Annotated in this window: 108 protein-coding genes, 1 tRNA gene and 1 pseudogene (2 of these 110 running past the window's edge); 57 read left to right on the top strand and 53 right to left on the bottom strand. The window is 63.0% G+C overall.

The features are described from left to right. The 4 genes from pyrH to thrS form a co-directional block, all read left to right on the top strand. On the top strand, positions 1-453 hold the 3' portion of the coding sequence (gene pyrH, locus ACMGFL_RS14245) for a UMP kinase (RefSeq protein ID WP_436936199.1). It extends 231 nt beyond the left edge of the window; the window shows 453 of its 684 coding nt (coding positions 232-684); its start codon lies beyond the left edge, outside the window; the stop codon is at positions 451-453. Between the two features lie 68 nt (positions 454-521). Next, complete coding sequence (locus tag ACMGFL_RS14240; protein WP_436936198.1) at positions 522-2,300, top strand: site-2 protease family protein; 1,779 nt, start codon at positions 522-524, stop codon at positions 2,298-2,300. Positions 2,301-2,366: 66 nt separating this feature from the next. Next, positions 2,367-4,283: a heme-binding protein gene (locus ACMGFL_RS14235; RefSeq protein ID WP_436936197.1), complete on the top strand. Its 1,917-nt coding sequence runs from the start codon at positions 2,367-2,369 to the stop codon at positions 4,281-4,283. 164 nt (positions 4,284-4,447) lie between these two features. Then, positions 4,448-6,394, top strand: coding sequence for a threonine--tRNA ligase (gene thrS / locus ACMGFL_RS14230; protein WP_436936196.1), 1,947 nt, complete (start codon positions 4,448-4,450; stop codon positions 6,392-6,394). Positions 6,395-6,476: 82 nt separating this feature from the next. Here the strand turns inward: thrS and ACMGFL_RS14225 are convergent, their stop codons facing one another. Continuing rightward, a complete protein-coding gene (locus ACMGFL_RS14225) occupies positions 6,477-7,607 on the bottom strand; it encodes a helix-turn-helix transcriptional regulator (RefSeq protein WP_436936195.1) in 1,131 nt (376 codons plus the stop codon). A 161-nt stretch (positions 7,608-7,768) separates the two neighbouring features. Between ACMGFL_RS14225 and ACMGFL_RS14220 the strand changes: the two genes are divergently transcribed. Together ACMGFL_RS14220 and ACMGFL_RS14215 are read left to right on the top strand one after the other, a co-directional pair. After that, positions 7,769-8,971, top strand: coding sequence for a DUF7096 domain-containing protein (locus ACMGFL_RS14220; protein WP_436936194.1), 1,203 nt, complete (start codon positions 7,769-7,771; stop codon positions 8,969-8,971). A 50-nt stretch (positions 8,972-9,021) separates the two neighbouring features. Continuing rightward, a complete protein-coding gene (locus tag ACMGFL_RS14215) occupies positions 9,022-9,513 on the top strand; it encodes an archaellin/type IV pilin N-terminal domain-containing protein (protein WP_436936193.1) in 492 nt (163 codons plus the stop codon). 10 nt (positions 9,514-9,523) lie between these two features. On the opposite strand, the gene ACMGFL_RS14210 is transcribed toward ACMGFL_RS14215, so the two are convergent. Further along, entirely contained in the window at positions 9,524-10,141 is a 618-nt protein-coding gene (locus ACMGFL_RS14210) for a methyltransferase domain-containing protein (RefSeq protein ID WP_436936192.1), read from the bottom strand. 149 nt (positions 10,142-10,290) lie between these two features. On the opposite strand from ACMGFL_RS14210, the gene ahaH reads away from it, so the two are divergent. The 14 genes from ahaH to ACMGFL_RS14140 all read left to right on the top strand — a co-directional run bounded on the left by ahaH (position 10,291) and on the right by ACMGFL_RS14140 (position 22,360). After that, complete coding sequence (gene ahaH, locus ACMGFL_RS14205) at positions 10,291-10,623, top strand: ATP synthase archaeal subunit H (RefSeq protein ID WP_436936191.1); 333 nt, start codon at positions 10,291-10,293, stop codon at positions 10,621-10,623. Beyond that, complete coding sequence (locus tag ACMGFL_RS14200; protein ID WP_436936190.1) at positions 10,610-12,856, top strand: V-type ATP synthase subunit I; 2,247 nt, start codon at positions 10,610-10,612, stop codon at positions 12,854-12,856. The genes ahaH and ACMGFL_RS14200 overlap by 14 nt, the downstream gene beginning before the upstream one ends. A 13-nt stretch (positions 12,857-12,869) precedes the next feature. After that, entirely contained in the window at positions 12,870-13,133 is a 264-nt protein-coding gene (locus tag ACMGFL_RS14195) for an ATP synthase subunit C-like protein (RefSeq protein WP_436936189.1), read from the top strand. A gap of 19 nt (positions 13,134-13,152) precedes the next feature. Further along, complete coding sequence (locus tag ACMGFL_RS14190) at positions 13,153-13,728, top strand: V-type ATP synthase subunit E (RefSeq protein WP_436936188.1); 576 nt, start codon at positions 13,153-13,155, stop codon at positions 13,726-13,728. After that, complete coding sequence (locus tag ACMGFL_RS14185) at positions 13,725-14,786, top strand: V-type ATP synthase subunit C (protein WP_436936187.1); 1,062 nt, start codon at positions 13,725-13,727, stop codon at positions 14,784-14,786. The genes ACMGFL_RS14190 and ACMGFL_RS14185 overlap by 4 nt, the downstream gene beginning before the upstream one ends. Further along, positions 14,783-15,106, top strand: coding sequence for a V-type ATP synthase subunit F (locus ACMGFL_RS14180; RefSeq protein ID WP_436936186.1), 324 nt, complete (start codon positions 14,783-14,785; stop codon positions 15,104-15,106). The genes ACMGFL_RS14185 and ACMGFL_RS14180 overlap by 4 nt, the downstream gene beginning before the upstream one ends. Then, the gene (locus ACMGFL_RS14175; RefSeq protein WP_436936185.1) at positions 15,107-16,867 is read left to right on the top strand and encodes an ATP synthase subunit A; all 1,761 of its coding nucleotides are present in this window, start codon (positions 15,107-15,109) and stop codon (positions 16,865-16,867) included. It abuts the gene before it with no gap. A 2-nt stretch (positions 16,868-16,869) separates the two neighbouring features. Continuing rightward, a complete protein-coding gene (locus tag ACMGFL_RS14170; RefSeq protein WP_436936184.1) occupies positions 16,870-18,282 on the top strand; it encodes an ATP synthase subunit B in 1,413 nt (470 codons plus the stop codon). Positions 18,283-18,450: 168 nt separating this feature from the next. Continuing rightward, on the top strand, positions 18,451-19,221 hold the full coding sequence (locus tag ACMGFL_RS14165) for a bacteriorhodopsin (RefSeq protein WP_436936183.1): 771 nt from the start codon (positions 18,451-18,453) through the stop codon (positions 19,219-19,221). Between the two features lie 80 nt (positions 19,222-19,301). Further along, complete coding sequence (locus tag ACMGFL_RS14160; protein WP_436936182.1) at positions 19,302-20,036, top strand: lycopene cyclase domain-containing protein; 735 nt, start codon at positions 19,302-19,304, stop codon at positions 20,034-20,036. Next, on the top strand, positions 20,027-21,055 hold the full coding sequence (locus ACMGFL_RS14155; protein WP_436936181.1) for a Brp/Blh family beta-carotene 15,15'-dioxygenase: 1,029 nt from the start codon (positions 20,027-20,029) through the stop codon (positions 21,053-21,055). Before ACMGFL_RS14160 ends, ACMGFL_RS14155 begins: the two co-directional genes overlap by 10 nt. 41 nt (positions 21,056-21,096) lie before the next feature. After that, the gene (locus tag ACMGFL_RS14150) at positions 21,097-21,360 is read left to right on the top strand and encodes a hypothetical protein (protein ID WP_436936180.1); all 264 of its coding nucleotides are present in this window, start codon (positions 21,097-21,099) and stop codon (positions 21,358-21,360) included. Between the two features lie 52 nt (positions 21,361-21,412). Continuing rightward, entirely contained in the window at positions 21,413-21,634 is a 222-nt protein-coding gene (locus tag ACMGFL_RS14145; protein WP_436936179.1) for a hypothetical protein, read from the top strand. Positions 21,635-21,670: 36 nt separating this feature from the next. Further along, positions 21,671-22,360: a V-type ATP synthase subunit D gene (locus tag ACMGFL_RS14140; protein WP_436936178.1), complete on the top strand. Its 690-nt coding sequence runs from the start codon at positions 21,671-21,673 to the stop codon at positions 22,358-22,360. A gap of 47 nt (positions 22,361-22,407) precedes the next feature. Here the strand turns inward: ACMGFL_RS14140 and ACMGFL_RS14135 are convergent, their stop codons facing one another. Beyond that, a complete protein-coding gene (locus ACMGFL_RS14135) occupies positions 22,408-22,626 on the bottom strand; it encodes a hypothetical protein (protein WP_436936177.1) in 219 nt (72 codons plus the stop codon). Between the two features lie 122 nt (positions 22,627-22,748). Here ACMGFL_RS14135 and ACMGFL_RS14130 point away from each other — a divergent pair, with 122 nt between their 5' ends. Beyond that, positions 22,749-23,135: a DUF6276 family protein gene (locus ACMGFL_RS14130; protein WP_436936176.1), complete on the top strand. Its 387-nt coding sequence runs from the start codon at positions 22,749-22,751 to the stop codon at positions 23,133-23,135. Between the two features lie 141 nt (positions 23,136-23,276). Here the strand turns inward: ACMGFL_RS14130 and ACMGFL_RS14125 are convergent, their stop codons facing one another. The 3 genes from ACMGFL_RS14125 to ACMGFL_RS14115 all read right to left on the bottom strand — a co-directional run bounded on the left by ACMGFL_RS14125 (position 23,277) and on the right by ACMGFL_RS14115 (position 26,041). Beyond that, the gene (locus ACMGFL_RS14125) at positions 23,277-23,561 is read right to left on the bottom strand and encodes a hypothetical protein (protein WP_436936175.1); all 285 of its coding nucleotides are present in this window, start codon (positions 23,559-23,561) and stop codon (positions 23,277-23,279) included. Between the two features lie 266 nt (positions 23,562-23,827). Beyond that, positions 23,828-25,087: a peptide chain release factor aRF-1 gene (gene prf1, locus ACMGFL_RS14120; protein ID WP_436936174.1), complete on the bottom strand. Its 1,260-nt coding sequence runs from the start codon at positions 25,085-25,087 to the stop codon at positions 23,828-23,830. 129 nt (positions 25,088-25,216) lie between these two features. Continuing rightward, complete coding sequence (locus tag ACMGFL_RS14115; RefSeq protein WP_436936173.1) at positions 25,217-26,041, bottom strand: hypothetical protein; 825 nt, start codon at positions 26,039-26,041, stop codon at positions 25,217-25,219. A 153-nt stretch (positions 26,042-26,194) separates the two neighbouring features. Here ACMGFL_RS14115 and ACMGFL_RS14110 point away from each other — a divergent pair, with 153 nt between their 5' ends. Then, entirely contained in the window at positions 26,195-27,004 is an 810-nt protein-coding gene (locus ACMGFL_RS14110) for a MinD/ParA family ATP-binding protein (RefSeq protein WP_436936172.1), read from the top strand. Positions 27,005-27,007: 3 nt separating this feature from the next. Here ACMGFL_RS14110 and argS read toward each other — a convergent pair whose 3' ends face one another. Then, on the bottom strand, positions 27,008-28,756 hold the full coding sequence (argS, locus tag ACMGFL_RS14105; protein WP_436936171.1) for an arginine--tRNA ligase: 1,749 nt from the start codon (positions 28,754-28,756) through the stop codon (positions 27,008-27,010). A 144-nt stretch (positions 28,757-28,900) separates the two neighbouring features. On the opposite strand from argS, the gene twy1 reads away from it, so the two are divergent. Continuing rightward, positions 28,901-29,854 (top strand): 4-demethylwyosine synthase TYW1, encoded by a 954-nt coding sequence (gene twy1 / locus ACMGFL_RS14100; RefSeq protein WP_436936170.1) that lies wholly within the window; start codon positions 28,901-28,903, stop codon positions 29,852-29,854. A gap of 105 nt (positions 29,855-29,959) precedes the next feature. Here the strand turns inward: twy1 and ACMGFL_RS14095 are convergent, their stop codons facing one another. Next, entirely contained in the window at positions 29,960-30,508 is a 549-nt protein-coding gene (locus ACMGFL_RS14095) for an NADPH-dependent FMN reductase (RefSeq protein WP_436936169.1), read from the bottom strand. Between the two features lie 163 nt (positions 30,509-30,671). Between ACMGFL_RS14095 and ACMGFL_RS14090 the strand changes: the two genes are divergently transcribed. The 3 genes from ACMGFL_RS14090 to ACMGFL_RS14080 are packed head-to-tail and all read left to right on the top strand — an operon-like array spanning position 30,672 to position 32,902. Further along, positions 30,672-31,943 carry a hypothetical protein gene (locus ACMGFL_RS14090; protein ID WP_436936168.1) on the top strand — a complete coding sequence of 424 codons (1,272 nt, stop codon included), beginning with the start codon at positions 30,672-30,674 and terminating at the stop codon, positions 31,941-31,943. Positions 31,944-31,996: 53 nt separating this feature from the next. Further along, positions 31,997-32,542, top strand: coding sequence for a peptidylprolyl isomerase (locus ACMGFL_RS14085; RefSeq protein ID WP_436936167.1), 546 nt, complete (start codon positions 31,997-31,999; stop codon positions 32,540-32,542). 24 nt (positions 32,543-32,566) lie between these two features. Further along, positions 32,567-32,902 (top strand): ferredoxin, encoded by a 336-nt coding sequence (locus ACMGFL_RS14080; RefSeq protein WP_436936166.1) that lies wholly within the window; start codon positions 32,567-32,569, stop codon positions 32,900-32,902. 27 nt (positions 32,903-32,929) lie between these two features. On the opposite strand, the gene ACMGFL_RS14075 is transcribed toward ACMGFL_RS14080, so the two are convergent. The 7 genes from ACMGFL_RS14075 to ACMGFL_RS14045 form a co-directional block, all read right to left on the bottom strand. Next, positions 32,930-33,832, bottom strand: coding sequence for a DUF8054 domain-containing protein (locus ACMGFL_RS14075; protein WP_436936165.1), 903 nt, complete (start codon positions 33,830-33,832; stop codon positions 32,930-32,932). After that, positions 33,832-34,380, bottom strand: coding sequence for a DUF7974 family protein (locus ACMGFL_RS14070; protein WP_436936164.1), 549 nt, complete (start codon positions 34,378-34,380; stop codon positions 33,832-33,834). The genes ACMGFL_RS14075 and ACMGFL_RS14070 overlap by 1 nt, the downstream gene beginning before the upstream one ends. Before the next feature lie 66 nt (positions 34,381-34,446). Then, complete coding sequence (locus ACMGFL_RS14065) at positions 34,447-35,799, bottom strand: ABC transporter ATP-binding protein (protein WP_436936163.1); 1,353 nt, start codon at positions 35,797-35,799, stop codon at positions 34,447-34,449. Beyond that, a complete protein-coding gene (locus ACMGFL_RS14060) occupies positions 35,799-36,857 on the bottom strand; it encodes an ABC transporter ATP-binding protein (RefSeq protein WP_436936162.1) in 1,059 nt (352 codons plus the stop codon). The genes ACMGFL_RS14065 and ACMGFL_RS14060 overlap by 1 nt, the downstream gene beginning before the upstream one ends. Next, positions 36,857-37,909 (bottom strand): ABC transporter permease, encoded by a 1,053-nt coding sequence (locus tag ACMGFL_RS14055; RefSeq protein ID WP_436936161.1) that lies wholly within the window; start codon positions 37,907-37,909, stop codon positions 36,857-36,859. Before ACMGFL_RS14055 ends, ACMGFL_RS14060 begins: the two co-directional genes overlap by 1 nt. 2 nt (positions 37,910-37,911) lie before the next feature. Beyond that, entirely contained in the window at positions 37,912-38,862 is a 951-nt protein-coding gene (locus ACMGFL_RS14050) for an ABC transporter permease (RefSeq protein WP_436936160.1), read from the bottom strand. A gap of 57 nt (positions 38,863-38,919) precedes the next feature. Next, positions 38,920-40,962, bottom strand: coding sequence for an ABC transporter substrate-binding protein (locus ACMGFL_RS14045; RefSeq protein ID WP_436936159.1), 2,043 nt, complete (start codon positions 40,960-40,962; stop codon positions 38,920-38,922). Between the two features lie 173 nt (positions 40,963-41,135). On the opposite strand from ACMGFL_RS14045, the gene ACMGFL_RS14040 reads away from it, so the two are divergent. Further along, positions 41,136-41,220: transfer RNA gene (locus tag ACMGFL_RS14040), tRNA-Leu, on the top strand. Between the two features lie 572 nt (positions 41,221-41,792). Further along, positions 41,793-42,278, top strand: coding sequence for a DUF5813 family protein (locus tag ACMGFL_RS14035; protein WP_436936158.1), 486 nt, complete (start codon positions 41,793-41,795; stop codon positions 42,276-42,278). Positions 42,279-42,305: 27 nt separating this feature from the next. Here the strand turns inward: ACMGFL_RS14035 and ACMGFL_RS14030 are convergent, their stop codons facing one another. Both ACMGFL_RS14030 and ACMGFL_RS14025 read right to left on the bottom strand, forming a co-directional pair. Continuing rightward, positions 42,306-42,536 (bottom strand): Lrp/AsnC family transcriptional regulator, encoded by a 231-nt coding sequence (locus ACMGFL_RS14030; RefSeq protein WP_436936157.1) that lies wholly within the window; start codon positions 42,534-42,536, stop codon positions 42,306-42,308. Between the two features lie 2 nt (positions 42,537-42,538). Beyond that, complete coding sequence (locus ACMGFL_RS14025; RefSeq protein ID WP_436936156.1) at positions 42,539-43,222, bottom strand: potassium channel family protein; 684 nt, start codon at positions 43,220-43,222, stop codon at positions 42,539-42,541. A 90-nt stretch (positions 43,223-43,312) separates the two neighbouring features. On the opposite strand from ACMGFL_RS14025, the gene ACMGFL_RS14020 reads away from it, so the two are divergent. After that, on the top strand, positions 43,313-43,543 hold the full coding sequence (locus ACMGFL_RS14020; RefSeq protein ID WP_436936155.1) for an Lrp/AsnC family transcriptional regulator: 231 nt from the start codon (positions 43,313-43,315) through the stop codon (positions 43,541-43,543). Between the two features lie 73 nt (positions 43,544-43,616). Beyond that, entirely contained in the window at positions 43,617-44,879 is a 1,263-nt protein-coding gene (locus tag ACMGFL_RS14015) for a PQQ-dependent sugar dehydrogenase (RefSeq protein ID WP_436936154.1), read from the top strand. 2 nt (positions 44,880-44,881) lie between these two features. On the opposite strand, the gene ACMGFL_RS14010 is transcribed toward ACMGFL_RS14015, so the two are convergent. The 4 genes from ACMGFL_RS14010 to ACMGFL_RS13995 form a co-directional block, all read right to left on the bottom strand. Further along, entirely contained in the window at positions 44,882-45,415 is a 534-nt protein-coding gene (locus tag ACMGFL_RS14010) for a DUF5815 family protein (RefSeq protein WP_436936153.1), read from the bottom strand. Positions 45,416-45,481: 66 nt separating this feature from the next. Continuing rightward, a complete protein-coding gene (locus tag ACMGFL_RS14005; protein WP_436936152.1) occupies positions 45,482-45,892 on the bottom strand; it encodes a DUF7124 domain-containing protein in 411 nt (136 codons plus the stop codon). Between the two features lie 99 nt (positions 45,893-45,991). Further along, complete coding sequence (locus ACMGFL_RS14000) at positions 45,992-47,236, bottom strand: NAD(P)/FAD-dependent oxidoreductase (protein ID WP_436936151.1); 1,245 nt, start codon at positions 47,234-47,236, stop codon at positions 45,992-45,994. Between the two features lie 156 nt (positions 47,237-47,392). After that, entirely contained in the window at positions 47,393-48,217 is an 825-nt protein-coding gene (locus ACMGFL_RS13995) for an SDR family oxidoreductase (RefSeq protein WP_436936150.1), read from the bottom strand. Positions 48,218-48,683: 466 nt separating this feature from the next. Between ACMGFL_RS13995 and ACMGFL_RS13990 the strand changes: the two genes are divergently transcribed. Next, the gene (locus ACMGFL_RS13990; RefSeq protein WP_436936149.1) at positions 48,684-48,944 is read left to right on the top strand and encodes a HalOD1 output domain-containing protein; all 261 of its coding nucleotides are present in this window, start codon (positions 48,684-48,686) and stop codon (positions 48,942-48,944) included. Between the two features lie 77 nt (positions 48,945-49,021). On the opposite strand, the gene ACMGFL_RS13985 is transcribed toward ACMGFL_RS13990, so the two are convergent. Genes ACMGFL_RS13985 through ACMGFL_RS13970 form a run of 4 tightly spaced genes read right to left on the bottom strand, consistent with a single transcriptional unit; the run spans position 49,022 to position 51,621 of the window. Further along, positions 49,022-49,816 carry an endonuclease V gene (locus ACMGFL_RS13985; RefSeq protein ID WP_436936148.1) on the bottom strand — a complete coding sequence of 265 codons (795 nt, stop codon included), beginning with the start codon at positions 49,814-49,816 and terminating at the stop codon, positions 49,022-49,024. Next, complete coding sequence (locus tag ACMGFL_RS13980; protein WP_436936147.1) at positions 49,816-50,763, bottom strand: rhomboid family intramembrane serine protease; 948 nt, start codon at positions 50,761-50,763, stop codon at positions 49,816-49,818. Before ACMGFL_RS13980 ends, ACMGFL_RS13985 begins: the two co-directional genes overlap by 1 nt. Positions 50,764-50,818: 55 nt before the next feature. Continuing rightward, positions 50,819-51,274 (bottom strand): type II toxin-antitoxin system VapC family toxin, encoded by a 456-nt coding sequence (locus ACMGFL_RS13975; RefSeq protein ID WP_436936146.1) that lies wholly within the window; start codon positions 51,272-51,274, stop codon positions 50,819-50,821. Continuing rightward, the gene (locus ACMGFL_RS13970) at positions 51,271-51,621 is read right to left on the bottom strand and encodes a hypothetical protein (RefSeq protein ID WP_436936145.1); all 351 of its coding nucleotides are present in this window, start codon (positions 51,619-51,621) and stop codon (positions 51,271-51,273) included. The genes ACMGFL_RS13975 and ACMGFL_RS13970 overlap by 4 nt, the downstream gene beginning before the upstream one ends. Positions 51,622-51,804: 183 nt before the next feature. Here ACMGFL_RS13970 and ACMGFL_RS13965 point away from each other — a divergent pair, with 183 nt between their 5' ends. Beyond that, on the top strand, positions 51,805-53,163 hold the full coding sequence (locus ACMGFL_RS13965) for a DEAD/DEAH box helicase family protein (protein ID WP_436936144.1): 1,359 nt from the start codon (positions 51,805-51,807) through the stop codon (positions 53,161-53,163). Positions 53,164-53,190: 27 nt separating this feature from the next. Here ACMGFL_RS13965 and ACMGFL_RS13960 read toward each other — a convergent pair whose 3' ends face one another. Beyond that, on the bottom strand, positions 53,191-53,955 hold the full coding sequence (locus ACMGFL_RS13960; RefSeq protein ID WP_436936143.1) for an SDR family NAD(P)-dependent oxidoreductase: 765 nt from the start codon (positions 53,953-53,955) through the stop codon (positions 53,191-53,193). Between the two features lie 128 nt (positions 53,956-54,083). Between ACMGFL_RS13960 and ACMGFL_RS13955 the strand changes: the two genes are divergently transcribed. Beyond that, positions 54,084-55,595 carry a DUF790 family protein gene (locus ACMGFL_RS13955; RefSeq protein WP_436936142.1) on the top strand — a complete coding sequence of 504 codons (1,512 nt, stop codon included), beginning with the start codon at positions 54,084-54,086 and terminating at the stop codon, positions 55,593-55,595. A 36-nt stretch (positions 55,596-55,631) separates the two neighbouring features. On the opposite strand, the gene ACMGFL_RS13950 is transcribed toward ACMGFL_RS13955, so the two are convergent. Beyond that, positions 55,632-56,150 (bottom strand): DUF7122 family protein, encoded by a 519-nt coding sequence (locus ACMGFL_RS13950; protein WP_436936141.1) that lies wholly within the window; start codon positions 56,148-56,150, stop codon positions 55,632-55,634. After that, the gene (locus ACMGFL_RS13945; RefSeq protein WP_436936460.1) at positions 56,150-57,058 is read right to left on the bottom strand and encodes an RsmB/NOP family class I SAM-dependent RNA methyltransferase; all 909 of its coding nucleotides are present in this window, start codon (positions 57,056-57,058) and stop codon (positions 56,150-56,152) included. The genes ACMGFL_RS13950 and ACMGFL_RS13945 overlap by 1 nt, the downstream gene beginning before the upstream one ends. A 94-nt stretch (positions 57,059-57,152) precedes the next feature. On the opposite strand from ACMGFL_RS13945, the gene ACMGFL_RS13940 reads away from it, so the two are divergent. Continuing rightward, positions 57,153-57,887 carry a proteasome assembly chaperone family protein gene (locus ACMGFL_RS13940; RefSeq protein WP_436936140.1) on the top strand — a complete coding sequence of 245 codons (735 nt, stop codon included), beginning with the start codon at positions 57,153-57,155 and terminating at the stop codon, positions 57,885-57,887. 26 nt (positions 57,888-57,913) lie between these two features. Here ACMGFL_RS13940 and ACMGFL_RS13935 read toward each other — a convergent pair whose 3' ends face one another. Then, positions 57,914-58,927 (bottom strand): WD40/YVTN/BNR-like repeat-containing protein, encoded by a 1,014-nt coding sequence (locus tag ACMGFL_RS13935; RefSeq protein ID WP_436936139.1) that lies wholly within the window; start codon positions 58,925-58,927, stop codon positions 57,914-57,916. Positions 58,928-59,110: 183 nt separating this feature from the next. Here ACMGFL_RS13935 and ACMGFL_RS13930 point away from each other — a divergent pair, with 183 nt between their 5' ends. Next, positions 59,111-61,501, top strand: coding sequence for a xanthine dehydrogenase family protein molybdopterin-binding subunit (locus ACMGFL_RS13930; RefSeq protein ID WP_436936138.1), 2,391 nt, complete (start codon positions 59,111-59,113; stop codon positions 61,499-61,501). A gap of 199 nt (positions 61,502-61,700) precedes the next feature. Beyond that, the gene (locus tag ACMGFL_RS13925) at positions 61,701-62,126 is read left to right on the top strand and encodes a universal stress protein (protein ID WP_436936137.1); all 426 of its coding nucleotides are present in this window, start codon (positions 61,701-61,703) and stop codon (positions 62,124-62,126) included. A gap of 85 nt (positions 62,127-62,211) precedes the next feature. Here the strand turns inward: ACMGFL_RS13925 and uvrA are convergent, their stop codons facing one another. Next, positions 62,212-65,208 (bottom strand): excinuclease ABC subunit UvrA, encoded by a 2,997-nt coding sequence (gene uvrA, locus ACMGFL_RS13920; RefSeq protein WP_436936136.1) that lies wholly within the window; start codon positions 65,206-65,208, stop codon positions 62,212-62,214. A gap of 79 nt (positions 65,209-65,287) precedes the next feature. Continuing rightward, a complete protein-coding gene (locus tag ACMGFL_RS13915) occupies positions 65,288-66,907 on the bottom strand; it encodes a sensor histidine kinase (protein WP_436936135.1) in 1,620 nt (539 codons plus the stop codon). 118 nt (positions 66,908-67,025) lie between these two features. Between ACMGFL_RS13915 and ACMGFL_RS13910 the strand changes: the two genes are divergently transcribed. Together ACMGFL_RS13910 and ACMGFL_RS13905 are read left to right on the top strand one after the other, a co-directional pair. Continuing rightward, entirely contained in the window at positions 67,026-67,466 is a 441-nt protein-coding gene (locus ACMGFL_RS13910; RefSeq protein ID WP_436936134.1) for a universal stress protein, read from the top strand. A gap of 77 nt (positions 67,467-67,543) precedes the next feature. Then, positions 67,544-68,383 (top strand): annotated as a pseudogene (locus tag ACMGFL_RS13905) (universal stress protein); the annotation flags it as partial. Between the two features lie 37 nt (positions 68,384-68,420). Here the strand turns inward: ACMGFL_RS13905 and ACMGFL_RS13900 are convergent. Continuing rightward, on the bottom strand, positions 68,421-70,730 hold the full coding sequence (locus ACMGFL_RS13900) for an amino acid permease (RefSeq protein WP_436936133.1): 2,310 nt from the start codon (positions 70,728-70,730) through the stop codon (positions 68,421-68,423). A gap of 196 nt (positions 70,731-70,926) precedes the next feature. Here ACMGFL_RS13900 and ACMGFL_RS13895 point away from each other — a divergent pair, with 196 nt between their 5' ends. The 3 genes from ACMGFL_RS13895 (at position 70,927) to ACMGFL_RS13885 (ending at position 75,217) form a co-directional block, all read left to right on the top strand. After that, entirely contained in the window at positions 70,927-71,469 is a 543-nt protein-coding gene (locus ACMGFL_RS13895; RefSeq protein WP_436936132.1) for a GNAT family N-acetyltransferase, read from the top strand. A gap of 201 nt (positions 71,470-71,670) precedes the next feature. Then, on the top strand, positions 71,671-74,184 hold the full coding sequence (locus tag ACMGFL_RS13890; RefSeq protein ID WP_436936131.1) for a ribonucleoside-diphosphate reductase subunit alpha: 2,514 nt from the start codon (positions 71,671-71,673) through the stop codon (positions 74,182-74,184). A gap of 40 nt (positions 74,185-74,224) precedes the next feature. Continuing rightward, the gene (locus tag ACMGFL_RS13885) at positions 74,225-75,217 is read left to right on the top strand and encodes a ribonucleotide-diphosphate reductase subunit beta (protein ID WP_436936130.1); all 993 of its coding nucleotides are present in this window, start codon (positions 74,225-74,227) and stop codon (positions 75,215-75,217) included. A 15-nt stretch (positions 75,218-75,232) separates the two neighbouring features. On the opposite strand, the gene ACMGFL_RS13880 is transcribed toward ACMGFL_RS13885, so the two are convergent. Further along, a complete protein-coding gene (locus ACMGFL_RS13880) occupies positions 75,233-75,844 on the bottom strand; it encodes a translation initiation factor IF-2 subunit beta (RefSeq protein ID WP_436936129.1) in 612 nt (203 codons plus the stop codon). 414 nt (positions 75,845-76,258) lie between these two features. On the opposite strand from ACMGFL_RS13880, the gene ACMGFL_RS13875 reads away from it, so the two are divergent. Beyond that, positions 76,259-77,611 (top strand): FAD-dependent oxidoreductase, encoded by a 1,353-nt coding sequence (locus ACMGFL_RS13875; RefSeq protein WP_436936128.1) that lies wholly within the window; start codon positions 76,259-76,261, stop codon positions 77,609-77,611. A gap of 206 nt (positions 77,612-77,817) precedes the next feature. On the opposite strand, the gene ACMGFL_RS13870 is transcribed toward ACMGFL_RS13875, so the two are convergent. Then, a complete protein-coding gene (locus ACMGFL_RS13870) occupies positions 77,818-78,903 on the bottom strand; it encodes an aminopeptidase (protein WP_436936127.1) in 1,086 nt (361 codons plus the stop codon). A gap of 55 nt (positions 78,904-78,958) precedes the next feature. Beyond that, a complete protein-coding gene (citZ, locus tag ACMGFL_RS13865) occupies positions 78,959-80,110 on the bottom strand; it encodes a citrate synthase (RefSeq protein ID WP_436936126.1) in 1,152 nt (383 codons plus the stop codon). A gap of 220 nt (positions 80,111-80,330) precedes the next feature. Here citZ and ACMGFL_RS13860 point away from each other — a divergent pair, with 220 nt between their 5' ends. Continuing rightward, positions 80,331-81,287 (top strand): succinylglutamate desuccinylase/aspartoacylase family protein, encoded by a 957-nt coding sequence (locus tag ACMGFL_RS13860; RefSeq protein ID WP_436936125.1) that lies wholly within the window; start codon positions 80,331-80,333, stop codon positions 81,285-81,287. A 35-nt stretch (positions 81,288-81,322) separates the two neighbouring features. Here the strand turns inward: ACMGFL_RS13860 and npdG are convergent, their stop codons facing one another. The 3 genes from npdG to ACMGFL_RS13845 all read right to left on the bottom strand — a co-directional run bounded on the left by npdG (position 81,323) and on the right by ACMGFL_RS13845 (position 83,375). After that, positions 81,323-81,988, bottom strand: coding sequence for an NADPH-dependent F420 reductase (npdG, locus tag ACMGFL_RS13855; protein WP_436936124.1), 666 nt, complete (start codon positions 81,986-81,988; stop codon positions 81,323-81,325). Positions 81,989-82,047: 59 nt separating this feature from the next. Then, on the bottom strand, positions 82,048-82,911 hold the full coding sequence (locus tag ACMGFL_RS13850; RefSeq protein WP_436936123.1) for a TIGR01548 family HAD-type hydrolase: 864 nt from the start codon (positions 82,909-82,911) through the stop codon (positions 82,048-82,050). A 62-nt stretch (positions 82,912-82,973) separates the two neighbouring features. Next, entirely contained in the window at positions 82,974-83,375 is a 402-nt protein-coding gene (locus ACMGFL_RS13845; protein WP_436936122.1) for a UPF0146 family protein, read from the bottom strand. Between the two features lie 37 nt (positions 83,376-83,412). Here ACMGFL_RS13845 and ACMGFL_RS13840 point away from each other — a divergent pair, with 37 nt between their 5' ends. The 3 genes from ACMGFL_RS13840 to ACMGFL_RS13830 all read left to right on the top strand — a co-directional run bounded on the left by ACMGFL_RS13840 (position 83,413) and on the right by ACMGFL_RS13830 (position 84,589). Beyond that, complete coding sequence (locus ACMGFL_RS13840; protein WP_436936121.1) at positions 83,413-83,934, top strand: archaemetzincin family Zn-dependent metalloprotease; 522 nt, start codon at positions 83,413-83,415, stop codon at positions 83,932-83,934. Positions 83,935-84,085: 151 nt separating this feature from the next. Beyond that, positions 84,086-84,304: a hypothetical protein gene (locus ACMGFL_RS13835; RefSeq protein WP_436936120.1), complete on the top strand. Its 219-nt coding sequence runs from the start codon at positions 84,086-84,088 to the stop codon at positions 84,302-84,304. A gap of 120 nt (positions 84,305-84,424) precedes the next feature. Beyond that, positions 84,425-84,589: a hypothetical protein gene (locus tag ACMGFL_RS13830; RefSeq protein ID WP_436936119.1), complete on the top strand. Its 165-nt coding sequence runs from the start codon at positions 84,425-84,427 to the stop codon at positions 84,587-84,589. An 18-nt stretch (positions 84,590-84,607) separates the two neighbouring features. On the opposite strand, the gene cmk is transcribed toward ACMGFL_RS13830, so the two are convergent. From cmk to ACMGFL_RS13815, 3 genes are all read right to left on the bottom strand, one after another. After that, positions 84,608-85,225: a (d)CMP kinase gene (gene cmk / locus ACMGFL_RS13825; RefSeq protein ID WP_436936118.1), complete on the bottom strand. Its 618-nt coding sequence runs from the start codon at positions 85,223-85,225 to the stop codon at positions 84,608-84,610. A gap of 73 nt (positions 85,226-85,298) precedes the next feature. Further along, positions 85,299-87,128, bottom strand: a complete 1,830-nt coding sequence (locus tag ACMGFL_RS13820; RefSeq protein WP_436936117.1) for a ribosome biogenesis/translation initiation ATPase RLI — start codon at positions 87,126-87,128, stop codon at positions 85,299-85,301. 1 nt (position 87,129) lies between these two features. Beyond that, positions 87,130-87,501, bottom strand: coding sequence for an EMC6-like membrane protein (locus ACMGFL_RS13815; protein ID WP_436936116.1), 372 nt, complete (start codon positions 87,499-87,501; stop codon positions 87,130-87,132). A 146-nt stretch (positions 87,502-87,647) separates the two neighbouring features. Between ACMGFL_RS13815 and ACMGFL_RS13810 the strand changes: the two genes are divergently transcribed. Further along, positions 87,648-89,300, top strand: coding sequence for a hypothetical protein (locus ACMGFL_RS13810; protein WP_436936115.1), 1,653 nt, complete (start codon positions 87,648-87,650; stop codon positions 89,298-89,300). A gap of 8 nt (positions 89,301-89,308) precedes the next feature. On the opposite strand, the gene ACMGFL_RS13805 is transcribed toward ACMGFL_RS13810, so the two are convergent. Together ACMGFL_RS13805 and ACMGFL_RS13800 are read right to left on the bottom strand one after the other, a co-directional pair. After that, complete coding sequence (locus ACMGFL_RS13805; RefSeq protein ID WP_436936114.1) at positions 89,309-89,614, bottom strand: cupin domain-containing protein; 306 nt, start codon at positions 89,612-89,614, stop codon at positions 89,309-89,311. Further along, positions 89,611-89,994 carry a cupin domain-containing protein gene (locus tag ACMGFL_RS13800; RefSeq protein ID WP_436936113.1) on the bottom strand — a complete coding sequence of 128 codons (384 nt, stop codon included), beginning with the start codon at positions 89,992-89,994 and terminating at the stop codon, positions 89,611-89,613. Before ACMGFL_RS13800 ends, ACMGFL_RS13805 begins: the two co-directional genes overlap by 4 nt. Positions 89,995-90,246: 252 nt before the next feature. On the opposite strand from ACMGFL_RS13800, the gene ACMGFL_RS13795 reads away from it, so the two are divergent. Then, entirely contained in the window at positions 90,247-90,504 is a 258-nt protein-coding gene (locus ACMGFL_RS13795; RefSeq protein WP_436936112.1) for an ArsR family transcriptional regulator, read from the top strand. A gap of 39 nt (positions 90,505-90,543) precedes the next feature. On the opposite strand, the gene ACMGFL_RS13790 is transcribed toward ACMGFL_RS13795, so the two are convergent. Then, positions 90,544-92,379, bottom strand: a complete 1,836-nt coding sequence (locus ACMGFL_RS13790) for a PINc/VapC family ATPase (RefSeq protein WP_436936111.1) — start codon at positions 92,377-92,379, stop codon at positions 90,544-90,546. Positions 92,380-92,496: 117 nt separating this feature from the next. Here ACMGFL_RS13790 and ACMGFL_RS13785 point away from each other — a divergent pair, with 117 nt between their 5' ends. After that, a complete protein-coding gene (locus tag ACMGFL_RS13785; RefSeq protein ID WP_436936110.1) occupies positions 92,497-93,438 on the top strand; it encodes a D-2-hydroxyacid dehydrogenase in 942 nt (313 codons plus the stop codon). A gap of 42 nt (positions 93,439-93,480) precedes the next feature. Here ACMGFL_RS13785 and ACMGFL_RS13780 read toward each other — a convergent pair whose 3' ends face one another. From ACMGFL_RS13780 to ACMGFL_RS13770, 3 genes are all read right to left on the bottom strand, one after another. Next, complete coding sequence (locus tag ACMGFL_RS13780; RefSeq protein WP_436936109.1) at positions 93,481-94,155, bottom strand: hypothetical protein; 675 nt, start codon at positions 94,153-94,155, stop codon at positions 93,481-93,483. 96 nt (positions 94,156-94,251) lie between these two features. Beyond that, positions 94,252-95,736, bottom strand: a complete 1,485-nt coding sequence (gene cysS, locus ACMGFL_RS13775) for a cysteine--tRNA ligase (protein ID WP_436936108.1) — start codon at positions 95,734-95,736, stop codon at positions 94,252-94,254. A gap of 82 nt (positions 95,737-95,818) precedes the next feature. Further along, a complete protein-coding gene (locus ACMGFL_RS13770; RefSeq protein ID WP_436936107.1) occupies positions 95,819-96,301 on the bottom strand; it encodes a DUF7523 family protein in 483 nt (160 codons plus the stop codon). A gap of 86 nt (positions 96,302-96,387) precedes the next feature. Between ACMGFL_RS13770 and ACMGFL_RS13765 the strand changes: the two genes are divergently transcribed. Together ACMGFL_RS13765 and ACMGFL_RS13760 are read left to right on the top strand one after the other, a co-directional pair. Next, the gene (locus ACMGFL_RS13765; RefSeq protein ID WP_436936106.1) at positions 96,388-97,044 is read left to right on the top strand and encodes an SdpI family protein; all 657 of its coding nucleotides are present in this window, start codon (positions 96,388-96,390) and stop codon (positions 97,042-97,044) included. A gap of 108 nt (positions 97,045-97,152) precedes the next feature. Next, entirely contained in the window at positions 97,153-97,446 is a 294-nt protein-coding gene (locus ACMGFL_RS13760) for a DUF7565 family protein (protein WP_436936105.1), read from the top strand. Between the two features lie 380 nt (positions 97,447-97,826). Here the strand turns inward: ACMGFL_RS13760 and ACMGFL_RS13755 are convergent, their stop codons facing one another. The 3 genes from ACMGFL_RS13755 to ftsZ all read right to left on the bottom strand — a co-directional run bounded on the left by ACMGFL_RS13755 (position 97,827) and on the right by ftsZ (position 99,718). Then, the gene (locus ACMGFL_RS13755) at positions 97,827-98,264 is read right to left on the bottom strand and encodes a transcription elongation factor Spt5 (protein ID WP_436936104.1); all 438 of its coding nucleotides are present in this window, start codon (positions 98,262-98,264) and stop codon (positions 97,827-97,829) included. Continuing rightward, positions 98,264-98,437 carry a protein translocase SEC61 complex subunit gamma gene (locus ACMGFL_RS13750; protein WP_436936103.1) on the bottom strand — a complete coding sequence of 58 codons (174 nt, stop codon included), beginning with the start codon at positions 98,435-98,437 and terminating at the stop codon, positions 98,264-98,266. The genes ACMGFL_RS13755 and ACMGFL_RS13750 overlap by 1 nt, the downstream gene beginning before the upstream one ends. A 120-nt stretch (positions 98,438-98,557) precedes the next feature. After that, the gene (gene ftsZ, locus ACMGFL_RS13745; RefSeq protein WP_436936102.1) at positions 98,558-99,718 is read right to left on the bottom strand and encodes a cell division protein FtsZ; all 1,161 of its coding nucleotides are present in this window, start codon (positions 99,716-99,718) and stop codon (positions 98,558-98,560) included. A gap of 223 nt (positions 99,719-99,941) precedes the next feature. Here ftsZ and ACMGFL_RS13740 point away from each other — a divergent pair, with 223 nt between their 5' ends. After that, the gene (locus ACMGFL_RS13740) at positions 99,942-101,777 is read left to right on the top strand and encodes a cation:proton antiporter domain-containing protein (protein WP_436936459.1); all 1,836 of its coding nucleotides are present in this window, start codon (positions 99,942-99,944) and stop codon (positions 101,775-101,777) included. An 84-nt stretch (positions 101,778-101,861) separates the two neighbouring features. After that, positions 101,862-102,578 (top strand): DUF5518 domain-containing protein, encoded by a 717-nt coding sequence (locus ACMGFL_RS13735; protein WP_436936101.1) that lies wholly within the window; start codon positions 101,862-101,864, stop codon positions 102,576-102,578. Positions 102,579-102,593: 15 nt separating this feature from the next. Here ACMGFL_RS13735 and ACMGFL_RS13730 read toward each other — a convergent pair whose 3' ends face one another. Further along, on the bottom strand, positions 102,594-103,976 hold the full coding sequence (locus tag ACMGFL_RS13730; RefSeq protein ID WP_436936100.1) for a D-aminoacyl-tRNA deacylase: 1,383 nt from the start codon (positions 103,974-103,976) through the stop codon (positions 102,594-102,596). A gap of 36 nt (positions 103,977-104,012) precedes the next feature. Further along, on the bottom strand, positions 104,013-104,915 hold the full coding sequence (locus tag ACMGFL_RS13725; RefSeq protein ID WP_436936099.1) for a response regulator: 903 nt from the start codon (positions 104,913-104,915) through the stop codon (positions 104,013-104,015). Positions 104,916-105,290: 375 nt separating this feature from the next. Here ACMGFL_RS13725 and ACMGFL_RS13720 point away from each other — a divergent pair, with 375 nt between their 5' ends. Continuing rightward, positions 105,291-105,419: a DUF7503 family protein gene (locus tag ACMGFL_RS13720; protein WP_436936098.1), complete on the top strand. Its 129-nt coding sequence runs from the start codon at positions 105,291-105,293 to the stop codon at positions 105,417-105,419. Positions 105,420-105,493: 74 nt separating this feature from the next. Here ACMGFL_RS13720 and ACMGFL_RS13715 read toward each other — a convergent pair whose 3' ends face one another. Beyond that, positions 105,494-107,566 carry a hypothetical protein gene (locus ACMGFL_RS13715; RefSeq protein WP_436936097.1) on the bottom strand — a complete coding sequence of 691 codons (2,073 nt, stop codon included), beginning with the start codon at positions 107,564-107,566 and terminating at the stop codon, positions 105,494-105,496. Positions 107,567-107,728: 162 nt separating this feature from the next. On the opposite strand from ACMGFL_RS13715, the gene ACMGFL_RS13710 reads away from it, so the two are divergent. From ACMGFL_RS13710 to pabB, 3 genes are all read left to right on the top strand, one after another. Continuing rightward, positions 107,729-108,538 carry a shikimate dehydrogenase gene (locus ACMGFL_RS13710; RefSeq protein WP_436936096.1) on the top strand — a complete coding sequence of 270 codons (810 nt, stop codon included), beginning with the start codon at positions 107,729-107,731 and terminating at the stop codon, positions 108,536-108,538. 25 nt (positions 108,539-108,563) lie between these two features. Next, positions 108,564-109,124 (top strand): helix-hairpin-helix domain-containing protein, encoded by a 561-nt coding sequence (locus tag ACMGFL_RS13705; protein ID WP_436936095.1) that lies wholly within the window; start codon positions 108,564-108,566, stop codon positions 109,122-109,124. A gap of 106 nt (positions 109,125-109,230) precedes the next feature. Then, positions 109,231-109,723 carry the beginning of an aminodeoxychorismate synthase, component I gene (gene pabB, locus ACMGFL_RS13700; RefSeq protein ID WP_436936094.1) on the top strand. The gene runs 1,004 nt beyond the window's last position, so the window shows 493 of its 1,497 coding nt (coding positions 1-493); the start codon lies at positions 109,231-109,233; its stop codon lies off the right edge, out of view.

Below are 109,723 nucleotides of genomic sequence, written 5' to 3'. Positions count from 1 at the left end.
CGACTCCTTATCGCCGCCCTCGACGACCGGGCCGCGCCGACGCCGCCAGACGACCACGAGACGGCGCGGGAGGCGCTCCGCCGAGGGGATATTCCCATCATGGGCGGTACCGTCGCCGGACACACCACCGATGCGGTCGGAACCGCGCTCGCGGAGTACGTCGATGCGGATCTGTTGATCTACGCGACGAGTGTCCCGGGCGTGTACGACGCAGACCCACAGACGACCCCGGAAGCGACCAAATTCGACCAGATGACGCCGGGTGAACTCGTCGATGTCGTCGTCGACATCGAAATGGAAGCCGGGAGCAACGCACCGGTCGATCTCCTCGCAGCGAAACTCCTCCAGCGCTCTGGCCTGCAGGCGGCCGTCATCGACGGGACGGATCCCGAGGCCGTCGCGCGCGCGGTCGATGGAACGCACGACGGGACCGACATCGCACGACGGGACTGACATCGCTGACGAACAGTGACGACCCGGGAACCAAACCCTCTTTGCCGACTCCCTCTACACATCCAGTAATGCCGGATCTGCTGACGTGGATTCTCGTCGGGATCTTGCTGTATACGGTTCTCGTCATGGCGCTCGATAGGCAGGGCTATCTCCCGGGCTACGTCAACGTCTCTGGCCCCTTTCATACGATAAAGACAAAGCGTGGTCGCATCCTGCTCGACAGACTTGCCCGACCGAAGCGATTCTGGCGAGCGTGGGGAAACGTCGGCGTTGGCCTCACGCTGATGATCATGGTGCTGATGGGGCTGTTCATGGCGCTCGTGGTGGCGATTACGCTCACCCAGCCGGATGCCTCGGGCATCGAGAACCCCCAGAATGCGCTCATCATCCCCGGCGTGAACGAGTTTCTGCCGCCGTCTGCTGCCCCGGAGATCATCTTCGGACTCGTCGTGGGTCTGGTCGTCCACGAGGGCGGTCACGGATTGCTGTGTCGGGTCGAGGACATCGACATCGACTCGATGGGCATCGCGATGTTTGCGTTCATCCCTCTCGGCGCGTTCGTCGAACCAGATGCGAACGACCAACTTGCGGCCGACCGCGGCGCACAGACCCGCATGTTCGCCGCGGGCATCATGAACAATCTCGTCGTCACGGTCGTTGCACTCCTCCTGTTGATGGCAGTCGCGAGTACGGTTGTGGTCGTTCCGGGTGCGCCGGTGGGCGATACGTTCTCCGGGTCGGGAGCGGCCGATGGGGACCTCGAATACGGTGACGTGATCACGGCGATAAACGGCACAGCCGTCGAGGATGCAGAGGAACTGGAGTCGGTCCTCGCTGACACCCGATCCGACCGCGTCCGTGTGAATCTCCGTGATGGGGATCCAGTTGTCGTCGACCGGCGACTCCTCGTCGTCCGGGCTGTCACCGGCATCGCTGATGGACTGTTCGCTGGGGACGAACCGATACGGATACAGGCCGTCGACGGCACTCCCGTCCAGACCGGGCAGGACTTTGCCCGTGCCGTCGAGGGCGCGGAGCGGCCAGAACTGACCACGACGAACGGGACTGCCCGCGTGCCGATTGGCGCGTTCGTCGCGGAAGTCGACCCCGATGGGGCGTTCGCGGACGCCGGTGCGCCGACTGACGGAACGCCGCTCGTGATCACACGCATCGACGGCGAACGCGTCTCCAATACCACCGACCTCCAGCGAGTTGCCGACCGACTCGAACCGGGTGAGACCGTCTCCGTGACCGCCTACGTCGAGGACGATGCTGACCCGACACAGTTCGACAATGTCACGCTCGGCGGTGACGACGAGGCGGTCTTCGGCGTCGTGTTACAGGAAGGCTTCGGCGGACTCGTGCTCGACGATTTCGGCGTCGACACGTACCCTGCCGAGAATATCCTCTCGACGCTCGACGGCACCAACGCCTGGGCAGAGAATGGGCTCATTCTCGGGGCAATCGCCTACCTCGGAAGTCTGCTCTTCCTGCCGTTGCGCTCGCTCGCGGACCCGTCGATCCACTACAACTTCGCTGGCTTCACCCCTGACGTCGTCGGCTTTTTCGCCATCGACGGCTCGCTCGCGGGGATTGGCGGTGCCGTGTTCCTCCTCGCCAACCTCCTCTTTTGGACATGGTGGATCAACTTCAACCTCGCGCTGTTCAACTGCATCCCGGCGTTTCCCCTCGACGGCGGGCACATCCTCCGCACGAGCACCGAGGCGGTCGTCTCTCGACTGCCGATCGGACATCAGCGGACGGTCGTGACGATTATCACCATCGGCGTCACGCTCGCGATGGGCGGTGCGCTGGTGTTGATGCTCGTCGGCCCCGTCTTCCTCTGATCGGGCTATTCACACTCACGACCGCCGAACGGAACTTTCGTAACCAGCGCAGGCCAACCCTCTGGTATGCCAGAACGACGTGACCCGCCGCCGACCGACGAGGGCTGGTACGCCCTGCACGACTTTCGGAGCCTCGACTGGGACGAGTGGCGAGACTCCCCGGAACGTGACCAGGACCGCGCGTTGTCCGAAGTGATCGACCAGCTCGAATCCATGATCGCAGTCGAGGACAGCGACGAGGGCGCGACGGCGCTGTACTCGATTCTGAGTCACAAGGCCGACCTGCTCCTCGTTCACCTGCGGCCGACCAGCGCGGACATCGGTGCGCTCGAACGGCAGTTCGAGACGACCGCATTCGCCGAGTACACCGAACGCGAGACGTCGTTCGTCTCTGTCACCGAAGCGTCGGGATACTCCGAACGCGCCCGCGAGTACTTCGAGGGGGAACTCGACGAGGGCGATGGCCTCTACAACTACATGCAGACGCGACTCTACCCGGAGATTCCCGACGCCACGCACGTCTGCTTCTACCCGATGGACAAGCGCCGCGACCCGGAACAGAACTGGTACGACCTGTCCTTCGAGGAGCGTGCCGACCACATGGACGCACACGGCGATATCGGCCGCGACTACGCTGGCAAGGTCGTTCAGATGATCACTGGCGCGGTTGCGCTCGACGACCACGAGTGGGGCGTCACGCTCTGGGGTGACGACTTGGTCGACATGAAGGACCTGCTCTACGAGATGCGATTCGACCCCTCCACCTCGAAGTACGCCGAGTTTGGTTCCTTCTACATCGGGCGACGCATCCCGCCGTCGGATCTGTCGGCGCTGCTCGCTGGCGAGCGCGTTCCGACTGACGCAGCGTACGAGAACGAAACCACAGCGGCGGTCCATCCAGACGAAGCAGTCGAGTCAGCGGATCACGGCGGTGACGGTCATGACCACTCCGGAGATGCAGAAGAGAGCGGCGACTCCGCCACGTCCGGCGGGCGGCCGGAACCGGACGTAACCGATGTCGAGCAGGTCACAGACGAACAGATGGAACAGCGACTCGCGCCGCTCGGCCTGCACCCTGGCGACGACTACAGCGACGGCGACTTCGCGCTGGCGCTGTACTCCGACGCCGACGCTCAGGAACTCGCGGAGGAGGTCGACGGCCTCCGGGGGAACTTCGAGCACTACGACTCCCATGTCATGACCGCCGTACGCGCCGACGGCGGCGAGTCGGTCATCGTCAGCATCTGGGACGCCGAACGGGCAGCCGACACCGCCGAGGGGTTCCTGACGGATCTCCCCGGCGTGAGCCGAAGTGTCCGTGGTCCGCTGACGGTGGAGGGAACGTCGAGCGACGAGGACGCCGAAACACAGGACGCGGACGACGGCGCGACGGACGACACAGCGGCGATCCGTGAGGAGTTGGCGGATCTGGACGTCTACGCGGGCAAACCCCACGGCGAGGACATCTACGCGCTGGTGTTGTACTCCAACGCAGACCACGACGAACTCGTTGAGGAGGTGGAGTCCCTGAGCGACGGATTCGACCGGTACGACACCCACGAAGGAACGTCGGTGTACGAGGACCCAGACGGGGAGACTGCGGCAGTCGTCAGCCTCTGGGAAACGCAGGACGCGGCCGATACAGCGAGCGGCTACCTGACCGATCTGCCGGATATCGTCGGGTGGGCCGACGAGGGCGAGGGATTCGGCACGATGGGAATGTTCTACACGGTCAAACCACAACACCGCGAGGACTTCACCCAGAAGTTCGGGACGGTCGGCGGACTGCTCGCGGAGATGGACGGTCACCGTGAAACCAGACTGCTCGTCAACACCGACGACGAAAACGACATGTTCATCGCCAGCCAGTGGGACTCGAAAGCGGACGCGATGGCGTTTTTCCGCTCGGACGCGTTCACCGACACCGTCGACTGGGGACGTGACGTGCTCGCCGACCGGCCGCGGCACGTCTTTCTGGCCTGAGAGCATCGACTCAGACGAGACTCTCGGCGCTCTGCCTCGCAAGGCTTTTATTCGCACCGACACTCGATGGAACCACGATGGCAGGTGTCTACTTTACAGGCCGGGCCTGTGCCCGCTAATTACTCACTGCCAATCGTTTTCGCCGCGTTCGAGTTGACCTAGCCATGTCACAACAGGACTCAGACCAGATTGCAGTCGTACTGCCGGACGGATCGACGCTCTCCGTACCGCGGGGGTCGTCGATCGAAGCAATAGCCTACGAAATCGGCCCAGGGCTCGGTGACGATACCGTCGGTGGCCGCATCGACGGCGAGACCGTCGGCAAGGAGATGCCCGTTCGCGAGAACGGCGCGGAAATCGAGATCATCACCGCCGACAGCGACGAGGCCCTGCAGGTGATGCGCCACACTGCCGCTCATTGTCTCGCACAGGCCGTACAGCGCCTGTACGACGGCGTGGACCTGGCGATCGGTCCGCCCATCGATGACGGCTTTTACTACGACTTCGACGGTCTCGACATCGACGAGGAGGATCTGGAGCCGATCCGCGAGGAGATGAAAACGATCATCGAGGAAGATCACGAGGTCGAGTTCGAGGAAGTCGCTATCGAGGAGGCCCGCGAGCGCCTTCAGGGCCAACCGTACAAACTCGAACTGCTGGAGGAGTTCGCCGAGGAGAGCGACACGGTCACCTTCTACAGTCAGGGCGAGTTCGAGGACCTGTGCAAGGGGCCACACGTCGACTCGACGGGCGATATCGAGGCACTCGACCTGACCGAAATCGCTGGTGCGTACTGGCGCGGTGACGAGGAAAACGCGATGCTGACCCGCATCTACGGGACGGCCTTCGAGTCTGAGGCAGATCTGGAAGCGTACCGCGAGCGCATGCGCGAGGCCGAACAGCGGGACCACCGCCGCATCGGGTCGGAGATGAACCTCTTTTCGATTCAGGACCGGACCGGGCCGGGGCTGCCGCTGTATCACCCGCCCGGCAAGACCGTGCTACGAGAACTCGAAGGCTTCGTCGAGGACCTCAACACCGACGCCGACTACGAGTACGTCGAGACCCCCCACGTCTTCAAGACTGACCTCTGGAAGGAGTCGGGCCACTACGACAACTACGCCGACGACATGTTCCTGTTCGAGGTCGGTGACGACGAGTTCGGTCTCAAGCCGATGAACTGTCCGGGCCACGCGAGCATCTTCGACGACAGTTCGTGGTCGTACCGCGACCTCCCAATCAGGTACGCCGAGAACGGCAAAGTCTACCGCAAGGAACAGCGCGGCGAACTCTCGGGCCTCTCGCGCGTGTGGGCGTTCACGATCGACGACGGCCACCTGTTCATCGAACCCGACAGCATCGAGCGCGAGGTCGAGGCGATCATGGACATGATCCAAGAGGTGCTCGAAACCTTCGAGCTGGACTACGAAATCGCACTCGCCACCCAGCCCGAGAAATCGGTCGGCAGCGACGAAATCTGGGAGCGAGCCGAGTCCCAGCTCCGGGACGTGCTCGACGACCGCGAGATGGACTACGAGCTAGAGGAGGGCGACGGTGCCTTCTACGGCCCGAAGATCGACTACGCGTTCGAGGACGCTATTGGCCGGGAGTGGGACGGCCCGACCGTTCAACTGGATTTCAACATGCCCGAGCGGTTCGACCTCTCTTACACCGGCGAGGACAACGAGGAGCATCGCCCGGTGTTGATCCACCGCGCGCTCTACGGGAGCTACGAGCGCTTCTTCATGATGCTCATCGAGCACTTCGAGGGGAAGTTCCCAACGTGGCTCGCTCCCGAGCAGGTCCGTGTGCTCCCGATTTCGGATGCAAATCACGAGTACGCCCATTCGGTCGCCGCCGACCTCGAAAATCGGGGCATGCGCGTCGATGTCGATGCCCGCGACGGCACCATCGAGCGGAAGATCCGCGCGGCACACGACGACCGGGTGCCCTACCAACTCATCGTCGGTGACGACGAACAGCGCGACGGGACGATTTCGGTCCGCGACCGGAAGGAACGACAGCAGTACGACGTTGACCCCGACGACTTCCACGCGCATCTGGACGCGGAAATCACAGAGAAGCGAATCGAACCTGACTTTCTCGACTGATTGGGGCTGTGTCTCTCTGTAGAACGCTCGACTGCCCAACAGCCACGCGCGTCTTTCTGGTCAATCGTCCAGATCCGTGATATCAGCCGTCGTCCAGATCCGTGATATCCTCGTCGGGGAAGGAGATCAGGTTCTCACGGCCGATCCGGAGTTTGTCGATTTCGCCCTCCTCTTCCATAGCGGAGAGCAACTGCGAGACCTTCGCGTTCGACCAGTCGGTCTCCTTGACGATGTCGGCCTGTTTCATCCGCCCGCCGTTTGCTTCGATTAGCTGGACGACACGCTCTTCATCGCTGAGTAACTCCTCGGCGGTCTCGTCAGGTTGGTCTGGCTCCGCTGGTTCGGTGTTGTCCGTCTCGTCGGATGTCGTCTCTCCGGCACTGTCGTCGCCCCCCGTTGGGAGTGTAATTTGGTCCCGGTCGTGGAGCACATACGCGAAAAAGAGCCCGGTAATTCCGACCACCACGATCACCAGCAACCACAGTATCGTGTCGTTCGTTCCGCCCGCGTTATCTGGCGTCGGCGAGGGGGTGTCCGTGACGGTCCCGCTGTTTCCGACGAACGTGACGGCGAGCGATTCCTCGTCGAACGTCGCCGGGCCCGTCCAGCGAATTGTGCCCCCTTCTCCGATAGCGACGTACTCCTCGTCGACGTTCGCAGTCGAGACACCGAACCCGGACGGGGGACGCATCACCAACGTCTGGTTTTCGTTGAGACCGTCGTACCAGATGCCGGTCTCGGTTCGCAGGGCGTCGTCGATGTGGAGCAGATCACCGTCGGGCCGTGCGAAGTTCGTCCAGGTGAACGAGACGGCGAGCCGACCGGTTCCGTTCGCCACCAGCGCGTCGGATGCTGTCGACTGTGTAACGTTTTGGATCTCCATCTCGCGGTCCGTTCGCCCGTTCACGTGTTCGGCTGCACGCTCGAACGCATCGAGTCCAAGCATGGCTGTCTCCTCTGAGAGAAACTCAGATTCGAGGGTCCGATAGGCCTCGCTGTCGGCGTCCGATTCGAGGTCGAACGTCGTCTGGACAGTGATCCGAGCGTCGCCGTCAGCTTCGAGTTCGATGACCGTCGACGTATTCATATCGAGTTGGACAGCGTCGTCAGTCTGGGCTACTGCGGTCCCAGCACCGACGAACACGGCCACCACCGCACCCGAACAAAAGAGGGCAAGGAGGACAGTCAGGGCGGCACGTGACGGCAATGACATATTCGCACGTGCGCCCTCTCCCGGCAAAACATTTTCTATGACACCTTCTCAGTGGCGTGATTGGGAAACTGGCCAGTCGTCGTCGCGTACTCGACGACCGATTGGTCGTGGAATCTGTCCTCGAAAGTTCTTTTAGCGACGGCGACACAAATCAGGTCGAGATGGTTGGTTCCCGTACAGTCGTTTCCCTCCTCGCCGTCTGTCTTCTCTGTGTGGCTGTCGGCGCCGTCGCGAGCGCTGCGACGGGACAGGGGGAGAGTTCCGAGATCAGACATCCGGAGAACACAACCGGGTATCTCTCACCGACGAACGTGACTGCTGACGGATACGCGCAGACGGACATCGATGTTGGCAGTGCGATAACGGACGACGCGCAGTCACTGCATGCGCGTCAGGACCGGTTACGATTCGACGAGCGATTCGAGCGCGCGTCAGATAACGCACAGCGCCGCGCGGTCGTCGAGTCCGCCGTCAGGGAAATAAATGCGAGCGTCACGGAACTCAGACAGCGTCAGGAACAGCTGTTCGCGGCTTACGGTGCCGATGAAATCGGTGAACGGGCACTTATCCGAAAGCTGATCACAGTCACCGCCGTTGCAGACCGGCAGCGGCAATTTATCGACCACGTCGAACAGACCGTAAGCGAGGCGTCGGGCGTACCGCTGCCAAGCAACATCCAGGACCAGATCGAGCAACTCGGGAGTGAACCGCTGCTTCAGCCGGGGCCAGTCGACGAACAGTTACGCACGGAAGTGACCACGACAGGGGCCGAAACGACGTACGTACAGGGCAGTGAGACCGCGCTCGTACTGGTGACCGTCGTCGACGGAACCCAGTACCGTCAGGCCACGATGCTCGACGAACGGGTCGGCACCGGCGAGGACACGTTCGCTTCGAGTGAGAACGGCTGGTTCGACGCGGCCACCCAGCGCGCTGAACAGCTGTACCCGTGGGCCTGGGCGAACTTCGAGGGCGGTGGCGGGGATATCCTCGCCGGGTTGCCCTACTACTTTGTCGACGTGAGCCATCCCCACGGAACGCTCGAACTGTACTTCGATGGGACCTCCGCGAACGTCTTCCGGGAACATCAGCGAAACAGTCCTGGAGCCATTCCGGTCTCGGAGACACACCGCACTACAACCAGTACACTCGAACTTACCGTCGAGACGACCCATCCGACCGGTCCGATGTTGATCACCGTCTCAGAGCCGGGTTCGGCAGAGCCGATCCAGACGACCCTCGAAATCAACGGTCAGCCAATCGGCACCACCGACTGGGAGTACTGGGCGGTCCAGCCTGAGGGGAACTTCACTGTGAGCGCGACAACCGCGAACAACGAGACAGCGGTCGTCTCTGGTCCCTAGTTCGGCATTTCCGTCCGTACGCTTTTATCCTATACCGCGACAGACAGACTGTGTCCAGTGTCCGTGCCGTGTCCAGCCTCGACCTGAACCGCGGCGTAACGCCAGTGATCGGCGTGCTCCTGCTGGTTGGGCTGACGGTGGTGCTGTCGCTTTCGGTCGGCGCGATGGTTTCGCTCTCGAGTCCCGACCCCCCGCCGAACGCGGGACTCGAACTCACCGTCGAGGACGGGGCCGACCGGATCGCACTCACACACACTGGGGGTGACGTGCTCGCGGTCACCGAACTGCGTGTCTCGATCCGGATCGACGGCGAGGCACTCGACCATCAGCCGCCCGTCCCGTTTTTCGCGGCGCGTGGCTTCGAATCGGGGCCGACAGGCCCGTTCAACGTCGGCGGTGACACCACGTGGCGTGCCGGTGAGACCGCGAGCGTTCGACTCGCTGGCACGAACGCACCCCAGTTGCGAGCGGGTTCGACTGTCTCAGTTACCGTCGCGACCGAAACGGCGACGATTGCGCGACTCACCGGAACCGCAGACTAACAGCGGCGACTCACGGAACGTCTGCGACGGTCGTAATCGCCCGAGGGCTCTTTGGGCTGGCCTGCTGGATGTGATGCTCGAACTCGGTAAAGCCAGCCTCTGTAAACATCCGGTCGGCCTCTTCCTCGTCGTAAAACAGCATGATCGCGTCGGCGAGTTTCTGAAACACCGTCGCATTCGGGTAGTCCGGGCCGACGACGAGCACCTGACCGCCGGGGACACAGACTCGCCGGAGCTCGCGGAGGGTGGCGACCGGGTTGGGCCAGTACTCGATCGACCCCGACGACCAGACGACGTCGAAGGTGTCGTCGGCAAACGGGAGGCGTTCGGCGTCGCCGAGATGGAAGCGAACCGGGCCGCGTCGACCGAACTTCTCGTAAGCGCGCTCGAGTTGGTGCGGGCTCTGGTCGAGCCCGTAGACGTGTTCGGTCCGTTCGAGGAGTGCGGTGGTTGCAAAGCCGGTGCCACAGCCCACATCGAGTACCCTGTCGTCTGGGCCGATGTCGAGCATCGCCACCGCCTCGTCGCGCATCTGTTCGTTCCAGACGAACGGGTTGATGCGGTCGTACACCCGCGAGAGATACCGGTAGAACAGACGCGCCCTGGCCTTGTCTTCGAGAACGCCCATACACGTTCTTTGACTGACCGATAATAATCCTCCCGGTCGGATCCGGCACGACTTGCGCACGCTCGCCGGAGACACAGAACTGGGGCCGAAATCCGGACTCAATTTCGCAACGCCCAAATAGGCCTTGACAGTAGATGCAGACGACAGAAATGCCCAGACAAGAAGTACTCGAGCGCATCAAAGACGCCGAGAACGAGGCCGACGAAATCGTCGCGGCGGCCGAACGAGAGGCCGACGAGCGGGTCGCCGAGGCGCGAGAGGAAGCCGCGGAGATCCGGGAGGAGGCCAACGCGGAGGCCGAGGAGGTGGCACAGCGCCGTCTCGAAGAGGCCCGCGAGGAGATCGAAGGCGAGGCCGCGGAGATCCGGGAGGAGGGAACGCAGGCCCGTGACGAACTCGAGCAGGCGGCGGACGAACAGATCGACGAGGTGACCGAGTACGTCCTCGAGACGTTCACGGAGGCGGTACATGCTCAGACCTGAGCGAATGTCGAAGATCTCGGTGACCGGCGCTCAGTCCGTCATGAGCGAGGTCATCGAGACGATGCACGAGTTGAATCTGGTTCACATCACCGACTACGACGGCTCGTGGGATGGGTTCGAGCCGGGCGATTCACTCGAAGGAGCCGACGAGGTGTCGAGCCAACTCGTGACCGTCCGGGCCATCGAGAGTACGCTTGATGTCGACGAGAGCGACGTCTCCCCGGCGGAGACGGTCGATCTCGACGACCCGGACAGTCGTCTCGAAGAGATCCGGACGTCGGTCAACGAACTCGACGACCGGCGTGACGAACTCCGGTCTCGACTGCGCGATATCGACGAACAGCTCGACCAGATGGAACTGTTCGCAGATCTGGGGATCGATCTGGACCTGCTGTGGGGTTATGACTCCCTCGACGTTATTGTCGGCGAGGGCGACCCGGACGCGATCGAATCCACTCTCGCAGACAGCGACTCGGTCGAGGCCTTCGACGTGTTCAGCGGGGAAGGCAGCGTCGCCGTCTTCGCGAAACTCGACGGGTCACTCGAAGACGAACTCGTCGGCGTCCCCATCACAACCTATCAGGTTCCAGAGGAGTCCGGCGACCCCGAGTCGAACGTCGAATCGCTCGAACGCGAGCGCCAGCAGGTCGAGGCGGAACTCGACACCGTCGAGAGCGAACTGGAGGCGCTGAAACACGATTCGGCGGCGTTCCTGCTCGCGCTCGAAGAGCAGCTCACGATCGAGGCCCAGAAGTCTGAGGCACCGCTTCGCTTCGCGACGACCGAACACTCCTTCATCGTCGAGGGCTGGGTGCCATCGAATCGGTACGACGAACTCGCGTCGACGCTCGACGCCGAAATCGGCGACCAACTCGAAGTCGCCGAACTGAAACGGGCGTCGTACACGAACCACGGCGGCCTCCACGAGGACCACGATACTGAGGACCACGCGGAAGCGACAGACGGCGGCCACGCCGACGAGACAGCCGTGACCGACGGCGGGCCAGCCACGACCGACGACGCCGACGAACAGGTTGCCACGGACGGCGGCCGAACGGGCGACGAGATTGTGACGCTCGACGACGACCCGCCGGTCATCCAGCGAAATTCGAAGATAACCAACCCCTTCGAGTTGCTCGTGACGGCGGTCAACCGACCCAAGTACTCCGAGTTCGACCCGACGATCATCCTCTTTCTGACGTTCCCGCTCTTTTTCGGGTTCATGATCGGGGATATCGGGTACGGGCTGCTGTACGTTCTGCTCGGCTACGGTATCTGGAAGAAAGTCGACTCCGAGGCGATTGCGAACTTCGGTGCTATCGTCGCGTGGCTCGGCCTGTGGACGATTCTGTTCGGGTTCCTCTACGGTGAGGTACTCGGACTGCACTTCCTCGAATGGTACCACATCGAGCCGGTGTTCCACAAGGGCATCTCCGACACCGAGTGGGCGATCACGTGGCTCGTCGTCGCGGTGATCGTCGGTTGGGTTCATCTCAACGTCGGCTATATCCTCAACTTCGTCGAGGAGTTCCAACTCCACGGCGCGAAAACGGCCGTTGTCGAGGTCGGCTCGTGGCTCCTGATGCTCAACGGGCTGTGGGTCTTCATCTTCAGCAAGGCATTCAGCCTGAGCAAGCCAACATTCCTCGTCAGAGCCAGTGGACAGGAAGGGATGATGGTACTCGACAACGGGCCTCTCGGGTTCGGGTTCACTGGCTTCCCAGAACTTGTCGGTCTCATCGGTCTCGGCGCATTCGTGCTCGGAATCGCCATACTGATCATGGGGCCGTGGTACGAGGCCGTCGAGTTCCTCGTGCCACTTGCACACACGCTCTCGTACACGCGGTTGACTGCGGTGTTGCTCGCGAAGGCGGGCATGGCACTGGCGGTCAACCTCCTGTATTTCGGTGCGTACACCGACGAAGAAGGGTTCCACTTCATGCACACGAGCACGCCGGGACACAAGGAAGAGGCCGGGAAGGAGATAATCTTCGGCGGCCTCTCCAACATGGGTTCGGACATCTCAGTGTGGACGCTCGAACTCGGACTCGAGGGTGCGCTGCTGGGAATCCCAGTCTACATCGTGGGTCACATTGTCGTACTCGCGATCGGTGGAACCGCCGCAATACAGGCTATCAGGCTCGAATACTTCGAGTTCTTTGAGAAGTTTTATGAGGGCGGTGGCAAGACATACGAATCGTTCGGACACGAAACACGCTACACGGAGACCTAAATAAAATCAAACAATGATTGAAGCACTACCTGCGTTCCTGAGTGTTGTACTGGACACCGGCGGAGCAACCACTGACCTGTTCCTCGAGAACACCGGCGCGGCGGCCATCGCGGTCGGACTGGCCGCACTCGCAACCGGATACGCACAGCGTGGTATCGGTTCTGCCGCGGTCGGGGCCGTCGCGGAGGACAGCGACAACCTGATCTCGGCACTGATTTTCACAGCTATCCCGGAAACACTCATCATTATCGCGTTCGTCACCATCTTCGTGGTGTAACGCGGCCCATCTACTTACAATGAGTTTAGAGACAGTAGCCGAAGACATCAGAGAGCAAGCCCGCGCGCGTGCGGAAGAGATCCGCGAACAGGCAGAGTCGGAAGCCGACGAGATCATCGCCGAGGCGGAGGCAGACGCAGACCAGATCCGCGAACAGCGCCTCGACGAGGTCGAGCGGACGATCGAGCAGGAGCGCGACCAGCGCCGGTCGAGCGCCAAACTCGAAGCCAAGCAGGCCCGACTGGAAGCACGACGCGAAGTGCTCCAGTCGGTTCGCGAGGACGTCGAGAGCGAAATCGCTGCCATTGAGGGCGAGCAACGCGAGGAACTGACTCGCGCACTGCTCGAAGCGGCCATGACTGAGTTCGAAGGCGAGGCGGAGGTGTACGGTCGGCCGGACGACCGCGAGTTGCTCGAAGGGCTGGCCGACGAGTACGACGACCTCTCGTATGGCGGTGAGTACGACTGTCTCGGTGGCGTCGTCGTCGAGAGCGAGCAGTCCCGTGTCAGGGTGAAAAACACGTTCGACTCGATTCTCGCGGACGTCTGGGAGGAGAATCTCCGCGAGATATCGACGAAACTCTTCGACCAATGAGCGCGACAGGCAGTTCAAATCCGGAGTACGTCAACAGCCGCGTTCGATCCCGTCGGACTGTGCTGTTCGACGAGGAGGACTACCGAAAGCTCGTTCGCATGGGCACCGGCGAGATTGCCCGCTACATGGAGGAAACCGAGTACGAGACCGAGATGAACGAACTCGGGACGCGTCACAGCGGCGTCGACCTCATCGAATACGCGCTGAACCGAAATCTCGCAAAGCACTTCCACGACCTGCTCGACTGGGCTGAGGGCGAACTCTACGACCTCATCGCCAACTACCTCCGGAAGTTCGACGCGTGGAACGCAAAGACTGCGCTCCGTGGCGTCTACTCCGGTGCGAGCGCCGAGGAGATACAGACTGACTACATCCGTGCAGGCGAGTTCGACGAGCAACTGCTCGACCAGCTCGCCGCCGCCGGATCGGTCGAAGAAGTCGTCGAACTGCTCGAAACGACCATCTTCGCAGAGGGGCTCGACGCCGCCTTCGACGAGTACGAGCAGCGAGACGTGCTGGTTCCACTGGAAAACGCCATCGACAAGACGTTCTACGAGCACCTGCTCGAAGATGTCGACACGACCCGCGTCAACCGGAACACGCCGCGAGGGCTGTACACGGAGGTGCTGCAGGCCGAAATCGACTTCCGGAACGTCCGGAACGCGCTTCGTCTCTCACGGACCGGGACCGACCTGGACCCGACGGAGTTCTACATCGCAGGCGGCAAGCTCTTCGACGAGTCGGAGCTTCGACAGCTTGTCGGGAACCTCGACGAACTCGTCGACCACATCCGCGAGAGCACCTACGGCGACGAGCTGTCGAGCGCGCTCGCAGACCTGGAAGACGCAGACAGCCTCATTCAGTTCGAGCACGCACTCGACGCGGCGCTTCTGGAGTACTCCGATGCGCTGTCGTACACGTACCCGATCTCGATCTGTTCGGCGCTGTCGTACATTCTCGCGAAGGAACGGGAGATAGAGAACATCCGGGCGATCGCCCGCGGCCGGGAGGTCGGTCTCTCGGTCGAGGAGATAGAACGGGAGCTCGTGGTAACATGAGTCAGGAAATCGCAGTCGTCGGCAGTCCGGAGTTCACGACTGGCTTTCGGCTGGCTGGCGTCCGCAAGTTCGCGAACGTACCGGACGAGCAGAAGGACGAACAGCTCGACGAGGCCGTCGAGGAGACGTTCGCTGACGAGGATGTCGGTATCGTCGTCATGCACGACGAGGACCTGTCGCATCTCTCTCGTGACGTGCGAAGCGACGTCGAAACGAGTGTCGAACCGGTGCTCGTAACGCTCGGTGGCGGGGCTGGAAGTGGCGGTCTCCGCGACCAAATCAAGCGAGCGATCGGTATCGACCTGATGGAGGAAGACTAAATGAGTCAAGCAACAGAATCTGACGTCCGTGAAGACGGCGTCATCGAAAGCGTAAGCGGCCCCGTCGTGACCGCGGTCGACCTGGACGCGCGGATGAACGACGTTGTGTACGTCGGTCACGAGGGGCTGATGGGAGAGGTTATCGAAATCGAAGGGAACCTGACCACAATTCAGGTGTACGAGGAGACCTCCGCGGTCGCTCCGGGTGAACCGGTCGAATCGACCGGATCGCCCCTGTCGGTCGACCTCGGGCCGGGGATGCTGGACGCTATCTACGACGGCGTTCAGCGCCCGCTCGACGTCCTCGAATCGAAGATGGGGTCGGCATTCCTCGACCGCGGCGTCGACGCTCCGGGGATCGACCTGGAGAAGACCTGGGAGTTCACCCCAGAAGTCGAGGAAGGCGACGCGGTCGAAGCCGGTGACATCGTCGGCACGGTGCCGGAGACGCCGAGCATCGACCACAAGGTGATGGTGCCGCCCGACTCCGACGGCGGCGAAGTCGTCGCCATCGAGAGCGGCAACTTCACCGTCGAGGACGCTGTCGTCGAACTCGACACGGGCGAAGAGATCCAGATGCACCAGGAGTGGCCGGTGCGTGAGGCCCGCCCGACGGCGGAGAAGCGCAGTCCGGAGACGCCGCTGGTCTCTGGACAGCGCATCCTCGATGGTCTGTTCCCCATCGCGAAGGGCGGGACGGCAGCCATCCCCGGTCCGTTCGGGTCGGGTAAGACCGTCACCCAGCACCAACTCGCCAAGTGGGCCGACGCGGACATCGTCGTCTACGTCGGCTGTGGCGAGCGGGGCAACGAGATGACCGAGGTCATCGAGGACTTCCCGGAACTGGAAGACCCGACGACGGGCAACGCGCTGATGGACCGGACCTGTCTCATCGCGAACACGTCGAACATGCCCGTCGCAGCGCGGGAATCCTGCGTGTACACCGGGATCACCATCGCGGAGTACTTCCGTGACATGGGCTACGACGTTGCGCTGATGGCCGACTCCACCTCGCGGTGGGCCGAGGCGATGCGGGAAATCTCCTCCCGGCTGGAGGAGATGCCCGGCGAGGAGGGGTATCCCGCCTACCTCGCAGCGCGACTGGCGCAGTTCTACGAGCGGGCTGGCTCCTTCGAGAACATCAACGACACCGAGGGCAGCGTGACCGTCATCGGGGCGGTCAGCCCGCCGGGCGGGGACTTCTCGGAACCGGTCACGCAGAACACGCTTCGTATCGTCAAGACGTTCTGGGCGCTGGACGCGGATCTGGCCGAACGGCGGCACTTCCCGGCGATCAACTGGAACGAATCGTACTCGCTGTACCGGGACCAACTCGACCCGTGGTTCTCGGAGAACGTCGCAGAGGACTGGCCCGAGCGCCGACAGTGGGCAATTGACATCCTCGACGAGGAAACCGAACTGCAGGAGATCGTTCAACTGGTCGGTAAGGACGCACTCCCGGAAGACCAGCAACTCACGCTGGAGGTCGCCCGATATCTCCGCGAGGCGTATCTGCAGCAAAACGCCCTGCACGAGGTGGACACCTTCTGTGAGCCGGACAAGACCCACCGAATCCTCGGTGCGATCAAGACGTTCCACGACGAGGCGTTCGACGCACTCGACGCGGGCGTGCCGGTCGAGGAGATCACCGACATCGACGCCGCGCCACAGCTGAACCGCATCGGTGTGCAGGAGGACTACGAGGCGTACGTCGACGACCTCGAATCGGATCTCGAATCGGAGATCAGGGAGCTGTACTAACAATGAAGGAATATCAAACAATTTCGGAAATCAGCGGCCCGCTGGTCTTTGTCGAGACCGACGAGCCGATCGGCTACGACGAGATCGTCGAGATCGAGACCGCAGACGGCGAAGTCCGTCGCGGACAGGTGCTCGAATCGGCCAGCGACCACGTCGCAATCCAGGTGTTCGAGGGAACCGAGGGGATCGACCGACAGGCGTCGGTTCGCTTCCTCGGTGAGACGATGAAGATGCCGGTCACCGAGGATCTGCTCGGTCGGGTCTTCGACGGGACGGGCGAACCGATCGACGGCGGCCCCGATATCGTCCCCGACGAGCGACGGGACATCGTCGGTGCCGCGATCAACCCCTACTCCCGCGAGTACCCAGAGGAGTTCATCCAGACGGGGATCTCCGGTATCGACGGGATGAACACGCTCGTTCGCGGACAGAAGCTCCCGATCTTCTCGGGATCGGGGCTTCCCCACAACGACCTTGCACTCCAGATCGCCCGACAGGCGACTGTGCCAGAGGAGGAGGAAGCGGGCGACGAAGGAAGCGAGTTCGCAGTTATCTTCGGCGCGATGGGTATCACCGCCGAGGAGGCAAACGAGTTCATGGACGACTTCGAGCGAACCGGCGCACTCGAACGTTCGGTCGTGTTCATGAACCTCGCAGACGACCCCGCAGTCGAGCGGACGCTCACGCCGCGACTGGTGTTGACCACCGCCGAGTATCTCGCCTTCGAGAAGGACTATCACGTGCTGGTCATCCTGACGGACATGACCAACTACTGTGAGGCGCTGCGAGAGATCGGCGCGGCACGCGAAGAAGTGCCCGGACGGCGTGGCTATCCGGGATACATGTACACCGACCTGGCCAACCTCTACGAGCGGGCCGGTCGGATCAAGGGTCGCGAGGGCTCTGTCACACAGATCCCCATCCTGACGATGCCCGGCGACGACGACACCCACCCGATCCCGGACCTGACGGGATACATCACGGAGGGGCAGATCTACGTCGACCGCGACCTCAATTCGCAGGGTATCGAACCGCCGATCAACGTCCTGCCGAGCCTCTCACGGCTGATGGACGACGGTATCGGCGAGGGGCTAACCCGCGAAGACCACGGTGACGTCTCCGACCAGATGTACGCCGCCTACGCGGAGGGTGAGGACCTGCGGGACCTGGTGAACATCGTCGGCCGCGAGGCGCTGTCGGATCGGGACAACCGATTCCTCGACTTCGCCGACCGGTTCGAGCAGGAGTTCGTCCAGCAGGGCTACGACACCAACCGCTCGATTGACGAGACCCTCGACCTGGGCTGGGAACTGCTCTCGATGATCCCGAAAGAGGAACTCAACCGCATCGACGAGGAGTTCATCGAAGAGTACTACGTCGAAGACGAGCAGGAAGCCGTCACCGCCGACGACTAATCGGCGAGCATCACAGCTGTTTCTCTGTACCGGTTCCGCTCACACTGACGACACCGTCTCGAGACCCAGACTGGACAGACTGGTATCCGACCGGACAGCCAGCAGTATCAGTCCCCCAAATAATGTAGGCCTGTGTATTAATACACTATGTAGCATATTAATACATGTATGGCATTAACTAACGAAGTCGGCACACTGGTTGAACAGTCGCTGTGGGTCGGCACAGCGGGAATGTTCCTCGGCATGCTGTTCTTTATCGCCAAAGGCTGGGGCGAAAAGAACGAACGCATGCAGGAGTTTTTCATCGTGACGATATTCATCGCCGCGATAGCGTTCGTAAACTATCTGGCGATGGCGCTGGGCTTTGGCGTGACGGAGATAACCATCGATGGTGAAGTGCGAACCATCTACTGGGCCAGATACACTGACTGGCTCATCACGACACCGCTACTGTTGCTCGACCTTGGGTTGCTCGCTGGGGCGACACGCAACGAACTGGCGTCGCTCATCGGTCTCGACGTCGCGATGATCGGGACTGGTGCGCTCGCGACGCTGACCAGCGCCGGTGTCGGTGCGGTCGCAATGTCGGAGGTCGGCGTGGAAGTCCAGCGCCTCATCTGGTGGGGCGTCTCCACAGCCTTCCTGCTCGTGTTGCTGTACATGCTGTTTGGCAGCCTCACCGACAAGGCGCAGGCGCTTGGCGGTCAAGCGACATCGACGTTCAAAACGCTCCGGAACCTCATCGTGGTGATCTGGCTGGTGTATCCGGCCTGGTGGCTCATCGGAACCGAGGGGCTGGAGGTTGTCGGACTCGGTGTCGAGACGGCCGGGTTCGCGGTGCTCGACCTGACGGCGAAGATCGGCTTCGGCCTCATCCTGTTGCTCTCCGGTCGTGAGGTGCTCGGCGCGGCGGCGGCCGATTCGGCGACGGCCGACTGATCGCACGGGAACCGACCGACCACACATAACCGTACAGACTACAACCATCGCCGTTCTCGTGTACTCACACTCCAGATTTGATGCTTTCACAGCTCACGTATCTGTCCTTTCTGGCGGTGTTTGCAGGGATCCCACTGTCGATACTCGTCATGGGGAGTGTCATCTCCCGTCGAGGCGACCACCAGCCCGTTCGCGTTCAGGTCGGCGGGGTCGCACTCATGATCACACTCGCGCTCGGCTACACGATCCCGTGGGACAGTTACCTCATCGCGCGGGGCGTCTGGTGGTACGGCGAGGGCGTGGTCACGACGCGTCTCTGGTGGATGCCCCTCGGCGAGTATCTGTTTATCGTCGCCCAGACCGTTCTGGTCAGTGTCTGGACGTTCCAGTACGCTAGCGTCGCCGACCCGACTGTCGGGCACAGCTGGCGTGACCGACTGCTCGGAGTCGTTGCTGGCGTGGCTGTCGGGGCCGTCGGCGTTGGATTGCTCCTCGGACCTGCTGAGACGTTCTATCTCGGTGCGATCCTCGCGTGGGCCGGGCCAGTCTTTGCCCTCCAGTGGGGCGTCGGCTTGCGGTATCTGCTCGCGATTCGGCGGCGAATCGTCGTGCTGGTCGGCGTGCCGGTCGTGTACCTGTCGAGTATCGACCGCATCGCCATCGCGCAGGGGCTGTGGACCATCTCGCCGACGTACTCGACGGGGCTGACCGTCGGTGGCCTGCCGATAGAGGAGGGGCTTTTCTTCCTGGTCACGTCACTGTTTATCGTGCAAGCGCTCGTGTTGCTCCGGTGGGTGATCGCCCGATGGGGATAGACGGCGTCACGGCTCGAACGCTCCTGGGCAACGCCGTCACTGCGCTCGGGTGGCTGCCACTCGCCGCGTTCGCTGTGCTCTCACTGCTCGTCGGTGAACTCCCGACAACCGCCCAGTACGCCCCGCTGGTCGCGAGCGTCGTCGTCTTCGGGTTACCCCACGGCGCCGTCGATTACGTGGCGTTGCCGCGCGCTCGAGAAGGCCGTGTTTCCCTCCGCGGCGTGGCTGAGGTGTCGGCGCTCTATCTCGTCGCCGGCGCTGCGTATCTCGCGCTGTGGTTCGTGCGTCCGTTGCTTGCGGCAGCCGTCTTCATCGCCCTGACGTGGTTTCACTGGGGGCAGGGTGACCTCTACGCCCTGCGTGACCTCTTTGGCACCGACCACGTCGACGACTTCACGCAGCAAGCCCTGACAGTTATTGTCCGTGGCGGTCTGCCGATGCTCGTCCCGCTGTTTGGCTTTCCGGAGACGTATCGCGCTGTCGTGGATACGTTCGTTGAACCGTTCGGTGGCGCTGCAGGTGCGTGGTGGCTGTTCGACACGCGGCCCCGACTCGCACTCGCTGGGCTCTTCGGACTGCTTACACTCGGTACACTCGCGCGCGGGTTCGCGCACGCGAGCGACCGGCGCTCCTGGCGACTCGACGCCGCTGAGACGGTGTTTCTCTGGCTATTCTTTCTGCTCGTTCCCCCGATTCTCGCCGTCGGTGTGTACTTCTGTTTCTGGCACTCGGTACGCCATATCGCCCGGGTCGTGTTACTCGACGAGCGCTCGGTCGAGTACCTCGCGGGACACCGGTGGCTCTGGCCACTCGGTCGGTTCGCACTGGAGGCGGCCGTTCCGACGGTGCTGGCGCTCGGTTTCGTCGGCGTGCTATGGCAGGTAACCAGCAGCCCCGAGACGCTCGCGGGCGCAACTGGGCTGTACCTCGTTGCAATCGCCGTGTTGACGCTCCCGCATACGGCTGTCGTCGCGTTACTCGACCGCGAACAGGGGATCTGGACGTGGCCTGTGGTGTGAGACCGGAATACACAAGCCACAGAGCGCCGAACGTGCGATTCATGCCCTCCGGTCCCTTCGTCGACCGCGACACACGAGAGTTGGACCTCGAACAGATCTTCGCGGAAGCGGTCCCGCTGCTCGGACTCATCGTACTCTTTGGCGCGCTGGCGCTCGTTCCGGCGCTGCTTGCGATGTTGTTTCCGGGTGCATCCGTCCTCACGTTCGGACTGCTCTTGGTGACACAACTCATCCTCGCCGTGGGTCTGGGCGTCATCCTGCTGTACGTCGTCGCCCGTGGCAACCAACTTGCCAGCGCCGAGTGAGGATCGTCTGAGATGGGAACGCGTATACGCCCGGTGAGCGTATCGGTAGCCGATGGTCGAAGCCGACGACACGATGCGTGCCGGGCGCAACGCCTTTCTCGTTCTCGTCCTCGCCTTGCTCGGCGCGTGGGCCGGACGGCTCCTGATCGGGAGCGAAAACGACCCCGTACTCTTTGGTCTCTGGGCGCTCGGCGCGGCCGCGTTCTACGCCTCGAAGTACTACTATCGGCAGGAGCGTGCCAGCCACGACCGCGAGGCCGACGAGAGCGACTGAAAACGGTTAACTGGCTACACGCCAAAGCACCCCCTAATGGCCGAAGACGTCAAACCCACGCGGAAGAATCTGATGCAGATCGAAGACCGCATCGAACTCTCAGAGCGTGGGCACGACACGCTGGAGAAAAAGCGCGACGGCCTCATCATGGAGTTTATGGACATTCTCGACCAGGCCCAGGACGTTCGCTCGGGCATGGAGGACAACTACGAGGAGGCCCAGCGCGCCATCGACATGGCGCGAGCGATGGAGGGCGACGTCGCCGTTCGCGGGGCCGCCGCCGCGCTCAAGGAACACCCCGAGATCACCACCCAGTCGAAAAACATCATGGGCGTCGTCGTCCCACAGATCGAATCCACCAAGGTTCGCAAGGACCTGTCCGAGCGTGGCTACGGCGTGCTCGGGACGAGCGCACGGATCGACGAGGCCGCCGACGCCTACGAGGAACTGCTGGAATCGATCATCCTCGCCGCCGAGGTCGAAACCGCGATGAAGAAGATGCTCGACGAGATCGAAACCACGAAACGGCGCGTCAACGCCCTGGAGTTCAAACTCCTTCCCGACCTGTACGAGAACAAGGAGTACATTGAGCAGAAACTCGAAGAGCAGGAACGCGAAGAGATCTTCCGCATGAAGAAGATCAAAGCCAAGAAAGAGGAAGAGGAGAAAGCAGAGCGGGAAGCCGAGGAGCAAGCGGCCGAGGAGCCAGTTACTGCCGACGACTGAGCTGCGTCGGACTATTCGTCAACCACGGCCGTCTTGGCGCGAACTGTTCATCTGCTGTCTGACTCGCCAGCAGCGCCATCTCCGACGCGCCTCGCCAGATCACGCATCGCCTCGGCGCGCACCTGGGCAAACATCGGACAGCAGTCGGACTCGCCCCGCAACTCCTGTACGATCGCCTGCCGCGAGGGATGCGAACAGGTGCTGTGAAACTGGTCGAAGTGGGCGCACTGAGTGCAGGATTCGGGAACGGACAGCCGTGTGCTCATCAGTATCGTGTTACGCTGTACCACTGATTAAAACCTGTCGGCACGTCCGGTGAGCAGTCACGACGTGGGACAGAAACTGGACGCTCCCAAAGCGGTATCATGCTGGCCGCGGAAGTCAGCGTATGACCTGCCCCGACTGTGGATCCAAGACCGTGCTGGTGCCCGTCCCGGACGCGGTGACGGATGCAGTGGGCGCGCCGACCGTCCGGATGTGCACCCGTTGTCTGTCGATGGATCCGACGGAGGAACCAGTCGACACGCCGCCGAACCTCTCACAGATAAGCGAGGCGTTTCCCGAGGAACACGACGCGGCCGTTCCCATGGCCGTCCTCGTGGGGTTGCTCGACAGTCTGGCGCTTCACCGCGCGGCGATCACGACGCTGTACGAACAGGTCGAGCGAGCGGGCGTCGACCCGCTTCTGGTGCTCGACCGACTCGCACGAGACGCGACCATCGAGACGGAGATCGATCTTGCGGGTCGTCGTCGTCACCTCGAACAGTTGATCTAGCTGCCTTGTTGAAACCACCAATCGGTGATACTTTCAGCAGTCCTGCTGAATACAGGGCGCGAGTCGGTCAGGAACCAGTTCTCTCACTCGAGGTGATCAAGTCGGAAATGCCAGCAGGAAAACTAGTCAAGCGGCTGGCGACTACGGCTCGACTGACGCCCCAACCGCCTCAGCAATCGCTTGGAGGTCAGCCTTCCGGAATTGGACGTCGTCTGCCGTCTCCAGCGACTCTGCGATCCCGACCTGCGTCCGGATTCGTCGGCGCATCCGCGTTGTCGCCGACCGCTCCGCTTCGTCGATATCGATCCCGAGCGCTTCACAAATTGCCTGAAGCTCTTCCTTCGTGAACGACGCATCGACCTCCCGTTCGAAGCGACCTGTCGTAACTCGAATCGCGTTCCTGATCTCGTGGACGGTCGGACTCATTACGTATCCACTCTCCTGTCGCGCTCCCTTAAGCTTCCTACTCGGTAGCAAGAAAACGGTCAGCAGATGCGGAGTGGATCCGATCTCTGACCCGTGCTGGACTCAACCGCTATACTCAGCAGTCCGTCTCTCTCGGAATTACGGACAATCGCACCCCTCGTGTGACATAGCGTGGCTTCACTCGATATTGTGACCAATACATTTGATAACTAGCTTGAGGTTCGTTCGCTTGGTGTAGGTATTTCAACAGAGCCGATTTAGACCACTTAGACCCCAGTCGAGTACCGCAGCAGGCCTGCGACGCCGCCGAAGGCGTTCAGCAGTTGTTCGCCTTTCTCGAAGTCAGTCGAGACGAAGACCGTATCGGTGCCGCGCTGGTCTGCAATCTCCATGAGATGGTCGATCGCATCTTCGCGCTCGCCCGCTGAGACTGTCTCGCCACAGCGCGAGCAGGTGTGTTCGGGCGTGTCCTCGGGTCGGTCGAGATACTCGCGTTCCTCGTGGCCGTTCGAGCACTCGTAGGTGACCACGTCCTTCCGGAGGTCCTCGCTGATGAGCAGTTGGTCGACAGCGCCCATGATGAGGTTCTCGCGGGTCGGCTCGAACCCGTAGGTGGCCTTCTCGCCGTCGTGGAGTTGCTCGAAGAACTCCTCCATGACCTGCTTGTCTTCGAGAATCTCGTGTTCGGCGAGCACCTCGCTCGCCGAGTCGACGAGATCAGAGAGGCCGGACTCGTCGGTGTAGGCGACGTCGAACTTGCCGAGCACCATGTCCTGCAGTTCGTGGTGGAGGTAGTCGCCGTCCAGAAACTCGTCTTTGGTCGGTGACGGGCCGCCGACGAGGATGCCGTTCATCTCGTGGCGCTTGGGAACGAACAGTTCGTTCGCCATCCCGGCGACCTCCTGATAGAAGTTGTCGATGGCTTCGAGTCGCAGACGGGCGAATCGCTGTGCGGACTGACCACCTTTTCGCTGTTTGCCGGGGACGAGCGAACTCGCGGACTTGACGGGTTCGACACGCTTGCCCCGGAGCCAGCCGACGTTCGACTCGCGCCGGTCGAGGACGATCAGGCCAAAGAGGCCCTTGTCCGTGAGCATCTCCGCGAGCGGTTCGGTGAGAAACTCGGAGTCGCAGTGATAGCGAAAGGACTCGATTGGCTGGGGCGGACTCTCCAGTACGCGGGTTATCATCTCGGTCTGGCCGCCGCCGGAGTCGACTGCGCCGGAAAAGAGCACCATTCCGTTTTCGGGCGGCTTGGTGTCGTAGTATTTCAGCCGGTCCTTGATGCTCTTGAGGGCGTCCTGGACGTTCGTGCGGGTGTCCTTTGACTTGATGTTGCTCGCTTCGGAGTGTTCCTGGGTGACGTGGGCGACGACGTCGCTGATGAGTCTGTCGGGCGGGACGTAGATAGTCACAAGCTGTGTCCCGGAGCCGTGGTAGTCTTTGAGTTCCTCTATTACCTTTCGGAACTCGTATTTTTGTTTATCTTGGTATTGTTCTGTGTCGCTCGTGTCGTCGGAGGCCATTGTCTCGTATGGGACACAAAACGGTGAAGACGGTTAAGCCGTCCGAAGAGCGGTTTCCCCGAACGGCCCGCTCGAAACGCGGTCTGTGGAACCGGGGTGAAACTGCTTGCTGTCCTTCGGCTATCCGCACTACATGCTCTGACAGTTGAGATCCGGGGCCTCGATCGTACCGACCTCGCCCCAGGAGTGATACTCGATGGTTCCCTGGGGCGTCTCGACGCGCCGGATGTAGCCCGACTGGGTGCTGATGTATATCGTCACGTCGGTGCCGTTGGAACTCGTCTCGTAGACGTACATCTCTTCGCCGTCGATTGTCTCGCGACCGGCCGGTGTGAGGTCGGGGTTGCCCCCCGTCACCGCCGACTCATCCTGTATATCCACGCCCGTCTCCGGGTCTGGAACCATGTCCCCTGGGTTCAGGAAGCACTGTTCTCCCTGAACGAAGTAGATATCCCCGTCGATCTGATAGATCTCCATCGCTCCCTGTTGGGTCTCGATGGTCTGGTGGTAGTTGCCCTCACTACTGCGAATCGTCATCGATCCGGTCTGCCCGTCGACGTCGAAGCTCATCTCTGCGACGAACGAATTCGCCCACTGGGTGTGTTCCCCGACTGCCGGTCCGTCCGTTGTCCCTCCCCCGTCTGTGGTTCCATCGTCGCTGCCGCCGTCTGATCCACCGTCACCGCTACTTCCATCGCCGTCTGTCATCCCATCGTCGCCCGATCCACTGTCACCGCTCCCGTCGTCTGTCGTCCCATCGTCTGACCCGCTGTCATCGCTACTTCCGCCGTCAGTCGTCCCATCATCTGACCCGCCGTCTGCCGTTCCGTCGCTCGCATCGTCGCTTCCCGTTCCGTCCTCGCTGTCGCTGCCACCGTCGTCGCCTCCTGAACAGCCTGCCAGTCCCAGCGTACCTGCACTTACTGCCGTCAATACGAACGTTCGGCGTCTCATGGTCAGTAGTGACTTTCTCCTCGTATAAACTTTAGTATGTAGGGACATCTACTGTGGCGCCTTTCCAGTGGTGTTCTGTGCCCGTCCGCCGAGCGGGCAGGAGCGACTGACGGGTTTTATATCCGTCGGCCCCAAGCGTATGCACAGTTGACGATGGCAGGGTATGTCTGTACGATCGCTGGTGGCAAGGGCGGTGTCGGGAAGACGACGACAGCGGTCAATCTCGGCGTCGCACTCGAAGACCGGGGGTACGATACGGTCGTCATCGACGCCGACCTGGGGATGGCGAACCTCGGGGAGATGCTCGAACTCGACCACGACAGGAGTCTCCACGAGATTCTCGCGGGCGACTCGACTGTCAGCGAGGCACTGACTGATGCACAGGGCGGACTCACGACAGTCCCCGGCGAACAGAGCCTCGAAGCGTTCGCCGAGGCCGACCCGGCAAAACTCCGAAAGGTCACGAAGACGCTCAAAAACGCCTACGACATCGTGCTCATCGACACCGGTGCAGGGCTGAGCCACGAAACGACGGTGCCGCTCGGTCTTGCCGACGGTATCGTTCTGGTGACGACGCCCGACGACGTGGCGATAAACGACACGAAAAAGACTGCCGACCTCGCCGAGCGCGTCGATGGAACCGTACTCGGTGCGATCATCTCGCGAGTCACAGCGGACACGGACGTTGCTGCGGTCACAGAGCGACTCGACATGCCGATGCTCGGAATCGTTCCCGAGGACGTGGACGCGACCAGAGACGAACCACTCGTCCTCAACAGCCCCGAGAGCAACGCTACCGCCGCGTACACGCAACTCGCCGAGTCACTCGAACGTATCTTCTTCGAGGGAGCGACGGGTGTGGATCTCGATCCTGTCTTCGAGGAGGAGTGGTTCCTTAATGAGGACGAAGACAGCGAGGACGAGGAAGACGACGGTGGCGTCTTCGGCGGCCTGTTTGGATAACCGTTACATCGAGTCGGGCGCTTCCACGCCCAGAATGTCGAGCGCATTCGCGACTGTCGTTCGCGCGGCGACGACGAGCGCGAGTCGGGCCGCTCTGATTTCCTCGGGTGCATCCAGTACCGGGCACTCGCGGTAGAAGGCGTTGAACGCCTCCGCGATGTCGCGGGTGTAGGTGGCGACGACGTGGGGATGCAGGTCGTCTGCCGCCGCCTCGACCACCGCCGGGAAACGGGCAATCTCCCGGATCAGTTCCCGCTCGGCATCCGAATCGAGTACTGACGGATCGGGTTCGAGCGCGTCCGTCTCGGCACCGTCGACCTCGGCGAGGATCCCGCTCGCGCGGGCGTGGACGTACTGAACGTAGGGTGCGCTCTGCGCTTCGAAATCGAGCGCGCGCTCCCACTCGAAGGTGATCCCCTTGGTGGGTTGTTTGGCGACGATGTCGTAACGGACGGCGCCGATACCGACCTGCCGGGCGATGCGCTCGATGTCAGCCTCGTCCAGTTCGTCGTCGCGGATGCGGTCGTCGAGGCGCGTCTCGACCTCCTCGCGAGCGCGGGCGATGGCCTCGTCGAGCAGGTCGTCCAGGTCGATCCCGGTCCCCTCGCGCGTACTCATCCCGCCCTCGGGGAGGTTCACCCACGAGTAATGTACCGTCCGAATCCGGCCGGTGTCGTGACCGAGGATGTCGAGAGTCTCGCGGAGTTGTTTCGCCTGGAGGCGGTGGTCCTCACCGAGGACGGTCACCGCCTCGTCGAAGTTGTCCAGCTTCCACTCGTGGTGAGCGAGGTCCCGGGTGGTGTATAGTGAGGTACCGTCGGCGCGCAGAAAGACGAGGTTCTTGTCGATATCGGGAAACGCCAGTTGCCAGGCATCGTCCTCGTAGACGGCGTACTCGGTTTCCTTGAGTCGCCCGACCACGTCGTCGGTCGAGCCATCCCGCATGAAGCGGGTCTCCTTGACGAACTCGTCGAACTCGGCGGGAAGCCGTGCGAGCGTCTTGCGCATCCCCCCGAGTACCGTGTCGACGACTTCGCCCACGCGCTCGTAGGTCTCTTCGTCCCCGTCTTCGAGACCCTGCAGGATGGCTTGAATTGCCGCCTCCGCCGCTGCTTTCTCGTCCTCGTCCGCGTTTTCGAGATAGGTGTTTGCCTTCCGGTAGTACCGGACCATGTCGTACTCGGGCGAGTCCCGCTCGGGGTCGGGCAGGTCGGCCTCGTCGAAGGTTTCGTAGGCCCACGTGAACGTCGCGATCTGTCGGCCAGCGTCGTTGACGTAGTAGTGGCGCTCGACGTCGTAGCCCGCGTATTCGAGCAGGCGGGCGAGTGCGTCGCCGATGATCGGGTTGCGGGCACGCCCGACGTGGACGGGTCCGGTGGGGTTCGCGCTCGTGTGCTCGACGACGACGCTCGTCTCCCGGTCGGGTCGCGTTCCGAACTCGTCGTCTCTCGCGGCCGCGAGCGTGTCAGCGAAGTACTGCTCGTTCGGGAAGACGTTCACGTACGGTCCGGCCGCCTCGACGTGGTCGACGTACTCGCAGGCTTCGGCGTCGAACGTCTCGGCAATCTCGGCCGCGACCGCCGGTGGCGGCGCGCCAGCCACCTCCGCGAGTCGGTAGGCCACACTCGTCGCAATCACTGCATCGACGTCCTCCGGCGGACGCTCGATGCCCAGGTCGTCAGTGGGGTAATCGAGGTCAGCGAGCGCGTCAGTAAGCGCCGCCTCGACTGCCGCACGCATCGCAGGGAACATATCTCCCGGTACTTTGGCGCGATGTATCAGGCTAACGGGTTGGAGTAGCGACGTGGGCTGCCGTCTCGTGTCACCGTCCGGTGTCGACCGCGCTCACTGCACAGACCGAACGGCTTTTCATTCCAAACCTGTAGTATGAAGGTGATGAGTGACTCGCAGGGGCCAAAACAGGTCGATGACCCGAGCTACCACAGCGAGAATCACACGGCCGTCCAGACCTGTGGGTGGACGAAAAACTCGCTCCGGGGGGAGGGAAAATGCTACAAGAACATCTTCTACGGCATCGAGTCACACCGCTGTATTCAGATGACGCCGGTCGTGAAGTGCAACGAGCGCTGTGTGTTCTGCTGGCGGGATCATGCAGGCCACGCCTACGAACTCGGTGACGTGGAGTGGGACGACCCCGCGGCAGTCGCAGATGCCTCCATCGAGTTGCAGACGAAACTGCTCTCGGGCTTTGGCGGCAACGAGGACGTGCCCCGCGAGCGCTTCGACGACGCCATGGAGCCTCGACACGTCGCCATCTCGCTCGACGGCGAACCGACGCTGTACCCCCATCTGCCGGAGTTGATCGAGGAGTTCCACGACCGCGACATCACCACCTTTCTGGTCTCGAACGGGACCAAACCCGAGGTGCTGGACGCGTGTGACCCCACGCAACTGTACGTCTCCGTCGACGCGCCCGACCGACAGACCTTCGAGCGGACGGTCAAGGCCGTCGAGGACGACGCGTGGGAGAACCTCGTCGACACGCTCGACGTGCTCGCGGACAAGGAGGACACCCGGACGGTCATCCGGACGACGCTGGTGAATGGGCACAACATGCACCACCCCGAGTGGTACGCGGCCATGTGTACCCGCGCCCGGGCGGACTACGTGGAACTGAAAGCCTACATGCACGTCGGCCACTCCCGGGGGCGACTGGACCGGGACTCGATGCCCGACCACGAGGACGTCGTCGACTTCGCCGACCGGATGGCTGAGTACCTCCCCCACGACGAGCAGAAGGAGGTTCCCGCCTCCCGGGTCGCGCTGCTGGCAAACGAGTCCGACACGTGGATCCCCAAACTGAACAAGGACAGCGAGTTCTGGAACTGATACTGTCGGCTGTACGTACGTACAAATATTCGCCACCTCGAATAGCGAATTATTTTCGAGATGGTACAGCCGACAGTATGACCGGGCGAATTCTCTGTCCTGCAGTTATTCCCGAGCGTGCGGATTCTCCCGCGCATACGTCGCCGCCATCCGACCGAGTTTTCGAACTCGCTGTTCCAGTTCCGGGTCGACGAACGCCCCGTTCTCGAATTCGTCCGATGCGTCGCGGATCCCGACTTCGTGCGGAAGTGCCCAGCCGTGTACCGTTCGAACGCCGGTGCGCAGATGTTCGAGCGTAGCGGCGTAGGAGCCACCGCCAGCGGTCGCCAGCAGACCGACAATTGTTCCCTCGAACTCCGCTTTCCCGAGGTAGTCGAATGCGTTTTTCAGCGCCGACGAGACCATCCCGTGATAGACGGGTGTGCCGAGCAACACCGCGTCGGCGTCGCGAACCAGTCGCTTGAGACGACTTGCGTCACCCCGCTCTCTGTCGTCCGGGTCGAACAGCGGCAGATCCCACTCCCGGAGGTCGACCAGTTCTGTTCGCGCGCCTGACGCCGTGGCACCCGCGAGAGCGCCTTCGAGCGCAAGCCGGGTGTAACTCGTCTCACGAAGACTCCCACAGATAGCGACGACTAGCGGCTCTGCTGCCATCACCCATCATACGACAGTCCACCAGTTCAACATTCCGACTGGGTCCGTCAGCGTGTCGTTGTCCTGCGATTCGGGCGAAACGGCCATCATCTTTTTCACTATCGATAATTATTTCCTTGGAAGTCAGTAACTCACACCACGCGTCGGTCGCGGGTGGGATATAATGTCAGATACATTAGATGACGTCCGGACGCAACTTGCAGCGCAGCTATCGGGAGCGCCGGGGCTGCTCACGGCGCTCGAACAGGTGCTCGGGGAGACAGAGTCCACCGAGTACAGCCTCCCAAGCGACCGGAATCTCGTGTGTGACGACGAAACGGTGATGCAGATTGCGAACGACGGGACGGGCGTCGTAGTTGCGACCGACAGGCGACTGCTGTTTGGCTTCGAGACGCCAACGAGCGCAGAGACTCGCGGCGTCCCCTACACCGATCTGCGGGATATACGGGCCGCAGACAGTCTGTTTCGCTCCACCCTGGTCGTCGACGTGTGGGCCGAGGGTGTCTACGAGTTCACACCGTCGGATGCGGGGTCGATGGACGAACTGGCGTCGTTCGTCGACGAGGTGAGCGGAGACTGGCAGCGCGTCGTCGCGACGCTCGAAGACTGTCACGAACTCACAGCGCAACTGTGCGCGGATCTGGCGGCTGGCCGCGGACAGGCCGCCCGGAACCGGGGCGACGAACTGGAGCGGACACTCGCGAAGGCGACCGCTCGGGCCGAGCGCGCAGACGAGCGGATCCGGGACGCGCTGGACGAGCGGATCCGGGTCGCCGAGGCCGACTGTCACCGGGAGTGGACGGACGGCCGCATCGAGCGTGCCGAAACGCTGATCGCCGAGGCAGCACGCCAGGCAGAGACGAATGCCTATGCCGAGGCATATCGGCGGTACGAACGCGCTCGGGCACACCTCGAACGGGCGCTGACCGCCGATATCGAGTACGGATTCGAGCGGACGCGAACGATCCAGACGAAGATTGACACCGTCGACGCCCGACTCTCTGACCTGTCGGTGCGCCCGATGGCGATGGCTCACCAGGCCCGCGAGCGGGCGATGGCGACAGACAAACACGCCGTCGCGGTGGAGCACTGGCAGGACGCATTCGAGCAGTACCGACGTGCGCTCACCGCAGGCTGGGGAACTGATATCGACTTTGCCGACACCGAGCAACTGCGCGAGCGAATCGAAGAGACCGTCGTCGACCTGATCGACGCCCGCCGTGCGTACGCGGAGGCACTTGAAGCAACAGGGGATCGGGACCTCGACTCGGAAGGAGACACCGAGTCAGCCCGCGACAGGTATCGACAGGCCCGCGATCAGGTCGACGACGCTCTCGGCCTCGCTCGCGAGTTCCGAAGCGGTGATCTGGATTCCCTGCATGCGTTTCGGGACCGTCTCGACGAGAAGCTAACCCAGATTGGCGACGACGCGTGACTGCCGACGGACAGACCGCCATCGTTTTCCAGTCGCCCGCCCACTCTCCAGTTATGAGTGACCTGACCGCGACGCTGCACACCTCGAAAGGGGACATCGAAATCGACCTGTTCGACGAGCGCGCACCGCGAACCGTCGAGAACTTCGTCGGCCTGGCCGAACACGACCCCGCCGCAAACGACGACCCGGCACCGGACACGACGACGTGGGCAGACCCCGAATCCGGCGAAATTCGCGGCGATGCGCTGTACAACGACGTCGAGTTCCACCGCGTCATCGAGGATTTCATGATCCAGACCGGTGACCCGACCGGAACCGGCCGCGGCGGACCGGGCTACGAGTTCGAAGACGAGTTCCACTCGGAACTTCGCCACGACGGTGCCGGTGTCGTCTCGATGGCAAACAGCGGCCCCGACACCAACGGCTCGCAGTTTTTCATCACGCTCGCCGCACAGCCACACCTCGACGACAATCACGCCGTCTTCGGTGAAGTTATCGACGGGATGGACGTCGTCGAAGCAATCGGGAATGTTGACACCGACATGCACGACGGCCCGACGACGCCGGTCTACATCGAATCCGTCGAGATCAACGAGTGACCGCTGGGGCGACATACTACTGAGATGCCAGACGAACCGATCGATCCGACCGAAATTGGGGAGACCGACGCGCCGCCGGTGGCGGAGAAACCCTACAAGATCATCTTCGAGGCGAACGCCTGCATCGGCGCAGGCAAGTGCGCGGAAGTCTCTGACAACTGGGAACTGAGCCTCGAAACCGGAATCGCACAGCCACGGGCTTACTTCATCGACGAGTCTCAGCTACAGGAGAACGTCCGCGCTGCCGAGGTCTGTCCGGCGAAGAAGGACCGCGGCGTCATCCACGTCATCGACCGCGAGACTGGCGCTGAACTCGCTCCCGACCCCGAGGGGGACGGCACTCTCTCTGTCGAGTGGTGAACTCGCGTTCGCGGACGCCGTCCCGCGTCACGCCGCGCCGTCAGCCCAGAGTCCGGCACGCGGCGTCCATGTATCGGCGCTCGGGTCGCGTTCGAGCAGTTGCTGGCCGCAGTCCTGACAGCGAAGCGCCTTCACTTTGCGCGAGCGACAGCAGGACTCGACCCGGTCTTTGGTCACTTCGGGCGTTCCATCACAGGCCGGACAGGTCTCGAAAAACACTCTGAGTCCCTCGCGGATCTCCTGCCGTTGCGTGAGCGGCACCGCCTCCCACCGGTCGGTGTGTTCCCGAAGTGTCCGTTCGATCGCCACGTCTGCGACCAGTGCCGCTGTTCCCGGCCACTTCCGAATACGGTGGCCGACCTTGACCGCCGGATACTCCCGGTCCTCCTCAGAGATATCTTCTGGGTCGGCATCGAACAGGCCGCCGAGCGTCTCCCAGTCGAAACTGTCGACGCTCATGTCCTCGGTGCGCAGCGTCTCGACGTGTTCGCGAACGCGGTCGGTGAACGACGCCGTCGGCTGGATGCCGCCATCGGTTCGTTCGGTCACGCCCGCCTCGACGAGAAACTCGTCGGGGTCGACCGTGTTCTCCCGGCGATACTGAAGCTGTTCCAGCGCTTCGTAGGTCTCCTCCTCGTCCTCGCTCTCCCCCTTCTCGAAGAACGCGAGCACGCGGTTGGGGAAATATCGCTTCGTCAGCGTCGGCGTGTAGGGGACCAGATAGCCACGGACGGCGATGGCGAGCACGGACCCGAGCAAGACGACGACTGCGAGTTCGAGTGCGACGAGTGCGGCGAGCGCGCTCGCGAGGAGTGCGAGCACGAGATTGACGACAGTACAGGGGAGACAGCGGTTCTCGCCGGTGTACTCCGGCTGTCGAACCCTGTCGAGCACCGCCTGCACGCGGTCTGTGAGCGCCGCAGTCGACATCAGTTCGACCCCCCGTCGAGTCGCACGGTCGTCTCGTCAGCGAGACCGAGACTGCTCGCGCCATCGACGTTGAGTCGAACGCCAAGCGTGTACTCTCCCGGGTCGGCGGGCTCCCACTCCGAGTCCGACAGCCGAAACCGCCCGTCCCAGCGCTTGGTGAACTGCTTTTGCTCGCCCCGGTCGAAGTGAAACGCGTGTTGTTCCTCGGGCGGGTCCCGCGTCGGCACGTGTGATGCTTCGGTGTGACCGTCGACACTCCAGCACCACAGCACCGGCGAGACTGTCGGCACGTCGACAGGGATGGGCAGCGCGTTTTTCATCGTGACCCGGAAGGGGATCGACGTCTCGGTCGGATAGACGGACTGCTCGGTGGTGATGTCGACAGAAATCGCCCGATAACGAAGCCAGTTGGGAACGAGCCGACGGCTCAGCCAGTTGCCCGGCAGCGACCGCAGTGCCCGCGGTGTCGTCTCCCGGTCGCGCTCGTTCGGGGTGAATTGGTCGTCGTCGTCGCGCCTGACCGCACTCGACTCGTACAGGCGGCGCATCACACGTACCTCCGTGTTTCTCGGTGAAAACGCTGTCTGCCAGGACTCTGTTCGAACCGCGTCGGATCAGTCATCTGCGAAAGCATCGCTCTCGATTTCGGCTGTCCACTCCTCGGTGTACTCGTCGTCGTACAGCAGACAGGCGATCCGGTGGGTGTCGCCGGTCTGGACCTCGGGGGGGTCGACCTGCTCACACGGCGACTCGAACGCGTCGGAGAGTTCCGTTGCAGCCTCGGCAATCTCGTCGTCGTGGAGGTGCGTGATCGCCTCCCCGAGCACCGTTTCGGCCTCGGTATCCGAGAGTCGGTCCGGCAGGTCGAACTCGTCGCGGACGAGTTCGTCGAACTCGGCGTGTGCTTCCGCTGTCGCGTTCTCCTCGCCGGTCACGGTCACCACGTTCTCGATCGATTCTGCGTCCCGGAGCCTGACTTTCAGATCGAGTAGATTTCGCCAGACGCTCTGGTCGAACTCGTACTCTTCGGGCGGAATCACCCGCGGACAGCGGGTGTGGAACCGACAGCCGGATGGAGGGTTCAGCGGCGACGGAACGGTCCCCGGCAGGAAGATGCGGTCGGCCTCCCAGCCCGGGTCTGGCTCCGGAATCGCAGAGAGCAGCGCCTCCGTGTAGGGGTGGTGTGGCGGGTCGAACACCTCCGCGGTGGTTCCCACCTCGGCAAACTGGCCGAGATACATCACCGCGATGCGGTCGGAGATGTGCTCGACCACGCTGAGGTCGTGTGCGATGAAGACGTAGGCGATGCCGAACTCCTCTTGCAGGTCTTCGAGGAGGTTCAGGATCTGCGCCTGGACGCTCACGTCGAGCGCGCTGACGGGTTCGTCGCAGACGATGACCTCCGGGTCGACTGCGAGGGCGCGTGCGATGCCGATGCGCTGGCGCTGGCCGCCGGAGAACTCGTGTGGATACCGGTCGGTGTGACTGGGATTCAACCCGACGATATCGAGCAGTTCGTGGATGCGGTTCATGCGCTCTTGCCCGCTCGCGATGTCGTGGATGTCGAGCGGTTCACCGATGATGTCACCGACGGTGAGTCGGGGGTTCAGACTTGCGAAGGGGTCCTGAAAGATGTACTGCAGGTCCTTGCGCAGGTCCCGGAGTTGCGAGCTCGACACGTCCATCAGGTCGATTTCCTCGATAGAGCCGTCGTCGTGTTCCTTGCGGTAGGTGATCGAACCGTCGGTCGGTTCGATCAGGCGCAACACGGCCCGGCCGAGCGTCGTCTTGCCACAGCCACTTTCCCCGACGATGCCGAGCGTTTCCCCCGCTTCGACCGAGAAATCCACCCCGTCGACCGCCTTGACGTACTGCTGTCGGCCGAACAGGCTGTCGAGAAATCCCTGACTCGAATCGTAGTACTTCGTGAGATTTTCGGCTTCGAGGACTGGCTTGTCGCGAGCCATCAGTCATCACCCTCCGTGCTCGCAGACATCTCATCGCGAACCGACACCTCGTAGGTGAGCCCCTCCATCAGGTCGCCGGTGTATTCGAGACAGGCCGCGGAGTGTTCGGTGCTGGCTGTCGCCTCCGCCCCGGTTTCGGTGTCGACCAGCGACGGCTCCGTGCGCGTACACGCCTCTTCCGCGTAGGGACACCGGGGATGGAAGCTACAGCCGGACGGGACGTCGATCATGTCGGGCATCGTCCCCGGGATGGTCTGGAGGCGGTCGCGCGTGTCGCCGATCCGGGGGATCGAACTCATCAGCCCGACCGTGTAGGGGTGTTTCGGATCGTAGTACAGGTCGTCGACGGGCGCTTTCTCGACGGGTTTGCCCGCGTACATCACCATGACCCGATCACAGATTTCGGCAATAACGCCGAGGTCGTGAGTGATGAGCTGGATCGCGGTGTCGAACTCGTCTGCGAGCTCTTCGAGCTGTTCGAGGATCTTCGCCTCGATGGTCACGTCGAGCGCCGTCGTCGGCTCGTCTGCGATGATCAGGTCGGGGTCACAGGACAGCGCCATCGCGATGACCGCGCGCTGTTGCATTCCACCCGAGAACTGGTGTGGGTAGTCGTCGTACCGCGCTTCCGCTTCGGGGATACCGACCTCGTCGAGCAGGTGAATGGTTCGCTCCCGTGCCTCTTCGTCGCTGTAATCGAGATGGTGTCTGATCGCCTCGGAGATCTGTTCGCCGACCGTGTACACGGGGTTGAGCGCGGTCTGGGCCTCCTGGAAGATCATCGCGATCTCGTTGCCCCGGATGTCCCGCACCTCCGATTCGGACATCTCGAGCAGGTTCTCCCCCTTGAATCGGATCTCGCCGCTCTCGATCCGGCCGGGGTTCTCGATGAGGCGCAACAGCGAGAAGGCGGTGACGCTCTTTCCGGCTCCGCTCTCACCGACGACGCCGAACTTCTCGCCGCGCTCGACCTGATAGGAGAGGCCGTCGATGGCGTTGACGACACCCTCCTCGGTGTAGAAGTTCACCGACAGGTCCTCGACTTCGAGCAGCGCCATCAGCCGCCACCTCCGACGACCGTGTCGCCTTCCTGTGCGTCGAGTGCGTCGTTGAGGCCGTCACCGATGAGGTTCATCGCCATCACGTACAGGAAGATGGCCGCCCCGGGGAACAGCGTCTGCCACCAGTTAATCGTCGCGCCGGGCCCCTGGATGAGGCTCTGTCGGACGTTGTTGAGCATCGTGCCCCACTCGGGCGTTCCGGCCTCGAAGCCAACACCGAGAAAGCCCAGCGCGGCGACGCCGATGACGGTCGTCCCGACCGAGAGCGACGCCTGCACGATGATCGGCGCTATCGAGTTCGGCACGATGTGTCTGAAGATCACAGACCGATCCCGTGCGCCGAGTGCTTTCGCGGCGGTCGCGTACTCGGTCTCTTTGACCTTCAGCACTTCACCCCGGATGATACGGGCGTACGTCGCCCAGCCGGGGATGACGAACGCGGCGACGAGTTGGAGGTAGCCACCGCCGAGCTGAAAGACGATGACAAGCGCCAGCAGGAGTGCCGGGAACGCGAAGAAGACGTCGACGATTCGCATCATGATCTCGTCGAGCCAGCCCCCGTAGTACGCGGCGATACTCCCGTAGATGGTGCCAATAGACGCGGCAAAGGCGACCACGACGAATCCGATCGAGACGCTCCAGCGACTTCCGATCAGCACACGCGAGAACAGGTCACGCCCCTCCTGGTCGGTGCCGAAGGGGTGGTCGAGCAACCCCGCCTGGAACGGTGACTCGTCGGACCCGACACCCTTGCCGGGGAATTCCAGAAAGAGGATCTGATTCTGGTCGTAGGGCGCAAGCTGGAACGGCTGGATCGGGACCCCGCCGATGGTGATCGGACGGGCGAAGAAGGCGATCACCGCCATGAACGCGACGATTGCGAGCCCGAGCATCGCGCTCCGGTTCGACCGGAACCGTCGGTAGGCGCGTTGCCAGCGGCTCTTCGATTCCTGTTCGCCCCCGGACTGTGGTGACATCAGTTCCTCGCGGTCGGTCACCGCGTCCGGGTCGAAACCACGTATCTCGATTCGGCCTCGCTGTGTACTCATAGTTAGTATCGTATTCGTGGGTCAAGCAGCGCGTAGACGATATCGGCGACGAGGTTCATGATGATGATCACGGCGCCGAGAAACAGCGTGATCGCCATCACGACGTTTATCTCGTCGGTCAGGATTGCCTGGAAGAACTCGTTGCCGATGCCGGGCCAGCTAAAGACGACCTCGACGACGACCGACCCCGAGAGGATGCTCGCGGTCAGGAACGCGGCGATGGTCGCAACCGAGATGAGCGAGTTCCGCAGGACGTGTTTCAGGATGACTGTCCGTTCGGGAAGCCCCTTGGCACGGGCGGCGGTCACGTACTCCTTGTTCATCTCCTCGGCCATCGACGAGCGCATGATCCGCATCAGGTTCGCCGACGCCGCAGTTCCGATTGTGAGTCCCGGCAGGATGAGATAGTACAGCATGTCAGGGTGCCACAGCGGTTCACGCGGCGGGATAACCGGCCACCAGTTGAGCGTGACGGCGAAAATCGAGATGAGCATCAGCCCGAGCCAGAAGTTCGGGATCGAGATGCCCGAGAGGGCGATGACGCGGCTCACGTCGTCACCCAGTTGATCCTTCTTGACCGCAGCGTAGATCCCTGTCGGGATTGCGATGAGAAGCGCCATCACCCAGCCGAACAGGCCGAGCGCGATCGTTTCTGGGAGCCGTCGGACGATCAGCGGCAACACGTTACGTCCGCTCGCGTAGACTGTTCCGAGATCCCCCTGCAGGACGTTGCTCATCCAGATGAAATACCGTCGCCAGGCCGGTTTGTCGAGCCCGTACTGGCGACGCAGTGCGGCTTCCTGTGCTGGCGTGATGTTCGGGTTTCCGTCCACAACCACCGAGAGCGGGTCACCGGGGGTCAGATTGATCAGCGCGAACGTTATCACTGACACCCCGATCATGATGGGGAAGAACGTCAGAATGCGCTTGAATATGAAGCGTCTGAGACTCATTTGAGATAATGTTTTGAGATTGGTTGGCGTGAGTCAGTGATTGGCCGTGACCGATGGTTACGACTGATTGACACTCGCTGCAACGCCGTCGTAGGGCGCGTAGGTCATGTAGCTTAGCGTCCCCGACTGGCTGAAGTACTTCCGGAAGCCAGAGACGACGTTGGAGTTGACGATACCTGTCTCTTCCTCGAAGTCGATGAGGCAGTTCGCCGAGAGTTCCAGCACCGATGGGTGGATGTCGTCCATCCAGACCTGTCGTCTGTAGTCGGGGTCTTCGACGGCGTCGAGGCTGGTGCTGGCCTCGTTGAGCGCCTCGGCCAGATCCGGGAAGTCTAGGTTCTGGTACTGACAGCAGGTCTGGAAGAAGGCAGGGTTGTGGATGACCTGCATGTACAGTTCCGGGACGACGCCCCCGCCGATGCCGATGAGGACCGTCTCGTTCGTCTGCCAGAACCCGTCGGCCTCGATCCGGTCGGACAGCGCATCCAGCGTCGGTTCGGTCTCGAGCGAGATGTCCCAGAAGTCCCGCTGGTTCATCGCCTGGATGGTGAGGTTCGCGAGTGAGACGCGCGGATCGTCGTTCCCGTTCGTGACGATGGTCGTCTCGATCGGCGTCTCGACGCCAGCCTCCTCGATGAGTTCGCCCGCCCGGTCGAGGTCGTACGCGACCATGTCCTCGAACTCGTCGACGGCCTCGTCGTAGCCGAACGTACAGGAACTCCCGGCCACGCGTGGCACCGGCACCACACCCGGCTCGGAGAGGCCGTTTCGGATCTCGTCGACGATAAGTCCACGCGGAATCGAGTGGTTGAACGCTTTCCGAACCTCCTGGTGGTGCCACGGCCCCTCGGCTTCCTCACGGGCTGGTAACTGGAAGTAGACGAACGAGCCAGCGGGCGTCCCGTCGACGGTGTAGCCGTCCGCGTTGGCGAAGTTCCCACGCTGGTCGGGGGTCAGATTGAACGTGCCGTCGATTTCGCCGCTTTCGAGCGCGCCCGCTCGGGTTGACGTCTCCGTGATGATGGATAGGTCGAGCGTTTGAATCGGCGGACGATCCGGAACGTCACCCGCGCCGTCTGACCACCCTTTGTTGTCGACGCCGACATTCTGCATCCAGTAGTTGTCGTGTCGTTCGAGGATCCAGTACTGGCCGCCCTCCATCTCCGAGAACTGGTACGGTCCGGTGCCGATCGGTGCGGCTTCCGACCGGGGGTCCATCGCTCCCGGTTCGAGGTCCATCTGTTCGTTCGAGAAGATGTACGGTACCGGGAGCCGACGGCTGGCTTCGACGTCGGGCACCTGTCCGTAGATCCGAAGCGAGTAGTCACCGTCAGCTACTGAGTAGAGGACGTCGTCGAAGACCTGCGTCCCGAACGATGTGTTCTCGTGTCGTTCGTACGAATCGACGACGTGCTGGGCGGTCAGTTCCTCGCCGTTGTGGAACTCGACGCCCTCGTGGAGTTCGGCGGTCAGTTCGACACCGTAGGTGCCGTCCTCGACTGCGGCCTGGGCCTCCTCGACAGTCAGCGCGAGTCCGGTGTCGCCCTCATTGTCGGGGTGTTCGACGAGCACCTGCGCGCCGTCCTCGGGGGCGGCGAACCCGTCATCGTCGAGTGGCACCTCTCGCATGTACGGTTCGTAGTCGGCGGGGCCGATCCCCTGCACGTCCGTAATCTCGTAGCTGCTCGCGAGCCAGTTGTACAGTTGGCCGTCGTTTCCGGTCGCGACCAGCGTCTCGAAGATGTTGTTGAAGATGATGCTCTCTTCGGCACTCGAACTGATTACCGGGTCAACCGTATCGGTCGGCCCCGTCAGGCCGTAGTTGAGCGTTCCACCTTCGCTACCGGTGCCGTCGCCGTCACCGTCGCCGGTTCCATCGCCATCACCGTCGCCGGTGCCGTCACCGTCACCATCGCCAGTGCTATCGCCGTCACCATCACCAGTGCTATCGCCGTCACCATCGCCGGTGCCGTCTCCGTCACTGTCGCCGTCATCGTCGCCGCTACAGCCGGCCAGTGCGATAACCGATCCAGTGCCGAGTACGGAGAGCAGTTTGCGTCGGGTACTGTTCAGGGGGGATTGATCTGTCGAATCCGGCATAATACCCGATTTAACATGCACATATTAAAAACCAGCGGCAACTATTGAAAATGAGAGAAAGGTTTATGCGTGTTTAACGCCACTAGTGGTCTTCTTTGTTCAGAGCGGACAGATTCATCGCACAGGGGCGGATCCGTAACCACTTTTCGGCTCCCCAACAGAGACGGACACGCGCGAGGGTGGCTGAGCTAGGCCAAAGGCGGCGGGCTTAAGACCCGCTCCCGAAGGGGTCCCTGGGTTCGAATCCCAGCCCTCGCATAGCGAGAGACGAACGAACGTGAGTCTCTCGAATAGTGAACGGTGAGCGAAGCGAACCGTGAACAACCGACTCGAGCGAACGTGAGAGTCGTGAAAATCGAGAATGGGACTCGAAGTAGAGAAGTCACAGCCCGGGAAGCGAACGGTGTGAGCGACCCGGAATGTCTTCGCGTGGTTCGAATCCCAGCCCTCGCATTTTGTCGCGAACATCTCGTGAGCGACAAATGCGTTCCTGGGTTCGAGCAGACGAGTCGCCGCATCCGAGCGAAGCGAGGATGATCGTCTCGGCGAGTTCGAATCCCAGCCCTCGCATAGCGAGGCGTGAGCATCGCGAGCGCCTCAGAGGCGAGCGGCGTAGCCGCGAGCAATAGCGAGAGACGAACGAATGTGAGTCTCTCGAAAAGCGAGCGGGGAGCGTAGCGACCCGCGAGCAGCGAGACGTGAACGAAGTGAACGTCTCGAACAATAAACGGCGAGCGAAGCGAGCCGTGAACCTCGAACGTAGAGCGTCGTCGCGCATCGGCTGTCGTCGTCTCGGCGTGCTTTTGTGTTTCAGGCCCTGAGAGGGAGTAATGACCGATAGTTCAGTCGAGGCGTTCGAGCGCCACGACGACTTCGAGCGGCGCGGCGACGAGTTCGCGTTGCAGACGATTCCCTTCGAGAACGCTGTCACGGTTCACGAACGCGAAACCAGCACCGAGTACGCGCTGACCGTTCGAGTCCCCACGCTCGACGGGACGACAGCAGACGACGTCGGACCGACAGTCGAGCGCGACTGGTTCGAGACGCTGCAGCGTCGACTCGAAGATGCCCCGAAGGCGACGCGTGCAGCGGTCGAACTCGCCGACTTTACCGTCACAAAAGCGGGCGAGACTGTCGACATCGAGTATCGGTTCACGTGGCCCAATCCAACACAGGCGGCCGATATTGTCAAGACGCTCGCGGAGTACGTCGAGGGAACCTACGTCGAGGGTGTCATCCCCGGCTACGAGTACGAACCGCCCGTCGCTGACCTGCTGGAATCGGCCAGCCAGTCCGGGGAGGGGACGCCGCTTTGAGTCTGACGGCTGCGAGTGACAGACGGGTCAGCCCATGGCGATGTAGGTCTGGGTTTCGCTGACACCGTCGACAGCCTGGATCTGGGTGGCGGCGATGTCTTTGACTGCTGTGGGTGAGTCGACATCGACGACGGCGATGAGGTCGACGTCGCCAGCGACGATGTGTGCTCGCTCGACGCCGTCGAACGATTCGATGGTCTCGCGCAACCGGTCGGCCTCGCCCGTGTGGGCCTTGACCATGATGTAGGCTCGGACCATTCTTACGCCCCTCCCAGTGCTTTCGCGCCGGTTTCACCGACGATCAGATTCCGGACGTCGTCGAGTTTCTCGAAGGCGACGAGAATCACCAGTCGGTCGTTCGCATCGAGAGTCTCGTCGGCGTCGGGAATACGGAGCGTGCCGCCGTCCTTGCCCAGCGCCAGCAGGCGCGCGTTCGCGGGCAGTTCGAGTTCGCTCAGGCTGTAGCCACACATCGGTGCCGACTCCGTGATGGTAAATTCGACGAGTTGCAGGTCGTGTTCGAGGTCGGCGATCGCTCGAATCGAGCCACCGACGAGCGCGTTTTTCGCGGCAATCGCGCCGAGTCGCTCGGGAAAGACGATTTCGTCGACCTCGTCTGCGTACTTGCGGTAGATCCCTTCGCGGTAGTCCTCGTCGATCCGCATGACCGTGCGGCAGTCGTACTGTCCGGCGATCAGACAGGCGATGTAGTTGTCGTTGAGGTCACCGGTGAGTGCCCCGAAGGCGTCTGCGCGCTCGATTCCAGCGGCTTCGAGTGTCTCCTCTGTCGTTCCGTCGCCCTCGACGACCTCGAACCCCTCGTCACGCGCTCGATTGGCGATCTCCGGCTCGGATTCGATGAGGACGACATCGTGTCCGCTCTCGACCAGCGAGCGTGCAGTTCGCAGTCCGACACGCCCTGCGCCGACGATGACGAATCTCATATGCTACCGTATCACAGGGAGGCGCATAAAGCTATCCACCGAACTGGTCGCTGGGGAATCCTTTTCTCGCCGCCCGGCGTACCGATCGATATGGTACGAGCGTTCATCATGGTGAAAACGGAAGCGGGTTCGTCGGCAGAGTTGCAACAGCGGATCCGGAAGGTCGAGGATGTCGTCGAGGCACACGTCGTCGCTGGCCAGTACGATATCATCGTCGAGGTGGAAGGTGAGGGCGTCAACTCGGTGATACAGGCAGTTGCGACGGAACTCCGGAGCCTCGATGGCGTCACGGATACACGAACGTACATCTGTCTCGATTGATCACAGAGTGTCATCTGCCTCGATTGACCACGATAGCCGGTGACTTCTTGTTTTTCCCGCGGCAACTGTGACTATGCCGACACGCCGGGCGTCGCTCGGACTGGGCCTTTCGGTACTGTGTGGACTCGCTGGCTGTATCGGGCGGACGGACGTCGACTCGCAAACGCCGTCGGACACGCTAACGGAGGGACTTCCGGTTCGACTGGAGACGGTCACGGATCGGCCTGTCTCCCCGCTCGCGTTCGCCGAAACGCCCGATGGACAGTACTACGTCGCTGACCGCCCCGGCCAGATCTACTTGCTCGACGGGAATTCGATCGAACCGGCACTCGACCTCTCGGATGTGATCGTCACGGGAGGTGAACGTGGCCTGCTGGGACTGGCACTCCACCCCGAATTCGACTCGAACGGCCGTCTCTACGTCCGCTACAGCGCGTCGCCACGCTCGAACACCCCCGACTCGTACAGCCACACATTCGTTCTCGCAGAGTTTCGAGTCGAGTCCGACGGGCGCATCGACCGCGACTCCGAGCAGACGCTGCTCGAAATTCCCGAACCACAGAGCAATCACAACTCGGGGCCAATCGCGTTCGGGCCGGACGGCTATCTCTACGTCGGTGTCGGCGACGGCGGCGCTGGCGGCGACAGAGGGGAGGGACACGTCGAAGACTGGTACGACGCAAACGAGGGCGGCAACGGGCAGGACGTGACCGAGAACCTGCTGGGGAGTCTGCTCCGCATCGACGTGGACGACCAGCCCAGCGGGCGGCCGTACGGTACCCCCGATGACAATCCACTCGTCGGACGGGAGGGACTCGACGAACACTACGCCTGGGGGTTGCGCAACCCCTGGGGCATCTCCTTCGACGGGACGGACCTGTACGTCGCCGACGTAGGGCAGAGCCAGTTCGAGGAGGTAAACCGTATCGAACGGGGCGGTAACTACGGGTGGAACGTGCGGGAAGGTTCCCACTGCTATGATGCCGAGGAGTGCCCCGAAACGACACCCGACGGCGAACCGCTCCGGGACCCCGTCGTCGAGTACCCACACGACGGCGAGGAGATAACCGGCGACGCCGTGGTCGGCGGATACGTCTACCGGGGCAGTGAAATTCCTGTGCTCTCGGGTCGCTACGTCTTCGGCGACCTGAGCGCGAACGGGCGGCTGTTCGTCGCCACACCGACTGACGACGGGCGCTGGCCGGTCGACGCCCTCGAACTTGCCGAGTCGAGCAGGGACAAACTAAACACCCTCCTGATGATGGAGCGGGACCGCGACGGCGAACTCTACGCGCTGTCACCGAGCGGCGTCCATCGACTCGTCCCCTCCGAGTGAACTCACAACACCGGGTCGTGTTCGCTCTCTAAGTCACGCTCCTGTCGGTACTGTTCGACGAACTCCTCGACCTCGAACTCGTCGAGTTGTCGCTGGAACTCCTCGACCGTCGGGCCGTCGTCGGCGTGTTCGATCGCGTGTTCCATCAACTCGACGACTAGTTCGATGATCCGCTCGTGGAGTCGTCGGGCGTCGAATGAACTGGCCCACACGAGACCGAAGCCGACCTCGCCGTCGCCCGAGCAGTCGGCGCTGGTCACGTCCTCGGGATGTTCCTCGCGGACCATCGCGAGCACGTGGGGTATGCCGAACTCGTCGTAGTCGTCGTCGGTGGCGATGGTCTCACGGAGCGTGTCGCCGAGAAATTCCGGGACGAACCGGCCGAGCGGGTGGACGTCCATCACGACGGCGTGGGAGTCGCCGCAGGAACAGTCGTACTCGCGCATCCCTAGGTCCAGGTCGTGGGTGTGAACGCTCTCCCCACAGGCGAGTTCGAGCGTCGAATCGGCCGTTCCCGGGACACGTGGCTCTGCCATCAGCGAGGATTGACTCGCGGCGGACATAAACGCCGCGAAGAATCTCGTGTCAGACGACTCGACGATTCAGGGCCAGTCGTCGCGGGTGTCTTCCTCGACCGGTTCGGCGGGTTCGTCAGGCGCGAGTTCCCAGCCAGCGGCGTCGGCCGCTGTTTCGAGGTCGACGTACTCCCAGCCAGTCTGTTCGGCTAGCCGTTCGTCCTCTTCGGTCGTGCCGACGAAGACGTGTCGGTCGCTCTGGAACTGCGTCTTGATGTTTTCGAGACTTTCGGTGCGCGAGCGGGGGCCGGAGAAAAAGTCCTGTCTGATCCGGTGTTTTCGCGTGAAGTTCGTCACCACATAGGTCGGTTTCTCTGAGATGACGCCCACGTACTCGGACCACTGGCGGGCGTCGCCAAACACGGTATCGGGTGCCCGCAACTGTTTGAGCGCCTCCAGTTCGAACGCGAGTGTCATCTCGCCGCTGCCGCCATCCATGTCCACGGAGAGGGCGAGCGCGGAGAAAAGGCCTGCGAATCGGCCGGTGATCGTGGGTCGCGAACAGATGGTCACCGGCAGTGTGCGCTGTCGACAGTATCAGTTCGCTTCCGGCGGGTCTTCGAGCATATCCAGGTCGACCTCTTCTTCCAGCAGCACTTCCTTCTGGTCTGCGACCTGTCGTTGCTCGCGGATCAGCTGTTTGAACTTCGACTGCTGGGACAGATCACCGATCAACACACCGCCGACGAGTTGTCCGTCCTCGAAGGCGAGCCGTCGCCACTCGGTGTCTGAGTACTTGCGTTCGGCCTCGTCGTCGCCGCGGGTCGGGTGTCCGAACGAGAGGAAGGGGAACTCGAAGTGCGTGATCGAATAGGAGGAGACCCACTCGAAGCGCTCGGCCTCGTCGTCCGCGACCATGTTCTCGGCGGCGACTGCGCCCTGTTCCTTGGCCGACCCCCACGCGCCGTTCTGAGCTTGCGCGCCGATGAGCACGTCCTGAAACTTGGTGATGTCGCCCGCCGCGTAGATGTCCTCGACGTTGGTCTGCATGTACTCGTCGACGACGACGCCGCCGTCACGCTCGACGCCGGAGCCGTGCAGCCACTCCGTGTTGAAGGTGAGTCCGATTGCGACGCCACAGAACTCCCCATCGTAGCGCTCGCCGTTGGGATCGACCGCGGCCTCGACTGCGCCCGAGTCGTCGACCTCGAAGCGGTCGACGCCGGAATCGAAGACGGGCGTGACGCCGTTCTCTTCGAGCGCGTCGTGGATGATCCCTGCGCCGTCTTCCGAGAGCGCGTACCGCCACCAGCGATTCCCACGCATCAGATAGTTCGCGTCGATGCCCTGTGCGCCACAGACTGCCGCCAGATCGATACCGAGCAGACCGGCGCCGACGATGATCCCTCGTTCGGCTTCCGCTGCGTGCTCCTTGATCGCGCGGGCGTCCTGAAACGTCCAGAAGTGATGAATGCCATCGGCGTCGCTATTCTCCACGGGAAGCTGAGTCGGCGTGCCGCCCGTTGCGACGAGCAGCTTGTCGTACTCGTAGACATCGCCCGTATGCGTGTGAATCTCGTGTCCGTCGCTGTCGACGCGGGTCACGTGCGTGTTCAACTCCAGATCGATATCGCGTTCGTCGTACCACTCGGGTTCGTGGATCGAGATGGGCGCTTCCGGGAGCTTGCCCTTCGCGAACTCTTTTATGAGAATGCGGTTGTACAGCGCTTCCCCCTCGTCGGTGATGACGGTAATATCTGCATCCGGATCGCGTTCTCGTAAGGTCTCGGCCGCGGAACTCCCCGCGATCCCGTCGCCGACGATCACATGCGATGTGGTCATATACGTGGTCGTTGCGGGTCATCCCTAATGTGGATTGCCATCGCAGTCTGCTGTGGCAATATTTGACAGCTTCCGTGGTCGTTGCGTGATTCGCGCGACTTGATTGTCTCTTTCTTGCGAGGTGACTGCGATGACATCCAGAAATTCATGCCGCTATCAAAACAGTTTGCGAATCATTCGGAAGCCGGTCTGTCGGACGCTGTCGGGCAGGAATCGCGTATACAGTGCGTACTTCGTGAACGAGTTGACGACGTACCGCGGGTCCGGGTCAGAGACCGTCGCCGCGTCGAAGATGGTCGTCGCGACGGCGTCGGGGTCGTCGGCAATCGGCAGGTTCTCTGTCGTCAGCGTGGCGTCCTCGATGGCGTCGTAGACCCACTCGTACTCTCGCGTCGCGGCCAGTGCCTCGGCTTCTGTCTCTGCGCGGTCGTTGAAGTTCGTCTTCGTCGGGCCGGGAACGACGGTCACCACGTCGATGCCGAGGCCGTCGAGTTCGGCCCGGAGCGCGTCGGTCATCGCCTCCAGCGCGAACTTCGACCCGGCGTAGGGGCCTGCGCCGGGTGCCGAGATGCGTCCGTTGATGCTGGAGACGTTGATGATCCTCCCGTCCTCCCGGCGGCGCATGTTCGGCAACACGGCGCGAGTCAGGCGATGTGGGCCGTAGACGTTCACGTCGAACTGTTCGTGCAGTCGTTCGACGGGCACGTCTTCGAGCGGGCCGTACTGTCCGAATCCGGCGTTGTTGACCAGACAGTCCACGCCGCCCTCCTCGGCGCCGATCTCGTCGACGACGCGCTCGACGTCCTCGTCTTCGGTCACGTCGAGCGTGGCCGTCTCACAGCCTGCGTCGGCCAGATCCGCGATGTTCCTTTCGTCGCGGCTGGTCGCGTACACCGTCCAGTCGTTGTCGAGAAATCGCTCTGCGCTCGCCCGGCCGATGCCGGACGAACAGCCCGTGATCAGTGCCGTCTTCTCGGTCATATCTGTGTCCACGCGGGCCGGGCAGTTAACTGTCTGCGATCCAGACCAATCTGTGTGCTGCAGCACCGCGTTGTGCTGGTATCGACGTACAGTGCGCGGACCGACAGGAATGGAAGGACCTGACTGAACTCGGTTCAGGCGACGTAATACAAACTGTACCCCCCTGCTACGACGCATATGCGCGGTGAACACCACGGGAGACTCAGCGAGTGTGAGACGTGCGGCCGACTCTATGACCGGTCAGTCAACACCGAGTGTCCGCGATGTGCCGTTCGCGGTAATCCTGACCACGGACAGTGCTCCGAGCATCCTACCGGCCCTGATTGACCCCAGACAATCTCATCGAGGAGTACAGCGAGCGAGGCGACTGCCGACCGGCTTTGGCTGTTTGCACACGCGCCCTTCTTCTAGATTATTTTATATATGTCTGACTAGTATTTATATGGGATACGGATGTTGTGTACACATGGCACAGCAAACAGAGGCGACCTCCGTGCAAGTCGTCCACAGCGTCGCGGATACGACGACAACTGAGGTGTCGGATCTGCCCCCGTTGTACGACGCCATCGATCCGGACGCGCTGGATGCGTTCGTCGCAGGCATGACAGACGGGAGCGTTTCGTTCACCTACGCAGGCTGTGAGGTGACAGTCGACAGCGACGAGACGATTACCGTCGCGGAACCCGTCGACCGTACGACTGCCGAAGTCGCCGTGAGCGACGACTGAACCGTCGGTTCCGACTCTGGTTACCACTCTGGCCGTCTGTTACCTTGCTGTCTCTCTCTACTCACCAAGTGACACACTCATCCAGTCAACTCGGCCGCGTACGCGTCGGCACGACGGATCGGTTCGGGGAGTTTGTACTCGTCGACGGTCACCTCGGCCAGCGCGGCAGCGGTTTCGGCGTCGACGCGATGGCCGGGGCTGACGTACACCGGATTGATGTACCGGTTCCCGGAGGAGAACTGGCGAGTCTGGACGGCGTAGCCGATGACTGTCCCATCGGGGGCAGTCACGTCCTCGTCGGCCTCGATGGGGACGCGCTCACCCTCGGGAAGCGGGTCGTCGAGCGACTCTCGTGGCTGACCACAGAGGAGGTTCTTCGCGACGCCGACGGCAGGCACATCGAGCATAACCCCGATGTGCGTCGCGAGTCCCGCCTCGCGGTAGTGGATGCGGCCACTGCCGTCGACGAGCAACACGTCCGGGTCGCGGTCGAGTTTGCCGAGCGCGGCGAGAATCGAGGGGCCTTCGCGGAAACTCAGGAGTCCGGGAATGTAGGGAATCTCCGTTCGCTCGGTCGCGTGGACGCGCTCGACTGTCTCGCCGTTCCGGACGAGCACGACCGCGCTGGTCGCGTCCTCGCCGTCGAAGGCCTGGTCGACACCGGCGACGAGCAGGTCAGTCTCGTCTGTGCGCGTGTCCGTCCACTCGTGAGGATCCGATGGGTCGGTCCCGTTTTCGGGCGTCCCCACCGCCGAGAGCGCGGCGTCTGTGGTATCGAACTGCGCGGCCGCCGCAATATCGCGCTGGAGCGACTCCATCTCCCCGCGAGACAGCGACGGGTCGGGGACGAAGTTGGGGCGAACGACCTCCATCAGAACGGGCCTCGACCGGGGCCACCGGGGCCGCTCGGCCCGCCCGGACCGCCGGGGCCACCGCCGAACCGGACCTGCTTCGGAATCCGGATCTGGTCGCGGACGTAGTAGCCGTACGCGAAGCCGATGAGCAGGCCGACCAGGTGGGCGACGTGGGCGATACCGCCCGCGCCGGGCGTTCCCTGCACGATGAGAAAGAGGCTGATGATGGCGGTGCCGCCGGTGATGACCCAGATCGGCATCGGGAGGATGAAGTACAGATAGACGGTGAGGTTGGGGTTGAGTACCGTCAGTACGCCCATCAGCGCGAGCGCAGCGCCGCTGGCTCCGACGACGCCACCGCCGACGCCCTCGACCAGCTGGAAGCCGACCTGTCCGACCCCGGCAAGGACGCCACTTGCGAGAAAGAGGACGGCGAACTTCTTCCAGCCGATGTACTGTTCGACCAGACGGCCGAAGAAGTAGACGACGATGCTGTTGAACACGATATGCAGGAAGCTCCCGTGTGCGAAAATCGACGTGACCCACGTCCAGACGAACAGCGGGTTGTCAGCCGAGAAGACGAAAATCGCCTCCCACGCCGGGTCGGCGCTGAAAATCCGCGAGTCAAACGTGCCGGTGATCGCGTAGCCGACGACAAACTGCAGGAGGAAGGTGACCCACATCAGCATGAGGAAGATGTAGGTCATGTTCCCCCGGAAGTACGCGAGCGGGCCGCCGGGACCGGTGTCGACGCCGAGTCGGTCGAGCAGGCCCGACCCCGAGGCGTCGTCGACGACGCTGTCGTCGAACCCGCTGTCGAAGACTGCGCTGGTCCCCTCCCAGTTGTCGAGGCCGGGACAGTCGTGAGATTCGGGCAATCGGTGACTGCTGCAGTATGTCCCACCACAGTGCTTGCAGTGATAGGGCATGTTCACCTCCTCGCCACAGACGTCACACTCTGCCATTAGCCGGTATTGGAACGGCCCCCGCAAAGAGATTGTGCTTGCGGATGACGGGCACTCACTCGCGAGTCAGATCTCCGTCCGCTGGAACGAGAGCAAAACCCAGCGTCCGGAAGTCGCTGTCGAATGCGAAGATATGGGAAATGTCACGCTCGTCGGCAAGGACACTGCTTGTGTGATCCACGAACGAAATCTGCTGGTCATCGTAGGACTCGAACTGCTCCGCTGCGGCCCGAAACGTGGATCTCTCGACGGGGGCGGTATTGATGCTTTCTGACTCCCGGATGGTTCGCAGCGCTCTGGCGGCAGTGTCGTGACCGAGTTTGTAGAGAGCCAGCGTCGCAAACTCCGAGAGAACTGCCTGAGACGTGTAGATTGGCCGATAGGGGACGTCACCCGATCGGATCTCTCTGAGAAGACAAACCGCATCCTCGTGGTGCTTGTCGTCTGTATCGGCCCATGCGTAGAACGCCCCAGTGTCAATAAAGATGGGTGTTGGGCCCACAGCGCTCATGCCGATTCCGTGCCATACAGGATTTCGCCGACGTTTTCAGAGACTTCTGACTCACCCGACGCGCCCGGTTCGAACTCCCAGAACGGGTCGTCTGGGTCGATCTCTCGTGCAGGCTGTCCGTCAGCGACCCACCACACGACACGTCCTGCAGTCGTTCGACTGGCGACTCGCCCCCGTTCTTCGAGTTTGCGAAGTTTCCGGCGGGCAGTCTCCCGGGAGCAGTCGAGCGCTTCAGCGACATCTCCAGAGGTGACTACCGGGCCGTCCACAGTTTCGAACACACCGAGTACGTCATCGGGTGTGACTGTCTCGGTGTATCGGCCGGTGTCTTCGCGTTCGCGGGACATATACACGTGTCCGTGCTCTTCCGATATATCCCTGTTGGTGAACGCCTTGTGGTGTACACAATATGCGGCGCACGTGGCGTACGACACGTCGCAGATACCTGACCTCGGGAGGCGTGACCGCGTAGACACACTGGACGCTGCCATCGGGAAACAGTTCTTGTATCGGGAGTGCCAAACCGAAGTGTGGCAGACGTTCGTCTGGTCTACGAGGGCGGAACCATCCGCGTCGAGGGAGTCGAGCGACTTACCGATGCCGCGCCCGACGGCGCGTTTTCCGACATCGAGTTCGACCCGCGCTCGGAGACGGGTCGGGTTCCGGCCGTCCAGTACGCTGCGCTCCGGGACCGATTGGCCGAACTCGACATCGACGTGGACGACGCTGTCTTCGAGTCAGCCTCTCTCAACCTCTCCTCGGACTATCAACTCCGCGAGTACCAGCGGGACGCGCTCGGTGCGTGGGAGGGGAACGGACGCCGGGGCGTGCTCGAACTACCGACCGGGAGCGGCAAGACCGTCATCGGCATCGCCGCGATGGAACGACTGGACGTGCCGACGCTCGTCGTCGTGCCGACAATCGACCTGCTCGAACAGTGGGAGAAGGAACTCGACAGGGAGTTTTCGGTGCCGATCGGCCGACTCGGCGGCGGCGAGCAGCGCGTCGAGGACGTGACGGTCGCGACCTACGACTCGGCGTATCTCCGGGCCGACGAACTCGGAAACCGGTTCGAGCTGCTGGTCTTCGACGAGGTACATCATCTCGGCGGTGAGGGGTATCGCGACATCGCACGTCTCTCCGCCGCATCCGCACGCCTCGGGCTGACCGCGACCTTCGAGCGCTCCGACGACGCTCACCGCGCGGTCGAGGAGCTACTAGGTCCGGTCGTCTACCGCATCGATGCCGAGGAACTCGCTGGCGAGCATCTCGCGCCCTACGACATCAAGCGTATCGAGGTGGAACTGACTCCCGACGAACGGGAGGAGTACGACCGTCATCAGGAGCAGTTCACGGACTATCTCGCCAAGTCGTCGATCACCCTCACCAGCGGCAGCGACTATCAGAAATTGGTCAAGCGCTCGGGCACGGACCCGCGAGCACGAGAGGCGCTGCTGGCCAAGCAACGTGCACGCGAGGTGATGATGAACGCACAGCGCAAGGTCGACCGACTCGCGGACCTGCTCGACAGACACCGCGACGACCGGGTCATCGTCTTCACCGCGCACACGGAACTGGTCTATCGGCTCTCCGAGCGATTTCTGATCCCGGCGCTCACCCACGAAACCGCCGCCAGCGAGCGCCGGGCAATCCTCGACCGCTTCCGAGCGGGCGAGTACTCCCGGGTCGTCACGGCGAACGTCCTCGACGAGGGCGTCGACGTACCCGACGCGAACGTCGCAGTCGTCCTCTCCGGGTCAGGCAGCGAACGCGAGTTCACCCAGCGACTCGGTCGAATCCTTCGGCCGGGCGCAGGGAAGCGAGCGATTCTCTACGAACTCGTCACGGAGAAGACCGCCGAGGAGCGCGTCGCTCGACGGCGGCGGTAATTCGTTCCGTTCGGAGACTGGAGATGGTCAGACCGACGAGGAGTCGAAGCCCCCGTCGACGGTGAGAATCTCGCCGGTCGTGAAGGAGGCGGCGTCGCTGGCGAGATAGATGGCTGCGCCGGTGATCTCCTCGGGGTCGGCGGCCCGAGCGATGGGTGACCGTCGCGCTATCGCCTCGCTTTTCTCCGTGCCTGGTTCGTATGCGCCCTCGGTTGCGGGCGTCCTGACAAAGCCCGGCGAGATAGCGTTGACGCGCACGTCCGGCGCCATGTCCGCGGCCGCCGCGCGGGTGAAGCCGTTGACCCCCGCCTTGGCCGAACAGTAGGAGATGCGCTCTTTGCGTGACTGCTCTGCCGACATCGAGGAGACGTTGATGATCGACCCCGACTCCATCTCGCGGGCGAACAGTTGACTCGCCCGGAAGACGCCGGTGAGAAACACGTCGATGTCCCGGTCCCAGTCTGCCTCGTCGAGGTCGGTCAGCGACCCCATCGCGGCGATGCCCGCCGAGTTGACCAACACGTCGACGTGGCCGAACGTCTCGAAGGCGGTGTCACGGAGGTTCACGAGCGACTCGCGGTCGCGGACGTTCGCCGTAACCTCGGCCGTCTCGACGCCTATCTCGGCGATTTCGGCGGTCGTCTCCGCGACCTTCGATTCGCTTGTGCTCGTCGCGATGACGTCCGCGCCCTCCTCGGCGAACCCGAGCGCGATTGCCTTGCCGATACCGCTCGTGCCGCCGATGACGACGGCGGACTTGTCCGCGACGGTCACTGGGGAATGCTCGCTCATATCGCTACGTCGCAAGCAGCGCGGATAACAATACCGACCGTTCCGATCCGAGCGGTCGTCCCGAGAAACGACAACAGCAGGAGTCAGGTACAAGCGAGCGCAGGGCGTACTGGCGACAACTGCGACTGATGCTCACGAAGGATCTGCTGCGCGTCTCGCGCCGGGGCGGCGGCTACCAGCCCCAGTTCGCCGACGAGCGCCACGAGGAACTCGCCGCCCGTGTCATCGGTTGCTATCAGGGCCACCGCGGCGAGACGCGGGCGGAACTGCAGGACTCGCTGACGGACATCGAACGTGACAGCGACGACTTCAAATTGGTTCGCGGGCTGGCGAAACTGCTCGAACGAGAGACGACGTGGGCTGTTCGGTCGCCGCTCGACCCGGAGACGACCCGCCGCCGGGTCTTCACCGAGGCGGAGCGAGTGGGCGTCGTCACCGCGGACGAACGCGAGCGGGCACTCGCCCGTGTGGCCGACCGACTCGAAACCACTGCGGAGGCAATCGAGCAGTCGCTGTACGCCGACCGCGAGACGGAGATGCGACTCGCGTCGGTCGACGTTCGCTGGAGTCCCGCTGAACTGATCGACCGGTACAATCTCTCGCTCGCGCAGACGGCGCTGTTCGACGCCACTGAGGTTCGCCTCCGTAGCGACGATCCCCGTGCGCTCGTCGCTGCGATCAAACGGCTCGGCCTCATGTACGAAATCTACGACGGCGACGACTGGGAATTCGTCGTCACCGGCCCCGACGCTCTGTTCCGGTCGAGTCGGCGCTACGGAACCCAGTTCGCCCGTCTGCTCCGAACGGTCGCGAAAAGCGACGTCTGGCAGTTGACCGCGACGATCGACGACCGGGGCACCGAGCGCGAGATGTCCCTCTCCGATGCGGACCCGATACGCGTCCCCGACAGCGAACCGCTCGTCGAGGACAGCTACGACAGCGAGGTCGAGCGCGATTTCGCGACGCGCTTTCAGTCGCTTGACCTCGCCTGGAACCTCGAACGAGAGCCTGCGCCGCTTGCCGCGGGCGAACGAGTGATGATCCCCGACTTTGCGTTCGACTGGAAACACGGGGACTTCCGCGTCTTTTTCGAGATTATGGGCTTCTGGACGCCCGAGTACGTCTCGAAGAAACTCGACCAACTCGATGCCGTCGACGACGTGGAGTTGCTTGTCGCCGTCGACGAGAGCCTTGGCGTCAGCGAGGACATCGAGACCCGTGACCACCGCGCAATCGCCTACTCCGGCCGGGTTCGGATCAAAGACGTTCGCAACGCCTTGAGCCGATACGAAGACGACCTGGTCGCCAAGTCAGCAGCCGACCTCCCGGCCGAACTACGACCCGAGGACGCCGTCGTGACGCTCGCACAGTTGGCCGAGCGACACGCTGTCAGCGAGCAGGCACTCGCGGAGGTGGCCTTCCCAGAACACGAACGGGTCGGGCGAACGCTGGTTCGTCCGGCGGTGCTCGACGAACTCGACGAACAGATCGAGACGGGGATGACACTCGACGAAGCAGAAGCCGTCTTCGACGACGTGGGCCTCGACGACGCGAGCGCAACGTTGTCGGCGCTCGGCTATCGCGTCGAGTGGGAGGGGTTGAGTGGCGGGACTGTTCGAGAGCAGTCACTGGAGTCGTGACGGTGGTGACCCACCGTCGCACTGCCCGCGATGCGCTCAGTCGAGGTTCCGTCGCCGCCCCTTCGGCACCATCGACTGTAGTTCGCCGTGGACGTACAGGCCGACGCCGAGCGGTTCCGACTCGCCCGCAATCTCGTGGGTGACGACCAGATATCCCCAGTCGCCGTCCCAGTCGAGCGACTGGTCCTCGCCCGCGAAAAACGTCCGCGCCTGCGACCGTGTGAGCTGAATCTGGTTTTTACTCGCGTGTTCACCAAAGCGTTGGACGGCTTCGAGTGTTGGCTTCCAGTGTTCCTGTCTGGTTCGCAGCGCGGTCAGGCCGAGCGCTTCTATCTCCGCAGGGCTGTCGATATCCCCCTGAAACACCCAGATCTTTCCCTTGCCGCGCTCCCAGAACGTGTGCTCGGCGAACACCTCAGGGTCGACCCCGAACCGCTCGTCCCACCAGTCGAGGACTTCCGTGCGAGTCGGCCGCCCCTCGACGACTCGCTCGTCGGCGGTTTCGGGCAGTCGGTCGAACCGGTCGCTGACGTTTTCCTGACTGTTTGGGGACATTAGCCAGTCACCTCCAGTTTCGCACAGAAAAAGCCACCCGTGTCGTTGTGATGGGGATAGATGCGCTTTGCTCTCTGAACTGATTTGTCGTAGGTCCGCCCCTGCCACTCTGTGACCCCCTCCGCGTGCGTGAGTGGCAGATCGAACTCGACCAGCCGACAGGGTTCCGCGGAGAGCGCGTGGTCGAGGACAGCCTCGTTCTCTTCCGACGCGAACGTACATGTCGAGTAGACGACTGTTCCGCCCTCCCGGGTCGCCTGAATTGCGCGGGTGAGGATCCCCTTCTGGACGCCCGCGGTCCCCTCCACGTGGTCGAGACTCCACTCGTCGAGCACGTCGGGGTTCTTCCGGACGGTTCCCTCACAGGAGCAGGGCACGTCGACTAACGCCCGGTCGTACGGCTCTGAGTCGAATGGCTTCAGCGAGTGGTTGCGCGCGTCCTCGACGGTGACGGCAGCGCTGGTCACGCCGAGGCGTTCGGTGTTCGAGCGAAGCGCGGAGATGCGCCCGAGGTTGTTGTCGGTGGCGACGACCAGCCCCGAATCGTCCATCAGCGCCGCGAGTTGGGTGGTCTTGCTGCCCGGCGCGGCACAGGCGTCCCAGACGCGCTCGCCCGGCTTTGGGTCGAGGACGCGAGCGGGTACGGCCGACACCTCTTCCTGCCCGTGGAGCCAGCCGTGGCTGTACGGCCAGTTGTTGCCAGCACTTCCCTCGACGATCCGAAAGAGGCCGGGATGCCAGTCGGTGACCTCGAAGTCGATGTCTGCCTCCCGGAGCGCCAGTTTTGCTCGCTCGACGGTGGTCTTGATCGTGTTGACCCGGACGACGGCCGGAAGCGGACGCTCGCAGGCCGCACGGAAGGCCGCGACGTCCTCGATCAGCGGTTCGTACCGGGAGAGGACACTCATCGCCTTGGCCTCTGTCGGGCCGGTGCTTGTCGGTTTCGACTCCCGTGTCGATTTTGCCATCTGAATTAAGACACCGGAGTTCATTAGATCGTGTATGGCACATATCGACATCAAGTCCGACATCGAACTCGACGAGCCGATGCTGGTCGAGGGGCTGCCCGGCGTCGGACTCGTCGGCAAAATTGCGGCCGACCATCTCGTTGAGCACTTCGAGATGGAATATTACGCGGCCTGTTACTGTGAGGGGCTTCCGCGCGGCGCGACCTACGAAGTCGGGAAGCGAGCGATCCGGCCACCGGTTCGGTTCTACGCCGACGAGGACCGGGACCTGCTGGTACTCCAGAGCGACGTGCCGGTCTCACCCCGTGCTGCGCCGGAGTTCGCTGGCTGTCTCACGGGCTGGTTTGCCGAGAAGAACGCCACGCCGATCTGTCTGAGCGGCCGCCCCGAAAAGAAAGAGGGCGTCCCGGAATTGTACGGGATCGGCAGCGACGCGATGGAGGCTCGCCTCGACGAACTCGGCATCCAGCCACCGGACGAGCACGGGATGGTGAGCGGCCCGACCGGTGCGATTCTCTCCGAGGCGACGCAGGCTGGCATCGACGCTGTCGGCCTGATCGTGCAGGCGAATCCGCAGTTCCCCGACCCCGAAGCCGCCCGAATTTTGCTGACCGAGGGGATCGAACCGCTCGCCGAAATCGAAGTCGACACGGAACAGCTCGTCGAACAGGCCGAACAGATCGCCGAAGCGCGCGAGAAACTCGCCGAGCGCATGCAACAGGCAACCGAGGAGAGTTCGCAGGCGCAACCGGTCGGCATGTATCAGTGACCGACGCCGTGACGTCACGCTGCTAGTCAGGGCACGACTGCAAGCCCGCGTCCGGCCTGGTCGGTGTAGCGCTCGGGCCAGGGGATATCCAGTTCGTGCCACCTCGCCGCGCCGTCGTGACTCCGGTAGATGCCGCGATTGGTGAGCGCGACGAACTCCCCCGCGCCGCTCCCGGCGGCGAGCACCGCACGCGTGGTTCCCTCCGGCTCTGGTAGGCCCTCCATCGCCCGCGCCCAGCGGTCGCTGTCCCCCGTTTTCCGGTAGACGTACGAGTCAGCAGTCGCGGCCGAGTGGGCGCGTCTGGCTCCGCTCGCGGCCGAGACGACCACCCGGTCGGGGTCGTCGCGGTCGACCGCCAGCCCCCAGACGTAGCCGTGGTCGAGTCCAGCGTCCGGGTACGTCCAGTTATCGCCACAGTCCGGCGATTCGGCGTAGCCATCCCCGGCGGCGACGTAGACCCGGCAGGGGTCGTCGGGATGGGTCGCGATGGTGTGGTTGTCTCTGCGCCCGCCTTCGGGATGGGGCTGCCAGGTCTGTCCGCCGTCGACCGACCGGATAAAGGCTCCGGCCTCGATTGCCACGTAGATGTGGGCGGGATCGTGGGGATTGACCGCCAGCCACCGCACGTGATGGGTGTCCGGTCGGGGCGGGAACGACCACCGCTCGGCCGAGGGCAGGTCGGTCAGGTCGCCACGCTCCTCCCAGGACCGGCCGCCGTCGGCCGAGCGATACACCGCGCTCGGTTCCGTGCCGACCCAGACCACGTCGGGGTCGTGGGGACTCACCGTGACGGCCGTCACGCGGTCGGAGAAACCGCCGACGGCCTCGAAGGTCTCTCCGCCGTCTTCGCTCCGCCTGAGTCCGTCGACGGTGCCGACGAACACACGCTCGGGCCGGTCCGGAGACGCGTCGACACAGTCGATGTTGGCCCCTGAGAGACGCTCAGTGACGTCCCACTGCGTGTTCCCAGCGCAGTGACTGCGCCGCTCGCCCCGCACCACGAGCACCCGGTCGTCGAGCCCCGCGTACAGCGTTACCATGCTTGAGGGTTACACGTCACGCGTCTTGACGTTTCGCGTGTTTATCCTGTTCGGGCACCCCATATTAATACTGTCCCGGTGATAGTGCGGACAAATGGGATACATGCTCGCCCGTCGACGAACCTCTGCCCGTCCGAACTGGCGTCGTCGACCCACCCCCGATGACCGGAGGTGGCGTCGCTGATGCCCGCCGAGACGACCGACCGATTCCGCCCGAGAGAGATGGTCGGAACGGCCGTCCAGCGCCGAGAGGACCGCAGTCTCGTGACCGGAACAGCGCGGTACACCGACGACATCGAGTATCCGCGAACCGCTCATCTCGCGATACTCGGGAGCCAGTACGCCCACGCCCGGATCGAGTCGATAGACACCAGCGACGCCGCGGCCGCCGACGGCGTACTCGCGGTGTACACGTACGAGGATCTCGTCGAGAGCGGAATCGACCCGACGATGCCGTCGCCGTCGCTCGATACCGAGGACGTCAGCGGCGACGATGACGAGAACACGGACGACACGGACGACGATGATCTCTCGGTCGACCGGCCGCTACTCGCTGACGAGACAGTTCGCTATCAGGGGCAACCGGTTGCGGCCGTGGTTGCCGACGAGCGTTACGCCGCCTACGACGCGCTCGACCTGGTCGAGGTCACCTACGACCGCCTCGAATCTGCCGTTGATATCGACACGGCGCTCACCGAGGACGCGCCAGCAATCCACGAGACGGTTCCGGACAACGTCGGGACGCGAACGGACGCTGGCGACGAGGCGGCGACGAATACGGCCTTCGAGCGTGCGGCAAACACCGTCTCGGTCGAAGTCGAGAACAACCGGATCATCCCGACGGCGATGGAACCCAGGGCCGCAGTCGCGCGGTATCAGGCGGCAGACGACGAACTCGTCGTCGAACTGTCGAGTCAGAACCCCCATTCGGTGCAGTCCTGGCTCTCCGAGGTGTTCGAACGCCCTCGTCACCGGATCACCGTCCGCGTCCCCGATGTCGGCGGCGGATTCGGAGCCAAGTTACAGCCCTACTCGGGGTATTTTCTCACCGCCTGGGCCGCGATGGAACAGGGCCGCCCGGTCACGTGGCAGGCCCGCCGGAGCGAGGATTTCCAGTCGATGGTCCACGGCCGTCGCCAGCGAACGGAAATCGAGGCCGCGCTGGACGACGACGGCACCATCACCGCGCTGCGCGGTCACATCGACGCCGACCTGGGTGGCTATCCGACCACCGGTGGCCTGCTCATCCCCGAAGGTACTGCTTCGATGCTCTGTGGCCCCTACGACGTTCCGACCGGGTACATCACCGTTCGCGGGGCGATAACGAACACGGCACCCATCTCGGCGTACCGCGGTGCCGGACGGCCGGAGGCGACCTACATCATCGAGCGACTGCTGAACGCCTGCGCCCGCGAACTCGACATCGACCCCGTCGCAATCCGGCGACGGAACTTCATCCCATCCGACTCCTTCCCGGTCGAGACAGCGCTTGACGCTGACTACGACAGCGGCGAGTACGAGAAGGCGCTGGACGCCGCGCTCGAGATGATCGACTACGACCAGTTCCGCGAGCGCCAGCAGCGCGCCCGCGAGGAGGGGCGCTATCTCGGAATCGGCTTCTCCTCGTACGTCGAGGTCTGTGGCGGCAATTCGGGGGACACCGAGAGCGGGTCGGTCAGGGTCAACGCCGACGGGCAGGTGATCGCGCACACCGGTACGCAGGACACAGGGCAGGGCCACGAGACGAGTTACGCGCAGGTGCTCGCTGACGAACTCGGCGTCCCGTTCGACGATATCCGGATCGTCGAGGGCGACACCGACGCGGTCACCGAAGGCAACGGCACCGGCGGGAGTCGGAGCCTCGCGATGGCGGGCAACGCCCTCCGGACGGCGGCCCAGGAGGTCGTCGAGAAGGCCCACCGGATCGCGGCCCACCGGCTGGAGGCTTCCGTCGCAGACGTGGAGTTCGACGACGGCGAGTTCCACGTGACGGGCGCTCCCAATCGGACGATTTCCTTTACCGAGATCGCCGACATCGCCTACGACCCCGACGACCTGCCAGCCGAAATCGACCCCGGTCTGGAGGCGTCGACGTACTTCCGGCCGGAGGGGTCGACCGCACCCTTCGGCACGCACGCGGCGGTCGTCGAGGTCGACGTCGAGACCGGCGAGATCACCATCGAGCGGTACGTCGCCGTCGACGACGTCGGCCCGCAGGTCAACCCGAAACTCGTCGAGGGACAGATCCACGGCGGGGTCGCGCAGGGGATCGGGCAGGCGCGCTTCGAGGACGGCCGCTACGACGAGAGCGGAAACCTTGCCACCGGGTCGCTCCAGGACTACGCCGTCCCGAAGGCCCACCACCTCCCCGACATCGAGTGGGACAGCACGGTGACGCCCTCGCCGAACAACCCGATGGGGGTCAAGGGCGTTGGCGAGGCCGGAACGATCGGTTCCACGCCGACAGTCGTCAACGCGGCGCTCGACGCGCTGGCACCACTCGGGGTGGATCACCTGGATATGCCGCTGACGGACGAATCGGTCTGGACTGCGATTCAGAACGCGAGCCAGTAGTCACGACGCTTGCTGTCGGTTCACGGGTCGGTAATTCGTTGACTGGCTCTCTTGAGGTTTGTGTAGCTATCCTCCGAAATCCGCGACGGAGAAAATACTCTGGGGCGTATTGATTAGCAGAATAATAAATTCTACCGGAAGTTTGTCGAGCGTGAGAACGTGCGGGTGGGTTCTTGTCGACGATGGTCGATACTCCGATATGCACTATCTGGTTGCGACAGATGGTTCCGAGCAATCCGACAACGCGGTTCGGTACGCTGTGACACACGCGCAGGCAGTCGACGCAACACTCGAACTCGTGCACGTGCTGGAACCCAAAGCCGAACTGATCGACGGTGAGATCGTCCTTCCTGGTGGCGATTCAGCTATCGACCGCGGTGAACAGATCCTCGAACGGGCACGACAGCTAGCCGTCGACCACGCGAACGAGGACGCTGTTCGCATCGAGACGCATCTCCTGACCGGTCGGCCCGCACACGCGATCACCGACTATGCGCGAGACAGTGACGTCGACGCCATCTACATCGGACACCGCGGGCTTTCCGAGGAGCGCGAGCAGGTGGTCGGAAGCGTCGCAAAAAGTGCTATCGACAGGGCGTCGATACCGGTGACTGTCGTCAGGTGAGAGCGGCACGCAGTAGCGGTTTACACTGCCCGTATCGCTTCGTGCGTTGGCTCCGTGGGTCTCACTCATCGCTTGTCGACCGGCGCTAGTCGTCGCCAGCGCCGGTCGCCTGCTCGCTGTCGGCCTGGATCGGCAGTTCACGGTCCGAACGCGGTCCTTCGATGTCGACGCCCGGGAGCAGATCCCGGAGGTAACGGCCGGTGTGTGAGGACTCGTCGCGGGCGAGCGATTCGGGCGTGCCGGTGGCGACGACTTCGCCGCCGTTCTCGCCGCCCTCTGGCCCCAGGTCGATGATGTGGTCTGCGTTTTTCACGAGATCCAGTTCGTGTTCGATCACGACCACCGTGTTGCCCTCGTCGGTGAGTCGGTGCAACACGTCGATGAGCTTCCGCTCGTCCTCGGGGTGAAGCCCAGTGGTCGGTTCGTCGAGCAGATACAGCGTGTCGCCGGTATCTTTTTTGCCGAGTTCCTCGGCAAGTTTCACCCGCTGGGCCTCGCCACCCGAGAGGGTCGTCGAGGGCTGACCGAGGCGCATGTAGCCGAGTCCGACGTCCTTGAGGAGTTTGAGCCGACGGCGCAGTTGGCTGTGACTCTCGAAGAAGTCGTGGGCCTCGTCGACGGTCATGTCCAGTACGTCGGCGATGGTCTTCTCGCGGTAGGTCACCTCCAGCGTCTCGTCGTTGTACCGCGCGCCGTGACACTCCTCGCAGGGCACGGTCACGTCCGAGAGGAAGTTCATATCGATGGTGACGGTGCCCTGTCCGCCACACTCCTCGCAGCGGCCGCCCTTGACGTTGAAGGAAAACCGCCCCTTCTCGTAGCCCCGGCGGTTCGCCAGGTCGGTCTCGGCAAAGAGTTCCCGCACGTAATCGAAGACGTTGGTGTAGGTGGCCGGGTTCGACCGCGGCGTGCGACCGATGGGTGACTGGTCGATGAGTCTGACCGTTTCGATCTGGTCGAGACCGACCAGCGCGTCGTGGTCGCCGGGGTCGACGCTCGTGTTGTCGTTCATCTCGCGGGCCAGCCCTTTGTACAGCACCTCGTGCATCAGCGTGGACTTGCCCGACCCGGAGACGCCCGTGATCGCGGTGAACGAGCCAAGCGGCACGTCCACGTCGAGGTCTTTGAGGTTGTGCTGGCGCGCCCCTTCGATGGTGAGCGCCCCGTCCGACTCCCGGCGTGAGTCGGGGACGGGAACGGCGCGGTCGCCCGAGAGGTACTCGCCCGTGACACTCTCTTCACTCGCGATTACGTCGTCCATGTCGCCGTTGACGACGACTTCGCCGCCGCGCTTGCCCGGCCCCGGTCCCATGTCGACGATGTTGTCCGCCCGCCGCATCGTCTCCATGTCGTGTTCGACGACGATCAGCGTGTTGCCCAGGTCACGCAACTCCGCGAGCGTATTGAGCAGGCGGTCGTTGTCGCGCTGATGGAGACCGATGGATGGTTCGTCGAGGACGTACAGCACGCCGACGAGTCCCGACCCGATCTGGGTCGCGAGTCTGATGCGCTGGCTCTCCCCACCCGAGAGCGTCGAGGCCTCCCGGTCGAGAGTGAGATACTCGAGACCGACCTCGGACATGAACCCGAGGCGAGCGCGGATCTCCTTGAGAATCTCCTCGGCAATCTTCCGGTCGCGGTCGTCGAGACGTTCCTCCATCTCCTCGAAGTGCGCCAGCGCGTCGCCGATAGAGAGTTCGTTGACCTCGGTGATCGAGACACCGTCGACGAGGACGGCGCGGGACTCGGCGTTCAGCCGCGTCCCCTCGCAGTCGGGGCAGGTTGTGACGGCCATGAACTCCTCGATGCGCTCGCGGGACCGGTCGCTGTCGGTCTCGACGTGGCGGCGTTCGAGGTTCGGGATGACGCCCTCGAACGGCTCAGTCTTCTCGCGCGTACCGTTTTTCGTCGACCACTCGAAGTGGACGATGTCGTCGGTGCCGTACAGGAACTGCCTGCGGATCTCCGGGTCGACCTCCTCGAAGGGTGTCTCCAGCGAGATGTCGAAGTGTTCGGCGACGTTATCCAGCAAGCGTGAATAGTAGGTGCGGTTGTAGCTCCAGGGCTCGAAGACGTGCTTGAGCGGCTTCGAGCGGTCCTGCACGACCAGATCCTCGCTCACTTCCTTCGTGGACCCAAGGCCCTCACACGACGGACACGCCCCGTGTGGGCTGTTGAACGAAAACGAGCGGGTTTCGATCTCGCTGATGTCGATCCCACAGTGGTTACACGAGAGGTCTTCGGAGAACTCGACTTCGAGTCGATCGGTCGCCGTGTCCTCGTCGCCGTCGGTGTCGTCCCCCGAGAGGTCGCCGGTCGAGCGCGCGCTCGACCCGCCGATATCGAGTTCCTCCGGCGGGTCGGGGAAGATGACCTTGAGGATGCCACCCGCCTTTTCGAGAGCCGTCTCGACGGAGTCGGTGATCCGCGAGCGGTCGCCGTCGCGCAACACCACGCGGTCGACCACGACGTCGACGGTGTGGTCGTAGTTTTCGTCCAGATCCGGCGTGTCCGTCGTCAGGTCGTACTCCTCGCCGTCCACCTCGACGCGGGCGTAGCCCTCGCTGACGAGTTCGTCGAAGCGGTCCTCGAAGGCCCCCTTCTGGTCGCGAACCACCGGGGCACAGATCTTCGCTTTCGTCCCTTCGGGGGCAGAGAGCAGTCGTCGAACCATCTGCTGGGCGCTCTGTTCGTCGACCTCGCGGCCACACTCCGGGCAGTGTGGCGTGCCGACGCGAGCGTACAGGAGGCGGAGATAGTCGTGGAGTTCGGTGACGGTGCCGACCGTCGAGCGGGGGTTGTTGGCCGCGCTTTTCTGGTCGATGGAGATGGCGGGCGAGAGCCCCTCGACGTTCTCGACCTGTGGCTTGTCCATCTGTCCCAGAAAGTTTCGGGCGTAGGCAGAGAGTGACTCGATGTAGCGACGCTGTCCCTCGGCGTAGATCGTCTCGAAGGCCAGCGAGGACTTACCGGATCCGGACAGTCCGGTCACCACCGTCAGTTCCTCGCGCGGGATCGTCACATCGACGTCTTTGAGGTTGTGCTCCGTTGCCCCACGGACCTCGATAGATTCACGGCTCATCCGTTATCCCTACCAGGGAATACAGTCGTGAAACCCTGTCGGTTCAGGTCAATCGAACCGGGCCGGTAAAACAGCGAACTCAACCGACGATCTCGACGCCCGTGACCTCGAATTTCGCGCCGCCATCGTCGCTTTCGGTCACGCTGATCGCCCAGTCGTGTCCGTCGACCACCTGCTGTACGATCGCGAGTCCGAACCCTGTTCCACTCTCTCTGGTCGAGTAGCCGAACTCGAACACCTGTTTTCGCTCCTCTTCCGGGATTCCGGGGCCGTCGTCAGCGATGGAGAATCCATCTTCGAGCGTGCCGACGGTGATGGTCACGTTCGACCCCCCGTGTTCGATCGCGTTACGAAAGAGGTTCTCGAACAGTTGCTGCAGTCGCTCGGGGTCGGCCATGACGGTCAGGTCGGTCTCGACGACGAGCTCCGCGTCCGCAGTGTCGACCCCCTCCCAGCACCGATCGGCGACATCTGCGAGGTTGGTCTGTTGGAGTTCGTCGATCGCTTCGCCCTCGCGGGCGAGCGTCAGCAGGTCGTCGATCAGTGTCTCCATCCGGGACAGCGACCGCTCGACGTCGTCCAGGTGTTCGCTGTCGCACTCGTCTCTGACAAGATCGAGCCGTAGCTGGGCGACGTTCAGCGGATTTCGCAGGTCGTGGGAGACGACGCTCGCGAACTGTTCGAGCGTTTCGGTCTTTTCTTCGAGCTCCCGTCGGTACTGTTCGGCCTCGGTCACGTCAGAGAGCGTGAGCAGATAGCCGGTGTTCGTATCGCCTGCCGTAAAGGGTGTGACCGAGACGACCGAGTAGCGCTCGTTTTCACCCGACAGGTCCGTCACGATGTGCCCTTCGGTGATGGTTCCCTCGGCGAGGTCTTCCGACACCTCCGAGATCGGTCGCCCGATTGAGCCGTGAAGTGCCGGGAACTGCTCTTGGGCACGTCGGTTGTAGTCCCGAACGCGATACTCCCTGTCGAGAAAGATCACGGGAACGTCCGCCCCACCGGCGAGATGCACCGCCTGAAACCGCTCGAAGTACACGAAAAACACACCGACGGCGAACAAGGCGACGCCGATCGGCTCGTAGGTCATATCGACGAGCGCGGGGCTGGCGAGTCCGAGCACGTCGAAGACGATGGGGAGCGCGGTGACCCCGACCAGCACGGTCAGTGGTCTGGTGTCGAGACCGACCGAAACAAAGCGCTCGAAGAGCATGAAAAACCCGACAAATGCGAGCCCGTACGCGAGTGCCATCGCGACCCAGTGAAGCAGCCCGTGCGTGACCGCGAGATGGTGAAACGGCGAGGAGACTATCTCCGTCGTGTAGTACAGCGAGTGAATCGGGTTCGTCAGCTTCAGGAGTACGACCGCGATGTACCCCCCGAGGGCCAGACGACGGTACAGCCGCTGTCGGTGATAGGTTCGCCCCGAGTACGCAGAACAGAAGTACAGCCACGCCCCGATCGTCGCGAAGCCGACGATCAGCCCGATAACGTAAAAGGAGAGCTTGAGCAGTTCCGAGGGGGCGAGCAGATAGCCGACGTGTGTCGCTGCCCAGCTACCACTTGTAACGAGGAGTGAAATAAGACCGATACGAATGTCCGGGTCCTGTATCTCGGAGACTCGCCGGAGACTCAGGAAACACGCGACTGCAGATAGCCCGAAGACGAGAACGTACCCGAGTAAAATATATGAACTCATGACAGATACCAGAGCAGGTACTCTACTGGACGGGTTACACTCTGTTAACCTTTCCCATTACTGAACAACTCGTGTGTGGTCGCACACATTCTTAACCGACCGGTGGCTACTGGTAGATATGACAGACCACGATGACGAGAGCGACCAGAACCTGCTCGCTCACGTGCTGCTCCCCGTCGCGAACGAGAAAGACGCGCTGGCGACAGCAAGGGTGCTCGAACCCTATGGGCCTGATCGGGTCACGGCGCTTCACGTCGTCGAGAAGGGCGGTGGCGTCCCCGACAAGACGCCCGTCGAGCAGTCGGAGGAGTTGGCCGCGGAATCGTACGCTGCCGTCCGGACGGTGTTTCCCGACGCCGAGGAACACACGGCGTACGCCCGGGATATTGTCGATGCGATTTTCGATGCCGCAGCGGAGGTTGACGCGAGTGCAATCGCGTATCGCTCCCGCGGCGGTAACCGCCTCCTGCAGTTTCTCTCCGGCGACCACTCGTTGAAACTGGTCACACACGCCGACCGGCCAGTGATCGCGCTTCCACGGGCAGACGAGGAGGAATGAACACCTCGGTGCCGTCGGACCAGACTGCTGGCACGACCGATTCCGAAACCGATAGCGAAGAAGGGCCGGTCCGCTCTGGCGACGAGGGGCCGACGATCATGGTCGCCCTCGCGAACCCGCGAACCGAACGGGACCTCATCACGCTCGCCTCGGTGCTCGCAGAACACGAGGGCGGGCGCGTCCTCGCGGTCCACATCGTCGAGGTGCCCGACCAGACGTCGCTCGAAGCCGCCGCCGAGAACCGCGAACAGATCGACGCCGAATCGGAGCACCTCCTCGCGGACGCGAAGGCAGACGCGGCGGCGTTCGGCGTTCCTGTCGAGACGAAGACAATCCTCTCACACCGCGGCTTCGAGGAGGTGTTCGACGCCGCCCGGTCGAACGACGCCGACGCCGTCGTGATGGGCTACGGCGGCGTGCGGTTCGCTGGCGGCCGCGCGGAAGGCAAACTCGACGAACTGACCCACGACTTGCCCTGTGATTTCCTCGTTCTCGACGGACAGGACCTTGCCCTCTCTGACGTGCTCGTGCCGACCGCGGGCGGCCCCTCGTCTGGTCTCTCCGCAGAGGTCGCCCGCGCGCTCCGGGAGACCATCGGCGTGGACATCTCTCTGCTGCACGTCGTCGATGCGGGCGAGGAGGAGTCCGGCCGGGAGTTTCTGTCTGACTGGGCCGAGCACCACCAGCTAGCGGATTCGGATCTCCGCGTCGAGACGGGCGACGTCGAGACGATACTCGGTTCGGTCGGGTCCGAGTACAGCCTCGTGATCGTCGGCGCGACCGAGCGGGGACTCCTCTCTCGCATCGTTCGTGGCTCGCTCGCCTTCGAGACCATTCGGACTCTCGACACGCCGGTGTTGCTGGCTGAACGGCCGACCTCGCGGTCGCTCCGGGAGCGCCTGTTCGGCCGTCGCTGAATGTCGTGTGACTCTCGAGATGGGCGGATTCGCGCGCTCAGTCCTCGTCTGCCGGATCGACCGCTGGCGTCGTCGCGTCGTGCTCGACGCCGGTGTCGGTCTCCCCGACTGTCTTGGTGTGTTTGTCGCCAAAGAGGCGCTCGCGCAGCGTTCGTTCGTGTCGTTTCTCGGCCAGCATCACCGAACACTCCACCTCGTCGAGTACGTCCAGTACGAGCGACCCTCGGACGAGTCGCGACAGCACGCCCCGTTCGGTTGCACCGATTATCAGCAGCGTCGCGTCCCCTGCCGCCGCTGCGATCTGTTTCTGTACGTCGCCAGTTTCGACCCGAAGCTGTGCGTCCGGGAGGTCGTTCTCGACTGCCCACGACTCCAGGAATGCCTGTCCCTCCTCGCGGTCTTCGGCGACGTGCAGCAGCGTCACGCTCGCGTCGAACTGGTCTTGGAACGTCTTGGCGATCGCTGCCGCGAGGTCCGAGTCCGGGCCACCGGCGGTCGGCACGAGCACCCGCGAGGGGTCGAAGCCACGGTCTTTGAACATGAGGAAATCACACGGCAGCGAGTGGGCGAGTTCGTCGACGGTCGTCTCTGCGTGGCCCGGAGCGCCGTGTGAGTCCGGCCCCCAGCCCATCACACAGATGTCGGCCCCGTAGCGCCGGGTCGCGTTGAATATCTCCTCGAATGGCTCGTGTGAGAGGACGATGTGGGTCTCGATGTCCGCTCCGTAGGTCTCGGCGTCGTTCTGTGCCTGTTCGAGGAGGTGATGTGCGGCTTCGTACTCGCGCTGGTCTCGGGCGGCCTCCAGCGATGTCTGGTCGGGCACCTCGACAATGTTGACGGCGACGACCGTCCCGTCGTGCTGGTTTGCGATCGCCGACCCGAGCGTGATCAGGTCTTTCTCGCTGGCTGGATTCGCAAGCGGCACCATCACGCGGTAGTCGCTCTGGTCGGGCTGGACGCTCGTCGTCGCAGACACCGCCGCGTCCGGGAGTTCCTCGGAGCGTTCGAGGACGTACCCTGCGAGCAGCCCCGATTCCTCGATCTGGGCGCGTGCGTAGAACAGATACCACAGCGCCGCGAAGACGGCGATTCCCGCCGCCAGCAACACGACGATCCGGGGTTCGATGAAGGCGATCAGCGCAAACGAGAACACGGCTCCGAGAATCGGCACGATCGGGTACAGCGGCACCGTGAAGTCGGGGTCGTAGCCGTCGGGGTCGACCACCCGGAAGACGATAAGCGAGATGTTCAGGAGTCCGTACACGATGAGATGCAACACGCTGCCCGCTGTCGCCAGAATTTCCAGGTTGCCGAGCAACAGGAAGAGCAGAATCAGCCCGCCGGTGATCGCGATAGCGCGATACGGCGTCGAAAAGCGCGGATGCACCTCGTTGATCGAGGGCGCGACCAGTTTGTCCCGACCCATCGCGAAGTTGATCCGCGAGGAGGCGAGAATCGACGCGTTCGCCGACGAGGCTGTTGCGAGCAGGCCGCCAAGCAGGAGTGCAGCCGCGCCCACCGGCCCGATCAGCATCCGCGCGACGTCTACCACTGCCGTGTCGTTCCCGGCGACGACCTCCGTTTCGACTGCGGCAAGCACCGCGAGCAGAATCAGCGCGTACATCACCGTCACGATGACGACGCTCCCGATGACCGCCCGCGGGAGGTTCTTCCCCGGTTCCTGGATCTCCTCTGCGACGGACGTGATCTGGACGAAGCCGAGATACGAGACAAAAACCAGCCCCGTCACCGGCAACAGCGGCGCCCAGCCGAAGGGGTCGATCGGCTTCAGCGTCTGGAGGTCGGCGTTGAGCAGGCCAAAGAGCGTAAACACCGAAAGGATCGCGACGAGCGTGATGACGATGATGTTCTGCAGTCGGCCAGTCTCTTTCGCACCGACGTAGTTGACCGTGATGAAAAACAGGGCGCCGAAAAAGCCGATGATTTGTGCGGGCGCGAGTTCGACGGGCCCGAGCGCCAGCCCCGAGATGGAGACGAAGCTGTTGACGTACTCGCCGAAGCCGTACATGTAAAACGAGGAGGCAAAGGCCAGCCCAAGCCAGTTCCCCCATCCGGCGACCGAGCCAAACAGCGGCCCGAGCGCCTGATTGATGTAGTAGTACGCGCCGCCTGAGACCGGCATGGCCGTGCCGAGTTCGGACGCCGAGAGCGCCGTCAACAGCGCGAGCGCGCCGCCGATCACGAAGGCAAGGGCCGTCAGCGGCCCGAGTCGTGCGACTGCAGCACCCGGCAACACGAAGATGCCAGCGCCGATCATCGTCCCGACGCCGATGGTCAATGCAGCGAGCGGTCCCAGGTCCTTCGCGAGTTCTTCATCAGCACTCATGGTGATATGTGGACAATGTCCGGACGAGTCCGGCAGGGCGCAAGTCGACTTGTCGTTCTCGTGGCTCGCGGATGTATCTTTCTCTTGGCTATGAGACAACTCGATGGCGCACTTTGCTTGGCCATGCCGCCAGTGTGGCCGTCTTCTGACTGTCCTCCGTTGATCGCTCGCCTGTCTGTGTCTGCCCGAATGTGTGATGGGGTTTCACGACCTAGCCTGTCTCATGCAGATCCAGCCAGCCAGTCCGGACCACGCCGACGGGATCCATTCGGTACTCGTAGCGTCCTGCCGTGACGCGTACGCGGATGTTCTCGACGACCACACGTTGATCGATGAGGTCGACACGCCTTCCCGGTGCGAGGCGATTCGTCGTCGACTCGCCACCACTGACGCTGAGCGCCAGTATCTCGTCGCGCTCGTCGACGACCACGTTGTCGGCTTTGCCGGGCTTCAATGGGGGTCGCTCGTCCCCGACCACATTCGCGCCGATGTGTATCTCCGCTCGCTGTACGTTCTTCCGGCACACCAGAGCGAAGGTATCGGCAGTGAATTACTCGACCGCGCTATCGAGGCCGTTCCCGAGACTGTCGACCGACTGGCGCTGTCGGTCATCTCCCGCAACGAAGCCGGAATCCGATTTTACGAGTCTCACGGCTTCGAGTACGTCGACGACGGAACCTACGAAATTGGCGGGACAGTCTACGAGACAGACATCTATCGCACCGATCTCGACGACTAACGCGTGACGCGATGTTTCAAACCCGGCTCGTTCGAGCGACTCAATACAATCTAACTTGTTCTAAAACAACGAAGGTGGAAAGACTTATGGGGAGTCGACCGGACAGGACACAGTACAGCGAGTCGGCGCGACTCCCCCGGGAGACTCCCAGACGGGTAGTGACAACTATCGCCCGAGGGAGCGCCGACGGACACACAAACCATGAGTCAGACGACACCACAACTGCAAGCGCGAGTACGGGCGATTCTCGACCGGGCGCGAGACCGAAGTAACGAGGCAATTGACGAGGGGACGCTCGACCAGTTACAGACTGAGATCGAGCGGAATCTCTACGAGGGCGTCTCTCGTGAGGAGTTGTACGAAGGCGTCGTGCAGGCGCTCACGGCACGCATCGAGCGGGAACCGACGTACAAGCGCGTCGCGGCCGCAGTGGTGCGCGAACGCTACTGCGGGGCGGTATTCGATGCCGTTCTCGACGGCGACTGGGACGATGGTCCCGACGACAGCCGTGACGCGTGGGACCTCGACGGCTACGAGTTCGACCGAACCTACCGGGAGACGTTCGCGGCGAATATTGAACGCGGCGTGGACCTCGGACTGCTCGACGAGCGCATGACCGAGCGATTCGACCTGTCGGCGCTCGCGGATGCGCTCGTTCTCGACCGGGACAGAAACCTCGACTACATGGCGATGGAGACGCTGACCCAGCGGTATTTCTTGCACACGAACGGCGGTGAGCCACTCGAACTCCCGCAGGCGTTCTGGATGCGCGTGGCGATGGGGCTTGCGCTCGAAGAGGACGACCCCCAAGCGCGAGCAGTAGAGTTCTACGAGGTGCTCTCGAAACTGGAGTTCACCCCGTCGACGCCGACGCTGTTTCACAGCGGCACCGCCCACCCGCAACTGTCCTCGTGTTATCTCACCACCGTGCAGGACGATCTAGAAGACATCTTCGACGCGTACAAACACCACGCGGTGCTCTCGAAGTGGAGCGGCGGCCTCGGCAACGACTGGACGAACCTGCGGGCGTCGGGCGCGCTGATCGAATCGACCGGTGTCGAGTCGACCGGTGTCGTTCCGTTCCTGCGGATCAGCAACGACGTCACCTCTGCGATCAATCGGTCGGGTAAGCGTCGCGGCGCGGCGTGTGCGTATCTCGAATGCTGGCATCTCGACTTTCCGGATTTCATCGACCTGAAGCGCAACACGGGCGACGAGCGCCGTCGGACGCCCGACATGAACACCGCGGCGTGGGTGCCCGATCTGTTCTTGAAACGCGTCGAGGCCGACGAGCAGTGGACGCTCTTTTCCCCTGACGAGGTGCCGGAACTGCACGGTACGTACGGCGAGGAGTTCGAGGCTCTGTACGAGGAGTACGAGCAGCAGGCCCGGGACGGCGAACTGCGGCAGTACGAGACGGTCGACGCCGCGGACCTCTGGCGGGAGACGCTCACCCGTCTGTTCGAGACCGGCCATCCGTGGATCACGTTCAAGGACTCCTGTAACGTGCGGAGTCCACAGGACCACGAGGGCGTGATCAACTCCTCCAATCTCTGTACGGAGATTACGCTGAACACCAGTGAGGACGAGCACGCCGTCTGCAACCTCGGCAGCGTCAACCTCGCGACGCACATGGACGACGGACGCCTCGACCGCGAGTATCTCGAATCGACCATCGAGACGGCGATGCGGATGCTCGACAACGTCGTCGACCTGTGCTTCTACCCCACTGACGAGGCCCAGGCCAGCAACCTCCGGAATCGTCCGGTCGGACTCGGCGTGATGGGCTTTCACGACGCGCTCATGCAGGCGGAGATTTCGATGGACTCGGAGCAGGCCATCGAGACGGCGAACCGCTGGCAGGAGTTCGTCTCCTATCACGCCCTGCTCAACTCCTCGAAACTCGCCGCGGAGCGCGGTGCGTACCCCTCCTACGAGGGGTCGAAGTGGGACCGCGGTCTCCTCCCACAGGACACGGTTGATCGCCTCGAAGCCGAACGCGGCAAGGAGATCCCCACCGACCGGGAGGAGACGCTCGACTGGTTCGTCGTCCGCGAGCACATCGAGGAACACGGGATGCGGAACTCGAACACGATGGCCGTCGCACCGACCGCGACCATCTCGACCATCAACGGGACGACACCCTCCATCGAACCGCTGTACTCGAACCTCTACGTGAAATCGAACATGAGCGGCGAGTTCACCGTGGTCAACGACCACCTCGTCTCGGATCTGCGCGAGCGCGGACTGTGGGACGAGGAGATGGTCGACCGGATCAAGTACCACGACGGCTCGATACAGGCGATCGACCGGATCCCCCAGGCGTGCAAGTCACTGTACTGCACCGCCTTCGAGATCGATCCGCGACACCAGATCCGCCTGACTGCACACCGACAGACGTGGATCGACCAGTCAGTCTCGCACAACGTCTTCTTCCCGTCGACCGACGGGTCCCTGCTCGACGACGTGTATCGGACGGCGTGGGAACTCGGCCTCAAGACGACCTACTACCTCCGGACACTCGGGGCCTCGCAGATAGAGAAGTCCACGCTCGACATGGACGAGTACGGCAAGACTCAGCACCGCGACAGCGAACACGAGCGACGAGCGGACGGCGGGAGTGCGGTCGAATCCGCGCGAACAGACGATACCGACACAACTGATTCGGATGAACTCTGCACCGTCGAAGACCCGACCTGTGACGCCTGTCAGTAGCGAAATCGCCAGCCAACCACCCGACTCACGACCACTACCCATGCCAATCCTCAACGACGACCAGCAACACGACCCGAACAAGATTCTGCCAATCGAGTACGACTGGGCCCGCGAGTACTACGAGGCGGGCGTCAACAACAACTGGGTGCCAGCCGAAATCCCCATGCAGGACGACGTCTCCCAGTGGAACGGCGACGCCCTCTCTCCGGCCGAACGGCAACTCATCGAGTGGAACCTCGGCTTCTTCTCGACGGCCGAATCCCTGACCGCGAACAATCTCGTGCTCGCGCTGTACGAGTACGTCACCGCCCCCGAGTGTCGACAGTACCTCCTGCGGCAGGTCTACGAGGAAGCCATCCACACGGATACGTTCATCTACTGCTGTGACACGCTCGGATTCGAGCCGGAGTACCTCTATGGAATGTACGACCGCGTCCCGGCAATCGAACAGAAAGACGACTTCGTTGTCGATCTGACGCGCGTCCTCGACGACGAGGAGTTCACTATCGAGACCGACGCCGACATCAGGGAGTTGCTCCGGGACCTCGTCGGCTTCTACGTCATCATGGAGGGCATCTTCTTCTACGCCGGATTCGCGATGATGCTCGGCCTGAAACGGCAGGGGAAGATGGTAGGCGTCGGCGAGCAGTTCGAGTACATCATGCGCGACGAGTCACTGCACCTGGGCTTCGGTGTCGACCTGATCGACCAGATCCGGACGGAGAATCCGGGCGTCTGGACCGACGAGTTCGACGAGGAGGTCCGTGACCTCGTGCTCGAAGCCGTCGACCTCGAATCGCAGTACGCACACGAGGCCTGTCCCGGCGAAATTCTCGGGATGGGCAGCGACCAGTTCGTCGACTACGTCGAGTACATCGCCGACCGACGGCTCGGACAACTCGACCAAGCCGAGGCCTTCGGCACCGACAACCCGTTCCCGTGGATGAGCGAGCAGGTCGACCTGAACAAGGAGAAAAACTTCTTCGAGACGCAGGTCACCGAGTATCAAAGCGGCGCGTCACTCGACTGGTAGTGCTGGCTGGCGCAGTCACACGAGTTTCGCAAAGGCGAGGTTTCCGCTCGTGCTCTCGATGATGGCCCGAACGACCTGTCCTTCCTGTGCGCCAGGGACGAAGATAGTGTACGACCCTCGTTCTGCGACGCCGTCGCCCTTGCGACCGGTACCGACGATTTCCAGGTCGTAGGTTTCGCCTTCCTCGATTGCGTCTTCGGCGCTCGCGACGGTCTGTGTCGTGTTCTTCTCGACGGGGCGGAATGCGCCACATGCCTGACAGCGGAGCATCTCGATGCCGTCCTCGCGGGTCAGCAGGGTGTCGGGCAGGCCACACTCCGAGCAGGTGACGAACTCGGCGACGTAGCCGTCGATGGCGGCCTCGAAATCTGCGACGTCGAAGGAGCCGTTGTACCGGGCGCGCTCACCGTCGAACTGCCCGCTCGTCCCGAACGCACGCTGGATGTGCCGGTGGAGGTGTTCGGTCTCCCGGTCGAGCGCGTCCGCAATCTCCCCGACGTTCGTCAGTCGCGTGAACGCACCGTCGGTTTCGCCTGCCGGATCTGGAATCGAGAGGCGACTCCCCTCTGTTCCCTCGCTGTCGGGTAACTCATCCTGTGCTCTGTCGAGTGCAGCAGTATAATCCATACCATCTAGAGAGCAAGCACCGGCAAAACGCTGGCGCGGGAGGTGGTGACACACCACGACCGCTTTCTGTCGTTCGAGAGAACTCCGCTCTTGCAGGACCACGAGAGACTTCGTCTCTCGAACGACGGTCCTTGCGCCGTCCGCCATCGTTCAGCAGTCGGGGCTTTCTGGTCGTTTGAGAAGGTCCGATCGTCCTTCTCCTAAAGTAAACACTACCTACGGTACCCTGTTAATACTTAACACACCTGGTGCTCAATCGAGAAGTATGCGTTCGCTCCGCCGAGAGAGACTGGTTTCGGAGACTGACTACACGGAACGCCGGAGGGGGACGCTCATAGATGTAACGACAACAGGAAGGAAATCAATCACGCCTCGAAAGTCGACGCACTGACCAAAAATACCCGATACAATCTAATGACGTTAGAAAGCGTCCCAGCATATGACTCAGAACGGATCAGTGGCGTTGGAAACCACGCGGTCGTCGTCGGAGCGAGTATTTCAGGCCTGCTGGCAGCTCGTGTCCTTGCGGACGGATTTGACAAGGTGACTGTGGTTGAACGTGATGAATTACCCGACGAACCGAAAACACGTGACGGGGCCCCGCACGCGCGGCAGCCGCACTTGCTACAGGAAGCGGGGCGGGTGATAATTGAGGACCTCTTTCCCGGGTACGGCGACGATTTAGTCTCCGAAGGCGGCTTGATAATTGATATCGCCTCGGATTTCAATTTCTACGACGAAGGCGGATACGTCGCTTCCCCCTCGACACAGATACCGGGGTATGCTGGAAGTCGGCCATTACTGGAGCACGTGATTCGCAAGCGGGTCTCAGAGATCGACGAGGTACAATTGCGCGACAGCACTCGCGTTGTCGGCTATCGTACAGATGAGCGCGGAACGACCGTGACGGGCGCAGAGATTTCGGGAACCGATGACAACAACACGTCCATGTCGGCTGACCTGATCGTTGACGCGACCGGCCGGACGAGTCGAACGCCGAAGTGGTTAGAAACCCGAGGGTACGAGTCACCCGAGGTTGCCGAAGTCAACGTTGATCTGGCCTACAGTACCACGACCGTCGAGCGTGATCCCGACGATCAGCGGGCATTCTGGGCGCCAGCATCACCACCATATACTCGAGGTGGCGGCGCATTGCCCATCGAAAATGAACGGAGACAGGTGGTCTTGCACGGCGTGCACGGTGATGACCCGCCACGGAACGTTGACGAGTTCCACGATTTCGCGTCGAGCTTGCAAATCACCGAAGTCGAAGAGATTTTAGATAGCCACGATATGCTCTCCGAGGATATCGACTACTATCCATTCCCCTCGAGTCGTCGGCGCTACTACGAAGAACTCGACTGCTTCCCCAGTGGGTTCCTCGTCGTCGGTGATGCGATTGCAAGTTACAATCCGATATATGGCCAAGGGATGTCAGTAGCAGCACTTCACGCACTCGTGTTGCATCATACGCTCGCAGAGAACGGCCTCGGCAATCTTGGGCTCGAATTCTTCGACGAAGTCGAACAGATCGTCGACGTCGCGTGGATGATGGCGGTCGGGGCGGATTTTCAGTTCCCCGAAACGACTGGCCCCAAGCCTCGCGGAACCGGTCTTATGGGCTGGTACCTGTCTCGCCTCACCAGGAAAGCCCATACTGACAGAGACCTATCCGAGCGCTTCATCCGCGTCATCATGATGGAGAAACCGCCTAAAACGTTATTTCGTCCTGGCGTGGTGTGGCGAGTACTCAAGCCAGCCATCTGATCCCCTTCGGATCCAGAGACTTCGGTAGTTCGTGCTGAAGACTGTCCGATATCTTGCACTGCCTTCCGTAACCATCTCTCTCAACAGTTCGTCGCTCGGCGTGTCCCGCGGTACATCGGCTGTCGCTGTTTCTATGCCACGCTATTCCGATCACTTTCGTGTGCCCCCGCTCGCTCTTCGAGATGCTCACGCCCGTTCGCATCTCGCTAGCCCTCGAACCCGTCCTCGAACCGGAAGGTGCCGTCCCGTTGGACGATTTCGCCGTCGACTTCGATGTAGGAGTCCTCGCTCATGTCGACGATCATATCGACGTGGACGGCGCTGTCGTTTTGCTCGTTGCCCTCGCCGACGGTGTCCTCGTAGGCGCGGCCGACCGCCATGTGGACGGTATCGCCCATCTTCTCGTCGAAGAGCATGTTGTAGGTGAATCGGTCGATGTCGCGGTTCATCCCGATGCCGAGTTCGCCGAGTCTGCGCGCGCCGTCGTCAGTTTCGAGCACTTCGGTCAGCACGTCCTCGTTTTTCGCCGCCTCGTGGTCGACGACTTCGCCGCCCTCGAATGTGAGATACACGTCGGTCACTTCCCGGCCCTGGTGGTACAGCGGCTTGTCGAACAGGACTTCCCCCTCGACGCTGTCGGGCACGGGCGCGGTGAAGACTTCGCCGCCGGGGAGGTTGTGCTCGCCGTAGTCGTTCAGCGTCGGGTTCCCGTCGAGTGACATCCGCACGTCAGTGGTGTCGCCGGAGACGATGCGGATCTCGTCGGCGGGGTCGAGAATTTCGACCATCTGGGCCTGATGCTCGCGCACGGCGTCCCAGTCCTTGTTGACCGCGTCCCAGACGAAGTTCTCGTAGGCCTCGGTGCTCATCTCGGCCAGTTGGGCGTTCGCTGGCGCGGGATACTGCGTGAGACACCATCGCTTCGAGAGTCGCTCGTTGAGAATCGGCTGGTTCGCCTGCGAGTACTCGGCGTTTACCTCGGGGTCGACGTCGCTCGTCTCGGTGACGTTCGTGTCCGCCCGGATGGCGACGTAGACATCGGTTTCCTCGATGAGTGCGAGCGTGTGCTCCGGCGTCTCGAACTCGTCGCTTGCGCGCAGGTACGCTCGTTGGGCGCGAGCGTCGCGGGTGAGCGCGACCGGATTTGCGCCTCTGTCACCGACGACTTCGTGGAGGGCGACCGCCAGGTCCTGACCCGCTGGCGGGGCGGAGATGACGACGTTGTCCCCCTCCTGCAGGTCGACCGAGTGATTCGCGATGATCTCTGCGTGCTCGCGGATGCGTGGATCCATATTCCGATCACGGAGGGGCGGGAACCAAACGGTTTTGGTCTGCTCGCTACCCGAGCTATCGCTCGTCGAGCGGTGGAACAGGACGGTCCTCGGGGCCGATGTACCGTGCTCGCGGACGGATCAGTCGGTTGTCCTCCTGGTATTCGAGGACGTGTCCGAGCCAGCCACCGGAGCGAGCCATCGCGAAGATGGGGGTGTACATGTCGATGGGGATGCCAAGCTTGTAGTACACCGCACCGGAGTAGAAGTCGACATTAGGAGCGATTCCCTTGTCGGGAAGCCCCTTCTCCTCGGTGAGATACTGCTCGATGGTCGTCGTGTAGTCGAGCCACTTGCCCTCGCCGTCGGCCGCCGAGAGGTCCTCGAGTTTCTCCTGCAGGATGCGCGCACGCGGGTCCTTGACGTTGTAGACGCGATGTCCCCAGCCAGGGACGCGCTCGCCAGCCTCGGTCTGGGCCGTCACCCATTCGAGCGCGTCCATGTCGCTCTCGTCGAGATTCAACAGCGCCTCGATGACGTCCTGGTTGGCCCCGCCGTGTAGCGGCCCCGACAGCGCGCCGATCCCGCCGGTGATTGCGCTGTAGACGTCCGCGAACGTCGAGCCGATCACCATCGCGGTGAACGTGGAGGCGTTGAGGCCGTGGTCGGCGTGGAGAATGAGCGCCATGTCCATCGTCTCCTCCGCGACCTCGTGTGGCTCCTCGCCGGTCAGCATGTACAGGAAGTTTCCGGCATACGAGAGTTCGTCTCGAGGGGCGAGCGGTTCCTCGCCGCGACGAAGGCGGTCGTAGGCCCCGAGTAGTGTTGGAATCTTCGCCGTGATTCGGCGTCCCTTCCGGAGCGAGGCCAGGCGGTCTCTCGGGTCCGAGTCAGATTCGGGCTCGTCGATAGACAGCATCGAGACGCCGGTTCGGAGCGCGGCCATCGGCGTTTCGTCGGCGTCGGCCATCGCTGCGAGCGTATCGATGACGGCGTCGTTGACCTGCATCTCCTCGGTCAGCGATTCGCTGAACGTCGTCAACTGTGACTGTGTCGGCAACTCCCCGTGCCAGAGCAGATGAAGAACTTCCTCGTAGCTCGTTTCTCGGGCCAGATCCGAAATATCGTACCCCCGGTAGACGAGCTTTCCGGCGTCGCCGTCGATGCTGCTCAACTCCGACTCGGCGACGAGTACACCTTCGAGCCCTTTCCTGAGTTCCTCGGACATACGTTGGAACTCCCCGCGCGTCGGGAAAAAGCATTATCATTTCCTGCAGACTTTGCTTTCAACAATTGAGATTTCTGTTTCCCAGACATTCGCTGTCGAGAGATGCTGCTTGGCAGATCGGTCCCGATCCACTCACTCGGGGGCCATCACCCGGTCAGTCAGAGGCGGTCTGACGGAGAGATCGAACTGCTAAAGAGCGTCGGCCCGTCCACTAGGGACAATGACGAGTCTGGGCACAGCGAGTGCCGCTCCCGGTGAGAGCGATACCGGCTCCCTCACGGTCGGCGAGAACAGAGCTGGCGACAGCGTCGGCCTTCCGGTAGCGGTCATCAACGGCGCACAGGAGGGCAAAACGCTGTATCTGCAGGCCGTGAGCGACGGCGACGAACTCAACGGACTCGGCGTCATCAGACGGGTCGTCCCGCAGATCGACCCCGCGGAGCTGTCCGGCACAGTCCTTGTCGTCGGCATCGCGAACCACTTCGGCTTTCAGGTCGCCGAACACCGCAACCCTATCGACGACACGAAGCTCAACCGAACCTATCCCGGCGACGAAAGCGGGACCTCGACCGAGCGCATCGCCGCGGCGACCTTCGACGTGGCATCCCGTGCTGACCTCGTCCTCGACCTCCATCAGGGGTCGACCTCCCGGATGATAAACGAGGTTCGCGTTCGCTGTGGGCGGCGCCACCGCCTTCACGACGACTGTCTCGAACTCGCGAAGGTCTTTGGCTGTGGACGGGTGCTCGACCAGAAGGGGCCGGAGGGCCAACTCGCTCGCGTCGGCCCCGACGAGGGTATCCCGACTGTCGACCCGGAACTGGGTGGCGCTGTCGGCTGGGACGAACACAGCATCGAGGTCGGCGTCGAGGGCGTGTTCAACGTGCTCAACTACTATGACTTTCTGTCCGAGACAGTCGAGACACAGTCCCAGACACGGGCACAGGGCTTCGACCAGTACGGCGCGCCCGCGGGCGGACTCGTCGACCTGCAGGTCGAACTCGGCGAGCGCGTCTCACGAAACACGACGCTGTTTACGATCACCGACGCATTCGGGCAGACGAAGGCGACCGTGACCGCCGATTCCGAGGGTATCTTCTGGCGAACCCGACGACTCCCGCAGGTCGCGACCGGGGAGTACGTCTGCTCTGTCGGCACTGATATCGACTCGTACTAAGGGATGCGAAACTGGCGTCGAGAACGGTACGCTGGCTACCAGAACTTCACGCCCAGGTCGTGCATCCCGTCGTTGTTCGTGGCGAGATTGATCAAAAGCGGCGTCACCGCCTCCACTTCGGCGGCGTTCGCGAGCCCGCCAGCGTCGAGCGCGCGCAGGCCGTCGATGTCGGCGATCAGTTGTCTCACCGTCCGCTTCGGGCCGCTCTCGTCTCCCACGACCGGCACGTCCCAGTCGATGTCCGCGTCGAGATTCGAGAGTCTCCCCGCCGCGAGATTGTGAAAGGCGCCGACGACCGGGACCGAATCGGGGGCCGCGTTCGCCGCCAGTTCGGTGACGCTCCCGACGCCGGGCGGATTGTAGTGGACGCTGTCGTCTTCTCGTTTCATTCCGACTGCAGGCGAGACCAGCACCGACCCCTCCAGTTCGTCGGCGACCGACTCGATGGTGTCCGAGAGATAGTACGCGGGAACGGAGAGAACGACCACGTCGCCCCGTGCGGCGGCCTCGGGGTTTTCTGCCCGTCCGATGGAGACTTCGTGGCCACGGTCTGCGAGCCGCGATTCGTACTCGTCGGCCGCGTCGGTCGCCTTCTCGGCCGTTCGCGACCCGACGATGACGTCGTGATCGGTGTCACGGGCGATTCGGAGGGCCAGTCCCTCGCCGATGTCGCCGGTGCCACCGAGTAGTGCTATCTGCATATCTGATGGTTGGACGAACGGCGAATAAACATTATGCGTTCGAATCGAGGTGTCTGGAATCAGGAGAGCAGATCCGGCAGGTCGTTGACCGAGTCGACGACGGCGCTCGCTCCCGCGCGCTCGTACTTGACTTTTCCCGCTTCGCCCGTCAGCCCACCGGTGAGGACGCCGATTCCGTAGTAGGTACGGGCGTCCGTCTCGTCGGCGTTGACTGCAGTTCGGATGTCGTCGAGCGTGTCTCCAGCGAAGGCGACGGCCTCGGCGTCGAAGCGCTCTGCGAGCGTGACGAGCGCGCCCGGGTCGGGCTTTCCCGCCTCCCAGTCGTCCATCGTGAATCGGTGGCTGTCAGGGATGTCGAGTCCGACGCGGTCGAGCGCGAGTGTCGCCTCGTCGGCCGGGCGACCGGTCACGACGCCGACGTCGTACCGTTCCGTGAGCGCGTCGAGCGTCTCCGAGTCGACCAGTACCGGTTCGTCGTGGACGAACCCACGCGTGTCGATGTCTGGCTCTTTGTCCTCGAACTCCCGGTAGCGCTCGCTCCCGAGATACAGTTGCTGGAACACGTCGCGGAGTCGCTCGGGGTCGTACTCGGCGCGGACGCGCTCGTAGGCATCCGGGTCGAGTCGGTCCTGCACGACCGTCTCGGCGGCCACGAGCCCTCCGCCACCCGCCTCGATTGCGTCGGTGAACTCGGTCATCGAGAGAGAGAACCCCTCGCGACTGGCGAGGACGTACAGCGCGCCAGCGTACGTGAGTTCCCAGTCGTTGTTGAACCCGCCAGCGTCCTTGAACTGCTGGATGTCCTCGTCGTCTATCCGTTCGCCGTACACCCGGCCGATGGACTCGACTATCGCGCGGCGGTAGGAGTCTGCCACGTCGACGAGCACGCCATCGATGTCGAGTACGACCGCATCGACGTTCATCACGCGGAGGAAGGCGACGGAGGTTCAAGGGGGTTGTGTCTCGGCGCGCCCGCTGGCACCGGTCAGCCCTGCGGTCGTGTCTCGACGCGATACAGCGTCCCGCTGGGGAGCGGGTCACGCGAGACGGGGACCAGCGGCGGGTCGCCACCGAGCGTCGTAAACAGACAGTCCGCCCCCACCTGGCGGGCGACCGCGCTGGTCGGGCGGTGGAGTTCCGGCGGAAGGTTGCGCGCGTAGACAACATCTGCGTCGGCGTAGACAGCTATCTCGGGGTCGGTCACGTCGTCGCGAACGAACTCGACGCCGTCGGGAACCGACCGCTCGTGAATATCTGTCGCAGTGACAGACGCGCCAGCGTCTGCCAGTTCTCGGGTGAGACCGGGGCGGTTCCCCACCCCGATTTCGACTGCGCTGTCGTAGTCAGACAGTCGGCTGACGAGTGTGTCACGCTGGCGCTCTCGCACGTAGGTTTTTACTACCGGGCGGCGTTTATAGATTTGTATGCACGTCGATATCGTGCCGGTGGGCGACGTCGATGCAGCCGTCAAACGGGAAGCCTCAGAGGGGCTTCGGTCCGTGTACGACTGCGAGGTGACCGTCCACGACACCGAACAGATCCCGACGGGGTCGTACGACTCCTCGCGCGAGCAGTACCGGGCCGAGGAGTTCATCGACCTCGCGAAGCGGGTCGGCGGCGGCGACAAGAACATCGCCATCACTGGAAAGGACCTGTTTTACCACCGGCGCAACTACGTCTTCGGACTCGCGTATCTCGGGGGCAGCGGCAGCGTCATCTCCACGTACCGCCTGCGAACGTCCTCGGACGGCGGGTTCTCGAATCGCTCCGCCGAGAGTATCTTCGCCGACCGCGTCCGCAAGGAGGTCATCCACGAGATCGGCCACACCGTCGGCCTCGAACACTGTGACAACAAGCGCTGCGTGATGAACTTCTCGCCCACCGTCAGCGAAGTCGACATCAAAGAGCAGACCCTCTGTGGCTCCTGCCAGCGCGACGCACTCTAGCGTCTGCCCTTTCGTACTTCCTCGTCTCTTCCTTCCCTCACCGTTCTGCCCACTAGAACCACCCCGGCGCGACGCCCCCCTTGCGGTTGTGCGCGTACCAAACACGTTTGGTGTACCGCTTATACTTGAGGAGTCTCTACCTATGTTTGTAATGAGTCAGACACAACAGGCGGACAAGACGGACGAACTCACGGAAATTTTCGTCTCCGTTACGGGAGACGAGGAAGTTGTCGAACAGCAGGACGAGGATACGGCCGACCGCGAACTTCCCGGCGAGAGCCGGATCGACGAGGCCGTCGAGGACGGCCTCAGCGATGCCATCGCGGGTGCGGAAGCAGACACTGGTGACCCCGGCGACCCCGGCGGCTGATACTGTCGGGACGTGACAGCATCCGTCGACGTAGCCGCGGATAGACCCATCCATCTCATTCTCATCGTGTCTGTTGGCCCCAGCCCAACGCTTATTCGCGCTGGCGGCCAGTCATGTGTAATGGGCCTCTTCGAGAAAGCAGGTGAGGCATTCGAGGAAACGAAACAGTCCGTGCTGGGCGGATCCGGGGCGGAGTACGTCTGCATGGCCTGCGAGAAACCAGTCGATGACGACTACGAGTACTGTCCTCACTGCGGCGAAGCGGCAGTCGAGCCAGTCGCGTAACGCCTTTGAACTTGGGACTCACTCGTCGATGTTCACCGGCGCAGTCTCGAACGCACCTTCGTCGTGTTCGGGGTCGTACTCGTCGATGGCCGCACGGACGATCTCGAAGACGCTTCGCTTGCTCCAGCGTGCGGTGTTCAGATGCAGGTCGTAGAAGTCCACGCTCTCGCTGTCGATTTCGTAGTAGGACTCGTAGCGCCCGGCTTCGCCCACCTCTCTGACGCCCATCTCTGCAGCGGTTTCCTCGCGGTCGCTGACTCGGCTCTTTCTAACCTCCTCGGGGGCGTCGAGATAGATCCGCAGGTCGGCGCGGTCGCCAGCGATCCAGCCAGCCAGTCTCGATTCGAGGATGAAGGGCTTGTTCGCCATCCCCCACTGTTCGGCGATCTCGCGGAGGTGTCGGTCGAGCGCACGGTCTATCTCGTCTGACTCCTGTGCCTTCGCGCTCAACTGCGTGAGTGACATTCCTCGCTCCTCGGCGATGTCCCGGAAGATGTCTCCGCCCGAGACGTAGGGGCAACTCATCGCCGCTGCCAGTTGGGTACACAGCGTCGTCGCGCCACAGCCCGGCGGGCCGGACACCGTGATGAACAGATTCGTGTCGATAGACGGGACCGAGTCGGTGGTCTCACTCATACGCGATCATCGTCCCCAGCAGTGAAAGAAGACGGGGTTCCAGTCAACGACCGAAAAAACTGACGCCGCCGCGTTACGGGGCGTAGTAGTACTCGCCTTCGCGTTTCTGTTCGCGGTCGAGTTGACTGTCGGGCTTGTTGATGCGCGGTCGGGAGGTGCGCTCGTCCCGGCGGAAGGTGATGTCGAGATTCGAGAGGAAGTCGTTCATCCCCTCGCGCATCCCCTGCGGTGGCGCTGCATGCCCACGGACTGCGGGTTCGCCGTCGAACACCAGCAACCGGTCCGAGAGCAGATCGATCATGTATATGTCGTGGTCGATGACCATCGCCGTCGCGTCGTGGTTCTCAGCGTACCGACGGATCGCGGAGGTGGCGAGCACGCGCTGTTCCACGTCCAGATGTGCCGAGGGCTCGTCGAGCAGGTACAGGTCGGCGTCCTCGGAGAGACAGGCCGCGATGGCGACGCGCTGGCGCTCCCCGCCCGACAGATCCGTCAGGTCTCGCTCCATCACGCTCTCGATCTGGAGTGGCTGTGCGATCTCCGTGTTCCAGTAGGACGATCCCACGTCGCTCGTGATCGACGAGAGGAAGGCGTCGACGCGCATCGGCTGGTCGATTTCGATGTACTGGGGCTTGTAGGCGATGTCGAGCGTGCTGGCGACGCTGCCCTCGTCGGGGTCCAGCCGTCCGGCGAGCATCTTCGCGAACGTCGACTTTCCGATCCCGTTGGGACCGACGACGCCGAGCACCTCGTTTTCGCGGATCGTTCCGGCCTCGACTGACAGCGAGAACTCGCCCTCGCCGTAGTCCTTCTCGAGTTTGGGGTACTCGATGACCACTTCGCCCGTCGCCGTGTTGCGCGGGGCGTGTTCCTCGAACTCGATTTCAGTCTCGCGGATGCGGACGTTCTCGGTTTCGAGATAGCCCGAGAGGTACTCGTTGATGCCAGCCTTGACCGACTTGGGGGGCGTGATGATCCCGAACGCGCCGGGTTCGCCGTATCCGACGTGGATGGCGTCGGCGAGCAGATCCAGAATCGCCAGGTCGTGCTCGACGACGAGCATCGAGCGGTCCCCGTCCGCTGCGAGTTCGCGGATGAGTCGTGCGACGGTCATCCGCTGGCTGATGTCCAGATACGGGGTGATCTCGTCCAGAAAGTAAAAGTCCGCGTCGCGGGCGAGCGCCGCAGCGATGGCGACGCGCTGGAGTTCACCGCCCGAGAGCGTATCGATTGGCTGGTCGAGGACCGGTTCGATCCCCAGGCGGTCGACCAGCGAGTCGAGCGCGTCGCGCTCGTCAGTTCGGTCGAGCAACTCGTGGGTCGCCCCGTCGAACTGGTCTGGGATCTTGTCCACGTACTGTGGCTTCCGGGCGACCGTCACCGACCCCTCGCGCATCGCTTCGAGGTACTCCTGCAGGGCCGTCCCGCGGTAGGCGTCGAGAATTGCGTCCCAGTCGGGGTCCGTATCGACCTGTCCGAGATTCGGCGAGAGTTCGTCGGCGAGGATGCGGACCGCGGTCGTCTTTCCGATCCCGTTGGGACCGAGAATGCCCGTGACGCGGCCTTCCTCGGGCGCAGGAAGCCCATAGAGGGCGAAGGCGTTGTCGCCGTAGCGATGCACGGGGTCCTCGTCGAGTTCCTGCGGGAGATTGAGGATCTGGATCGCGTCGAAGGGACACTTCTCGACGCAGATGCCACACGACGCGCCGAGACAGATCTCCTCGGAGATCCAGACCTGGTCGTCGGACCCGCTGTAGACGTCGCCCTCGTCGTAGCGCTCCTCGCGGGTGATGATGCACTCCTTGCCGGTTCGGTTCGGCGGACAGAAGTTCGCACACTCGTAGTTGCACCTGTCCGGTTGGCACTTCTCCAGGTCGACGACGGCGATGCTGTCTTCGGCCATGTTACTGGAGTGAACCCGCGGTCATCAGAATCGACCAGGTGACAAACCACAACGAGAACGTCATAAAGGCGACGTACAGTTTGTCCTTCGTTCCGAAGTCTCGCACGTCGATGCCGACGAGATAGTAGAGGGGGAACTGGACGAGAATCGTCACGCCGAGCACCCCAAGCGCGACGTTGTCGTTCGGCCCTGCGGCGAGAACGGTCGAGAGCACGCCTGCCACGACGCCAGCGAGCGTCGCGGTCGTGGTGACGATGATCGACCGCATGAAATCGGAGATTCCGCCACCGGGTTCGGCGGCGCTGTCGCTCGTCTCAACAGCGCCGTTCCCGGCCTCCGTCTCGGCAGCGCCGGTTTCCGTCTCGGTAGCCATGTGTCTGGATCCGCTAGCCGGGCTAAAAAGGGCGTTGTTCTCCGGGTCTGTGTCGGATCTACCTGTCTCGCTATCCCGTCGCGGCCGTCGTCTCCTGTTTGCTGGCGAACCCTTCGATTTATTCGCCCGGATGCGTTGCATCCACTATGTCCGACGACGACCCTCCGGGAGCGACCGAGCGAACACCACGGGGACGAGTGACTCCGTGGCTGTTTCTCGTCGGCCTGCTCGCGGTGTTCGCCTCGGCACTTCTGTTCGTTCTCGCCCTCGTTCGCGATACTGGCATCGTCCGTCCAGTCGCGCTCAACGCCGTCGGCGCGGCACTCCTGGTCGCAGTGGCCGCCTACGACACGCGACAGGATCCTGATTCTGTCGTGACCGAGACGACCGGCGCGGTCGGCACCGCGTTGCTCCTGTACGGCCTGTACCTGTTCGCCAGCGGTCTCGTCGTCACCACGACGAGCGTCATTCACGGCCGTCTCGTGGTCGGGATCTGGTCCATCGGACTCGCAATCGTCTCGGTCGGCGGCGGCGTTCTCTCCTTTCCGACGCGGACGCTGCTCGAATCCCAGCAGCAGAGTGCGCGCGAACAGTACGAGACGGCAGTTGAGGCCTGTGAAGCCGCCGCCGAACACGTCGGCGCGGGCGAGTACGACAGGGCACGGACGCGGTACGGCGAAATCGAAAGTGCAATCGACGAGGCTGTTCGGGCCGAGGATGCGATTCCGGACGACGCAGAACGAACCGACGCTGAACCCAACGATGTCGAACTCGACGACTCCGGACGCGGAACGGAACCGGTCGCAGCGATACTTACGGGGTTAGATGAGCAGGGAGCGGAGGCAGTCGAGGCGGGCAAATCCCATCTCGATGCCGACGAGTTCGGGGCGGCCACGGCCGCCTTCACCGCCGCACAGCAGGCGTCTGCGACTGCGCGGTCCGTCGCTGCTGCGACTGACCACGAACGAACCGAATCCGACGACGAGATCATCGCCTGGGTCGAGGTGACCGACGGGCTGGCGACGGCGGCGGGTGCGGCCGATGCCGGTGCCGTCGCGAGTGCGCTCCAGGCGCTGGACGAGGCTGGTGAGGCCGTCACCGACCGACAGCACCCGCTGTTCGACCGCAAGCGCGTCGCCATCCTCGCTGACGCCGAAACCACGCGGCGTGAGACGGCGGCCCAGCGACTGGCCGACGCCGAGTCGATTCTCGACGGCGAAGCCTTCACGGCCGTCGAGTGCGCACAAGCGGCGATTCGTGGCGCACGGGCAGCGCTTGAATCATCCGAACACGATGTCGCTGGGGGAACTGCCGAACAGGATGGCGCTGGGGGAACTGCCGAGCACGACGTCGCTGCGGACGAGGCCGCCGAGATCGCGTCGACGCTCCGTGAGCGGATCCAGGCGTGGACGACGGTAACTGACCGAGTCACCGTCGGTGAAGCCAAACTGGAGGAGGGAGACCACACGGGCGTACTCGAACTGCTCGAAGCGGCCCTCGTCGCGGCGAACGCGCTCGACGGCGGGACCGACCCGGACCCACGACAGATGACGGCGTGGCTGCGTGGCTGTGAACGGATCATGGACGCGTACGGCGAGGCGACGGCGGCAGTCGAGGCTGCTGACGAGCACCGTGCGGACGGCGACGAATCGAGCGCACGTGAGGAACTCGAACGTGCGCTTGCGGCGTTTGACACCGCCCGAGCGGCCGCGACGCGGGCCGGAATCGACACCGACTACATCGACCGCGAAGCACAGACGGTCACGGAACGTCTCGAATCGGTCGACCACCCCGAGTGACAGTCAGGTCACTCGGCCACTCGCTGTGCGAGGACGATCAGCGCGGTGCTGTCCTCGACAGCGTGCGGGGAGATATCTTGTTCGCCCTCGAAGCGGGCGATATCCCCAGCCGTCAGGTCGTGTGTCTCGTCGCCAAGTTGCAGTTCGACCGCGCCGTCGACGAGATAGAGGACGATATCGCGGTCGGGGTGGGTGTGTGCCGGGATCTGTTCGCCCGCGTCGAGTGAGAGCCGGATCGTCTTTGGCTCTGACCCGGGGAAGACGTTCGCGTGCGGTTCGTCCTCCAGGGCTGTCAGCGTCCGAATCGTCGTCACGACTCGTCACCCCGCGGGTCGAACTCGCCCCGCTCGATGCCCTCCCGAACCGGGTCGTGTTCCGCGTCGGTCGGCGGTGGTGCGGTGACGAGTAGCGCCTCAAGCCGTTCCTCCTCGGCCCTGACACCGCGGTCCGTCTCGGCTTCGACAACTACCACGTCGCCGGGTTCGACGCGCCGGGTCGTTTCGCCGTCGCGGACGCGGCCGGTCCCTGACTGGACACAGACCGCGACGTCGCTCTCCGGGGCGTGTACTGGGATGAACTGACCGGGCTCGAAGTACCCGCAGACGACTTTCATCCGGTCGCTTCGGAACACCTCGACCGCCGAGAATCGCTCTTGGTTATAGACCCGCTCCGCGTCGAAGTCCGTCGCAGTCATTCTGCCCCCTCCGCGTTCCGTACTGACCACCCGGCGACGAACGCGACCGCCGGAACGTGTGCGAGCGCTGCGCCCCGTTGGCATCTTTTAGGGTTGCCTAAAGTCATCGGTCGGATCTGACCGGAGCACGGCAAAAAGGGTTCGGGCGAATATCTTCAGGGGCCGACTCCGTCGACTGTGTCGGCGTCGCAATCGTTCGGATCGAACACGTTCCCTCAATCTTTATACAGCCGGCGACCCTGCACTAAACCGATGACAGAATCCGACGAGGAGGGGATCGCAGACCTCCCTCCGAGCGCGAAGCTCGTCTACAAGGTTCTCGAATACGACGGCCCGCTGACACAGAAGGGGATCGTCGAGGAATCGATGCTTTCCGCCCGGACAGTCCGCTATGCGCTCGAACGACTCGACGAGGCCGAAGTCATCGAGGAGGATGTCTACTTTGCCGACGCGCGACAGAACCTCTACGAGATTACCGACGAGGCGACCCAGGCCGAAGCGACACCGTAGCGGCGATTCTCTCTTCTCCCCCTGAGCGATGGTCGTCCCTCAGGATGGAACGACCGTGATCTCCTTCCCGCGGTCGATCGCTTTTTCGAGTTCCTCGGCGATGGCGGAGCCACGCGAGACCTGAATCTCGCCGCCCCGCGAGACCGTCGCGGTGAAGAGGTACTCGCCGTTTGCCTGCACCTCGACGGTGTCGCCCTCGTGGCCACCGAGTGGGAGGATGACGTGCTGACTCGTCACCTCGGGCGTGACTGTCTTGCCGCCCGTCGCGGTCGGACTCTCGCTCCCGGGTCCGTCGTCTGGCCGTTCGGCGAACGTTCGCACGTCGATGCTGATGCCGAGTCGGTCCTCGATGTCGGAGATCTGTCCCCCGCCCGTGCCGATGACCGAGGAGATGTCGCCTTCCTCGACCCAGACGACAGCGGTGTTCGATCCGCGAATGTCGACTTCGACGTGGCCGTGTGCGACCGAGCGGATCTCTCGCTCGATCTCCTTCTTCGCGATGCGGTCGACGCCCGAATCGTCGCCGTCGCTTTCGTCGAGCGGAACGGTGACGACCTGTCGATTGAAGGTGTAGATCTCGTACTCTGCCTTGCCGGTCTCGAAGTCTCTAATGAGGATCACTGGCCGCGCGAGGTCGTCTTCCATCAGGCCCTCGGGAACCTTGACCTCCGTGGTCACGTCGTACACCTTGGTTACCTCGCCAGCCTCGATGTAGACGACGGTGTCGACGACCTGCGGGATGAGTCCCAACTCCACTCGCCCGATGAGTCGCTGGAGGGCGTCGATGGCGCGAGTCGCGTGGACGACGCCGATCATCCCGACGCCAGCCAGACGCATGTCCGCGAAGACCTCGAAGTCGTCAGTCTTTCGCACCTCGTCGTAGATGGTGTAATCGGGTCGCACCATCAGCAGCGAGTCGGCGGTTTTGGCCATCTCGCCGCCGAGTTCGGTGTACTGTGTCACCTCGGGACCGACCTGCAGGTCCCGTGGCTTTTCCATTGTCTTGACCGCCTGACCCGCGTCCACGAGAAACTCCGCGACCGCCTGTGCGAACGTCGACTTGCCTGCGCCGGGCGACCCCGCGATGAGGACGCCGCGGTGCTGTTCGCGCAGTCGGTCGCGCAACTCGTCTGCGTGTTCGTAGTCGTCGAGATCCGTCTTGACGATTGGTCGGACGGCGGTGATCTCGACCCCGTCGCTGAAGGGCGGTCGGGCGATTGCGATCCGGTAGGTTCGGAACTGGACGATCGTCATCCCGGGTTCGTCGAGTTCGACGAAGCCCTCGGCGCTGTGTCTGACTGCCTCCTCGATGTCGGCGGCGTACTCCCGGACGTCGGCCTCGGTCAGTACGTCCTCGCCGATCTCCTGATAGGCCATCTCGCCGATAGCCCCTCGCTTTGCCATCGGGCGCACTCCCACCTTCAGGTGGACGCTCATCGTCTGTTCGTCGAAGTACTCCTCGATTGCCAGTTCCGTGACGTCACGAACCTCGGGTTCGATGAAGGTGACTGCAAACCCCTTCGAGCGGGCGACTTCGGCCTGCACCTCATCGCTGGTCACCAGTGTTGCGTCGCGCTCTGCTGCGACATCGCGGATGAGCGCGTCGATTTCGCCTTCGCCCGCCTCGCGCTTTTCGAGTGCGTCGGGGCGGCGGCCAACGTACTCGACGGTGAGTGTGCCCCCCTCGTCGAGTTCGACGAGTCGCTGGAGTTCTTCGAGCCCCTCCCACCCAGTTTCGCGGCCGTCGTTTGCCTGTGCCTCGAGTTCGCCCACGACCGCCTCCGGAATGAGAACAGTGACGCCTGCAAATTCGTCGCCTGCACGTTCGGAGACCCGGCCGTCGATGATGACGCTCGTATCCGGGACGATTTCCATACACAGGGTATGCGTGCCACGCTTATATGGGACAGGAAATCAACCCGCGTCGGTGCTGTTACCGGCTACTCCGCCTCGGGCGACAGACCTATCTGACCGCTTGCCGACCCTTCGGATATGCGAATCCTGGTCTCTCGTGGAACGATCCACGGCATGGGTTTCGAGGAGTACGCCGAACTGCTGCGCGAGCGTCTGCCCGATTGTGAGGTGACGTTCGCACGAACGCCCGCCGAACAGCGCGAGGCGCTCGAACGCGCCGAGGTGGCCACCGCACGTGACTTCGACGCCGACCAGTTGGAGGACGCTCCGAACCTGCAGCTGTTTGCCACCCTGTTTGCCGGAACCGACCATCTCGACTTGGACGCCTTCGAGCGCCACGGCGTCGCCGTGACGAACTCTTCGGGCGTTCACGGGCCGAACATCGCCGAGTACGTCGTCGGCTGGCTGGTCGGGATTGCCCGTCAGTTCCCGACCGTGATCGAACAGAACCAGCGCGGGGTCTGGCAGAGCTATCCTGTGCGGGAACTCCACGGCTCGCGCGCTGCCGTCGTCGGTCTCGGCGCAATCGGTGAAGCGGTCGTCGACCGACTGGACGCCTTCGGCGTGGAGACTGTTGGCGTCAGATACACCCCCGATAAGGGCGGCCCCGCCGACGAAATCTACGGCTTCGAAGAGATCCACGAGGCGGTCGCCGATGCCGACCACGTCGTCTTGGCCTGCCCGCTGTCCGACGCAACTCGCGGGCTGATCGACGACGACGTGCTCACGACGATGCGCACCGACGCCACGCTCGTCAACGTCGCCCGCGGCCCGGTCGTCGACACCGACGCGCTCATCTCGACGCTTCAGTCGAACGAACTCCGCGGCGCAGTGCTCGACGTGACCGACCCCGAACCGCTGCCACAGGACTCCCCGCTCTGGCAGATGGACGACGTCGTGATCACGCCACACAACGCTGGCAACACGCCCAACTACTTCGAGCGCAGCGCCGACATCCTCGTCCGGAACGTCGAGAAGCTCAGAACCGGCGAGGCGGACCTGGTCAATCGAGTCGTGTGACAGTGCGGACCCAGCAGCATCGATAGCAGCGCGAACGCCACCTTAGCCTCCCGGAGTAAACCGCGGCGTGTACTTCTGTGTCCCGTAGACGATGAGCGGGACGCCGACGGCCGTCGGGCCGAGCCAGCGAACCAGCGGCGGCACAATCGTGAGATTGACCGTCACCGTCGCGGTCACCGTGGCGATGTACGCACCACCCATGAACCCGATGTGGGCCTGAACCCACGGGGATTGCTCGGCAGGCGGCACCTGCAACCGCCGCAACATCCCGACGGCAAAGCCCGCTCCGATCGCGCCGAACACCGCGAGTGCGGGTGCGAGTCCTGGGGACCCGGTGACGGTCTGCCACGCGCCCACGCCGACCATCGCCGCGCCAGCGACGATCATCGTCCCGTGTCCGAGATAGTCGAGTGGCGTGGCTTCCGTCAGCCCCGCCCGTCGCCGCCAGATGATCCGGTAGCCGCCGAAGACCAGATACCCGCTGAACACGGCGATGGCGAACAGAAACCAGTCCTCGGTCCAGACTGCGAGCGGAACCGCCGTGAGGACGACCGCACCCATCGACAGGGCGTAGGCCTTCCCGGCGGTATTGTGTCGATAGCCGCCTTTTTTCGTCGTGATCGCGCCAACTCCGGCGAGCAGTGCGACCACGCCGAAGAGGATGTGAACGGAAAGCAATACGTCCACTCCCGGTACGTCTGCTCCCGATTCGATCATCGTGTGCTCACCGTGCTCGACCTGATCGGCTGTCTCATCGTTCTATCGTTGCACGTGACTCGCTCGAAGGAATAGGTTTCCCCAAGATGTTGGGGACTACTCTAGCCGATAGGTCGGTCCCTCGTCGGTGTCCTGTACCTCGACCCCAAGAGCCTCTAGATCGTCGCGGAGTTCGTCCGCCCGCTCGTAGTTGCCCGCCTCCCGCTCCCGCTCGCGAATCTCCAGAACGAGTTCGACCAGATCCTCTGCGACCGTCGCCTCGCCCGGCGTCGTCTCCTCGAACTGTAACCCCAACACGCCCGTTCCGAACTCCTCGAACGTCTCGACGGCACGACGAAGTCCCCGGTAGTCGTACTCGTCGCCTTCGAGATGCGTGTTGACTGCTCCGACTAACTCCGATAGCGCGGCGAGCGCCCGTCTGGTGTTGAAATCGTCGTTCATTGCCGCCTCGAACGCCTCGCGGGTCTCCGTCACTGCCGCACGGAGGTCGCCGTCCTCGATTTTCGTCCGGGCGTCGATGCTGTCGACCGCTTCGACCGCTCGGTCGTACCCTCGCTCCAAGCGGTCGTAGCGCTCTGCGGCCTCCGCGACCGTCTCGCTGTTGTAGGTGGCCGCGCTGTGATACGCCGTCGAGAGCAGAAAGGTGCGGACGACGTTCGGGCCGTACCGCTCGATTGCCTCGCTCACGCTCTCGAAGTTCCCCAGTGAGGAGGACATCTTCTCCTCGTCGGGCGCATCGAGCAGGCGGACGTGCAGCCAGTACCGGGCGAAGGTCTGGCCCGTCGCGGCCTCGCTCTGGGCAATCTCGTTTTCGTGATGCGGGAAGACGAGATCCTGCCCGCCGACGTGGATGTCGATGGTCTCGTCGAGGTGGGTCATGCTCATCGCCGAGCACTCGATGTGCCAGCCCGGCCGTCCCTCGCTCCAGGGCGACTCCCAGGTCTGTGCCGTCTCGACGGCTTCCTCGGCCGGGGCGGCCCCTTCGTGCTGGTGGTCTGCAATTTCCTCGGGGTCCGGGCGGCCCGCCTTCCAGAGCGCGAAGTCGGCCGGGTGGCGCTTTTCGGCGCGCTCGTCGGGGTCGCCCTGCGATTCGATTGCCTCGATATCCTGATTCGAGAGTTTGCCGTATCCCTCGAAACTGGTCACGTCGAAGTACACCGACCCGTTCGACTCGTAGGCGTAGCCCCGGTCGACGAGGCGCTCCACGAGGTCGATGATCTCGGGGACGTGCTCGGAGACGCGCGGGTACACCTCCGCGCGCAGGAGGTTCAGCGACCGCATGTTCCCGAGAATCTCCGCGATATACGACCGGGCGACCTCCTCCTCGCTGTCCCCACCTTCACCGACGCGCGCGACAATCTTCTCGTTCACGTCGGTGAAATTCTCCACGTGGCGCACATCGTAGCCCAGATGCTCCAGCCACCGGTGCATCACGTCGACGTGTACCCACCCGCGAGCGTGGCCGAGATGCGCCGGATCCGATGTCGTCAGGCCACAGTAATACAGCAGCACCGACTCGGGGTCCCGCGGCTCGAAAGCCTCTCGCTCCCCGGTCAGCGAGTTTCGCACGTGCAGTGTCATTAGCGGTATCTGTGCGGGCGTGTCGCTTCAACGCTGTGGTCTGGCCGTCGTGACTCGACAACTCCGAAACCGCGACGACTGCTCACGCGAACGCGCGCTCGACGATCCGGAGCACGTCCGGCCCGTCGCGGCGCTCGACGACCACGACGAGCGTCTCCCCGTCGAATCCCACTGCTGTCAGGTTGATGTCGGCGACGTCACACCGTCCGACGACCTGCCGTAGCCCGGCCACAGAGAGCGTTCCCGTCGCCAGTATCGCGGTCAGCGACCCCCCGCCGGAGGAAAGCGCCGTGTCGCCCACGACGAGCAGTGCCGCTGTCTCGTCCTCTGTTTCGCTTGCGCCCCGTTCCGCCAGTCCACTTTCCATCCGAACACGCGCGTCACCGAGCGTGCCGGGGTTGTCGAGTTCCTCGGCGTAGCGCCGGAGGGCGGCTGCGACGGCGCTCTCTTCGCCTACGTCGAGATACGACGCGGCGGCGCTGTAGTTGACCACGCCCGCTCGCAGTCCCTCGTGGAGAAAGGGGCGCTCCTGAACTGCCTCCCGAGCGCGCTCGGCCAGTGACATACCCCGTTCCATGCCCGGTGTGGGCTTGAATCGTTCGGCATCGACCGACCCGTAGTTTGATAGGATCTGGCGGCAGAGTGATACGTATGAACACCACGCAGCGATTCGGCCTCGCGGCCGGGTTCGTCGTCCTGTCCGGAGTGGTGAGCGTCCTCGCCGCGCCGTCGCTTCCCGACCAACTCGTCACCAACTGGGGTGCTGACGGTGATCCGCGGGGACGGATGGGCAAGACGTTTGGACTCGCGCTCATGCCACTCCTGATGGCTGGACTGCTTGGCCTCTTTGCGCTCATCCCGCGCATCGACCCGCTCCGAGAGAACATCGTCTCCTTTCGCCGGTACTACGACTGGTTCGTCGTCATCATCACGGGCTATCTGGGGCTGATCCACGCCGGGATCATCGCCTTCAATCTCGGCCACGAGTTCCCCTTCACGTCGCTCGTGCTCTCGGGAACTGCCATCCTGCTGTACTACGCGGGGGTCCTCGTCACTGAGGCCGACCGCAACTGGTTCGTCGGTATCCGAACGCCGTGGACGCTCAGCAGCGAGGAGGTCTGGGACCGAACCCACAGACTCGGCGGCCGACTGTTCAAACTGACCGCCATCATCACCGCAATCGGACTGCCCTTTGGCGAGTACGCCATCTACTTCCTGCTCGTTCCTGTTCTGCTCACGTCGGCCATCACCGTCGTCTACTCGTACTATCTCTACGAACAGATCGAGGGAGAGCCTGATCTGGGGTAGTTTTGGGGGATCTGTGACTGAGACGGGTCTGGTACCACTCGATGTTTCGAGTCACTCCGAGCCCCCTGTTCCGTGGATTTTTATACGCTGGTCGCGTCAGCGCCGATAATGACACAGTGGGAATGTGCGATCGAGGGCGACGAGGTCGAGGCCTTCGACCGCGTCGAGGACCTGATGGTCCATCAGGCCGCAGAGCACGAACGCGTCGAGTGCAAGGTCTGTGGGGCGGTCGTTCCGGACGGCTACTTCGCCATCCGCCACGCGTTCGACGAACACTCTCGCGCCGAGTACGTCCGCGCCTACGACGCCTCCGCCGCCGAAGTGCGCCGCCGCGAGAAGATCCGCGAAACCATCGAAGACGTCGCCGATATCCGCGAAGTCGTCGACCGACTCGACGAATAGTCCGGGACTTCATACTGTCGGCTGTCCCATCTCGAACATACGTCACCACCCGGAGTGGCGAATATGTGTACGTACAGCCGACAGTATCAGTAACCGCCTGCTTCAGGAAAGCACCGACCACATCTGTTCGTTCGCTTGCTGGTGACCACCTCCGTGATGAGCACCCGCTGTAGAGTCCTCGATTCGACGTGACGTGTAAGACCACACTCAGTCTCGAACTCGCCAGCCCCCGTTTTGTGCTTGTGTACCGTGTTCGTTGTTTCGTTCAACACGCCACTCGGGGCATCACTCAGTGCTGGTGCCATCTTTGGCAATCTCTCACACGATATGCTTATTATTGTTCTGCCTATATCGCGAGGGTGTCAAAAACAGCGAGCTAGCTACCGCTCTTCGCTATCGAGGACACGGATCTGGTCGCCACGGACGGTGACCGGGATGGGAACCGTCGCCTCGTACAGTTCGACCGTAACCTGGTCTTTCCCTTCGTCGATGCGCTGTACCTGTGCCTTCTCGCCTTTGAACGGTCCGGCGATGAGTTCGACGATGTCGCCCTCTGCGATCCCTTCGACGTCGGGGGTCGGTGAGAGGAAGTGCTCGACTTCGGCCATCGAGGTCTGTCCCTGCACGATCCCCTGTGCGTGAGGGATCTCGTCGAGGATCCGCTCGAAGACTGATTCGTCGTCGGCTTCGACCATCACGTAGGAGGTCACCGAATCCGGCGCGAGCGCGGCGTGAATCGACGGCTCCTCGCGGTTGATGATCATCTCCGCGACCGTCTGTTCCTGACTCGCGGTCGTCTTGACTGCGTAGATACCCATCACGGACCACCCGGGACGAAACTCATGAAGACGAAGATGGTAAAGCCGATCAGGCCGACGAGCAAGATCCCCGCGCCAGCAATCTTCGCGACCTGACTGAACTCTTCCCAGGACGGCGTACTCGCCAGTTTCAGCACGCGAATGTACGAACTGAGATCCGTTGGCGTGTTCATGTCGATGGCTTGCTCCTGCGTGCATTTCTATCTATTGATGCGATATCAGCACTCTGCACGGAACAGCCAGCGCTATCTCGGCAGGATCGACCACCAAAATGTCCGCCCGCTGTGACTCGGTTACTCGACGTAGTCGATGTCTTCGCCCATCTGCTTTGCCGCCTGTTCCTCTGCTGCCTCGCTCTGGCCGTAGATCTGTGGGCTCTCGACGCCCGTGACGACGATCATCGTCTCCATCTTGCCCTCGAACTCGCGGTCGACGGATGCGCCCCAGATGATGCGCGCGTCGGGATCGATGCGGTCGTAGATTTCCTCGACGACGCCCTCGGCCTCCTCGATGCTCATGTCGGGGCCGCCGACGACGTTGACCAGCGCGCTGCTCGCGCCGTCGAACTCCACATCCAGCAGCGGCGAGCGAAGCGCCGAGCGGATCGAGTCCTGTGCCTTGTTCTCGCTGTCGGACTCGCCCAGTCCGATCATGGCGACGCCGCCGTTTTCCATGATCGTCCGCACGTCTGCGAAGTCGACGTTGACGAGGCCGGGCTTCGTGATCAGTTCGGTCATCCCCTTCACGGAGCGCATCAGCACGCGGTCGCAGATCTTGAACGCGTCCTGGAGTGGCATCGACGGGGCGTAATCGAGCAGGCGGTCGTTGGGGACGACGATCACGGTATCCGAGACGGAGCGAAGCCGTTCGAGGCCTGCGTCGGCGTTCGCTCGTCGGCGCTCACCCTCCGCGGTGAAGGGAATCGTCACGATCGAGATGGTGAGCGCGCCAGCGTCCTGTGCGGCCTGCGCGACCACGGGGGCCGCGCCGGTTCCGGTACCGCCGCCGAGACCAGCAGTGACAAACACCATGTCCGAGCCGTCGATCGACTGCTGGATGTCCTCGATGTTCTCCTGCGCGGCTTCCTCACCGATCTTGGGGACCGAGCCAGCTCCGCGCCCGCCCGTCCGCTTGCGGCCGATGAGGATCTTGGTGTCGGCCTCGACCTCGTCTGCGAGATGCTGTGCGTCGGTGTTCGCGGCGACGAGTTTCGCACCGTGGATCCCTTCCTCCATCATCCGTGTGACTGTGTTTCCGCCCGCACCGCCACAGCCGACCACGGTGATCTGGGTTTCCAGGTCCTTGACGACATCTGCGAGTTCGTCGTCGGTCATCTGTCCAGATGTCGCAGGGTTGTCCGTCGTCGTCCCACCAGCTTCGTCCGGCTCGGCCTCGGCGGAGGCGTCGGCCTCCTCCTCGGCCTCGTCGATCGCCTCGTCGATTATCGAGTCCATGATTTAAATGGTAGTTAACCTAGGGCCTCTTATAGTCTTTCCCCATCGTCAGACGTGTGTCTGACACGATCGTTGATGACATTTCCCGTCCGGGTAGGCAACGATTAGCGAGCTGAGGGGCTTCCGTCTGGGTAGGCAACGAGTAGTGGATTGGGGTGTTTCTGGAACAACAACTAAGCAGTCACGAATCCAACGGTTCGACGTGGCAAGCAGCCTCCTGCCCATCGTCGCAATCGTCCTCATTCTCGGCCTCGTCGCGCAGTTGCTCGCAAGCCGACTCCAGATCCCGAGTATCGTCTTCTACCTGGCACTTGGAATCGTCCTCGGTCCGGAAGTGCTCGGTCTCGTTACTCTCGATACGTTCGGCGAGGGGCTGGAGACGATTGTCGGACTCAGCGTCGCGATTATCGTCTTCGACGGGGCGTTTGCGCTCAAGCTCCGCCGGATTCGGGAAGCGGAGACGACCGCCCTCCGTCTGGTGACTGTCGGTGCAGTCGTGACCTTTCTTGGAACCACCGTTGCGATCCGGGTGCTCGAAGGTGCCGAGTGGGAGATTGCGATGGTCGCAGGGGCCTTGCTCGTCGCGACGGGTCCGACGGTCATCACCCCGATTCTCGACGTCGTCCGGGTCAGAGACCACGTCGCAATCGCGCTGGAAACTGAGGGCATCGTCAACGACGTCACGGCGGCAATCGCGGCGGTCGTGATCTTCGATACGCTGTTGCTCGATGATCTCGGCATCCACGTGACGCTGCTCTCGTTTATCGAGCGGTTCGGGGTCGGCGTGGCTGCTGGAGTGCTCGCCACGGGCATCATCTACGGTCTACTGGAGACCGATATCACACCCGAACACCAGATACGGTCCGCACAGTTTCTGGTCCTGTCTGCGGCGATCGGGTCGTTTGCGGCCGCCGAGGCGGTCGCCGCCGAGGCCGGGGTCGCTGCCGCGGCCACCGCCGGTGTCCTGCTCGGCAATCTCCATCTCGACCACGAACAGGAGATCGAGGAGTTCGCACGCAACGCGACCATCATCGTCCTCTCCTTTGTGTTCGTCTCGCTTGCCGCCCTGATCGACCTCAATGCGATCCGCAGACTCGGCGTCGGGGCCATCGTTCTCGTACTCTTTCTCATGCTGGTGCTTCGCCCGCTCGTGGCGATCATCTCGACGCTGGGTGTCGACCAGTTCACCTGGCCCGAACGACTCTTTCTGGCTGGCGTCGGCCCACGCGGCATCATTCCAGCGAGCGTCGCCACGCTGTTTGCCATCGAACTCGAACTCGCTGGCAACGTCGAGGCGGGCCAACTGCTACTCGGGACGGTGTTTGCCGTCATCCTGGCGACTGCCGCAATCGAGGGCGGACTCGCCAGACAGATCGGTAGCTTCCTCGGAGTGAGTCCAATGCGAACCATCATCGTCGGGGGCGGCCGGGTCGGCCGGGCGCTCGCGCAACGACTGGAGAACAGAGGCGAATTCGTCGTCATCGTCGAAGACGACGATGAGCAGACTGAACAGGCGCGATCTGCCGGATTTACGGTGTATCAGGGCGATGGAACCGACGGCGACGTGTTACGTGAGGCTGGCGTCGACGACGCCAAGATCGTCGTTGCGGCGACACAAGCGGATGACAAGAACCTCCTCATCTGCCAACTCGCGCGGACGAAATTCGGCGTCGAATCGGTGATCGCACGGGTCAACGACCCCGCGAACGTCGATGCGTTCGAGACGATCGACGTCACGGCCATCGACTCACCGACGGCGACGGCGGTCGCCATCGACGACGAGATCGAACGCCCGGAACTCACCCACTGGATGAACGAACTCGGGGACAGCCACGACGTACAGGAGATCGAAGTCACGGCCGACGACCTGGTTGGCAAGTCCATCGAGGAAGTCAACAGCGAGATTCCGGACGGCTGTATCGTCGCCACTATTGGCCGAGACGGGGACGCACGTGTTCCCTCGTCCGACGACAGACTCGAGCGAAACGACCGGCTCACGTTCATCGGTGACGAAGACGCCGTCAGGCGGGCGGTGAATCGCTTTCATCCACGCGATTGATCCGAGCTTTTCTGCAGAATTGATCTACCATACTAGCCGGTAGAACCCACGTAATTATTTATCCGATCCGTCTGGATATACATCATGGAATCGACAGACACTGCAAACGAGTCGGGCGTGGACCACTCTGACTCCGGCTCGCTGAGTCAGATCGTCGACTGGGTGACTGCGGCCCTGTGTGCGCTGGCAGGGCTGTTTTTCGCGGCTGTCGGCGCTGGTCTGTACGCGCTCGCAGACCGCGAGGACGTCACGGATTTTGTCATCGAGGAGGACATCCAGGTCGACGAACTCACGCAGGAGGAACTGGTCGATCTGATCCTGGCAGTGCTGACCTGGGGCGGGATCGGAACGATCCTGCTCGGCTTGCTGCTGGTCGCTGGCGGGGTCGCCTTCCTCGTCTACCGCCGTCGACAGGAACGGACGAGCGATTCCCCCGATACGATCACGCTTGCCATCGTCGGCGGCGTCGTGACTGTCGTCGTCTCTGCGATCCCCTTCTCGCCGATTCTCGGCGGACTCGTCTCCGGATATCTTCGGGACGGCACCACGTCCGAGGGAACGAGAGTGGGCGCGTATGCTGGTGTCGTCGCATCGATCCCAGTTCTCCTGCTCGGCGCGCTGGTGCTCGTCGTGTTCGCAGTCGCAGCGGCGGAACTCGGCTACCTCTCTGTCGCTATCGCTGGCGGATTCGCGATCCTGTTCGGGTTACTCGTCACCCTCGTGTACACGGTCGGATTGAGCGCTCTCGGTGGGTTTCTCGGGACGAAACTCGCCAACCGAAACGGCGACTCGGCCGAGTGATTGGGAGGACGGGTCCTACTCTGCCTCGCTCGTTTCATCCTCGTCGAGCGGAAACTCCCGCGTCCGGATCTCGTGAACCACGTCGGGAGGGATCGTCTCTCCGTCGACGTCCACCGGTGTCCCCGATGCCAACCGCCCGAACTTCGGCCCCTCGGGGACGCCGAGTGTCGCCGCTCGCTCGGGGTCGAACACCTGCTCGCGGGCGACGGCGCGTCCGCCCGCTCGCTCGACGCTGTCGTATCGCTTCGCCAATATGTCGAGCAGTCGGTCGACGACCGTCTCGCGGTCGTTCTCTGCGCCGAGGACTGCGGTTCCGGTCACACGCGTGCCGCCCTGGTCTGTCAGAAACGCACGGGTCGTCTCCCGTAGCGCGGCGGTCGTCGCCTCGCGGTCGATGCCCCGCGCGGCATCGACCAACTCGTCGGGGAACTCCGTCACTGCAATCGGTCTGTCGCCTTCGTCCTCGCCCGGCGCAGGGGCGTTTGCCCCGAATCGGAGCCCCTCGTCGACGGACGCGACTGCCGACTCTGCCCGCCCGACGAACCCCAGATCGACCCCGTCCGTCTCGCGGATCCACGTCTCGCTGACCACTCGATATCCCAACGTTTCGATGGTGGCGACGAGCTCCGGCCGGTCCCCCTCGACGAGCGCGTGCGTCGCGTGACTCTGCTCGAAGGCGTCCGCGATGAGTTGCTCGGCCTCCGGCGTGTCGAACGCGCCCATCGCGTCGAGCCCCCAGTCTGCAGCGACGTGGCCCACCGCCCATCCCGTCTCGCGGACGATCCGCTCGAATCGGGGTGTGTAGTGGCCGCCGCCGAAGCCGACGAGGTGTCGCCGCGTTCCGTCCGCTTCCGGCGCTCGGTCGGGTGAGACGCCGCGCAGACCGAGGATTGCACGGGCGACGGCCCGCGCTGCCTCGGGGTCGTTCCACTGGGGTTCGTCGCTTCCCACCTCGACGAACATCGACGGCGCGCCGACCTGCGAGGGGCCGTGATGGGTACACTCCATGCCGACGTCGTACCGCTCGGATGCGTGCGTTTCGAGTGCGTCGAGCACTCGGTCGTGGGCGTTCGGCGGCGCGCGTGCGAGTTCGTTGTCCCGTCCCCCATGATCTGCGGGCCCGAAGTTACCGGTCACGTGCGCGGTCAGCAGTTTCCCCGTCTCGCCTGCGTGCTTGGAGGCGAAGACGATCAGTTCCGGATCGTCGAAGGCCGCCGCGACCCCCTCCATGTCGAGGTGGCGCTGCTCGAACTCGCGGAGTGTGGCACCCTCCGTTCGATAGGCCACTTCGCCGCCGTCGCTGGTCGGCGCTCTCTGCTCCCATTCGGTCAGCGACCGCAACTGCTCACCGATGTGGACGGAGGCGCTATCGGCCCGCGAGACGACGATGCCGAGCATCTGCGGAATGTCCGCGACAGGGCCTTGAAAAGATTATCAATCGCCGTCCCAGATGACACACAGACAACCCGGCTCGCCCTCGTACTGGATCTGGCCGCCGCGTGCCTGAATGGTGATCTTGTCGCCGCCGCTCGTGGTTCCGGTGAACTCGAATTTGGTTCGCTCGGAGTCGCCGTTTTCGACCTCGGTGAGTCGCTCCAGCACGTCGACGGTGTCGGCGTCGTCGACGATGGTCAGCGGCGAGGCGTCGATGAGGTCACTCTGGCAGTACCCGAACATCTCTGCGAGCCGTCTGTTGACGTAGACGAGTTCGCGCTCCTGCGTGATGAACACGCCAGTCAGATTCTGCTCGACGAGTTGCTGATACCACGTCAGTGCGTCCCAGAACCGCTGCTGAGCGCGATACTGGTCGACGGCGTTTTTCACTCTGTTTGCGAGCACGTCGTACTGGTCGGTGCCCATCCGCTTTTGCATGTAGTCGGTCGCGCCGGACGCGATGGCGTCGCTCGCGACCTCCTCCGACCCCTTGCCGGTGAACAGAATGAACGGAAGATCCGGGTACTGCTCGCGAACGAGTTCCAGAAACTCGATGCCGTTGGTGTTTGGCATCTCGTAGTCCGAGATGACGCAGTCGAAAGCGCCCTTGTCGAGCAGATCCAGCCCTTCGACGGCGCTCGTTGCCGTCGTGACGGCGAACTCCTCGTCGACCCGTTCGAGAAACGTCTTCGTCGCCTCGCCCAGGTCCGGGTCGTCGTCGACGTGCAAGATTTCGACGCTGTCCTTGCTGGCGATTGCAGACACCGGAATCTCGATAACGTCGTCCTCGGCTGATCCCGGTATCTCACCGCGGAACAGCGGTTCACTCTCCTCCTGTACTCGTCGACTCCCCTGGAGCGCAGCACGGTGAATACGAACGCCGTGCTCTGTGTTGTCTGTCACCATTTTTCTCTCTCGATAGCGGCAGCACGGATCCGACCGGTCTGGGCTGGAACTGGCTTCTGCATGTCGTCGTCGCTCCGTTCACTCGCGGACGGAGTTCCATCCCAGCAGTTTCTCATATTCCGCCGTATGGCCCATGTCGGTATAACGTTTTCTTCCCCATTTTCAAAATGTGATACTGTTGATCCGATATCCAATTGTAGTAACTATTATAGTGTTTCCTACACCATGTGAAACTGTCCCGCGCCTCCACTTTCGCATCGATTACTCTTCTCATGGTGTATATTTACTAAATTTATTCTTGATATTATTAGTATTATATAGTTAACTATAAAATACATTCATTACCCATCCAGCCGATGATGTAATTGAATCATGTCCGATTCAAAAACTGCAGACTACCTGCGTGAGCATCCGAAAGTACTGGGCGTCCTGTTCGCACTGACCGTCCTGCTGAGCCAGACCGGCGGTGCCGTCGCTGCGAACGGTCACACGATCAGTTAAACCGGCCTGTTCTCTCCGTACCGAGTACACTGAAGCAATTCCGACAGCGAGTCACATCTTGGAGATGAGTCCACTCAGAGGTCGTCAGTCGTGACTGATGCACTCCAGTGCAGGGTGTCGTCTGTTCGTACTGGCACGTTCTCCAGCGACAGGAACTCCCCGAGTTCGCTTTCACTGGCCGAAAACGAGGAGATCGGCCCCGAACTCAGGAAATACTGCTCGTTTTCACCGATGTGGGGCATATAGAGACTCCCGATCCCGGCGTCGTCGGTCGTGTACGTCTCGATTTCGACCTCGAACTGGTCGCCGTCCCGGTCGATATCGAGCAGGTTCGGCGTTCGACTGGGTGCCTGGGTAACGGTGAGACCGCCGTCGCCGACGACGATGTACTGTCCGCCGAGGATGCTCTGCTCTCGTGTGACACTCAACGCAGCACGAAGCGGGAAGCCGACGTTGAGCAGTCGTGCGAGCGTCTCGCCGATGCCGACGGCGCGGTCGTTCGGGATGTCGTTGAGCGTCACGATGCCGCCGATCGAACCGGCTTCGATCAGGTCGAGCCCCTGTCGATACGAATCACACGCGTTCAACAGGAACGACTCGACACCGGTCTCGTCGAGCGTTTCGATGTCGAGTTTGCCGTCGGCGCACTCGAACCCGTCGTCGTCGGCGTGGCCGATGTAGTGGAGGAACTCGGTATCGGCGCGCAACTGCTCGCGCAACTGGTCGACAGTGAGACCGCGCCGGAGCGTCACGTCGAAGGGCAGGTCGTCGCGCTCCCCGTAGATCTGACTCACCAGATCCCGCTCTTCGTCCATTCGGCTATCGTTCAACACGACGGTGATCGAGATGTCCCCCTCCGACCTCGTCCGGTCGAGGCGGTTCTCGAACGCGTCGCGCGTGAGCTTGCTCGCGCCGATCGGGACGCCGTCCCCGATCCACGCTTGCTCCATCGATCCGTCCGACTGCGGTTCGACGTACGACCGTTCAGTGCTGCTGTTTCCAGCGGCCGACCGTGTCATCACGTCACCGCCCGTTCCGCCTGCCGTCGGCGCAGCAGGTTCCGCATCCTGTTTGTCGGTTGCCGTGCGGACGATCGCCAGATCGTCGATCACGTACGGGAGCTGTTCGATCGTGTCGCGCTGTGCTTCGACGTGTGTCGTCAGCCGCCACTTCGGCATGTGCGAGTCGAGCGTCGCGTACGGCACCTGCAGATACTCCCGCACCTGCGCCGCGAGCGGTCGGTCGTACAGCCGCTCGTAGTCGAGACCGATCTGGTCTTCGAGCGCCGCCCGCTCGTGGAGGTCTATCTGGTAGATCCCCTCCGTTCGAACGAGACAGTCGAGGAAGAAAATCTGCTTGAGCGTCCGCTCGATGCCGTGCTGGAGGCTTCCTCGACTATCGAGCGCGTGCTCGAATCCCGCGTCCGTGACGAGACGGGGCTGCTGGGCAGGGACGACATCGGCCCCGAGATAGTACGCGAGCGGCGACGCCGCGTACACGGCCTCGTAGGTCGGCGGCAGTTCGAGCGTGATCCCCGTCTCGGGAGAGTGGATCGAATCCGGCACGTCGAGACGGTCGCCGATCTGGACCGCGGGCGGATGGCCGCGGTTCGACGGATACGACCGCTCTGGGGTGGTCGTCTTCAGCGCCGACCCGAACGCGCTCACCGCGTCCATCATCGCGATGGGCTCTGCCGTGGTCGTTATCGTCCCGGCAGGTCTGTCGTGCCACGAAACCGCACCGACCTGTATCGCCTGTTCCTCGCCGAAGTCGAGTCGCATCTCGATCAGATTCGCCGAAATGTCGATCTGGCTCTCCACCCTGATGTAGGTCTGGATCTGCCCTGCCAGTTCGATGCTGTATCGCCCTGGCGGGATCGAGGCGCTGTCGAGATAGCCGACCTCCTGCACCACCGCCCCCTGTTCGTCTCGAACGTAGACGCTCACCGGTTCCGGGAGGACGATTTCCGACGTCGTCACTTCGACCGCGCGGTCGACGGGAAAGAGAAACGGCTCCTCGTCGACCCGCGTCGGTGAGACGCTCCCGTCGGTCTGAAGCCTGTACCGAAGCCGTTCGACCCGGTCGACGATCTCGATGCCCGACTCGTCGACCGTCTCGAACGCGAGCGGCACGTGGTTCTCGCTCATCAGCGTTTGCCTTTATTTATACGGCACGTACCACAAAAAGCTACTGGCAGTAGTATCAACGCAGATAACCGCGTCTGAGGATTCACTCGGAGTCGAGTCACTGATACAGCCAGCAGTATGCCAAAGCGTGGCGATTATACAGCGTCGCTCGGAGCATAGGGCATGGACGTGTACGGTCTCATCGGGAATCCGGTCGAGCACTCCCTGTCACCGCCGATGCACGAGGCAGGCTACGACCACCTTGGCATCGACGCGAAGTACGTCACCTTCGAACCGCCGAGAGGCGCTGCTGTCGAGGCCGTCGAGAGCGCGGCCACGCTGGGCGTCGCCGGACTCAACGTGACGATCCCGTTCAAGCAGGCCGTCCTCGACGCGGTCGACCCCGACCCGCTCGCGGCACAGATCGGCGCGGTCAACACCATCGACTTCGCGACGGACCCGCCGACGGGCTACAACACCGACGCGAGCGGCGTCGTTCGCGCACTCGAACACCACGGCGTGACCTGTGAGGGCGTCGCAGTTGTCGTCGGCGCTGGCGGTGCGGGTCGTGCCGCCGCCTTCGCACTGGCCACCGAGGGGATGACCGTCCACGTCGCCAATCGAACTGCCGAGAAAGCGACGACACTCGCGGCCGCCGTCGACGAGACGGCTGGATCGGCCGCGGGCCACCCGCTCTCGGCCGTTCCCAGTTTGCTCGACGACGCCGACCTGCTCGTCAACGCGACGAGCGTCGGGATGGACGAGGACCGTTCGCCCGTGTCTGCGGATGCGCTTCACGCCGACCTGGCTGTGCTCGATGCCGTCTACTCCCCCATCGAGACGCGCTTGCTTCGGGACGCGGCCGCCGCCGGTGCGACCACGATAGACGGCGCGTGGATGCTCCTCTATCAGGGTGTCGAGGCCTTCGAGCGCTGGACTGGCCGGGACGCGCCAGTCGCCGAGATGAACGCCGCTCTTCGAAGCCGACTTTAAGTATCGGGGATGGTAACTGGTCAGTATGAGCGAACAAAAAGGGCTGTTGGAGCGGCTGAAGAGTTTTCTCGGTCTCTCCCGGACCTCGCGACCGGAATCGACTGACGACGCGGATGTCACCGTCGAGCGCGAGCCGAATACGACGACCGAAGATGCGGTGAAGGGAACTGGATCTGCGACAGCCGACACCCCCTCGGAGACAGTCGAATCGGACACGTCGGCGGAGTCGGATAGCTCGGTTGTTTCGGAGTCGGATAGCTCGGTTGTTTCGGAGTCGGATACTTCGGCTGTCTCGGAGTCTGATACTTCGGCTGTCTCGGCGGAGTCCGACGAGGTCGAGACCCCCTCCGAGTCGGGAGAATCCGAGGAGGCCGATGAGCCTGCGCCTACGGACTCCTCCGAGGACTCTCCTCCGGTCGACGAAATAAAGGGGATCGGACCGACCTACGCCGACAGACTCGGCACGATTGGCATCGAGACGGTCGCTGACCTGGCCGATGCAGACGCGGCCGACGTCGCTGAGGCCGCGCAGGCCTCCGAGTCACGCGCGACCGACTGGATCGAGCGTGCAACTGACTTCGAGTAACTGACGTCGAGTGACGGTTCACACTCGACTGGGCGTGTTGATCGAGCGTCCACTCGATGTGAGTGATCCGCAAGACGGTTAGGCTCCCCCCGCCTTTCGTTTGGTAATGAACCCGGAGGTAGCGACCGAACCGGGAGCGTTCGCGGCGACGGCGCGCGCTGCCCCCGCAGGCGCACGCGTCCCGGTCGAAGTCCGAATACGGGTCGCCGATCCGTTTCTCGCGTACCGACGGGCACGAGACGAGACTGGGGGTGTGTATCTGGAGACGACTGGCGGGCAGTCGGGCCGGGGGTATTTTGGTGTCGACCCCGTCGAGATGCTCTCTGTCGACCCTCCCGAAACGCGGTCTGGCGACGACAGCGATACGCTTGCGACACTCGCCGCCGCGCTCGACGGCGAAACCCTTGCCCGTGGTGACTGTACGGTCCCCTATCCCTGTGGGCTGATCGGCTGGCTCTCGTATGATATCGCCCGGGAACTCGAAGCACTCCCCAACAGCGCGCTCCGGGACCGGGACCTGCCCCGGCTTCAGATTGGCAAATACGACACGCTCGCGTCCTGGGAGGAACCCACCGAGGGGGAGACTGTCCTCCGAATCA

The sequence above is a fragment of the Halovenus marina genome, from assembly GCF_051414115.1.
GTDB lineage: Archaea > Halobacteriota > Halobacteria > Halobacteriales > Haloarculaceae > Halovenus > Halovenus marina.
Note: the sequence above shows the minus strand (reverse complement) of the source record. Positions and strands in the feature narration are given on the sequence as shown.

What these genes read in the sequence shown, in the direction of transcription:
- ACMGFL_RS14240 (WP_436936198.1), top strand. Translation starts at nt 522, where the DNA reads ATGCCGGATCTGCTGACGTGGATTCTCGTCGGGATCTTGCTGTATACG.
- ACMGFL_RS14235 (WP_436936197.1), top strand. Translation starts at nt 2,367, where the DNA reads ATGCCAGAACGACGTGACCCGCCGCCGACCGACGAGGGCTGGTACGCC.
- thrS (WP_436936196.1), top strand. Translation starts at nt 4,448, where the DNA reads ATGTCACAACAGGACTCAGACCAGATTGCAGTCGTACTGCCGGACGGA.
- ACMGFL_RS14225 (WP_436936195.1), bottom strand. Translation starts at nt 7,607, where the DNA reads ATGTCATTGCCGTCACGTGCCGCCCTGACTGTCCTCCTTGCCCTCTTT.
- ACMGFL_RS14220 (WP_436936194.1), top strand. Translation starts at nt 7,769, where the DNA reads ATGGTTGGTTCCCGTACAGTCGTTTCCCTCCTCGCCGTCTGTCTTCTC.
- ACMGFL_RS14210 (WP_436936192.1), bottom strand. Translation starts at nt 10,141, where the DNA reads ATGGGCGTTCTCGAAGACAAGGCCAGGGCGCGTCTGTTCTACCGGTAT.
- ahaH (WP_436936191.1), top strand. Translation starts at nt 10,291, where the DNA reads ATGCCCAGACAAGAAGTACTCGAGCGCATCAAAGACGCCGAGAACGAG.
- ACMGFL_RS14200 (WP_436936190.1), top strand. Translation starts at nt 10,610, where the DNA reads ATGCTCAGACCTGAGCGAATGTCGAAGATCTCGGTGACCGGCGCTCAG.
- ACMGFL_RS14195 (WP_436936189.1), top strand. Translation starts at nt 12,870, where the DNA reads ATGATTGAAGCACTACCTGCGTTCCTGAGTGTTGTACTGGACACCGGC.
- ACMGFL_RS14190 (WP_436936188.1), top strand. Translation starts at nt 13,153, where the DNA reads ATGAGTTTAGAGACAGTAGCCGAAGACATCAGAGAGCAAGCCCGCGCG.
- ACMGFL_RS14185 (WP_436936187.1), top strand. Translation starts at nt 13,725, where the DNA reads ATGAGCGCGACAGGCAGTTCAAATCCGGAGTACGTCAACAGCCGCGTT.
- ACMGFL_RS14180 (WP_436936186.1), top strand. Translation starts at nt 14,783, where the DNA reads ATGAGTCAGGAAATCGCAGTCGTCGGCAGTCCGGAGTTCACGACTGGC.
- ACMGFL_RS14175 (WP_436936185.1), top strand. Translation starts at nt 15,107, where the DNA reads ATGAGTCAAGCAACAGAATCTGACGTCCGTGAAGACGGCGTCATCGAA.
- ACMGFL_RS14170 (WP_436936184.1), top strand. Translation starts at nt 16,870, where the DNA reads ATGAAGGAATATCAAACAATTTCGGAAATCAGCGGCCCGCTGGTCTTT.
- ACMGFL_RS14165 (WP_436936183.1), top strand. Translation starts at nt 18,451, where the DNA reads ATGGCATTAACTAACGAAGTCGGCACACTGGTTGAACAGTCGCTGTGG.
- ACMGFL_RS14160 (WP_436936182.1), top strand. Translation starts at nt 19,302, where the DNA reads ATGCTTTCACAGCTCACGTATCTGTCCTTTCTGGCGGTGTTTGCAGGG.
- ACMGFL_RS14155 (WP_436936181.1), top strand. Translation starts at nt 20,027, where the DNA reads ATGGGGATAGACGGCGTCACGGCTCGAACGCTCCTGGGCAACGCCGTC.
- ACMGFL_RS14150 (WP_436936180.1), top strand. Translation starts at nt 21,097, where the DNA reads ATGCCCTCCGGTCCCTTCGTCGACCGCGACACACGAGAGTTGGACCTC.
- ACMGFL_RS14145 (WP_436936179.1), top strand. Translation starts at nt 21,413, where the DNA reads ATGGTCGAAGCCGACGACACGATGCGTGCCGGGCGCAACGCCTTTCTC.
- ACMGFL_RS14140 (WP_436936178.1), top strand. Translation starts at nt 21,671, where the DNA reads ATGGCCGAAGACGTCAAACCCACGCGGAAGAATCTGATGCAGATCGAA.
- ACMGFL_RS14135 (WP_436936177.1), bottom strand. Translation starts at nt 22,626, where the DNA reads ATGAGCACACGGCTGTCCGTTCCCGAATCCTGCACTCAGTGCGCCCAC.
- ACMGFL_RS14130 (WP_436936176.1), top strand. Translation starts at nt 22,749, where the DNA reads ATGACCTGCCCCGACTGTGGATCCAAGACCGTGCTGGTGCCCGTCCCG.
- ACMGFL_RS14125 (WP_436936175.1), bottom strand. Translation starts at nt 23,561, where the DNA reads ATGAGTCCGACCGTCCACGAGATCAGGAACGCGATTCGAGTTACGACA.
- prf1 (WP_436936174.1), bottom strand. Translation starts at nt 25,087, where the DNA reads ATGGCCTCCGACGACACGAGCGACACAGAACAATACCAAGATAAACAA.
- ACMGFL_RS14115 (WP_436936173.1), bottom strand. Translation starts at nt 26,041, where the DNA reads ATGAGACGCCGAACGTTCGTATTGACGGCAGTAAGTGCAGGTACGCTG.
- ACMGFL_RS14110 (WP_436936172.1), top strand. Translation starts at nt 26,195, where the DNA reads ATGGCAGGGTATGTCTGTACGATCGCTGGTGGCAAGGGCGGTGTCGGG.
- argS (WP_436936171.1), bottom strand. Translation starts at nt 28,756, where the DNA reads ATGTTCCCTGCGATGCGTGCGGCAGTCGAGGCGGCGCTTACTGACGCG.
- twy1 (WP_436936170.1), top strand. Translation starts at nt 28,901, where the DNA reads ATGAGTGACTCGCAGGGGCCAAAACAGGTCGATGACCCGAGCTACCAC.
- ACMGFL_RS14095 (WP_436936169.1), bottom strand. Translation starts at nt 30,508, where the DNA reads ATGGCAGCAGAGCCGCTAGTCGTCGCTATCTGTGGGAGTCTTCGTGAG.
- ACMGFL_RS14090 (WP_436936168.1), top strand. Translation starts at nt 30,672, where the DNA reads ATGTCAGATACATTAGATGACGTCCGGACGCAACTTGCAGCGCAGCTA.
- ACMGFL_RS14085 (WP_436936167.1), top strand. Translation starts at nt 31,997, where the DNA reads ATGAGTGACCTGACCGCGACGCTGCACACCTCGAAAGGGGACATCGAA.
- ACMGFL_RS14080 (WP_436936166.1), top strand. Translation starts at nt 32,567, where the DNA reads ATGCCAGACGAACCGATCGATCCGACCGAAATTGGGGAGACCGACGCG.
- ACMGFL_RS14075 (WP_436936165.1), bottom strand. Translation starts at nt 33,832, where the DNA reads ATGTCGACTGCGGCGCTCACAGACCGCGTGCAGGCGGTGCTCGACAGG.
- ACMGFL_RS14070 (WP_436936164.1), bottom strand. Translation starts at nt 34,380, where the DNA reads ATGCGCCGCCTGTACGAGTCGAGTGCGGTCAGGCGCGACGACGACGAC.
- ACMGFL_RS14065 (WP_436936163.1), bottom strand. Translation starts at nt 35,799, where the DNA reads ATGGCTCGCGACAAGCCAGTCCTCGAAGCCGAAAATCTCACGAAGTAC.
- ACMGFL_RS14060 (WP_436936162.1), bottom strand. Translation starts at nt 36,857, where the DNA reads ATGGCGCTGCTCGAAGTCGAGGACCTGTCGGTGAACTTCTACACCGAG.
- ACMGFL_RS14055 (WP_436936161.1), bottom strand. Translation starts at nt 37,909, where the DNA reads ATGAGTACACAGCGAGGCCGAATCGAGATACGTGGTTTCGACCCGGAC.
- ACMGFL_RS14050 (WP_436936160.1), bottom strand. Translation starts at nt 38,862, where the DNA reads ATGAGTCTCAGACGCTTCATATTCAAGCGCATTCTGACGTTCTTCCCC.
- ACMGFL_RS14045 (WP_436936159.1), bottom strand. Translation starts at nt 40,962, where the DNA reads ATGCCGGATTCGACAGATCAATCCCCCCTGAACAGTACCCGACGCAAA.
- ACMGFL_RS14035 (WP_436936158.1), top strand. Translation starts at nt 41,793, where the DNA reads ATGACCGATAGTTCAGTCGAGGCGTTCGAGCGCCACGACGACTTCGAG.
- ACMGFL_RS14030 (WP_436936157.1), bottom strand. Translation starts at nt 42,536, where the DNA reads ATGGTCCGAGCCTACATCATGGTCAAGGCCCACACGGGCGAGGCCGAC.
- ACMGFL_RS14025 (WP_436936156.1), bottom strand. Translation starts at nt 43,222, where the DNA reads ATGAGATTCGTCATCGTCGGCGCAGGGCGTGTCGGACTGCGAACTGCA.
- ACMGFL_RS14020 (WP_436936155.1), top strand. Translation starts at nt 43,313, where the DNA reads ATGGTACGAGCGTTCATCATGGTGAAAACGGAAGCGGGTTCGTCGGCA.
- ACMGFL_RS14015 (WP_436936154.1), top strand. Translation starts at nt 43,617, where the DNA reads ATGCCGACACGCCGGGCGTCGCTCGGACTGGGCCTTTCGGTACTGTGT.
- ACMGFL_RS14010 (WP_436936153.1), bottom strand. Translation starts at nt 45,415, where the DNA reads ATGGCAGAGCCACGTGTCCCGGGAACGGCCGATTCGACGCTCGAACTC.
- ACMGFL_RS14005 (WP_436936152.1), bottom strand. Translation starts at nt 45,892, where the DNA reads ATGGATGGCGGCAGCGGCGAGATGACACTCGCGTTCGAACTGGAGGCG.
- ACMGFL_RS14000 (WP_436936151.1), bottom strand. Translation starts at nt 47,236, where the DNA reads ATGACCACATCGCATGTGATCGTCGGCGACGGGATCGCGGGGAGTTCC.
- ACMGFL_RS13995 (WP_436936150.1), bottom strand. Translation starts at nt 48,217, where the DNA reads ATGACCGAGAAGACGGCACTGATCACGGGCTGTTCGTCCGGCATCGGC.
- ACMGFL_RS13990 (WP_436936149.1), top strand. Translation starts at nt 48,684, where the DNA reads ATGGCACAGCAAACAGAGGCGACCTCCGTGCAAGTCGTCCACAGCGTC.
- ACMGFL_RS13985 (WP_436936148.1), bottom strand. Translation starts at nt 49,816, where the DNA reads ATGGAGGTCGTTCGCCCCAACTTCGTCCCCGACCCGTCGCTGTCTCGC.
- ACMGFL_RS13980 (WP_436936147.1), bottom strand. Translation starts at nt 50,763, where the DNA reads ATGGCAGAGTGTGACGTCTGTGGCGAGGAGGTGAACATGCCCTATCAC.
- ACMGFL_RS13975 (WP_436936146.1), bottom strand. Translation starts at nt 51,274, where the DNA reads ATGAGCGCTGTGGGCCCAACACCCATCTTTATTGACACTGGGGCGTTC.
- ACMGFL_RS13970 (WP_436936145.1), bottom strand. Translation starts at nt 51,621, where the DNA reads ATGTCCCGCGAACGCGAAGACACCGGCCGATACACCGAGACAGTCACA.
- ACMGFL_RS13960 (WP_436936143.1), bottom strand. Translation starts at nt 53,955, where the DNA reads ATGAGCGAGCATTCCCCAGTGACCGTCGCGGACAAGTCCGCCGTCGTC.
- ACMGFL_RS13955 (WP_436936142.1), top strand. Translation starts at nt 54,084, where the DNA reads ATGCTCACGAAGGATCTGCTGCGCGTCTCGCGCCGGGGCGGCGGCTAC.
- ACMGFL_RS13950 (WP_436936141.1), bottom strand. Translation starts at nt 56,150, where the DNA reads ATGTCCCCAAACAGTCAGGAAAACGTCAGCGACCGGTTCGACCGACTG.
- ACMGFL_RS13945 (WP_436936460.1), bottom strand. Translation starts at nt 57,058, where the DNA reads ATGAGTGTCCTCTCCCGGTACGAACCGCTGATCGAGGACGTCGCGGCC.
- ACMGFL_RS13940 (WP_436936140.1), top strand. Translation starts at nt 57,153, where the DNA reads ATGGCACATATCGACATCAAGTCCGACATCGAACTCGACGAGCCGATG.
- ACMGFL_RS13935 (WP_436936139.1), bottom strand. Translation starts at nt 58,927, where the DNA reads ATGGTAACGCTGTACGCGGGGCTCGACGACCGGGTGCTCGTGGTGCGG.
- ACMGFL_RS13930 (WP_436936138.1), top strand. Translation starts at nt 59,111, where the DNA reads ATGCCCGCCGAGACGACCGACCGATTCCGCCCGAGAGAGATGGTCGGA.
- ACMGFL_RS13925 (WP_436936137.1), top strand. Translation starts at nt 61,701, where the DNA reads ATGCACTATCTGGTTGCGACAGATGGTTCCGAGCAATCCGACAACGCG.
- uvrA (WP_436936136.1), bottom strand. Translation starts at nt 65,208, where the DNA reads ATGAGCCGTGAATCTATCGAGGTCCGTGGGGCAACGGAGCACAACCTC.
- ACMGFL_RS13915 (WP_436936135.1), bottom strand. Translation starts at nt 66,907, where the DNA reads ATGAGTTCATATATTTTACTCGGGTACGTTCTCGTCTTCGGGCTATCT.
- ACMGFL_RS13910 (WP_436936134.1), top strand. Translation starts at nt 67,026, where the DNA reads ATGACAGACCACGATGACGAGAGCGACCAGAACCTGCTCGCTCACGTG.
- ACMGFL_RS13900 (WP_436936133.1), bottom strand. Translation starts at nt 70,730, where the DNA reads ATGAGTGCTGATGAAGAACTCGCGAAGGACCTGGGACCGCTCGCTGCA.
- ACMGFL_RS13895 (WP_436936132.1), top strand. Translation starts at nt 70,927, where the DNA reads ATGGGGTTTCACGACCTAGCCTGTCTCATGCAGATCCAGCCAGCCAGT.
- ACMGFL_RS13890 (WP_436936131.1), top strand. Translation starts at nt 71,671, where the DNA reads ATGAGTCAGACGACACCACAACTGCAAGCGCGAGTACGGGCGATTCTC.
- ACMGFL_RS13885 (WP_436936130.1), top strand. Translation starts at nt 74,225, where the DNA reads ATGCCAATCCTCAACGACGACCAGCAACACGACCCGAACAAGATTCTG.
- ACMGFL_RS13880 (WP_436936129.1), bottom strand. Translation starts at nt 75,844, where the DNA reads ATGGATTATACTGCTGCACTCGACAGAGCACAGGATGAGTTACCCGAC.
- ACMGFL_RS13875 (WP_436936128.1), top strand. Translation starts at nt 76,259, where the DNA reads ATGACGTTAGAAAGCGTCCCAGCATATGACTCAGAACGGATCAGTGGC.
- ACMGFL_RS13870 (WP_436936127.1), bottom strand. Translation starts at nt 78,903, where the DNA reads ATGGATCCACGCATCCGCGAGCACGCAGAGATCATCGCGAATCACTCG.
- citZ (WP_436936126.1), bottom strand. Translation starts at nt 80,110, where the DNA reads ATGTCCGAGGAACTCAGGAAAGGGCTCGAAGGTGTACTCGTCGCCGAG.
- ACMGFL_RS13860 (WP_436936125.1), top strand. Translation starts at nt 80,331, where the DNA reads ATGACGAGTCTGGGCACAGCGAGTGCCGCTCCCGGTGAGAGCGATACC.
- npdG (WP_436936124.1), bottom strand. Translation starts at nt 81,988, where the DNA reads ATGCAGATAGCACTACTCGGTGGCACCGGCGACATCGGCGAGGGACTG.
- ACMGFL_RS13850 (WP_436936123.1), bottom strand. Translation starts at nt 82,911, where the DNA reads ATGAACGTCGATGCGGTCGTACTCGACATCGATGGCGTGCTCGTCGAC.
- ACMGFL_RS13840 (WP_436936121.1), top strand. Translation starts at nt 83,413, where the DNA reads ATGCACGTCGATATCGTGCCGGTGGGCGACGTCGATGCAGCCGTCAAA.
- ACMGFL_RS13835 (WP_436936120.1), top strand. Translation starts at nt 84,086, where the DNA reads ATGAGTCAGACACAACAGGCGGACAAGACGGACGAACTCACGGAAATT.
- ACMGFL_RS13830 (WP_436936119.1), top strand. Translation starts at nt 84,425, where the DNA reads ATGGGCCTCTTCGAGAAAGCAGGTGAGGCATTCGAGGAAACGAAACAG.
- cmk (WP_436936118.1), bottom strand. Translation starts at nt 85,225, where the DNA reads ATGAGTGAGACCACCGACTCGGTCCCGTCTATCGACACGAATCTGTTC.
- ACMGFL_RS13820 (WP_436936117.1), bottom strand. Translation starts at nt 87,128, where the DNA reads ATGGCCGAAGACAGCATCGCCGTCGTCGACCTGGAGAAGTGCCAACCG.
- ACMGFL_RS13815 (WP_436936116.1), bottom strand. Translation starts at nt 87,501, where the DNA reads ATGGCTACCGAGACGGAAACCGGCGCTGCCGAGACGGAGGCCGGGAAC.
- ACMGFL_RS13810 (WP_436936115.1), top strand. Translation starts at nt 87,648, where the DNA reads ATGTCCGACGACGACCCTCCGGGAGCGACCGAGCGAACACCACGGGGA.
- ACMGFL_RS13800 (WP_436936113.1), bottom strand. Translation starts at nt 89,994, where the DNA reads ATGACTGCGACGGACTTCGACGCGGAGCGGGTCTATAACCAAGAGCGA.
- ACMGFL_RS13795 (WP_436936112.1), top strand. Translation starts at nt 90,247, where the DNA reads ATGACAGAATCCGACGAGGAGGGGATCGCAGACCTCCCTCCGAGCGCG.
- ACMGFL_RS13790 (WP_436936111.1), bottom strand. Translation starts at nt 92,379, where the DNA reads ATGGAAATCGTCCCGGATACGAGCGTCATCATCGACGGCCGGGTCTCC.
- ACMGFL_RS13785 (WP_436936110.1), top strand. Translation starts at nt 92,497, where the DNA reads ATGCGAATCCTGGTCTCTCGTGGAACGATCCACGGCATGGGTTTCGAG.
- ACMGFL_RS13780 (WP_436936109.1), bottom strand. Translation starts at nt 94,155, where the DNA reads ATGATCGAATCGGGAGCAGACGTACCGGGAGTGGACGTATTGCTTTCC.
- cysS (WP_436936108.1), bottom strand. Translation starts at nt 95,736, where the DNA reads ATGACACTGCACGTGCGAAACTCGCTGACCGGGGAGCGAGAGGCTTTC.
- ACMGFL_RS13770 (WP_436936107.1), bottom strand. Translation starts at nt 96,301, where the DNA reads ATGTCACTGGCCGAGCGCGCTCGGGAGGCAGTTCAGGAGCGCCCCTTT.
- ACMGFL_RS13765 (WP_436936106.1), top strand. Translation starts at nt 96,388, where the DNA reads ATGAACACCACGCAGCGATTCGGCCTCGCGGCCGGGTTCGTCGTCCTG.
- ACMGFL_RS13760 (WP_436936105.1), top strand. Translation starts at nt 97,153, where the DNA reads ATGACACAGTGGGAATGTGCGATCGAGGGCGACGAGGTCGAGGCCTTC.
- ACMGFL_RS13755 (WP_436936104.1), bottom strand. Translation starts at nt 98,264, where the DNA reads ATGGGTATCTACGCAGTCAAGACGACCGCGAGTCAGGAACAGACGGTC.
- ACMGFL_RS13750 (WP_436936103.1), bottom strand. Translation starts at nt 98,437, where the DNA reads ATGAACACGCCAACGGATCTCAGTTCGTACATTCGCGTGCTGAAACTG.
- ftsZ (WP_436936102.1), bottom strand. Translation starts at nt 99,718, where the DNA reads ATGGACTCGATAATCGACGAGGCGATCGACGAGGCCGAGGAGGAGGCC.
- ACMGFL_RS13735 (WP_436936101.1), top strand. Translation starts at nt 101,862, where the DNA reads ATGGAATCGACAGACACTGCAAACGAGTCGGGCGTGGACCACTCTGAC.
- ACMGFL_RS13730 (WP_436936100.1), bottom strand. Translation starts at nt 103,976, where the DNA reads ATGCTCGGCATCGTCGTCTCGCGGGCCGATAGCGCCTCCGTCCACATC.
- ACMGFL_RS13720 (WP_436936098.1), top strand. Translation starts at nt 105,291, where the DNA reads ATGTCCGATTCAAAAACTGCAGACTACCTGCGTGAGCATCCGAAAGTA.
- ACMGFL_RS13715 (WP_436936097.1), bottom strand. Translation starts at nt 107,566, where the DNA reads ATGAGCGAGAACCACGTGCCGCTCGCGTTCGAGACGGTCGACGAGTCG.
- ACMGFL_RS13710 (WP_436936096.1), top strand. Translation starts at nt 107,729, where the DNA reads ATGGACGTGTACGGTCTCATCGGGAATCCGGTCGAGCACTCCCTGTCA.
- ACMGFL_RS13705 (WP_436936095.1), top strand. Translation starts at nt 108,564, where the DNA reads ATGAGCGAACAAAAAGGGCTGTTGGAGCGGCTGAAGAGTTTTCTCGGT.